Genomic DNA, 115,343 nt, shown 5'->3' with positions numbered 1-115,343 from the left:
CGTGGCGAGGGTGCGGCGGGCGCCCATCTGTTCGGCGGCCATCCGCAGGCTGTGGCCGACCGCGGGCAGCCCGGCCGCCGCTTGCTGGGGCGCGGACACCTCGGGGGCGTCCTGCGCCGGGTCGCTCTGCGGGGCCTGCTTGGCCATGACCGCTTCTCCTCGGCTCTGCTCGTCCGGTGGCCGTGCCACCGGGGGCCGCCGCGCCGTCGCGGGGGCTCGGGGCCCATCCTTCCACCCGGGTGGAGGCGGGGGGAGGGGGGCCGAACGGGCGTCGGTGGAGTCGGAGGGTGGGGGCGGCGCGACCGTCACCGCGATCCGGCTGCCGGCCGTGCCGTCTCGCGCCCGCCCTGCCTCGCGCCCGCCCCGGGGCCTGCCTTCAGGCCCCCGCCGTCCGCCCGGAGGGCGGGCGTGGCGCGGTCGGGGTGCGGGCGCCGCCCGGCGGAGCAGGGGCGGCGACCGACGACAGCGCGGCGAGGCGCGTGCCCGGGCGGCGGCGCACGGGCGGGGGATCGTCGACGGGCCCCGGGGTGGCGGTCGGGAGCGCGGCCAGTGCCCGCAGCAGCGCGCGGGCGGCGGCGTCGTTCTGCCGGAATCCCGGGGAGTTGGTGCGGGGTCGGGCGAAGGCGGCGGCGGCGCGCAGGCTGGTGTGCGGGCCGAGTGCGGTGCGCCGCGGGTGCGGGGCGCCGTCCAGGGCCGGGTCGAGCAGCCGGCTGTCGCCGGGGGCGATGGTGACCAGGCCGGAGCGGTGGGTGTACTCCTCGTCGGCGACCACCTCCTCCACGAGCCGTCCGGCGCGGTGCAGTTCGCGCAGCACCGGGTCGAGCGTGCGGGTCAGCTGGTGCTTGGGCAGGTACGCCTCGACCAGGGCGGTGGCGGCGACGGTGTGGCCCGGCACGGTGTCGCCGGAGGCCCGCCAGGTGCCGGTGGCCTCGTCCCGTTCGACCCGGACGCCGGCCCCCAGGAAGCGCACGATCCCGGCCTCGGAGAGGGCGAGCAGCTGGCGCAGCCGGAAGCCGGGCGGGCCGGAGGCGAGGTAGCTGAAGTAGCCGAAGAACCACCCGTCGACCTCTTCGGCGACCGAGCGGGCGGTGAGCTGGCCGGTCGCGAGGATGCGCGGGAGCTGGCCGAACAGCGAGAGCAGGGCGAGGAAGGCGCCGAGGTCGGCGCTGTGCGCGGGGTCGGCGCGGCGGTCCGCGTCGGCGGTGACGTAGGCGCGCAGGTGCTGCTGGAGTTCCTCGGCGGAGCCGAGTTCGAGGCCGGCCAGCGGGTGGTCGAGGCGTTCGAAGTCGATCCGGTCGGCCGGGTCGGGTACGGCCTCGGCGATCAGGGCGGCCAGGGCGGGGGAGTACCAGTCGTGCCGGTCGAACCGGGCCAGGAACTCCGGCCAGGGCAGCGCGGTGCGTTCGGGGTGGGCGTGGAACAGCTCGTGGTAGTGCCCGAAGGCGGTTTCCTTGGCCATCAACGGCCAGAAGTCGCGCCGGAGTTCGAGCGGCCCCCCGGTGGCGAGGACGGCGTCCACGGCGGCCGCGTCGAAGTACCGGGGGAGCGGGGCGGGCGGCCCCTGGAGGCGGTAGCCGGTCTTGGAGTGGTACGGGACGCCGCGCCGGGAGCCGAGGTGCAGCACCGGTTCGCGGCCGGACGGGCGGTAGCGCAGCCCGTCCCCGGTGGGCTCGAAGCGGCCGCCGCGCCCCTCGGTGAGCAGGGCGACCAGGTCGACGGAGGCCAGGCCGAGGCCGCGCAGCACGACGTGTTCGCCGGGGGCGATGCCGTTCAGGTCGGCGTCGGCGGAGTAGGCGGGCGGGAGGTGGAAGCGGCCGTGCCGGGCGGCGAATTCGGCGTCGGCGGCGTGCCGGGGGTGCGGGGTGGAGTCGAGGTGTCCGAGGGTGAGGGCGACGTGGTCGGCGGTGAGCGTCCGGTCGGTGAGGTGGACGGTCTGCGGGCCGTCGGGCGCGCCGTCGATCCGCCGGACGGTGTCCCGGTGCACGGTGACCGTGACGTGCGGCGGCAGGTCGGCGACGGCGCGGCGGAACGCCCAGTCCAGGTAGGCGCTCTGGGCCCGGCGGGTGGGGAAGTCGGTGGGCGCGAGGGTGTCCAGTTCGGCCCGGACGGCCGGGTCGGCGACCTCCCGGTAGGGCGCGAACTCCCGTCGCCGGAGCGCCCATTCGGCCAGCGAGGGGCCCGGGCGGACCGGCCCGTCGATGGTCGAGCGCTCGTCGGTGAACATGGTGACGTCCTCGGCCATCGAGTTCATCCGCAGCAGCGGGGACTGCTCGTGGCGCCAGATCCGGCCCGCGCCGGGCGGGTGCGGGTCGACCAGGTGGACGTGCAACGGCCGGTCGGCGGGCAGGAGTTCGGCCGCGTTGGCGGCGATCCGCTCCAGCAGGCCGGTGCCCCGCGGGCCCGCGCCGACGATCACCAGAAGACTCATGCCGCCACCTCGCGCAGCCGTCGCAGGGCGGCCCGGGCCCGTTGCAGCGGGGTGGGCGGCAGGCCGTCCCGGGTGGCGCCCTTGGCGTAGTGGCGTTCGACGTAGTACTGGCCGATGGACAGCAGGGTGGTGACCACCAGGTACCAGATGGTGGCGACCACCAGCATCGGGATGACCTGGTACGACTGCAGGTAGACCAACTGCACCGAGTAGAGCAGGTCGGAGACGGCCAGCACGCTGACGATGCTGGTGCCCTTGAGCGCGCTGATCAGCATGTTCCCGGCGGTCGGCACGATCGAGCGCATCGCCTGCGGGACGACGATCCGGCGCAGCACCCGCCACCGGCCGAGGCCGAGCGCCGCGGCGGCCTCCAACTGGCCGCGGTCGACGGACAGGATGCCGCCGCGGATCACCTCGGCGGCGTACGCGGTCTCCAGCAGGGTGAGGCCGATGACGGCGGTGAGGGTGGGGCCGATCAGGTTGACGGTCTTGACGGTGATGAACTCGGGGCCGAACGGGATGCCGAGGCCGAGCGTCGGGTAGAGCGCGCCGATGTTGAAGAAGAACAGCAGCTGCACCAGTGGCGGGGTGGAGCGGAAGATCCAGATGTAGCCCCAACTCAGGCTGCGCAGCACCGGGTTGCCGGACATCCGCATGACGGCGAGGCCGGTGCCGAGGACGAAGCCGAGGGCGAGGGTGACGGCGGTGAGCCAGAGGGTCAGGGTGAGGCCGTTGAGCACCGACCTGGCGGTGAACCAGTCGGCGACCACGCCCCACTGGAAGGCCTTGTTGCGGACGACGGAGCTGACGGCCATCGCGGCCAGCAGCAGCGCGATCCCGGCGCAGACCCACTGCCCGGGCCGGCGGCGGGCGACGATCCGGGCGTCGGGGGCGGGCGCCGGGGCGGGGTGGTCGGGGGCGGAGGCGGAGGGAACGGCGGGGGCGGGGAGGAGGTCCTGCGGGGTGGCCATGACGGCGGCTCCTGGCGGAGGTGCGGGCGGGCGGGAGGTACGGGTGTGGTCACGTACGGCCGTCGCACCGGCCCGCGTCCCTCAACACGGCCGGCGCTGTGCACTGCACTCCGCCGTGATCGTACGCATGCGCGATCGACGGCTGTCAAGGGTGGTCCGGGCCCTGACCGGGGCCCGGCGCGGACCGGTCGCAGGGCGACAGGAGATCGCAACAGAGCGGCAATGATGGATGGTTGACGGACCACTTGGCAGGCTGTTCAACTTGAGGCCATGTACGCCGAGCAGCCCCTGGTCACCCGCGACCACATCGACTTCGGTCGGGTGTGGTCCGCGGCGTGTCGCGGCTGACCCGGCAGCGGGCCGCCCGTCCGGCCCTGATCTCCCTCGGGGAGCCCTCCCTCGGTCTGCCCCGCCGCGGGCCGGGACCCGCCGTCCGCAGCTGACGGCGTCCCAGGCGCACGCTGCCGTCTGACGGCCTCGCACTGAACTCCGGCAGTACTCCCTCGTCCACGCCTGCCTCCCACCTCCTCCCGCCGCGTGCGAGCGCCGACACCGTCGTCGGCGCGGCCGCCGCGCACCCGTACTCGGCCGCCCCGCCCCGGCCGCCTCCGGCCTGCCCACCCGCAGTCCACCGGACTCCGCTCACCCCGAAAGGTTCCGCCATGCCCGTCGAATTCCTCGGTATCGCCGCCACCGGCGATGGCTCGGAGACCACCCCCCGTTCCACCGCCGCCTTCGACCGCGACTACACCCTGCGGCTGGCCCGGGCCCACGAGGACCACGGCTGGGACCGGGTGCTCTTCGCGTACGGCGCCGGCTCCCCGGAGCCCGCGGCCGCGGCGGCCTTCCTCGCCTCGCGCCTGGACCGGCTGCAGATCCTGCTGGCGCACCGGCCGAACGTCTCCTACCCGACCTTCGCCGCCAAGACCTTCGCGACCCTGGACCAGATCAGCGACGGGCGGCTGACCGTCCACTTCATCACCGGGGGCAGCGACCACGAGCAGCAGCGCGAGGGCGACTTCCTGTCCAAGGACGAGCGCTACGAGCGCACCCGCGAGTACATCGGCATCGTCAAGAAGGCGTGGACCAGCCGGGAGCCCTTCGACCACGAGGGCACCCACTACCGCTTCAACGACTTCGTCTCCGACGTCTTCCCGGTCCAGCAGCCGCGCCCCGGGGTCTCCTTCGGCGGCTCCTCGGAGGCCGCCTACGCGGCCGGCGGCGCCGAGGCGGACGTCTACTGCCTGTGGGGCGAGCCGCTGGCCCGCACCGCCGAGCAGATCGAGCGGGTGAAGGCGGCGGCCCGGGCCGCCGGGCGCACCGACGTGCCGCGGATCCAGGTGGCGTTCCGGCCGATCATCGCGCCGACCGAGGAACTGGCCTGGGAGAAGGCGCACCGGACGGTGGCCGTGATCAAGGCCCGCCGGGAGTCCGGGGAACTGGTCCGCCGGGGCCGCCCGCTCGGTGCCGCCACCCCGGAGAACACCGGCTCCCAGCGGCTGATCGAGATCGCCGAGGCCGGCGAGCGCTACGACCGCGCGCTGTGGACCCCGACCGCCGCGGCCACCGGCGGGGCCGGCAACTCCAACGCCCTGGTCGGCACCCCGGAGACGGTCGCCCAGGCGCTGCTCGACTACTACGACCTCGGCGTGGACATCCTCTCCGCCCGCGGCTACCACCTGCTCGACGACGCGATCGACTTCGGCCGCCACGTCATCCCGATCGTCCGCGAGGAGGTCGCCAAGCGGGACGCCGCCAAGGCCGCGGAGGCGGCCGCCCGGGCCGAGCGCGACCGGCACCAGCTGATCGCGGTGCAGGCGTGAGCGGTCCGGCCGGGAGCCCTGCGGTGGTGAGCGGTCCGGCCGTGAGCAGTACGGCCGTGAGCGGTGCGGCGGTGAGCGGCCCGGCTCCCCGGGTCGGCCCGGCGGGCGAGTTCCGCCGGGTCACCATCGACGACCCGCTGGTCGAGCCGCTGCTGCGCGAGCTCACCCACGAGTACGTCAGCCGCTACGGCCCCGACGCGCACCAGGAGATGACCCGCTACCCCCGGGACGCCTTCGCCGAGCCGCACGGCGTGCTGCTGCTCCTGCTGGAGGACGGCGACCCGGTCGCCGGCGGCGCGTACAAGCGGTACGACGAGCGCACCGCCGAACTGAAGCGGATGTGGACGCACTCCGCGCACCGCCGCCGCGGCCTGGCCCGCCGGGTGCTGGCCGAGCTGGAGCGGACGGCGGCGGCCGCCGGCTACGCCCGGATCTACCTCACCACCGGCCCGCGTCAGCCCGAGGCCAAGGGCCTCTACCTGGCGTCCGGCTACACCCCGCTGTTCGACGTCGCCGCCGACCCCCTGACGATCGGCCCGCTCCCCTTCGAGAAGCACCTGCCGGTGCTGGCTCCGACCCCCTGAAAGGCCCCCCGTGAGAAGCACCACCGTCCGCCGCCGCCTGCTCGCGGCCACCGCCCTGCTGCCGGTGCTGGCGCTGGCCGCGTGCGGCTCGGACCCGAAGATCGCGGGCCCGGCGGGGGCGAGCGGGCCCGCCGCCACCGCCGTCTCCCAGGACGTCGTCTCCGGCCTCGCGAAGTCGGACGCCGCCGCCGCGCTGCTGCCCGAGGAGGTCCGCAAGGCCGGCACGCTCACCTTCGGTGCGTCCTTCGGCTCGCCGCCCACCGCCTTCTACGCCGACCAGGCCGCCAAGAAGCCGGCCGGGATCGACGTGGACTTCACCGACGCGGTGGCCAGGCTGCTCGGGCTGACCGTGCAGCGCCAGGAGGCCGCCTTCGAGACCATCCTGCCCGCCCTGGACAGCGGCAAGTTCGACGTCGGCACCGGCAACTTCGGGGTCACCGCGGCCCGGCTGAAGACCATCGACTTCGTCACCTACATCGACGACGGCCAGGGCTTCGCGGTCCGGAAGGACAACCAGGACGTCCAGCCGGTCACCGACCTGGTCCAGCTCTGCGGGCTGACCATCGGCACCGGCGCCGGCACCACCTTCGAGACCACGCTGAACGCCAAGCGCGGCGTCTGCACCGACGCCGGGAAGAAGCCGTACGAGGTCAAGGCGTTCAGCGACGCCGGCGCCGTGCTCACCGGCCTCCAGCAGGGCCGGGTCGACGTCCTGATGTCGACCATCAACGGCCTGCGCTACCAGGCCGCGCAGGAGGCCTCCGGGACGCGCTTCCTCGGCGAGTTCCACCGGCTGGACGTCGGCTTCGCGTTCAAGAAGGGCTCGAAGCTCACCCCGGCCTTCCAAACGGCGGTCAACCAGCTGATCAAGGACGGGACGTACGAGCGGATCCTCAGGAAATGGGGGGTCACCGACTCGGCGATCAAGGAGTCCCGGATCAGCCCGCCCGAACACCCGTGATCCCCGGGCCTGCCGAAGGAGCCCCCCGATGACCGTCAGCACCACCGCGACGCCCCAGGCCCCGGCCGACCGGGCGCCGGCGTCCGGCCCCGGCCCGGGCTCAGGCCCCGGCCCGGGCTCAGGCCTCGACCTCGACGAACTGGCCGGTCTGCGGGCCGTCCCCGCCCGGCACCCCTGGCGCTGGGGGATCGGGGTCGCCGCCCTCGTCCTCCTCGCCCAGTTCGCCCACGGCCTGGCCACCAACCCCGGCTGGGACTGGGCCACCTTCCGGGTCTACTTCACCGCCGACACGATCGTCCAGGCGGTCGGCCGCACCCTCGAACTCACCGCCTACGGCACCGTGCTGGGCTTCCTGCTGGGCGCCGTGGTGGCCGCGATGCGGCTGTCCCGCAGTGCGATCCTGCAGTCCATCGCCTGGGCGTACGTGTGGGTGTTCCGCTCGATCCCGCTGATCGTCCAGCTGGTGTTCTGGTTCAACCTGTCGTACCTCTACAAGCGGTTCGGGATCGGCATCCCGTTCGGCCCGACCTTCGGGGACTTCGAGACGGTCGGCGTGCTGAGCGCGCTCGGTGCCGCCGTGCTCGGTCTCGGGCTGCACCAGGCCGCGTTCGCCGCCGAGATCATCCGCGGCGGTGTCATCGCGGTGGACGCCGGCCAGCGGGAGGCCGCCACCGCGCTCGGCATCCCGCGCTGGCGCCAGGGCTGGCGGATCGTGCTGCCGCAGGCGATGCGCGGCATCCTGCCGGCCGCCGCCAACGAGGTGATCTCGCTGCTCAAGGGCACCTCGGTGGTCTACGTGATGGCCATCGGCGAGCTCTTCTACCAGGCTCAGGTGGTCTACGGCCGGACCGGCCGGGTGGTGCCGCTGCTGATGGTCGCCACCGTCTGGTACGTGCTGCTGACCACGGTGCTGTCCATCGGCCAGTACTACGTCGAGCGCTACTTCGCCCGCGGCGCGCAGCGCACCCCGCCGCCCACCCCGCTCCAGCGCGCCCGGGCCTTCGTCCGGAGCCTGCCCGCCCGCACGCCGGCCGCCCGTACAGCGACCGCCCGCACGCCGGCCGCCCGCACCACCGGAGGACGTCGATGACCACGCTCACCAAGACCGAACCGGCGGCCGCACCGATGGTGCAGGTCCGCGGCCTGCACAAGAGCTTCGGGCCACTGGAGGTGCTGCGCGGCCTCGACCTGGACGTCCCGGCCGGCTCCGTCACCGTGGTGCTCGGCCCGTCCGGCTCCGGCAAGTCCACGCTGCTGCGCGCGATCAACCACCTGGAGAAGCTCGACGGCGGCTACGTCGCCATCGACGGCGAGCTGATCGGCTACCGGCGCTCCGGCGACCGGCTGTACGAGCTCAAGGAACGCGAGGTGCTGCGCCAGCGCACCCACATCGGCTTCGTGTTCCAGAACTTCAACCTGTTCCCGCACCTGACCGTGCTGGAGAACCTGGTCGAGGCGCCGATCGCCGCGCTGCGCCGGCCCCGGGCCGAGGCCAGGGCGACGGCGCTGGCGCTGCTGGAGCGGGTCGGGCTGGCCGACAAGGCCGCCGCGTACCCCCGGCAGCTGTCCGGCGGCCAGCAGCAGCGGGTGGCGATCGCCCGGGCGCTGGCGCTGGAGCCGAAGGTGCTGCTGTTCGACGAGCCCACCTCGGCGCTCGACCCGGAGCTGGTCGGCGAGGTGCTGGACGTCATCAAGGACCTCGCCCGGACCGGCACCACCATGATCGTGGTCACCCACGAGATCGGCTTCGCCCGCGAGGTCGCCGACACCGTCGTCTTCATGGACGGCGGTGTGGTGGTCGAGCAGGGCCCGCCGGCCGAGGTCCTGGACCGCCCCCGGCACGACCGCACCCGGGCCTTCCTCGCCAAGGTCCTCTGACCGTCTCTCCGCCCCCCTTCACCGAGCAGGAGTTCCGCCATGTCCCTACCCCGTCGCGCCCTGGTGGCCGCCGCCGGCGCGTTCGCCGCCGCCCTCGCCCTGACCGCCTGTGGTGGCGCGTCCTCGGGAGCCTCGGCGGAACTCGCCCCGGCCAAGGGCAGCACCGCGCCGAACGGCGCCGTGGTGAACCTGACGGCCGATCAGAAACGGGTGACCACGGCCAAGGTCGACGCGATCGCGGCGCTCGTCCCGGAGGAGATCAGAAAGCGGGGGACGCTGACCGTCGCCGACTCCCTCGGCACCACCCCGCCGCTGGACTTCTACGCCAACGACGACAAGACCGTCATCGGCGTCGAGCCGGACATCGCCACCCTGGTCGGCAACGTGCTCGGCCTCAAGGTCGAGCTCACCGCGGGCTCCTGGGAGAACATCTTCGTCGGCCTGGACAGCGGCAAGTACGACGTCGGCATCTCCAACATCACCGTCACCGAGGCGCGCAAGGAGAAGTACGACTTCGCCACCTACCGGCTGGACGTCCTCGGTTTCGAGGCCAGGAAGGGCAGCGGCCTCAAGGTCACCGGCGCCAAGGACCTGGCGGGCAAGTCGGTCGGCGTCGCCACCGGCACCAACCAGGAGAAGCTGCTGATCTCCTGGAACGAGGAGAACACCAGGAACGGCCTCAAGCCGATCGACATCAAGTACTTCCAGGGCACCGAGTTCTACCTGGCGCTCTCCTCCGGCCGGATCGACGCCTACGTCGGCCCCAACCCCAGCCTGGCCTTCCACGTCGCGCAGACCGGCGAGACCGAGATCGTCGGCACCTACTCGGGCGGCGGCGCGGACGTCCTCGGCAAGATCGCCGCGACCACCCGCAAGGGCAACGGGCTGGTCCAGGCGCTCAACGGGGCGCTGAACGAGGTGATCAGGAACGGCAGCTACGGCCAGGTGCTCAAGCGCTGGGGCCTGGACAACGAGGCCGTGCCGACCTCCGAGATCAACCCGCCCGGACTGCCCAAGCCGTAGGCCCTGTCCGGCAGGGCCCAGGGCCCGTCCGTTCACCCGTTCGCCTCCCCCCGCCGCTATGGTGACCCCTCCGACGACGAACACCGCCCGGACGCGGTGGACTTGGGGGAGGACATGCGGCAGGGGGAGGTGCTCGACGGCCGGTACCGGCTGGACGAGTGGCTGGGCAGGGGCGGCTTCGGCGTGGTCTGGAAGGCGATCGACCTGCGGCTCGACCGCGAGGTCGCGGTCAAGCTGCTGCTGGAGGAGCACGCCGCCGACCGGGAGGCCGTCGGGCGGTTCGTCCGCGAGGCCCGGACGGCCGGCGGCCTCTCCAACCCGCACATCGTGACCGTGCACGACTACGGCCTGGTCGCGACCGCCACCGGGGAGACCCACTACCTGGTGCTGGAACTGGTCCGCGGCCGGGCCCTGTCCGCCGTCCTCAAGGACGGCGCCCCGGACCAGGAGGCCGCGCTGAAGTGGATGCGCCAGGTCTGCAAGGCGCTGGACGCCGCGCACCGCTCGGGCGTCGTCCACCGCGACATCAAGCCCGAGAACGTGATGATCGACGCCAGCGGCAAGGCCAAGGTGCTGGACTTCGGCATCGCCCGGCTGCTCACCCAGTCCGCGGTGCTCACCTCCACCGGCAGCGTGGTCGGCACCGTCCCCTACCTGGCGCCCGAGTGCTGGTCCGGCGCCGCCGTGGACGGCCGGGCCGACCTCTACGCGCTCGGCGTCATGCTGTACGAACTCTGCACCGGGCGGCGTCCGTTCCGCGCCGCCTCGGCCGCCGAGTACATGTACAAGCACCTGGAGGAGACCCCGCCCCGGGTGCGCAGCACCGACCCGGCGCTGGCCGACCTGGTCGCCGGGCTGCTGGCCAAACGGCCCGCGGACCGGCCGGCCACCGCCGTCGAGGTGCTGGAGCGGCTGCGCCGGATCCGGCCCGGGGTGCTCCGCCCGGACGACCCCAGCCCCGAGCAACTGCGCCGCCGGGCCGACCAGGCCTGGCGGCGCGGTGCGCAGGGCGCCCCCGGGGAGGCCGTCGAGATGCTCACCGCGCTCCTCCCCGACCTCGCCCGGATCTGCGGCCCGGCCGACCCGCGCACCCTGCGCACCTGCCACGACCTGGCCCTCTGGCTGGCCCAGGACGGCAGCCCGGGCGCGGCCGTCGCGCTGCTGCGGGAGCTGGCCGAGGCGTCGGCCGCCGAACCGGACCTGCGGGCCGACACGCTGCGCGACCTCGACCGCTGGCACCGGGAGGCGACCCGGAGCGGGCCGGGCCGGCCGCGGGCGCTAAGCCTGGCCGGCCTGCTCGGCGGCGGCCCGCAGGGCGGCTGAGGCGCCCTCGGCGATCGGGTCGCCGTGCCCGAACACCGCGGTCTCCACCGGCAGTGCGGCCAGCCGGTGGAAGGAGGCGAGCGCCCGGGCCGGGTCGGTGTTGAACACCCCGAGCACGGTCCGCCCCTGGACGTTGGCGACCGCGTCGCCGGTGAACAGCACGCCGGGCCCGGGCAGGTGCAGCGCGATGCTGCCGTCGGTGTGCCCCGGCACGTGGACGACCACCGCGCCGCCGCCGAGGTCCAGCACGTCGCCGTCCTCGACCTCGCGGTGCACCGGGCAGGGCTCGGCGGGCTGGATCGGCGGCAGGCCGTCCCACAGCTCCTGCTCGAACGGGCTCAGCACGGGCGGCGCCGCCGGCTGCTCGCGTCGGACGACCGGCGCCTCCAGCCGGTGCGCGACCACCTCGGCGCCCCGGCGCCGGGCGAGTTCGGCGGCCGATCCGGTGTGGTCCTCGTGGTGGTGGGTGAGCACGATCCGGCGCAGTGCGGCCGGATCCAGTCCGACCTCGCGGATGCCCTCCTCGATGCCGTCGGCCGATCCGGCGACGCCGGTGTCGACCAGGGTCAGTCCGTGGTCGTCCCGCCACAGGTAGGCGGTGCCGAACTCCAGTGTGATCATGTACAACTCGTCGCGTACGCGGGTGATTTCCATGTCCGGGATCCTGTACGGCCGGCCCCCGCCGTACGCCCGCGTTCGCCCTGGGCATGCGTGGATTCGCCCACGGCAGAGCGCGTGCGGGGGGCTGTCAACCGTGCGGGCCGCTGATTCGCCGCCTGTGGCGACTGTGGGAATTGATAGGAATCCGCCCACCGGGACTGTCTGGTTCGCCGACCGGTGGCATTGATATACCTCGTTGCCAGAGTCGGGTGCGGTGTCTTCGGCCGCCCCGTCGAACTGCGACGAAAAGGCTGGTGACGGATCTATGAAGCTCCTCCGCGTCGGACCCCCGGGCGCCGAACGCCCGGTCGTGCTGGGCCAGGACGGCATCGGGTACGACCTCTCCGGGCGCGCCCGGGACATTGACGGGGCCTTCCTGGCCGGGCTGGAGGTCGCCGCGCTGGCGCGGGACGTGGCCGCCGGGGTGCTGCCCCGGGTGGACCTCGCCGGGCAGCGGGTGGGCGCGCCGGTCGCCCGCCCGGGCAAGGTGGTCGGCATCGGGCTCAACTACCGCGACCACGCCGCCGAGGCCGGGGCCGCGGCCCCGGACGAGCCGGTGATCTTCCTCAAGCCGAGCTACACCGTGGTCGGCCCGTACGACGAGGTGCTGGTGCCGCGCGGCGGCGAGAAGACCGACTACGAGGCCGAGCTGGCCGTCGTGATCGGCCGCACCGCCCGCTACCTGGCCGGGCACGAGGAGGCCGCGGCGGTGATCGCCGGGTACACGATCGCCAACGACGTCACCGAACGGGCCTTCCAGTTCGAGCGCGGCGGCCAGTGGGACAAGGGCAAGTCGGCGGAGACCTTCACCCCGCTGGGGCCCTGGCTGGTCACCGCCGACGAGGTGGCCGATCCGCAGCAGCTGCCGCTGCGGCTGTGGGTCAACGGCGAGCTGCGGCAGGACGGCAACACCGGCAAGATGATCTTCCCGGTGCTCGAACTGGTCCGCTACACCAGCCAGTTCATGGTCCTGGAGCCGGGCGACGTGATCGTCACCGGCACCCCGGCCGGCGTCACCCTGGGCCACCCCGGCACGCCGTTCCTGGCCCCGGGCGACACCGTCGAGATCGAGATCGACGGCCTCGGCCGCCAGCGGCAGGTGTTCGGTCAGGCGTAACACCCCATCGGCGCGGCACCGGCCGCCCCGACCCCGGGCACGGGGGTCGGGTCACCGGGCCGCCAGCACCTCGCGCAGCCGCTCGGCCCGCGACGCCTGCGGTCCCTGCTGGGCCCGTGACTCCTGCGGCTCCTGCTGGGCCCGCGAGGCCCCCGGCCCCTGCTCGCCCCGCGACGCCTCCGGCTCCTCCAGCGCGAGCAGCAGGGCCAGCACCCGCGCGGTCTGGGGGTCGTGCAGCGCGGTCGCCGCCGCCATCGCCGTGAACTGGTCCACCAGCCAGTCGCGCAGCTCGCCCACCGGCAGTGTGCGCCCCTCGTCCAGCCAGGTCAGCGACGCGCCCTCGACCACCGCGATCCACGAACGCACCAGCAGCGTCAGCCGCGGCCCGGCCTCCCGCACGCCGAGGTGCCGCAGGGTCCGCTTGAGCGCCGCCCGCCGGACGTCGTCGACGATCGCCGAGGTGCGGGCCGTCTCCACCACCGAACCGCCGCGCAGCAGCGCCGAGTAGCCGGCGTCGTGCTCGGCCACGAAGGCGAAGTAGCCGTCCAGGACGGCCGCCAGCTGCTCGGACGGGGTCCCGGCCAGCGGGACGGCGAAACGGCTGGTCAGCTCGTCGGCCGCGGTGCGCAGCGCGGCCTCGTACAACTGCTGCTTGCCGCCGGCGAAGTAGCGGTAGACCAGTGGGCGGGAGGCCCCGGCGGCCTCGGCGACGTCGTCCAGGCTCACCTCCTCGGGCGGCCTGGCGGCGAACAGCTCCAGGGCGACCGTGATCAGCTGCTCGCGCCGCTGTTGCACCGGCAGCCGCCGGTAGCCGGCGCGGCGCGGGCGGGGATCGGGTGCGGCCGGGGCGGGCACCGGGTCGGTTGCCGTGGTGGGGCGGGCTTCCATGGCGGTCAGCGTAATGGGCGTGGGTCCGATCGGATCCTGTCGCGCGCGGTGGTTTCCCGAACGCGTGTTTGTGTGGGCCCGCCCGGCGGGGATCGGCCGGTGCATGTCACCGATCGTCCGGTAAAGGCTTGCATTCGGCCCGGGCCACGCCATGATGTCCGAATGGTTGAAGAACTGATCACCTCCGACGCCACCACCCCGCGCCGCGTCGCCGACGGTTACGTCCGGGCCCTGGCCGAACTCGACCCGCTGACCGCGGTCTACCTGGGGTTCAACCCCGAGGACGACCGGTTGCCCGACCTCTCGCCGGTCGGCGTCGAGGCGATCGCCGACCTCGCCCGCCGCACCCTGGCGGCCCTCGCCGAGGCCGAACGGACCGACGCCGCGCAGGACGAGGCGGAGCGCCGCTGCGCCCGGCTGCTGCGCGAGCGGCTGACCGCCGAACTCGCCGTCCACGAGGCCGGGGAGAACTTCCGCGCGGTGCGCAACCTGGGCTCCCCGGTGCACGGCGTCCGTGACGCCTTCACCCTGATGGCGACCGACACCGAGGCCGACTGGCAGGTGGTCGGCCGCCGGCTGGCCCGCGTCCCGCTCGCGCTGGCGCAGTACCGGGAGACGCTGGCCGTCGGCATCGAGCGCGGCCTGCTGTCCGGCCCGCGCCAGGTGGCCACCGTGGTCGGGCAGCTCGGCGAGTGGCTGGAGGGGGACGTACCCGGCGGCTGGTTCGGCGAGTTCGTCCAGGGCGCGCCGGAGGGGCTGCGCGCCGAGCTGTCCGGGCACGCGCTGGCCGCCGAGGAGGCGCTGGCCGCCCTGCGCGACTGGCTGCGCGACGTCTACGGCCCGGCCGCCGCCGACACCTCCGACACCACCGGCCGGGAGCGCTACCGCCGCTTCGTCCGCTTCTGGACCGGCTCTGACCTGGACCTGGACGAGGCCTACGGGTGGGCCTGGGGCGAGTTCCACGACCTGCTCGCGCAGATGGAGACCGAGGCCGAGAAGGTCCGCCCGGGCGTCGGCCCGATGGCGGCGATGACGTGGCTGGACGCGGACGGCCCGGCCGTCGAGGGCGCCGAGGCCACCCGCGCGTACCTCCAGGAGCTGATGGACCAGGCGGTCCGGGACCTCCAGGGCACCCACTTCGACCTGGCCGAGCCGGTCACCCGGGTCGAGTCGAGGATCGCCCCGCCCGGCAGCGCGGCCGCGCCGTACTACACCGCGCCCTCGCTGGACTTCAGCCGCCCCGGGCGGACCTGGCTGCCGGCACTCGGCCGGGAGCGCTTCCCGGTCTGGGACCTGGTCTCCACCTGGTACCACGAGGGCGTCCCGGGCCACCACCTGCAGCTCGCGCAGTGGAACTACGTCGCCGACCGGCTCTCCACCTACCAGGTCAGCCTGGGCGGGGTGAGCGCCAACCTGGAGGGCTGGGCGCTGTACGCCGAGCGCCTGATGGACGAACTCGGCTACCTCACCGACCCGGGCCACCGCCTCGGCTACCTCAACGCGCAGATGATGCGCGCGCTGCGGGTGATCGTCGACATCGGCATGCACGCGGGCCTGGACTTCCCGGCCGACTCCCCGTACCTGCCGGGCGAGCCGGTCAGCCCGGAGGCGGCCCGGGAGTTCTTCGGCCGGTACTGCGGCCTGACCCCCGACTACCTGGACAGCGAACTGGTCCGCTACCTGGGCATGCCCGGCCAGGCGATCGGCTACAAGCTGGGCGAGCGCGCCTGGCTGCGCGGCCGGGCGGCGGCGCGGGCGGCGCACGAGGCGCGCGGTGAGGAGTTCGACCTCAAGGCCTGGCACATGGCGGCGCTCTCGCAGGGCTCGCTGGGGCTGGACGACCTGGTCGAGGAACTGTCCGCGCTGTAGGGAGGCCCCGGCCCCGGCCCCGGCCTCGTCCGCGAGTCCCGGGGCCGTTGGTCCTTTAGGCCCGAAAAGGTCGATTTGGTGAGGTTTTTCCTTGCCATCCGCCCGCGTGGGAGTTTCGCTGGAAGGCGACTGCGTGACCTCTCCGACTGTGTGACCCCTCCGTACCCCTCCGGAAGGCTGACCAGTGTCTGCGCAAACCGCCACCGGTCATGAGAACGCGGACAGCCGCCGCTGGTGGGCGCTGGCGGTCATCGCCATCGCCCAGCTCATGATCGTCCTCGACGTCACCATCGTGAACATCGCGCTGCCGTCGGCCCAGCGGGACCTGGGCATCTCCGACGCCGACCGGCAGTGGGTGATCACCGCCTACACGCTCGCCTTCGGCGGCCTGCTGCTGCTCGGCGGACGGCTGGGTGACCTCTTCGGCCGCAAGCGCGTCTTCACCGTCGGCCTACTGGGCTTCGCCCTCGCCTCCGCCCTCGGCGGCTCGGCGGACGGCTCGGCCATGCTCTTCGGCGCCCGCGCCCTCCAGGGCGCGTTCGGCGCCCTGCTCGCCCCCTCCGCCCTGGGGCTGCTCTCCACCACCTTCACGGACCCCAGGGAGCGCAGTAGGGCCTTCGGCGTCTTCGGTGCGATCGCCGGCGGCGGCTCCGCACTCGGCCTGATCCTGGGCGGGCTGCTGACCGAGTACCTGGACTGGCGCTGGTGCCTGTTCGTCAACGTCCCGATCGCCGCCGCCGCGGCCCTGGCGGCCTTCTGCCTCCTGCCCCGCGACCACGTCGCCAGGGGGCGCCGGGTCAGGCTCGACCTGCCCGGCGCGCTGCTCGGCTGCGGCGGCCTGCTGGCGATCGTCTTCGGCACCTCCGAGGCCGTCACCCGGACCTGGGGCGACGGGCTGGTGCTCGGCTCGCTGGGCGTCGGCCTGGCGCTGCTCGCGGTGTTCGTCCTGGTCGAGAGACGCACCGCGCACCCGCTGCTGCCGCTGCACATCGTCGCCGACCGCAACCGCGGCGGCGCCGCCCTCTCGGTCGGCCTGGCCATGATCGGCATGTTCGGCCTGTTCCTGTTCCTCACCTACTACCTCCAGGTCATCAAGCACTTCTCGCCGGTGCTGTCGGGCGTCTCCTTCCTGCCCATGACGGCCGCCATCGTGCTCAGCTCGACCGGCTTCGCGGCCCGGCTGATGACCAGGGTGCCGACCCGGAACCTGGTCGGCCCCGGGCTGCTGCTCGCCGCGGCCGGGATGGCCTGGCTGACCCGGATGACGGTCGACAGCCCGTGGGCCGGCACGGTGCTGCCCGCCGAACTGCTGCTCGGCTCCGGCATGGGACTGGTCGTCATGCCGTCGATCAACCTGGCCACCCTCGGGGTCGCCCCGCACGAGGCGGGCGCGGCCTCGGCCACCATCAACTCGGCCCAGCAGATGGGCGGTTCGTTCGGCACGGCGCTGCTCAACACGGTCGCGGCCAGCGCCACCGCGTCGTTCCTGGCCACCCGGATCGCCTCGTCGCCGGCGGTGCGGGCCCAGGGCACGGTGCACGGCTACGTGGTCGCGACCTGGGTGTCGACGGGCATCCTGCTGCTGGCCGCGCTGGTCGCCTTCCGGATGATCGACCACCGGCCGGCGCCCGCTGCGGCGACCGTCGTCCAGGTCGAGGCGGAGACGGAGACGGATACGGAGACGGAGACGGAGGCGGCTGCGGGCGAAGCGGCGGTGCCGGGCGTCGGGGCCCGGCCCGTCGACGGCCGGTCGGGCGCCACGGCCCACACGGCCGTCCGGGCGGAGCGCCGACGGGAGGGCTGAAATTTTCAGCAAGGTCTTGCAGTCAACCTCCGGCGCCTGCTTGACTCCTGGCCACCGTCCAGGGATCAAGGAGGCGCCGTCGTGCTGCCCGAGTTCGACCTGCTCGTCGTCGGCGGCTCCGGCGTGGACACCATCGTCCGGGTGGAGCGGCTGGAGATCCCGCCCGGCGACTCGCTGTTCGTCGGGCCGGTCCGCGACTACGTCGGCCACACCGGCAACGGCGTCGCCCTCGGTGCCCACCACCTCGGCCTGCGCACCGCCTTCCTCGACTTCCTCGGCGACGACCCGCAGGGCGCCCTGGTCCGCGCCTCCTACGAGCGCCACGGCCTGCACTTCGCGCAGCTGGTGAGCCCGCACGGCACCCCGCGCGGGGTCAACCTGGTGGACGCCGCCGGCCGCCGGTTCTCCTTCTTCGACGGCCGCCACCCCGCCGACCTGCGGCTGCCGCGCGAGTTCTACCTGCCGTACGCCCGGCGCAGCCAGCACGTCCACCTCTCCATCACCGGCGTCAACCGGGACATGTACGCCGACCTCCACCGGCTCGGCCGCCCCACCTCCACCGACCTGCACGACTGGGACGGCGCCGACCCGCACCACCGCGACTACGCGCTCGGCTCGGACCTGGTGTTCCTCTCGGTGGCGGGCTGCCGCGGCCGGCACGAGCAGGTGATGCGCGCGATCCTCGCCGAGGGCCGCGCCGCCGTCGTCACCGCCACCGCGGGTGCCGACGGCTGCTACCTGCTCACCCGGGACGACGACGAGGTGCGCCACCTCCCGGCCGTCGACCCGGGCCGCCCGGTGGTGGACACCAACGGCGCCGGGGACGCCTTCGTCGCGGGCTTCCTGTCCGCCTGGTTCCGGGGCCGCCCGCCGCTGGAGTGCGCCCGGGCCGGCTCGGTCGCCGGAGCCTTCACCTGCACCGTCGCCGGGACGCACACCGCCTTCATCGAGGCCGCGGAGCTGGACCGCTCACTCGCCGCCGGGTGACGTTTTTCTCATGGATATCCCAGCCACCGGTAACGACCTTTCCAGGCTGAGGCGGCATAGTCGTTGATCGAACGCAGCCCCCCGGAAAGCCGTCGATTACTGGCAGGAGAGACAGGCATGGGTCAGCACAGCCGCCCGACGTCGCGCCGCCGCCGCAGCCTTCTGGGTCCGACCCTGTTCACCGCGCTCTCGGCGGTGGTGGTGGCCGCCGTGGTCACCGGCACGCACGGGCTGAGCCTGTCCGACGCGACGGCCGCCGGGAAGGCGGCCCGCAGCTCCCGGGCCGCCGTCGCGCCGGCCGCGACCGCGCCCGCGTCCGAGGCGCCCGCCTCGCCCGCACCGGTCGACGCCCCCGCTCCGACCGACGGCCCTTCCGACGCCCCGACAGGCGGCCCGGCAGAGGCCCCGACCGACAGTCCGACCGCCGACCCCGGCAGCGCCCCGGCGGCCACCCCGACGCCCTCCGCGCCGGCCACCCCCGACACCCGCGGCGCCGCCCTCGGCACCACCGCGACCGCCGCCGCCACCCCCGAAGCCGCCACCGTGGGCGCGCTGTTCAGCGGCACCGTGGCGGCGGGCAACCACTTCTGCACCGCCAGCGTGCTGCACAGCCCCGGCGGCAACCTGCTGCTGACCGCCGCGCACTGCCTCAGCAGCGCCGGTGGCGTCACCTTCGTCCCCGGCTACCGCGACGGCTCCGCCCCGTACGGCAGCTGGCAGGTCACCGCGGTCCACACCACCACCGGCTGGTCCCAGAAGGGCGACCAGGACGAGGACTTCGCCATCCTGGAGACCGCCCCGAACAACGGCCGGTCGGTCGAGGACGTGGTCGGCGGCAACCGGCTCGGCGCCGACGAGCCCTTCGGCGCCACCGTCCGCCTCTACGGCTACCCCGGCGACGCCGAGGAGCCCATCCTCTGCACCAACACCACCGGCCGGCAGAGCACCTACCAGCGCGTCATCGCCTGCCCCGCCTACCCGGCCGGCACCAGCGGCGGCCCCTGGATCAACGTCGCCACCGGCGACGTGGTCGGCGCCATCGGCGGCTACCAGCAGGGCGGCGACACCGACGACGTGTCCTACAGCGCCTACTTCGACCACACCGTCGCGGGGCTGGTCGCCCAGGTCGAGGGCACCGCCTCCTGAGCGCCGTCCGGCCGGCTCCACCTGGCCACCGCCCGGGTCCGGACATGACGAAGGCCCAGATCCGTGGATCAACTCCACTGATCTGGGCCTCAGTTGCACTTCCTGCGAAGTGCCCCCGGTAGGATTCGAACCTACGCACCCGCCTCCGGAGGGCGGTGCTCTATCCCCTGAGCTACGGGGGCCTGCTCGGTGTCCTCGGCGCTTCGGCCTCCGACGTGAAGAACACTACCAGGCTCCGGGCGTGGTCCGTGCACGGGTTCGCGGCGGGGGTGCCGGAGCGGGTGCGGGGTGCGCCGGCGGCCGGTGGCGAGGGGCGGCGGAAGTGCCCAAAGGCCGGACGGGGCGGCGGGGGCGCCGATACCCTCGGTGAGGTGTCGGGAGTGTCCGGGCGGGTCCTCGTGGTGGACGACAGCGAGGTGATCCGCCAGCTGATCAGGGTCAACCTGGAGCTCGAGGGCTTCGAGGTGGTGACCGCCGCCGACGGCGCCGAGTGCCTGGAGGTGGTCCGCCGGGTGAAGCCGGACGTGGTGACGCTGGACGTGATGATGCCGCGTCTGGACGGTCTGCGGACGGCGGCCCGGCTGCGCGCGAACCCGGGGACCAGCCGGCTGCCGATCGCGATCGTGAGCGCCTGCACCCCGGCCGATCTGGACCTGGGGGAGGCCGTCGGGGTGGACGGCTACCTCGGCAAGCCCTTCGACCCGGCCGATCTGGTGGCGCTGGTGCGGCGGCTGATGGCGCTGGGCGGGCAGCCGGGAGGGTTTCGCCCTGAGCGAACAGAGCGGACGGATCGCGCCTGACACCCCTGACGGGAGCGCTCGCGGACGTCCCGACCGGCGAACCGGGTGGCGGGCGGGCACCCCGTCTCGCCTACGCTTGGCGTCGTGACACCCGCAGAGCTTTCCCAGGCAGTCCAGGCCGCAGTGAGCGCCGCCGTCGAGGCGGGCGAGCTGACCGTCGCCGTGCCCGAGCACGTGACGGTCGATCGGCCCAAGAACAGGGACCACGGCGACTACGCGACGAACGTGGCCCTCCAGCTCGCCAAGGCGGCCGCCCGCCCGCCGCGAGCCGTGGCCGAACTGCTGGCCGACCGCCTGCGAGGGATCACCGGCGTCGCCAAGGTCGACATCGCCGGGCCGGGCTTCCTGAACATCACCCTGGACGTCGCGACCCAGGGCGCGCTGGCGCGCACCATCGTCGAGGCGGGCGAGGACTACGGCCGCAACGAGGCGCTCAAGGGCCTGAAGATCAACCTGGAGTTCGTCTCCGCCAACCCGACCGGCCCGATCCACATCGGCGGCGTCCGCTGGGCCGCCGTCGGCGACTCGCTGGCGCGCGTGCTGCGGGCCACCGGCGCCGACGTCACCACCGAGTACTACCTGAACGACGCCGGCGTGCAGATCTCCAAGTTCGCCGGCTCGCTGAAGGCCGCCGCGAACGGCCGGCCCGTCCCGGCCGACGGCTACGTGGGCGAGTACATCGGCGACATCGCCAAGGCGATCACCGACGGCGTCCCGGGCGTGCTCGACCTGCCCGACGCCGAGCAGCTGGAGGCCTTCCGCACCGAGGGCCTCAAGCTCATGGTGGCCGAGATCCAGCGTTCGATGGAGGAGTTCGGCACCCACTTCGACGTCTGGTTCTCGGAGAAGTCGCTGCACGACTCCGGCGCGGTCGAGAAGGCCATGGACCGGCTGCGCGAGCAGGGCCACGTCTTCGAGCAGGACGGCGCGGTCTTCCTGCGCACCACCGACTTCGGCGACGACAAGGACCGCGTCCTGGTCAAGGCCGACGGCGAGACCACCTACTTCGCCGCCGACGCCGCGTACTACCTGTCGAAGCGGGACCGCGGTTCCGAGGTCTCCGTCTACATGCTGGGCGCCGACCACCACGGCTACGTCAACCGGCTCAAGGCCATCGTGGCCTGTGCGGGCGACGACATGGACCGCAACATCGAGGTCAAGATCGGCCAGTTCGTGAAGATGCTTCGCGACGGCGAAGAGGTCCGCATGTCCAAGCGGGCCGGCAACATCATCACGATCGACGACGTGATCGAGTGGATCGGCGTGGACGCCGCCCGCTACACCCTGACGCGGTCCCCCACGGACTCCACCATCACGCTCGACATCAACGTGCTGACCAGCCAGTCCAACGAGAACCCGGTCTACTACGTCCAGTACGCGCACACCCGGATGTGCGGCGTGGCCCGCAAGGCCGCGCAGCTCGGCGTCGACAAGGGCGCGGCGGAGGACTTCAAACCCGAGCTGCTCGCCACCGAGTGGGAGAACGACATCCTCGGTGCCCTCGGCGAGTTCCCGCGGATCCTGGCCAGGGCCGGTGAGCTGCGCGAGCCGCACCGGGTCGCCCGCTACCTGGAGGAGCTGGCGGGCAGGTACCACCGCCTGTACGAGAACTGCATGTTCCTGCCCAAGGGCGACGAGGAGCTCACGGACACGCACCGGGCCCGGCTCTGGCTGGTCGAGGCCACGCGAACGGTGATGGCCAACGGCTTGACGCTCCTGGGCGTCACGGCGCCCGAGCGGATGTAGGCACCACCCCCAAGTGCGCAGCGGGGGCGGCTGACGGTCAACGAAGACCGTCGCCGCCCCTCGCCATAGGTCTAAGGAAGCAGAGGACATGTCTCGCTCCGCACACCCCGCAGGCCCCCGTCACGGTGACGTGCTGCCCGAGGGCCACTACCAGGCCCCGCCGGCCGACCTGAACGCGCTCGACCCCAAGGTCTGGTCGCGCACCGTCGCCCGCGACGCCGAGGGCGTGGCCACCGTCGGCGGGATCGACGTCAAGTCCCTGGCGGCCGAGTTCGGCACGCCGGCCTACGTGCTCGACGAGGAGGACTTCCGGGCCCGGGCGCGCGCCTGGCGGGACGCCTTCGGCACCGGGGCGGACGTCTTCTACGCCGGCAAGGCGTTCCTCTCCAAGGCGATCGTGCGCTGGCTGCACGAGGAGGGCCTGAACCTCGACGTGTGCAGCTCCGGCGAGCTGGCGGTGGCGCTGGCCGCCGGGATGCCGCCGCAGCGGATCGCGCTGCACGGCAACAACAAGACGGCGGACGAGCTCGAACACGCGGTGAAGTCCGGCGTCGGGCGCATCGTGGTCGACTCCTACGAGGAGATCGAGCGGCTGGCCGCGATCACCGCTCGCCAGGGCGTCCGCCAGCCGGTGCTGATCCGGATCACCGTCGGCGTCGAGGCGCACACCCACGAGTTCATCGCCACCGCGCACGAGGACCAGAAGTTCGGGCTGTCGCTGAGTCTGGCTGCGCCGCGAAGCGGCTCGGTCGAGGGTGGTGGTGGGCGACGGGAGGGCGGCTCGGCCGCCGAGGCGGTGCGCCGGGTGCTCGGGCACGAGGGCCTGGAACTGCGCGGCATCCACTCGCACATCGGCTCGCAGATCTTCGACACCGCCGGTTTCGAGGTGGCCGCCCGCCGGGTGGTCGGCCTGCTGGCCGAGATCCGCGACGAGCACGGCGTCGAGCTGCCCGAGATCGACCTCGGCGGCGGTCTGGGCATCGCGTACACCAGCGAGGACGACCCGCGCGAGCCGGCCGAGATCGCGGCCGCGCTGGCCGACATCGTGCGCCGCGAGTGCGCCGCCGCGCACCTGAGGACCCCCCGGCTGAGCGTGGAGCCGGGCCGGGCGATCGTCGGCCCGACGGCGTTCACGCTGTACGAGGTCGGTACCGTCAAGCCGCTGGAGGGCCTGCGCACCTACGTCAGCGTGGACGGCGGGATGTCCGACAACATCCGGACGGCGCTGTACGACGCCGAGTACTCGGTGGCCCTGGTGTCGCGCCGCAGCGACGCCGAGCCGATGCTGGTCCGGGTGGTCGGCAAGCACTGCGAGTCCGGCGACATCGTGGTCCGGGACGCCTTCCTGCCGGCCGACCTGGCCCCGGGCGACCTGATCGCGGTGCCCGCCACCGGCGCGTACTGCCGCTCGATGGCGAGCAACTACAACCACGCCCTGAAGCCTCCCGTGCTGGCCGTCAAGGACGGTGCCGCGCGGGTGATCGTCCGGCGCGAGACGGAGGAGGATCTCCTGCGTCTCGATATCGGATGACGAAATCCTTGTCTCAGATCATGGAACGACCGTAGATCCGTGCGGGAAGTCCCCGAGACTGGTACGGACCGAAGTTCCCGGCGGCCCCCAGAATTCCGCCGGAATTACCGAAGCACGAAGAATGCAGAGCGGAGTCGGATGATGCGTACGCGCCCGCTGAAGGTGGCGTTGCTGGGTTGTGGTGTGGTGGGCTCCGAGGTGGCGCGCATCATGACGACGACGGCCGACGACCTCGCCGCGCGCATCGGTGCCCCGGTCGAGCTCGCCGGGATCGCGGTCCGCCGGGCCGGCCGGGTCCGCCCGGGCGTGCCCGAGCACCTGATCACCACCGACGCCGAGGCCCTGGTCAACCGGGGCGACATCGACGTGGTGGTCGAGGTCGTGGGCGGCATCGAGCCGTCCAAACACCTCATCCTGTCGGCGTTCGAGCGGGGTGCCTCGGTGGTCAGCGCCAACAAGGCGCTGCTCGCCAAGGACGGCACCGAACTGCACGCCGCGGCCGCCGGGGCCGGGGTGGACCTGTACTACGAGGCCGCGGTGGCGGGCGCGATCCCGCTGCTGCGCCCGCTGCGCGAGTCCCTCGCGGGGGACAAGGTCAACCGGGTGCTGGGCATCGTCAACGGCACCACCAACTTCATCCTCGACAAGATGGACACCACCGGCGCCGGCTACTCGGAGGCGCTGGAGGAGGCCACCGCGCTGGGCTACGCCGAGGCCGACCCGACGGCCGACGTCGAGGGCTTCGACGCCGCCGCCAAGGCCGCGATCCTGGCCGGCATCGCCTTCCACACCAAGGTGACCGCGGCGGACGTCTACCGCGAGGGCATCACCGAGGTGACCGCCGCCGACATCGCCTCCGCCAAGGAGATGGGCTGCGTGGTCAAGCTGCTCGCGATCTGCGAGCGGGCGGCGGACGGCGAGTCCGTCACCGCGCGGGTCCACCCGGCGATGATCCCGCTGTCGCACCCGCTGGCCTCCGTCCGCGAGGCGTACAACGCGGTGTTCGTCGAGGCCGAGGCGGCCGGCCGGCTGATGTTCTACGGCCCGGGCGCGGGCGGCTCGCCGACCGCCTCCGCGGTGCTCGGCGACCTGGTCGCGGTCTGTCGCAACAAGCTGGCCGGCGCCACCGGCCCCGGTGACTCGGTGTACACGCAGCTGCCCGCCAAGCCGATGGACGAGGTGGTCACCCGCTACCACGTCAGCCTGGACGTGGACGACCGCGCGGGCGTGCTCGCCCAGGTCGCGTCCGTCTTCGCCGAGCACGGCGTCTCCATCGACACCGTGCGCCAGCAGGGCCGCGACGGCGACGCCTCGCTCGTCGTGGTCACTCACCGTGCCACCGACGCTGCGCTGTCGGCGACGGTCGACAAGCTCCGCGCGCTGGACAGCGTGCGGGACGTGGCCAGCATCATGCGGGTCGAAGGGGAGTAAGGAACAGCCATGAACGCCGTTGCCGAGAACGTCGTCCGAGGCGCGCACACCCACCAGTGGCGCGGCCTGATCGAGGAGTACCGGGACCGCCTGCCGGTCACCGCGGCCACCCCGGTGGTCACCCTGCTGGAGGGCGGTACCCCGCTGGTCCCCGCCCAGGTGCTGTCCGAGCGCACCGGCTGCGAGGTCTACCTCAAGGTCGAGGGCGCCAACCCGACCGGCTCCTTCAAGGACCGCGGGATGACGATGGCCATCTCCAAGGCCAAGGAGGAGGGCGCCCAGGCCGTCATCTGCGCCTCCACCGGCAACACCTCGGCCTCCGCCGCCGCGTACGCGGTGCGGGCCGGGATGGTCTGCGCGGTGCTCGTCCCGCAGGGCAAGATCGCCCTCGGCAAGATGGGCCAGGCGCTGGTGCACGGCGCCAAGATCCTGCAGGTGGACGGGAACTTCGACGACTGCCTCACCCTCGCGCGCGAACTGTCCGAGAAGTACCCGGTGGCGCTGGTCAACTCGGTGAACCCGGTGCGCATCGAGGGCCAGAAGACCGCGGCCTTCGAGATCGTCGACATGCTCGGCGACGCCCCGGACATCCACGTCCTGCCGGTCGGCAACGCGGGCAACATCACCGCGTACTGGAAGGGCTACCGCGAGTACTCCGCCGACGGCCTGGCCACGCGCACCCCGCGGATGTGGGGCTTCCAGGCCTCCGGCTCGGCCCCGATCGTGGACGGCGCGCCGGTGCTCAAGCCGCAGACCATCGCCACCGCGATCCGGATCGGCAACCCGGCCTCCTGGGACTTCGCGCTCGCCGCGCGGGACGAGTCGGGCGGCCTCATCGACAAGGTGACGGACCGTCAGATCTTGTCCGCCTACCGACTGTTGGCCGCGCAGGAGGGTGTCTTCGTGGAGCCCGCCTCGGCCGCCTCGGTGGCCGGTCTGCTGGCCAAGGCGGAGGCCGGCCTGGTCGACCCGGGCCAGCGCATCGTCTGCACCGTGACCGGCAACGGCCTCAAGGACCCGGACTGGGCGGTGGCCGGCGCGCCGCAGCCGCAGATCGTCCCGATCGACCCGGAGGCGGCGGCGCAGCGCCTGGGCCTGCTCGGCTGACCGCCGACCGGGCCGACCGCGGCGCCTGACGCCTCGACGGGCCGACCCTTTCGGGGGTCGGCCCGTCGACGTTCTCCGCTGACACTTTTGTGTCAATCACGGCGCGCATTCCGATCCGATTCCGGTGCGCATTCCGGCCAGAAGCGGCAACACACCAGATCGGAGGACCACGGGGTGTACCACTGGGGAACCTCTCTTCGATACTCTGGGTTCGGCCGTGTGGCACATGCCCCGGGTCCGGCCTTCTCCAGGCCGCGCCAACGACCGTGACCGCCCGCCCCACAGGGGCCTGCGGTCCATTCCCCGCCTTTCGCACCGACGACGCCATCCGCGCCGCCCGATTTCCCCAGGAGAGTCCACCGCATGGCCGGTCCCGCGTTCCGTGCCGCCGCCGTCCGGGTCCGGGTTCCCGCGACCAGTGCCAACCTCGGCCCAGGCTTCGACGCCTTCGGACTCGCGCTCGGTCTGTACGACGACGTGGTCGTCCGGGTCGCCGACTCCGGGCTCTCCGTCGACATCGCCGGTGAGGGCGCCGAGACGCTGCCCCGCGACGAGCGCCACCTGCTGGTCCGCTCGATGCGCGCCGCCTTCGACCGCCTCGGCGGCCAGCCGCGCGGCCTCGAAGTGGTCTGTGCCAACCGGATACCGCACGGCCGCGGCCTCGGTTCCTCCTCGGCCGCGATCTGCGCCGGCATCATGGCCGCCCGCGCGGTCACCATCGGCGGCCCGTCCGCGCTGGACGACGACGCGCTGCTGGCCCTCGCCTCCGAGTTGGAGGGCCACCCCGACAACGTCGCGGCCTGCCTGCGCGGCAACTTCACCATCGCCTGGACCGACGAGGAGTCGGCCAGGGCGGTCAGTCTGGAGCCCTCCGACCAGGTCGTCCCGGTGGTCTTCGTCCCCGCTGACGAGGTGCTCACCGAGACCGCCCGCGGCCTGCTGCCGAAGACCGTCCCGCTGACCGACGCCGCCGTCAACGCCGGCCGCGCCGCGCTGCTGGTCGAGGCGCTGACCCGGCGGCCCGAGCTGCTGCTCGCGGCCACCGAGGACCGCCTGCACCAGGACTACCGCTCCTCCGCCATGCCCGACAGCGCCGCGCTGGTGGGCGCGCTGCGCGCGGAGGGCGTCCCCGCGGTGATCTCCGGGGCCGGCCCGACCGTCCTCGCGCTCACCGACGAGGCGGGCGCCGACAAGGTGCTCTCCTTCGCCGGGCACCACGGCCACGGCGGCGACCCGGCGTTCGCCGCGCACCGCCTGGAACTCGACCGGATCGGGGCCACCGTGCTCCCGCTGGACGGCTGAACGGCCCGTCCGGACCGCTCGTCCGGACCCGGCCCGGCCAGGTGCCGAGCCGGGCCGTCCGGACACGATTGGCAAGCGCAAGGCTGGGGAATGTCTGAGGGGGTCGGTAGTGTTAACCTCATTGCTGCACCAGGTGCCCTCCGGGGCTCGGTGCGCCGCGTCCCGATCCCAGCACTCCACTGCCGTGGAGTCGCGGCGATGCACGGGGCGACGATTCTCCGGGAGCCCACCGCAGCGCGTACGCAGCCTGCCTGCGCGACACGCGGCCGCATCCCGAAGCCGTGACGGCACCTGACTCCCACTCGCGGCCTCCCACCTTGAGGCCAGGACGGGCGGAGCGCGGGCCACCGTCACGCGACGGGGGCCCGGGATTCGCAGGCAGCGTGGGGGTACGCACCGGTCGGCACACGACCGACCGGCCCGCCACGCCACTCAGCACCACCGTGCTTCACGCACCGCACCTCGCAGCTCTCCCTCGACCGGCTTCCGCCTTTCGGGGGATCACCGCCTCGGACCGACGCAGTCGAGCGTCGGTCAGGACAGCACAACCGGTCGCCGAGCCAGACAGGCCGACGTCCGCTCCAGGGAAGGACCCTTAGTGAGCGACTCCACCGATCTGATGGGCGCACGCCCGGACGCCGAGGCGTCGGACGCCGCCGCCGCCCCCGCGGCCCCGGCGCGACGCCGCCGTACCGCCGCCGCGGGCCTGGACGGCATGGTCCTGGCCGAGCTGCAGAAGCTCGCCGGGGACCTGGGCATCACCGGTACCGGACGCATGCGCAAGAGCCAGCTGATCGAGACCATCAAGGAGAAGAGCGGCGGAGACCCGCTGCTCGCCGCCGGTGGCGCTCCGGCCGCCAAGCGCACCGCCGGCAAGGCGGACGCCGTCGAGGCCCCGGCCGAGAAGCCGGCCCGCCGCACCAAGGCCGCCGCCGCTGCCGCCGCCGCGGCCGTCGAGGCCCCGGCCGCCGCCGAGTCGCAGGCCCAGATCGACATCCCGGTCCAGGCCGCCGCCGAGACCGCCGCGCCCGCCCGCGCCGAGCGCACCCGCCGCCGCGCCACCTCGGCCGCCGGCGCCCCGGTCGCCGACGCCGTGGCGGACGCCGCCGTCGTCGTGGCCGAGCCCAAGCAGGCCGAGACCCGCCAGGCCGAGACCCGCGGCTTCGAGGGCCGCGAGGAGGGCCGCGCCGAGACCCGTCGCGACCGTCGGGACCGTCGTGACCGCCGCGACGCCGGCGACCGTCCGGAGCGCGCCGACCGTCCGGAGCGCGCCGACCGCGCAGAGCGCCAGGACGGCGGCGAGGCCCAGGCCGGCCAGGACGGCGACTCGCGCGAGTCCCGCCGCGACCGCCGCAACCGCCGCGAGCGCACCGACCGCCAGCCCCAGCAGGGCGGCGGCCAGCAGCAGGCCGGTCAGGGCGACGGCCAGCAGGCCCGTCAGGGCGGCCAGCAGACCCAGCAGCCGCAGGTCCAGCAGGGCGGCTACGACGACGACGAGTTCGGCGACGGCCGCCGCGGCCGCCGTGGCCGCTACCGCGACCGCCGGGGCCGTGGCGCCCGCCGCGAGGGCTTCGAGGCCGGCCCCGCCGAGCCGCAGGTCGGCGAGGACGATGTCCTGATCCCGGTCGCGGGCATCCTCGACATCCTCGACAACTACGCGTTCGTGCGGACCTCCGGCTACCTGCCGGGCCAGAACGACGTCTACGTCTCGCTCGCCCAGGTCCGCAAGAACGGCCTGCGCAAGGGCGACGCCATCACCGGCGCGGTGCGCCAGCCCAAGGACGGCGAGCGCCGCGAGAAGTTCAACGCCATGGTGCGGCTGGACTCCGTCAACGGCATGGACCCGGAGAGCGGCCGCGGCCGCCCCGAGTTCAACAAGCTCACCCCGCTCTACCCGCAGGACCGGCTCCGCCTGGAGACCGACCCGGGCATCCTGACCACCCGGATCATCGACCTGGTGTCGCCGATCGGCAAGGGCCAGCGCGGTCTGATCGTCGCGCCGCCGAAGACCGGTAAGACGATGGTGCTGCAGGCGGTCGCCAACGCGATCACCCACAACAACCCCGAGTGCCACCTGATGGTCGTCCTGGTCGACGAGCGTCCGGAGGAGGTCACCGACATGCAGCGGTCGGTGAAGGGCGAGGTCATCTCCTCGACCTTCGACCGCCCGGCCGAGGACCACACCACCGTCGCCGAGCTGGCCATCGAGCGCGCCAAGCGCCTGGTGGAGCTGGGCCACGACGTGGTCATCCTGCTGGACTCGATCACCCGCCTCGGCCGCGCCTACAACCTGGCGGCGCCGGCCTCCGGCCGCATCCTGTCCGGTGGTGTCGACTCGACCGCGCTGTACCCGCCGAAGAAGTTCTTCGGCGCCGCGCGCAACATCGAGAACGGCGGCTCGCTGACCATCCTGGCCACCGCGCTGGTCGAGACCGGCTCGCGCATGGACGAGGTGATCTTCGAGGAGTTCAAGGGCACCGGCAACATGGAGCTCAAGCTCGACCGGAAGCTCTCGGACAAGCGCATCTTCCCGGCCGTCGACGTGGACGCCTCCAGCACCCGCAAGGAGGAGATCCTGCTCGGCAGCGAGGAGTTGGCCATCGTCTGGAAGCTGCGCCGGGTGCTGCACGCGCTCGACTCGCAGCAGGCGATCGAGCTGCTCCTGGACAAGATGAAGCAGACCAAGAGCAACGCCGAGTTCCTGATGCAGATCGCCAAGACCACCCCCGGCTCCAACGACTGACCGTAGTCGGACGGTTGCCGCACACGGAACCCCGGATCGCGCGAGCGGTCCGGGGTTCCGTGCGTCCGCTCGGCTTTGTTCCAGAGTTGGGACATCGTGAGGCTTTTTGATCATCTTGTCCGTTTTACTCTGGACCGTATGGCCGAGCACAAGAGGGTCCTGACCCGCCGCCGCAAGATCCTGCGGGCGGCCGCCTGCGCGTTCGCCGCGCTCGTCGTCCTCGGCGCCGGAGCGGCCGGGTACGCGTACGTCAAACTCGACGGCAACATCAAGAGCGTCGACATCAACGCCCGCCTCGGCGACGCCCGCCCGCCGGCCGCCACCGACGGCTCGTTCAACATCCTGGTGCTGGGCTCCGACTCGCGGAACGGCGAGAACGGCGACCTGGCCGGCGGCGACACCGGCGACACCGCCCGCTCGGACACCGCGATGGTGGTGCACGTCAACCAGGACCACTCGCACGCCGAGGTCGTCTCGATCCCGCGCGACACCCTGGTCACCCGGCCCGACTGCACCGACTCCGGCGGCAAGGCGGTGGCCGGTGCCAAGCGCGCGATGTACAACAGCGCCTTCGAGGCGGGCGGCGCGGCCTGCGCGGTCAAGACCACCGAGCAGCTCACCGGGCTGCGGATGGACCACTACGTGCAGATCGACTTCGCCGGCTTCGCCCGCGTCGTGGACGCGATAGGCGGGGCCACCGTGAGCACCACGGTGGCCATCCACGACAAGGACAGCGGGCTCGACCTGGCACCCGGCGAGCACCACCTCGACGGGCAGCAGTCGCTGGCCTTCGTCCGCACCCGGCACGGCGTCGGCGACGGCAGCGACCTCGGCCGGATCGAACTCCAGAAGCAGATGGTGAAGTCGTTGCTCCAGCAGGCCGGCGGGCTCGGGCTGTTCTCCAACCCGGTCAAGCTCTGGTCGATCGGCGACACCATGACCCGCAGCATCACCACCGACTCCGCGCTGGGCTCGGTGAACGCCCTGGTGGGGCTCGTCCAGGAGCTCAAGGGGATCGGGCCGGACCAGCTCGGCATGGTGACCCTGCCGGTGGTGACCGCGCCCAGCGACCCCAACCGGGTGGTCGCGCAGCAGCCGCAGGCGGACCAGCTCTGGGCGGCCCTCAAGGCCGACCAGCCGGTCCCGCAGGCGATCGTCTCGGCGCAGCCCGAGAACCCCGCCCAGGCGGCTCCCACGACCGCCCCCACGGCCCCGGCGAAGGCCCCCGCCAGGCGCTGAGCGACGCCCGGAATATCCCGGAACACGACCCGGTTTGGGAAGATGCGGCCCGTCCTGGCAGACTGGTCCGTCGGTCCCGGTTCACGTGCGGCGCTCCAGCCGCCGACCCGGTGCCCTCCCGAAACCTAGGAGAACCCCTTGAAGTCCAACGTTCACCCCGAGTACGTGGTCACCCGTGTGACCTGCACCTGCGGCGCCGAGTTCACGACCCGCTCGACCGAGACCAGCGGCGAGATCCGCGCCGAGGTCTGCTCGCAGTGCCACCCGTTCTACACCGGCAAGCAGAAGATCCTCGACACCGGTGGTCGCGTGGCCCGCTTCGAGGCCCGCTTCGGCAAGCAGCACAGCGCGAAGGCCTAGCGCTCCCACGGCGCCGGTTCCCGGTGCCCCCGTACTCGTTCCGGGGGCGCTGGGGGCCGGCGCCGTTCGCATCCCCAGGCATCAGCACCCCCCAGCGGTTCGCACGACCGGCCGGTCCTCACCGGCTTCCAACGGTTCTCACGGGAAGAAGGCCCACGCCATGTTCGAGGCAGTCGAAGAGCTCCTCGTCGAGCACGCAGACCTCGAGAAGAGGCTGGCCGACCCGTCCGTCCACGCCGACCAGGCCAACGCCCGCAAGCTGGCCAAGCGGTACGCCGAGCTGACCCCGATCACCCGGGTCTACCGGCAGTGGCGACAGGCCGGCGAGGACATCGAGGCCGCGCGCGAACTCGCCGCCGAGGAACCGGAGTTCCTCGCCGAGGTGAAGGAGGGCGAGCAGCGCCGCGAGGGGCTGACCGAGGAGCTGCGGCTGCTGCTCGTGCCGCGCGATCCGAGCGACGACAAGGACGTCATCCTGGAGATCAAGGCGGGTGAGGGCGGCGAGGAGTCCGCGCTGTTCGCCGGCGACCTGCTCCGGATGTACCTGCGCTTCGCCGAGCGGATCGGCTGGAAGACCGAGATCATCGACGCCAACGAGTCCGACCTCGGCGGCTACAAGGACGTCTCGGTGGCCGTGAAGACCAAGGGCAACGCCGAGCCCGGGCAGGGCGTCTGGGCCCGGCTGAAGTACGAGGGCGGCGTGCACCGCGTGCAGCGCGTCCCCGCCACCGAGTCCCAGGGCCGCATCCACACCTCCGCGGCGGGCGTGCTGGTCACCCCCGAGGCGGAGGAGGTCGAGGTCGAGATCGTCGCCAACGACCTGCGGATCGACGTCTACCGTTCGTCCGGCCCCGGCGGCCAGTCGGTCAACACCACCGACTCCGCGGTCCGGATCACCCACCTGCCGACCGGTATCGTGGCGTCCTGCCAGAACGAGAAGAGCCAGCTGCAGAACAAGGAGCAGGCGATGCGCATCCTGCGGTCGCGCCTGTTGGCCGCCGCGCAGGAGGAGGCCGAGCGCGAGGCCTCGGACGCGCGTCGCAGCCAGGTCCGTACGGTGGACCGCTCCGAGCGGATCCGGACGTACAACTACCCCGAGAACCGCATCTCGGACCACCGCACGGGGTTCAAGTCGTACAACCTGGACCAGGTCCTGGACGGCGAACTGAACGCGGTGATCCAGTCCTGCGTCGACGCGGACGCGGCGGCCAAGCTCGCCTCGGCCCAACAGAACTGAGACCGGCGCGCCCCAGCCCGAGCGACGGCGCAAGCCGGAGCGCAGAAACAAGAGGTCGTACGGATGAACCTGCTGCTCGCCGAGGTGGCCCAGGCCACCCAGCGGTTGGCCGCGGCCGGCGTGCCGTCGCCGCGCTTCGACGCGGAGGAACTCGCCGCCTACGTCCACAACGTCAAGCGCAGCCAGCTGCACACGGTGAAGGACGCCGACTTCGACGCCCGCTACTGGGAGGCCGTCTCCCGCCGCGAGGCGCGCGAACCGCTCCAGCACATCACCGGGCGGGCGTTCTTCCGCTACCTCGAACTGGAGGTCGGCCCCGGGGTGTTCGTGCCCCGGCCGGAGACCGAGTCGGTCGTCGAGTGGGCCATAGACGCCGTCCGCGACATGGACGTCGCCGAGCCGCTGGTCGTCGACCTGTGCTCCGGCTCCGGCGCCATCGCGCTCGCCCTGGCCCAGGAGCTGCCGCGCTCGACCGTGCACGCCTTCGAACTCGACGAGGGCGCGCTGCAGTACACCCGGCGCAACATCGAGGCCAGCCCGGACCGCGCCCGGGTCACCCTGCACGCCGGCGACGCCACCCGGGCCTTCGCCGACGACCGCTCCTGGGACGGCCGCTTCGACCTGGTGATCTCCAACCCGCCGTACATCCCGCTCACCGAGTGGGAGTACGTCGCGCCGGAGGCCCGCGACCACGACCCGCAGATGTCGCTGTTCTCCGGCGAGGACGGCCTGGACACCATCCGCGGCATCGAGCGGGTGGCCGCCCGGCTGCTGCGCCCCGGCGGCGCGGTGGTGATCGAGCACGCCGACCAGCAGGGTGGGCAGGTCCCGTGGATCTTCAACGAGGAACGCGGCTGGACGGACACCGCCGACCACCGCGACCTGAACAACCGGCCGCGCTTCACCACGGCCCGCAGGGCGTCGCTGTGAAGGGTCGAGCACAGTGCGACAGCCCGCAGGGCGTCGTGGTGAGCGGTCGGGTGCCGTGCGCCCGCCCGAGGGGCGTCGTCGTGACCGGCCGGGCGCGGTACCGCCGCTCGCCCGGCCGCGCCGTGAAGACCGTGCTGTGAACGCTGTGATGAGCCATTCCGGAAGGGGACCGCACCGATGAGCCGCCGTTACGACTGTGCCGACGCCGGGGACCGCGCCACCGGCCTGCGCGAGGCCGCCTCGGCCATTCGCCGGGGCGAACTCGTCGTGCTGCCCACCGACACCCTGTACGGGGTCGGCGCGGACGCCTTCTCACCGGAGGCCGTCGGCGACCTGCTGGCCGCCAAGGGCCGCGGCCGCAACATGCCCTCGCCCGTGCTGGTCGGCTCGCCGACCACCCTGCACGGCCTGGTCACCGACTTCTCCGAGCAGGCCTGGGAGCTGGTCGACGCGTTCTGGCCGGGCGGGCTCACCCTCGTCGCCAAGCACCAGCCCTCGCTGCGCTGGGACCTCGGCGAGACCCGCGGCACCGTCGCCGTCCGGATGCCGCTGCACCCGGTCGCCATCGAGCTGCTGAACGCCACCGGCCCGCTCGCCGTCTCCAGCGCCAACAAGACCGGCGGCCCGTCCCCGGCCACCTGCGACGAGGCACAGACGCAGCTCGGCGACGCCATCTCGGTCTACCTGGACGGCGGGCAGGCGGACCACGCGACCGCCTCGTCCATCGTCGACGTCACGGGCAAGGTCCCGGTCCTGCTGCGGGCGGGCGCGATCAGCGTCGAGCAGCTGAGGGAGGTCGTCCCCGACCTGGAGGCCGGCAGTTGACGCCCATCGCCTCGCTTCATTCCGGGCCCGGCATAGCGCCGTACCTGAGTGTGGGCCCCAGGCCGCTGGACCACTTCCGGATCCTGTTCGTCTGCACCGGCAACATCTGCCGCTCACCGATCGCCGAGCGGCTCACCCGGCGTGAGCTGGACACCCGGCTCAGCCCCCGGGTGGCCGGCCGGATCCTGGTGGAGAGTGCCGGCACCTGGGGCCACGAGGGCGCACCGATGGAGGACCACGCCGCGACCGTCCTGGACGAGTACGGCGCCGACAGCGGCGGCTTCACCGGCCGCGAGCTGCTGGACGAACACGTGGTCGAGGCCGACCTGGTGCTCACCGCGACCCTGGACCACCGCGCCCAGGTCATCTCGATGGGCCACGAGGCGGGGCTGCGCACCTTCACCCTGAAGGAGTTCACCCGCCTGGTGCGGACGATAGACCCGGGCACCCTGCCCGACCCGCGCCGCGGCGCCGACGTCACCGAGCGCGCCCGCGCCCTGGTCCGGGCGGCCGCCGCGCTGCGCGGCTGGCTGCTCGCCGCCACCCCGGAGTCCGACGAGCTGGACGACCCGTACGGGGCCCCGATCGGCATGTTCCGCAACTGCGGCGAGGAGATATTCCACGCGGTCGACCCGGTGGTCACCGCGCTCACCGGCGTGCCCGCGCTGCGCTGACCGCCCGCGCCGCGAGCGGCCCGGCGACCCCGGTGGCCCCCGGCGGTCCGCGACGCCCCCGGCGTCCCGGGGACGGCCCGCGGCGGCCGAGCGCCGAATGGCCCCACGTCGGCGAGCCGCCCGGCCGGGCCGGTCCTACGCTGGAGGAACCCACCCTTCCCGGCCCCCACGCCGGGAGGCGCCCCCACGCCGCCCCGGAGCCCCGCCATGACCGTCACCGACGCCCCGACCGGCCCGACCGCGACCAGGGGGCGCCCGTGGGCCTCCGAGGCGCTGCACCGGGCCGACCCGCAGCTGGCCGACCTGCTGGCGGCCGAGGCCGAGCGGCGGGCCGAGACGATCCAGTTGCTGGCGGGGGAGAACCTGACCTCCCCGGCCGTCCTGGCGGCGCTGAGCGGGCCGCTGATCGACAAGTACGCCGAGGGCTACCCGGGCCGTCGGCACCACACCGGCTGCGCCCTCGCGGACGCCGCCGAACTGCTGGCGATCGACCGGGCCCGTGAGCTGTTCGCCGCTCCGCACGCCAACGTCCAGCCCCGGTCGGCGACTTCGGCGATGCTGGCGGCGTACGCGGCGCTGCTGCGGCCCGGCGACGGGGTGCTGGCGATGTCGCTGGAGCACGGCGGCCACCTCAGCTGCGGCTCGCGGGCGAACTTCTCCGGCCGCTGGTTCGCCTTCACCGGCTACGGGGTGCGCGAGGACGACGGCCTGATCGACCTCGACCAGGTGCGCGACCTGGCCCGCGAGCACCGCCCGAAGGCGATCGTGGCGGGCTCGATCTCCTACCCCCGGCACCCGGACTGGGCCGCGTTCCGCGAGATCGCCGACGAGGTGGACGCCTACCTGATCGCCTCGGTCGCCCAGACCGCCGGCCTGGTCGCGGCCGGGGTGGCGCCCTCCCCGGTGCCGTACGCGGACGTCACCGTCGCGGCCACCCACAAGCTGCTGCGCGGCCCGCGCGGGGGCCTGCTGCTGTCCACCGCGGAGCTGGCCGAGCGGATCGACCGGGCGGTGTTCCCGTTCAGCCAGGGCGGGGCGGCGATGAACGAGGTGGCGGGCAAGGCAGTGGCGCTGGCCGAGGCGGCGACGCCCGCCTACCGGGCGTACGCGCAGCGGACGGTGGACGGGGCGCGGGTGCTGGCGGCCGGGCTCGCGGCGGCCGGGATGCGCCCGCTGACCGGCGGCACCGACACCCACCTGGTGACGGCGGACGTGCGCCCGCTGAGCGTCACCGGCGTGGAGGCCGAGCGGCGCTGCGCCGTGGCCGGGCTGCTGCTCGGCAAGTGCGCGCTGCCGTACGACCCGGCGCCGGCGGCGGAGGCCTCCGGGATCCGGCTGGGCACCGGTACGGTGACCAGCCAGGGCATGGGCGAGGCGGAACTCGCGGAGATCGCCGCTCTGATCGCTCAGGTGCTCGCCGAGGGCACGAGCGCGCGGCTGGCGGAGCGGGTCCGGGAGCTGGCCCTGTCCTTCGCCGACCGGCGGTGACGGGACAGCGGTCGACGGTAATCCGGATCTCCTACCCGGGAGAGCGAACCGCGATGCGTGCCTTGGGCGTCCGACTCAATAAGGTGTGGGGCGTGGCGACGCACCTCGAACCCCGGGAAGGCAGGGGAGTACCTTCGGTACCTCCCCGTTGGACAGTGACGCAGGAGGCCGGTGGTGCGTGAGTATCTGCTGGTGCTGTTCTGCACCGCTGCCGTCACCTATCTGTTGACCGGCCCGGTCCGGAAGTTCGCGATCGCGGCCGGCGCCATGCCGCCGGTCCGCGCCCGGGACGTGCACCGCGAGCCGACGCCTCGGCTCGGCGGGATCGCCATGTTCGGCGGTCTGTGCGCGGGCATCCTGGTCGCCTCGCAACTGGACAACCTGAGCAAGGTGTTCTCCCAGGGCACCGACATCCGGGCGCTGCTGTCCGGCGCCGGGATCATGTGGCTGCTCGGGGTGCTCGACGACAAGTGGGGCGTGGACGCCCTGGTGAAGCTCGGCGGCCAGATGATCGCCGCCGGTGTGATGGTCTGGCAGGGCGTCACGGTGATCACCCTCCCGGTGCCCGGTGTCGGCGCGGTCGCGGTGAGCCCCACCCAGGGCATGGTCATCTCGGTCACCCTGGTCGTCGTCATGGTCAACGCGGTGAACTTCATCGACGGCCTGGACGGCCTGGCGGGCGGCATGGTCTGCATCGCCGCGATGGCGTTCTTCCTGTACAGCTACCGGCTCTGGTACGGCTACACGATCACCGACGCGGCGCCCGCGGTGCTGTTCAGCGTGCTGCTGATCGGCATGTGCCTGGGCTTCCTGGCGCACAACATGCACCCCGCGCGGATCTTCATGGGCGACTCCGGCTCGATGATGCTGGGCCTGATGCTCGCCGTCGCCGCGATCTCCATCACCGGCCGGGTCGACCCGGACCTGATCAGCAGCGAGACCGGGTCGCAGACCGCGACCGTGCACGCCCTGGTGCCGATCTACATCCCGCTGCTGCTGCCGTTGACGGTCATCGCGCTGCCGCTGGCGGACCTGCTGCTCGCGGTGGTGCGCCGCACCTGGGCCGGCCAGTCGCCGTTCGCCGCGGACAAGCGCCACCTGCACCACCGGCTGCTCCAGGTCGGGCACTCGCACAGCCGGGCGGTGCTGATCATGTACTTCTGGGCCGCGCTGATCGCCTTCGGCACGGTGGCCTTCTCGGTCACCAACACCGGCCGCACGGTGGTGCTGACGCTCGCCGGGCTCTGCCTGGTGGGCCTGGTGGTGCTGCTGACGCCGCAGTTCCGGCCGCGCGCGCCGAAGGCGGTGCAGGCCTTCGTCCCGCCGCGCTACCGGCGCCGTCCGCACGCCCCCATGGCTGAACTGTCGGCAAAGGACAAGCAACTTCTTGGTGAAGCCGGCCGGGAGGCCTCCGCGCTCGACGAGCACGGCCGGACCACCGGCCGCCGCTAGCAAGGCAGTTGATGTTCGGTCAAATGGCCTCACCCGTTCGGATGCACCGTTGCGCCGTCGGTGTGACAGGTGCCACACATTCATGGTAAAGCTCTCATCAAATAGTTTGTGATACCGTTCACGAGTACCGAGAACACGCCGAAAGACCTGACAGGTGGAGGACTTCCGTCCCTGGTCGGTCTCCCTCGACGGGCCCGCCGCTCCAGCGGGCGGCCCGGGCGGCGGCCTCTCGGTCCGGTGTCACCCACCACCTTCTGTGCCCCGTCCCCCGTCACATCGACATGCCGCCGGAGCTGCCGACATGCCGTCCACCGACGCCCGGATCCTCCGAGGCGCCGCGATTCCCACTGCGGCCGCCGGGATCATCGCCATGGCGATCTCGTTCGCCGTCGCCGGCGGGAAGGGGCTGCTCGGCGCCCTCTTCGGCGCACTGCTGGTGATGGCCTTCTTCAGTTCCGGCCAGGTCGCGCTCGACCGCCTGACCAGGTCGAACCCGCACATCATGATGGCCGCGGCGCTCCTGGTGTACACCACCCAGATCCTGCTGGTCGGCATCGTCCTGGCCGTCTTCAAGAACACCGAGCTCTTCAACCGGCAGGCCTTCGCCTTCACGCTGCTCGGCTGCGCGCTGATCTGGACGGGATTCCAGGTGCGCGGTGCGCTGAAGGCCAAGACCTTCTACGTCGACCCCGACGCCTCGGAAAAGAAGGGCGACAAGCCCTCCGACTCGGGGCGTCAACAGTGACGAGGCCTGGCTGTCCCCCCAACGAGGGGGGCGGTGTTTATGCCGCGCTGACGGACTGCTATCGTCCGTCGCAGCAGCGGAGTACGGGAAGCGGCCAGGTCTGTCCGAACAGCGGACGGATCGCCCCCCGGATCCGCGCAGTCTTCGATGATCCCGCTGGGGTGCGGCGCACCGTCGCGCGGGATCGGCGAGAAACCCATCAAGTTCCAGTGCCGCTCCGTGGCCGCAGGCCACGCCGACACACCGAGGTTGCCGTAACCATGCGTCACGACGAAGGAGTCCGTGGTGAGTGCTGATCAGCTCACGTTCCTCGCCTCAGGCAGTTGCCACTTCGGGGACGCTGGCTGCGGCTTCCCGGCCCCGGGTCTGAACGAGTTCCAGTTCAAGCCGATCTTCTCGATCGGCAGCATTGATTTCAACAAGCCGATGCTGCTGTCGGTCATCGTCGCGCTGCTGGTCGTCGTCTTCTTCTGGGCCGCCTTCGCCAAGCCGCGCCTGGTCCCCGGCAAGCTGCAGCTGGTCGGTGAGATCGGCTACGACTTCGTCAAGCGCTCCATCGTGCTGGAGACGATCGGCAAGAAGGGCGAGAAGTACGTCCCGATGCTCGTCTCGATGTTCTTCTTCATCTGGTTGATGAACATCATGTCGATCATCCCCTTCGCGCAGTACCCCGTGACGGCGGCGATCGCGTTCCCGGCCGGCCTCGCGGCGGTCGTGTGGATCACCTACATGACGCTGACCTTCAAGAAGCACGGCTTCGTCGGCGGTCTCAAGAACCTCTGCTGGCCCTCGGGCATCCCCGGCTGGGTCATGTTCATCCTGGTGCCGATCGAGTTCTTCTCGAACATCTTCGTGCGCCCCTTCACGCTCGCGGTCCGAGCCTTCGCGAACATGTTCGCGGGCCACCTGCTGGTCGTGATGTTCTCCGTCGCCTCCTGGTACCTGCTCAGCCCGACCCTGGGTGCGCTCTACGGCTCGGCCTCGTTCATCGTCGCCGTCGGCCTGACCGCCTTCGAGCTGCTGGTCCAGTTCCTGCAGGCCTACATCTTCGTGATGCTGGCCAGCAGCTACATCGCCGGTGCCCTCGAAGAGGCGCACTGAGCCAGGGGGCCCCGGCCCTCCTGAACCACTCCCGGAACGCCCGGTGGCCAATCACCACCGGTACACCATCCCCGCAAAGGACACACTGCAATGAGCATGCTCGCTGAGGTCGGCGTCTACGGTTCCGTCGCTTCGATCGGTTACGGCCTCGCCGCGATCGGCCCCGGCATCGGTGTCGGTCTCATCTTCGGTAACGGTGTCCAGGCGATGGCCCGTCAGCCCGAGGCTGCCGGCCTGATCCGCTCCAACATGTTCATCGGCTTCGCGCTGACCGAGGCGCTCGCCCTCATCGGCATCGTCATGCCGTTCGTCTTCGGCCAGGGCCCCAAGTAATCCCCGCCGTAGACCCTTCGAGGAAGGTCCAGATATGACCATCGCGGCTCAGCTCGCGGCCGAGGAGACGATGAACCCTCTCCTCCCCGCATGGCCCGAGATCATCATCGGCCTGCTCTGCTTCTTCATCGTCTTCGGTCTCCTCGGCAAGAAGCTCCTCCCCAGCATCGAAAAGGTGCTGTCGGAGCGTCGGGACGCCATCGAGGGCGGCATGGAGCGCGCCGAGGCCGCTCAGGCGGAGGCCCAGGCCCTGCTTGAGCAGTACCGCGCCGAGCTCGCCGAGGCGCGTCACGAGGCTGCCCGCATCGTCGAGCAGGCTCGCGAGCAGGGCGCTGCCCAGCTCACCGAGATGCGCGAGGAGGGCCAGCGTCAGCGCGAGGCCATCGTCGCCGCCGGCCACGCGCAGATCGAGGCCGACAAGAAGCAGGCGACTGCCGTCCTGCGCCAGGACGTGGGTTCGCTGGCCTCCCAGCTGGCCTCCCGCATCGTGGGCGAGTCCCTTGAGGACAGCGCTCGGCAGAGCGGCGTGATTGACCGTTTCCTGGACGAGCTGGAGGCCAAGGCCACCGTTGCTCAGGGTGCGGCCAAGTGATCGGCGCCAGCCGCGAGGCCCTCGCCGCCGGGCGGCAGAACCTGGAGAGCCTGACCGACTCCACCTCGGTGGACGCGGCCAAGCTCGCCGAGGAGCTCACCGCCGTCACGGCCGTCCTGGACCGTGAGGTGTCGCTGCGCCGTGTCCTGACCGACCCGTCCCGGTCGGGCCAGGACAAGGCCCAGCTGGTCTCCTCGCTGCTGACCGGTCAGGTCTCCGGCGAGGCCGTCGACCTCGTCTCCGGTCTGGTCCGTTCCCGCTGGTCGGGCTCGCGCGACCTGGTGGACGCGATCGAGGAGCTCGCCGCGTACGCCGAGGTCATCGCGGCGGACAGGGCCGGCGCCCTGGACGACGTCGAGGACGAGCTGTTCCGGTTCAGCCGGGTGGTGAGCGGCTCGCACGAGCTGCGCGCCGCGCTGACCGAGCCGAAGGCCGGCTTCGCCGCGAAGGCCGCGCTGATCAAGAAGCTGCTCGGCGGCCGCGCCCACGCGGGCACCGTCCGGCTGGTCACGGCCATCGTCAACGCGCCGCGTGGCCGTAGCCTGGAGCAGGGCCTGGAGTCCTACTCGAAGCTCGCCGCCGCACGCCGCGGCCGCGTGGTGGCCCTGGTCACCACCGCGGTGCCGCTGTCGGACACCCAGAAGGAGCGCCTGTCCGGTGCTCTGGGCCGGATGTACGGCCGCCAGGTCCACCTGAACATCGACGTCGACCCCGAGGTCGTCGGCGGTGTCCGGGTGCAGATCGGCGACGAGATCATCGACGGCACCGTGTCGAGCCGCCTCGAAGGCGCTCGCCAGTCGCTCGAAGACTGAGCACCGAAGCAGCAGCACATCCGACCCTCGGTCGGGAAACCGGCTCCCCAAGGGGCCGGCACATCGGACGGCCGGTTCGGCAGACCCGGCCGAGAGTCGAATACTTGCGGCCCTCAATGGCGGGCCGAGGATCGCAAACTAGGAGAGCAGGGAAGCCTGATGGCGGAGCTTACGATCCGTCCGGAGGAGATCCGGGACGCGCTGGCCGACTTTGTCCAGTCGTACCAGCCGGACGCCGCTTCTGTGGAAGAGGTCGGCACGGTCACTGACGCGGCGGACGGCATCGCCCATGTCGAGGGCCTGCCCTCGGTCATGGCGAACGAGCTGCTGAAGTTCGAGGACGGCACGCTCGGCCTCGCGCTGAACCTCGACACCCGCGAGATCGGTGTCGTCATCCTCGGTGAGTTCGGTGGCATCGAAGAGGGCCAGACCGTGCGCCGCACCGGCGAGGTCCTCTCGGTTCCGGTCGGCGACGGCTACCTCGGCCGCGTCGTGGACCCGCTGGGCAACCCGATCGACGGTCTGGGCGACATCGCCTCCACCGGCCGTCGCGCCCTGGAGCTGCAGGCCCCCGGCGTCATGGCCCGCAAGTCGGTCAAGCAGCCGCTGCAGACCGGCATCAAGGCCATCGACTCGATGACCCCGATCGGCCGTGGCCAGCGTCAGCTGATCATCGGTGACCGCCAGACCGGCAAGACCGCGGTGGCCGTCGACACGATCATCAACCAGCGCGACAACTGGCGCTCGGGCGACCCGGAGAAGCAGGTCCGCTGCATCTACGTCGCCGTGGGCCAGAAGGGCTCCACCATCGCGTCCGTCCGCGGCGCCCTGGAGGAGGCCGGCGCGCTGGAGTACACCACCATCGTGGCTGCTCCCGCCTCCGACCCGGCCGGCTTCAAGTACCTTGCCCCGTACACCGGTTCGGCCATCGGCCAGGAGTGGATGTACGACGGCAAGCACGTCCTGATCATCTTCGACGACCTGTCGAAGCAGGCCGAGGCCTACCGCTCCGTGTCGCTGCTGCTGCGCCGTCCGCCGGGCCGCGAGGCCTACCCGGGCGACGTCTTCTACCTGCACTCCCGCCTGCTGGAGCGCTGCGCCAAGCTGAACGACGCCCTGGGCGGCGGCTCGATGACCGGTCTGCCGATCATCGAGACCAAGGCCAACGACGTCTCGGCGTACATCCCGACCAACGTCATCTCCATCACCGACGGCCAGTGCTTCCTGGAGTCCGACCTGTTCAACGCCGGCATCCGCCCGGCCGTGAACGTCGGCATCTCGGTCTCCCGCGTCGGTGGCTCCGCCCAGATCAAGGCCATGCGTTCGGTCGCCGGCCGCCTGCGTCTGGACCTCGCCCAGTACCGCGAGCTGGAGGCGTTCGCCGCCTTCGGTTCCGACCTGGACGCGGCCTCCAAGGCCCAGCTGGAGCGCGGTGCGCGCATGGTCGAGCTGCTGAAGCAGGGTCAGTACCAGCCGTTCCCGGTCGAGGAGCAGGTCGTCTCCATCTGGGCCGGCACCACCGGCAAGCTGGACGACGTCCCGGTCGCCGAGATCCGCCGCTTCGAGCGCGAGTTCCTGGACCACGTGCGCCTCCAGCACAAGGACCTGCTCGCGGGCATCGTCGAGACCGGTCTGCTCGCCGAGGGCACCGTCGACGCGCTGACCAGCGCCATCGACGCGTTCAAGCAGGGCTACCAGACCGCTGACGGCAAGCTGCTCTCCGAGCAGGCCTGAGTCCGGTAGCGAGGGAAAGGACGTAACGACCCATGGGAGCACAGCTTCGGGTCTACAAGCGCCGGATCCGCTCTGTCACCGCGACGAAGAAGATCACCAAGGCGATGGAGATGATCTCCGCGTCGCGCATCGTCAAGGCGCAGCGCGCGGTGGCCGCCTCCACTCCGTACGCCGATGAGCTCACCCGGGCGGTGACGGCGGTGGCCACCCGGTCCAACGCCAAGCACCCGCTCACCACCGAGAACCCGAGCGCCTCGCGCGCCGCCGTCCTGCTGATCACGGCGGACCGCGGCCTGGCGGGCGGTTACTCGACCAACGCCATCAAGGCCGCGCAGGCGCTCAGCGAGCGTCTGCGGGCCGAGGGCAAGGACGTGGTGACGTACATCATCGGCCGCAAGGGCGTCTCGTACTACACCTTCCGTGGCTTCGAGGTCACGGAATCGTGGACGGGATTCTCGGACAAGCCGACGTACGGCGACGCGAAGACCGTGGCGGCCGACCTGATCGAGGCCTTCACGGCCGAGACCGGCGGCGTGGACGAACTCCACCTGATCTCGACCCAGTTCGTGTCGATGTTGACGCAGAACGCGGTCGAGGCCCGGCTGCTGCCGCTGAAGCTGGACGAGGTCCAGCTCAGCGACAACCGGCCGGCCAAGGCGGAGATCTTCCCGCTGTACGACTTCGAGCCGTCGGCGGAGGGCGTGCTGGACGCGCTGCTGCCGCGGTACGTCGAGAGCCGGATCTACAACGCGCTGCTGCAGTCGGCCGCCTCCGAGCACGCTGCACGCCGGCGCGCGATGAAGAGCGCGACGGACAACGCCGGCGAGCTCATCAAGTCGCTCACGCGGCTTGCCAACTCGGCCCGTCAGGCCGAGATCACCCAGGAAATCAGCGAGATCGTCGGCGGTGCCAACGCCCTCGCCGACGCTAGCCGCGGGAGCGAATGAGAATGACCACCACTGTTGAGCCGACCACGGCGACGGGCCGCGTCGCGCGGGTCATCGGCCCGGTCGTCGACGTGGAGTTCCCCGTCGACGCCATTCCGAACATGTTCAACGCCCTGCACGTCGAGGTGGAGAACCCCGACGGCTCGGGCAAGAAGACCCTGACCCTCGAGGTCGCCCAGCACCTGGGCGACGGCATGATCCGCGGCATCTCGATGCAGCCGACCGACGGTCTGGTCCGTGGCACCCAGGTGTCCGACACCGGTGCCGCCATCTCGGTGCCGGTCGGCCAGATCACCAAGGGCAAGGTCTTCAACGCCCTCGGCGACGTGCTGAACGTGGACCAGAAGGAGTTCGACCAGCAGGTCGAGGTCCGCTGGCCGATCCACCGCAAGGCGCCGGAGTTCAAGGACCTCGAGTCCAAGACCGAGATGTTCGAGACCGGCATCAAGGTCATCGACCTCCTCACCCCGTACGTCCAGGGTGGCAAGATCGGTCTGTTCGGTGGTGCCGGTGTCGGCAAGACCGTTCTGATCCAGGAGATGATCTACCGCGTCGCCGAGAACTTCGGTGGTGTGTCGGTGTTCGCCGGCGTCGGCGAGCGCACCCGTGAGGGCAACGACCTCATCGACGAGATGGTCGACTCGGGCGTTCTGGACAAGACCGCGCTGGTCTTCGGCCAGATGGACGAGCCGCCGGGCACCCGTCTGCGCGTCGCGCTCTCCGCGCTGACCATGGCGGAGTACTTCCGTGACGTCGAGAAGCAGGACGTGCTCCTCTTCATCGACAACATCTTCCGGTTCACCCAGGCCGGTTCCGAGGTGTCGACCCTGCTCGGCCGCATGCCCTCCGCGGTGGGCTACCAGCCGAACCTGGCCGACGAGATGGGCCTCCTGCAGGAGCGCATCACCTCGACCCGCGGTCACTCGATCACCTCGATGCAGGCGATCTACGTCCCCGCGGACGACCTGACCGACCCGGCCCCGGCCACCACCTTCGCCCACCTGGACGCGACGACCGTTCTGTCGCGCCCGATCTCGGAGAAGGGCATCTACCCGGCCGTCGACCCGCTGGACTCCACGTCCCGCATCCTCGACCCGCGGTACATCGCGCAGACCCACTACGACACGGCCCTCCGTATCAAGGGGATCCTGCAGAAGTACAAGGACCTCCAGGACATCATCGCGATCCTCGGTATCGACGAGCTGTCCGAGGAGGACAAGGTCACGGTCCACCGTGCCCGTCGCATCGAGCGCTTCCTCTCGCAGAACACCTACGTGGCGAAGCAGTTCACCGGTGTCGAGGGTTCGACCGTGCCGCTGTCGGAGACCATCGAGGCCTTCAACGCGATCGCGGACGGCAAGTACGACTCCATCCCGGAGCAGGCCTTCTTCATGTGCGGTGGCATCGAGGACCTCGAGAAGAACGCCGCCGAGCTGGCGAAGAAGTAGTCGCGGCCGGTAGCAGCTGAGTGACCGTGAGGGGTGGCCCCGAGCCCGGGACCACCCCTCGCGTCGCATCGGCTGTGATTCCGGTCAAATCCGTGCCGCCGGTTTCATGCCGGAGGCGCGCGGCCGTTATTCTTACCGAAACTCCCGAGTAATCGGGGGTTGCATGAGCCTAGGAGCCCACGTTGGCTGAGCTGCACGTCGAGCTGGTCGCAGCCGACCGCAAGGTGTGGTCCGGTGCGGCCACCATCGTCGTCGCCCGTACGGCCTCCGGCGACACCGGCATCATGCCGGGTCACACCCCGGTGCTGAGCGTGCTGGAGACCGGTCCGGTCACCATCCGCACGGCGGACGGCGGCACCGTGATCGCCGCGGTGCACGGCGGCTTCATCTCCTTCGCCGACAACAAGCTGTCTCTGCTCGCGGAGATCGCCGAGCTGGCGGACGAGATCGACGTCGCCCGTGCCGAGCGCGCGCTGGAGAAGGCCAAGTCGGGCCTGGACGAGCACGCCGAGCGGCGCGCCGAGGTCCGCCTCTTCGCGGCGCGCGGCCTCAAGGCCCACGTCTGAGTGCGCCGGACCCTGGTTTAGCGGGGTCGACCGACGGTCCCGGGGACGCGCGAGCGTGACCCCGGGACTGTCGTCGTAGTTGGTAGGTCAACGCGGTCGCTTGATACGACCGATACGGGGAACGCGGGTAGCGAGGAGGTAGGTGAGCATGGTCCTCGCGCTTGTGGTGTGTGCGGCGGTCGTGGCGCTGGGTGTGATCGGCCTGGTGGCGTTCGCGGTACGACGCCGCCTGATCCAGCGGGTCGGCGGCACGTTCGACTGCAGTTACCGGCTCAAAATGCCCGCCGACGCCTCGACGCAGCCCGACCTCGACGAGAACGGCAAACCCACCTCGGCCCCGGTCCCCCAGACCGACGGCAAGGGGTGGGTTTTTGGTATCGGCCGCTACAGCGGTGACTCGATCGAGTGGTTCCGGGTCTTCTCGTACGCCCCGCGCCCGCGCAGGGTGCTGCCGCGCCGGGAGATCGAGGTGCTCGGCCGGCGCTACCCGGAGGGCCAGGAGGAGCTCGCCCTGCTCTCCGGCTCGGTGGTGCTGCGCTGCCTGCACAACGGGGAGCCGCTGGAGCTGGCGATGAGCGACGACGCGCTCACCGGCTTCCTCGCCTGGCTGGAGGCCGCCCCGCCCGGGCAAAGGGTCAACGTCGCGTAGCGACGGGGGGCCCCGGCGGAGGCTGGGGGAGGGGCAACGTCGCGCAGCGACGATCGCCGGCGCTGATCCCGCTCGGGGTTAACGCCGCCTAACCCGTCCGGCTACGCTGGCCGCATGGTGAATCTGACGCGCATCTACACCCGTACCGGCGACGACGGCACCACCGCGCTCGGCGACATGAGCCGGACCACCAAGACCGACCCCCGCCTGGTGGCGTACGCCGACACCAACGAGGCGAACGCGGCGATCGGGGTGGCCGTCGCCGCCGGATCGCTGCCCGAGGACGTCGTCACCGTGCTCGTCCGGATCCAGAACGACCTGTTCGACGTCGGCGCGGACCTGTCCACGCCGGTGGTCGAGGACCCGAAGTACCCGCCGCTGCGGGTGCTGCAGTCGTACGTCGACCGGCTGGAGGGGGACTGCGACCACTACCTGGCGCAGGTGGAGAAGCTCCGCAGCTTCATCCTTCCCGGCGGCACGCCCGGCGCGGCCCACCTGCACCTGGCCTGCACGGTGGTGCGGCGGGCCGAGCGGGCCACCTGGGCGGCGATCGCGGAGCACGGGGACAGCGTCAACCCGTTGACCGCGAAGTACCTCAACCGGCTCTCCGACCTGCTGTTCATCCTGGCCCGGGTGGCCAACAAGGAACGCGGCGACGTGCTCTGGGTGCCGGGCGAGAACCGCTAGGGGCTCGCAACCGCAGGAGAGCTCAGAGCCGCCGGAGAGCTCAGAGCCGCTTCTCCGGGACGCCGGCGGCGGGCTGCTCGACGGCAGGGTCGTCCGCGTCCTGCTCGCCGGCCGGCGGCTGCTTCGGCCAGATCGTGTAGCTGACGGCGATGGCCACGTTGACCACGGCCGCGATGCCCAGCTTGAGGTACCACTGGCCGAAGGTGCCGAAGTGCGCGGAGCCTCCCGACAGCGGCACCAGCAGGGTGATCAGGCTCAGCGTGATCGCGGCCGAGACCACCGTGCGGCGGCAGATCTGCCACTCGTACCTGGCCCGCGCCAAGCCGTACTTCGGCGACGGCTCCGGCTTGGGGCCGCCGGCGAAGCGGTGCATGAAGTGCCGGTCGGCCCAGCGGACCAGCGAGGGCCCGTACCCGACCGAGAAGCCCGCGTAGCTCGCCGCCAGGGCGTGCGTCCAGCTCGCGGTGGCGCCGCCGCGCAGGTCGAGCACGGTCAGCACGTACAGGGTGAAGTCCACTACGGGCAGGCCGATCAGCAGGACGGTGCTGGTGCGGCGCCACCGCAGCAGGTAGCGGGCGGTGAGGCCGAGGCCGAGCAGGATCCAGAAGGAGATCTCGGCCGCGACGATGAGGGTGACGATCACGTTGTGCTCCCGGGCGGTCGGCGGTGCCTCCAGCCTGGCGCGCGGGCGTGGCCGCGTCGTCGTCGCCGGGTGCCGTCCCGGCCTGCACCTTTCGATGTACGGCGGCTCCTCCGGGGACCGGAGCCGCCCGGCGCCCGGGGATGGTGAGATGGGGGTGTGCTGAGACCGACCCTCACCCCGCGCCAGGAGGACCGGGGGATCGCCCTGCTCGGTCTGTTCGGCGGAGCGCTGCTGATCGCGCTCCAGGTCTACGACAACTCCTCGCGGATCCCGCGCTGGGCCGTGGTGCCGGCGCTGCTGGTGATGGCGGTGCTGGAGCTGTTCCGCCGGACCAGGCCGGTGCTCACCACGACGCTGGGCGGGCTCGCCTTCGGGTACAGCATCTTCACCGGCGCCCTGCTGGCGACCAGCCTGATGTACACCGACCTGCTCTACGCGGCGGTGCTCTACGGCACCCCGAAGATGTCCCGGATCCTGCACCTGACCGGCACGGGCTCGGTGCTGGTGCTGTCCACCCTGGTGCTGATCTACAGCGACGCCTCGAACGCGGTGGCGGTGGTGGTGCTCACCGTGCTGATCTACCTGGCGCCGGTCTGGACTGGGGACGTGGTCCGCAAGCACCGCGACCGGGCGGAGAGCGAGCGGCTGCGGGCCGAACAGACCGCGCTGCTCTCGGAGATGGACCGGCGTGAGGCCGTCGTCGCCGAACGGGCGCGGATGGCACGGGAGTTGCACGACGTGGTGGCCAACCACCTGTCGGCGATCGCGATCCACGCGACCGCCGCGCAGTCCGTCGCCCGGCGCCGTCGGCTGGCCGCGGACGACCCGCTGGTGGAGGTGCTGGCGGTGATCCGGGAGAGCAGCGTCCAGGGTCTGGCCGAAATGCGTCGGATGATCGGACTGCTGCGCGACAGCGGCGGGGGAGAGGCGGACGAGTCGTACGCGGCGCCCGACCTGGCCGCCGTGGACGCCCTGCTGGCCAAGGCCCGGGCCGCCGGGCAGGACGTCGGGCTGGACTTCGAACTGGCCGAGCACGGCGAGCCCGGGGAGGTCCCGGTGCCGGTCCGGCTGGCCGCGTACCGGATCGTCCAGGAGTCGCTGACCAACGCGCTCAAGCACGCCGGGCCCGGACTGGTCAGTGTGCGGCTGGAGTTCGACCCCGAGGAGCTGCGGATCGCCGTCGACAGCCCGTACCGGGACGGACCGGGCCGTGGACTGCCCGGCGCCCGGGCCGGGCTGGTCGGCATGGCGGAGCGGGCCGGGCTGCTCGGCGGCAGCTTCGAGGCGGGACCACAGGACGGTTACTGGAACGTGCGCGCGGTGCTGCCGCGCGGGCGGGAGAGCGGGGCAGGGGCATGACGATCCGGGTGCTGGTGGCCGAGGACCAGGCGGCGGTACGGGCGGCGCTGGTGATGATCCTGCGGGCGGAGCCGGACGTGGAGGTGGTCGGGCAGGCCGCCGACGGCGAGGAGGCCGTCCGGCTGGCGCTGGAGCTGCGGCCCGACGTGGTGCTGATGGACGTGCAGATGCCCCGGCTGGACGGCGTCTCGGCGACCCGGGAGGTGGTCGCCGCCGGGGCCGGCCAGGTGCTCGTGCTGACCACGTTCGACCTGGACGAGTACGTCTACGGCGCGCTGCGGGCCGGCGCGGCCGGCTTCCTGCTCAAGGACCTGGAGGCGGACACCCTGGTCGAGGGCGTCCGGACGGTGGCGCGCGGGGACGGCATGCTGGCGCCCTCGGTGACCAGGCGGCTGATCGGCGCCTTCGCCCGGCCGGACCGGGCGGTCGGGCCCGAAGCCAGGGAGGCGGTGGCCGGGCTGACCCCGCGTGAGCGGGAGGTGCTGGCCTGCATCGGGGCCGGGCTGTCCAACGGGGAGATCGCGGCCCGGCTGGCGATGGCGGAGGCGACCACCAAGACGCACGTCAGCCGGATCCTGGCGAAGCTGCGGCTGCGCAACCGGGTGCAGGCGGCGATCCTGGCGCAGGACCTCGGGCTGACCGTCTGACGGTCCGATCACCTGGTCACCGCCGGTCTGGGTCGACCGACCAGGTCGGTCGCAGATCACACTCCCGATTGACACCACGGGGCCGGATTGGGCATTAGAGTCCCGGCAACGAGCGACGCGGCTCCTTGGCGGTGACCCCTGCCCTGAGCCGCCTTCAGGGCCCGCCCCAGGGCGGCGACGGCATCGGGAGACCCGCCATGAGCAATGCGTCCAGCAAGCAGATCGCCGTGATCGGTGCCGGCCTGATGGGCGCCGGCATCGCCCAGGTGTCCGCGCAGGCCGGCCACCCGGTGGTGCTGCGGGACGTCACCGAGGAGGCCCTGCAGCGCGGTCTCGCGGGCATCCGCGCCTCCTACGGGAAGTTCGTCGCCAAGGGCCGGCTGAGCGCCGAGGACGCCGAGGCCGCGCTGGGCCGGATCACCACCACCACCGACCTGGGCGCCGTCGCCGAGGCCGACATCGTGGTCGAGGCCGTGTTCGAGCAGCTGGACGTCAAGGAGGGCGTCTTCCGGGAGCTCGACAAGCTCGCCAAGGACGGCGCGGTGCTGGCCTCCAACACCTCCGCCATCCCGATCACCCGGATCGCCGCCGCCACCCGGCGCCCCGAGTCGGTCGTCGGCGTGCACTTCTTCTCGCCGGTACCGCTGATGAAGCTGGTCGAGCTGGTCCGCGGCTACAAGACCAGCGACGAGACCCTGGCCACCGCCCGCGCCTTCGCCGAGGGCGTCGGCAAGGAGGTCGTGGTGGTCAACCGCGACGTGGCCGGCTTCGTCACCACCCGCCTGATCACCGCGCTGGTCGTCGAGGCCGCCAAGCTGTACGAGTCGGGCGTCGCCACCGCCGAGGACATCGACGCCGCCTGCCGGCTCGGCTTCGGCCACCCGATGGGCCCGCTGGAGACCGCCGACCTGACCGGTGTGGACATCCTGCTGCACGCCGCCCGCAACATCTACGACGAGACCCAGGACGAGAAGTTCGCCGCCCCGGAGATCATGGCGCGCATGGTCACCGCCGGTGACCTCGGCCGCAAGAGCGGCCGCGGCTTCTACCCGTACCAGGGCAAGTGAGCCCCCGCCGGAACGGGTGAACGACGACGCCTGGCGACCGGGCGGGCCGTGCGACCGGAACACCGTACGGCCCGCCCGGTCGGGGGCGGGTGAGTTTCCTCACGCCAGATGCCGCAGACGGGTGATTTGGGCGGTAATCGAGCGTAGGTGTGGAGACTGACTGCGTATATTCCCTCGGACGAGTGAAGTTGCTTCAGATCTGGCCGGAACCAGCAACCTGCGGTGCTGGTTCACCGTCAGATGAGGGGGAACCCGGCCCAGCACCGATGTGGCTGCGACCGGGCCCGGGCGAGGGGCCACGGCCCGCCCGGATGGACACCCCGCCCCCGGCCCGGCCGGGTCGGAACACCCCCGTACCGGACCGGTCAGGCGAAGGAGGAGAGCGTGCGCATCACCGGCGACCACAGGGCGCTGGCCATCGAAGGCCGCCTCGACGTGCGTACCGCCGCCGATGCGCGGGCCCGGCTGCACCAGGCCGTGGACGGCGGCCTCGGCGACCTCGTGCTCGACCTCGCCCGGCTGGAGTTCTGGGACGCCACCGGCCTCGGCGTGATCATGGGCACCCACCGCCGGGCCGGCCGGATCGGCCGCCGACTGGTGCTGCGCTCCGTCCCGGCCCAGCTCCAGCGCCTGCTGGTGGCCACCAAGCTGCACCGCATCCTGGCCGTCGACGGCGGCATCGCCGAGGCCCACGGGATCGCCCTCTAGGCCCGGACAGGACCTGGCCGTCGCCCGGCTCCCGTTCAGTCAGCGTTCGGCCCCCGCCCGGCCCCTGACCCGGCCCGGACCGGCCCCCGCCCGGCCCCTGACCCGGCCCAGGCCCGGGCCCCGGACGGGACCGCCCTGCGCGGGCGGGCCCGGATGTGCAAGAGTCTGCCCGTCAGATGACGGCCGCCTCAGCCAGCTGCCCCCAGCCCGCGCGAGGCCGTGACCGAGACGTCAGCCGGCCGGCGCGGGGCGCCGTCGGCCGAGCACGATGCGGAGCAGAACGTGGCACAGCCATCCGGGGAGTTCCGGCAGGAGGCCGCCCGCACCCGAGGCGGCGAACTCGTCTCCGGCGGCCTGCTGGTCGGCGTCGGCGCCCCGGACGGCTCCGAGGTCAGGCCCTGCCCCGAGGAGTGGCGGCCCCGCCCGCGCCGGATCGAGCGCAGCGAGCCCGCCCGCGGCCCGGTCGGCGGCGTCGGCCGCGCGGTCGGCCCGCTCGCCCTCGGCGCCGGGCCCGCCGACCTGCCGCTGCTCGACCGCGAGGCCGACATCGCCGAGCTCCTCGGCCTGCTCGCTGAGGGCCGCTCGATACGCCTGGTCGGCCAGGCCGGCTCGGGCCGCAGCGCGTTGCTGTCGGCCGTCGCCGAGGCGGCCGCCGACCTTGCCCCCGGCGGTGTCGTCCAGCTCTGCGGGCACCGCCGCACCGCCGCCGACCTGCTCCAGGACCTCTTCGCCGCCACCCACCACGCCCCCGGCTACCGGCCCGACCCGGGCCAGCTGGCCGTGCACCTCGCCGAGGTCGGCGCGATCGTGGTCGTCGACGGCGCGGAGCAGTCCGGCGACGAGCTGGAGGGCCTGCTCGCCACCGCCCCCGGCTGCGCCTTCCTGATCTCCGTCGCCCCCGGGAGCCCGGCGCTGTCGCCCGGCTCCCGGTTGCAGGACCACCTGGTCGCCGGGCTCTCCCGCTCCGCCTGCCTCGCCCTCGCCGCCCGCCAGGCCGGGCGGCCGCTGGACGTCTCCGAGAAGGCCTGGGCGGTCGACCTCTGGTTCGAGTCCGAGGGCCTGCCGCTGCGCTTCGTCCAGGCCGCCGCGCTGCTGCGCCAGCGGGACGTCGCGGTGGACGCGCTGGTCGCCGCCGAGGAGGACCGGATGGGGGTCTTCGGCGCGGTCGAGGAGCCCGTTCACGACCCCGACCCGGCCGTCCGCGAGAACGCGCTGCGCCGGACCGTCCCGCTGCCGTCCGTCGCCGAGACCGCCTCACCCGCCGTCCGGCTCGCCGAGGGGCTGAGCGAGCCCGCCCAGGCCGTCCTGAGGCTCGCCGTCGCGCTCGGCGGCGAGTGCCCCACCGCGCCGCACCTGCCGGCGCTGATCGACGTCGGCCAGGGCGAGAGCGCCCTCGCCGAACTCGCCGACGCCGGACTGGCGGTGTCCATCGGCGGGCACCACCGGCTGACCGCCGGGGTGCTGGACCTGCTCGCCCCGCACTGGCCGGCCCGCGGCTGCCTGGACGGCGCCGCCCAGCACTTCGCCTGGTGGGTCGGGCACAGCTCGGTGTCGCTGGCACAGGTCGCGGCCGAGGCGGAGGTGGTGGTCGGCGTCCTGCTCGCGGACCGGGCGGCCGGCCGGCACGACGCCGTCGTGCGCCTGGCCCGGGCGGCAGCGCCCGCGCTGGCGCTGGCGCTGCGCTGGGGCGCCTGGGAGCGGGTCCTGCAACTGGGGCTGGAGGCGGCCCGGCGGACGGGCTCCGGCACCGACCAGGCCTGGTTCCACCACGAGGCGGGCGTGCACGCGTTCTGCGTCCAGGAGCCGTCCCGGGCGATGGCCGAGCTGGAGACCGCGCTCACCCTGCGGGCCGCCGCCGACGAGCAGCGCGGCGTCGCCGCCGCGGGCCGGATGCTGGACCTGCTGCGCGCCGACGGGCGGCAGCTGGCGCCCGCCGCGCCGCCCGGGTCGGCGCCCGTCCGGCGGCCCGTCATCCGCGCGATAGCCAAGGTGCCGTCCAGTCTGCGCTCCGGGGCCAGGCGCCGGGTGATCGCCGCGTCGGCGGCCGTCCTCGCGCTCGGGGCGCTCGGGACGGCGGTGGCGATGAGCGCCACCGGTCCGGAGCAGCACCCGGGCAACGATCCGCACACCCGGCTCGACGACCCCGACGGCGGGCAGAGCGGGTCGGTCCCGGCGCCGCACGCCGGCGGCGGTCCGACCGCCACCACCGGCGCCACCGGTACGACGGCGGGGGCGGACGCGGGTGGCGGTCCGGCGACGGACGGGACCAGCCCGGAGCCGTCGGCGAGCGGCAGTGCGTCGCGCCCGCCGAGCGCGTCGAAGAAGCCGAGCCGCGGGCCGAGCGAGAGCGCGGGGGCCGGCGAGCAGCCGCAGCAGTCGCAGCCGCCCGCACCGGGCCAGTCGCAGCCGCCGGCCCAGCAGCCCGGTCCGCCGCCGGGCGGTGGCGGTGGTGGCGGCGGTGGCAACTCCGGGGGCGCTCAGCCCGGCGGAGGCGCCAGTACGCCGCCCCCGCCGAAGCCGTCGACCGGTTCGCCCTCGGCGACCGCGACCGCCACGGCGACCGCCACGGCCACCGCGACCGGCACGCCCAGCCCGTCGTCGACGGCGTCCTCGCCGCCCGCGAGCTGACCGGTCAGAACAGCTTGAGCTTGTCGTCGTCGATGCCGCGCAGCTCGTCGTAGTCCAGCACCACGCAGCCGATGCCCCGGTCGGTGGCCAGCACGCGGGCCTGGGGCTTGATCTCCTGGGCGGCGAAGATGCCCTTGACCGGGGCCAACAGCGGGTCCCGGTTGAGGAGTTCGAGGTAGCGGGTGAGCTGCTCGACGCCGTCGATCTCACCGCGGCGCTTGATCTCGACGGCCACCGTGGCGCCGTCCGAGTCGCGGCAGAGGATGTCGACCGGGCCGATCGCGGTGGGGTACTCGCGGCGGATCAGGGACCAGCCGGCGCCGAGCACCTCCATCCGGTCCGCGAGCAGCTCCTGGAGGTGCGCCTCGACGCCGTCCTTGATCAGGCCCGGGTCCACCCCGAGTTCGTGGGAGGAGTCGTGCAGCACCTCCTCCAGCGTGATGATGAGCTTCTCGCCGGCCTTGTTCTCCACTGTCCAGACCCCGTCCGCCTCCTTGAGCGCGCACGGCGGGGACATCCAGTTGAGCGGCTTGTAGGCGCGGTCGTCGGCGTGGATGCTGACGCTGCCGTCGGCCTTGACCAGGATGAGCCTGGTGGCGGAGGGCAGATGGGCGGAGAGCCGACCGGCATAGTCGACTGAGCAGCGGGCAATTACGAGACGCACGGTCGACCACGCTAGCCCACCGGGGCCAGTTGATGCGATTCCACGACGACCGGGTGAAGAAACCGGGAACCCCGCGAACATGGAGGTTCGGCAATTCCGCTCACCGCCCGTCGCGGTCTGGCGCCCACTCCCTGGGGTCGCTACCGTACGTGACGGCACGCGTGCGGGATCGCTGTCAACGGGGATGGAGACTTCAGATGAACGATCCGACGGTATCCGGCCAATCTGGTGCACCACGGCGTATTTCCGAAGCAATCCACAGGAATGACCGGCCCGCCCCGCCGTTGACTGCCACGCTGTTCTGAGCGCGGTCGGTGTCCGGGACGTCACGTCCCGTGGTGCCGCCGCTTTCGCGGGGTGTCGGAAACGCCCGTTCCACGGTGTTCCGGACGCCACGCGCGATTCGCCCACCCTCACTGTGAGCTTGGCTACGCACGACCACCCGGGCGCCGCGCGGGTGGACCGCGAGAGGAGAATCCATGTCGCTCGACGTCTCACCGGCCCTGCTGGAAAAGGCCGAGCGGGGCGAGGTCGACGAGCGGGAATTCGTCGACTGCGTCCGCGTCTCGCTGCCGTACGCCTGGGACCTGATCAGCTCGCTGGTCGCCCAGGCGAAGGTCGACGGTACCGATTTCGCCGACAACCAGGTACCGCCGCCCAGCGAGCAGGCCCGCGGCCAGCTCCTGCGGGCCCTCGCCAGCGACGCCATCCGGGGTGCCCTTCAGCGGCACTTCGGGGTGCGGCTGGCCTTCCAGAACTGTCACCGGGTGGCGGTCTTCCTGCCGTCGGAGGCCAACGAGGCACGGCACGCACGCTTCACCTCGGTCCGGGAGCAGTTGCTCAACCAGTCCGAGGAACTGCGGGACTGCTGACCCGGCAGCACCGCCGATCGCGGGCCGTACCGGCCCGGAAGGTCGTCGGGCCGCCCCCGTCCCCCGGTGCGGGGGGAGGGGCGGCGGCCCGGGCCGGGCCCGGCCGGTCCACCCCCGGGCTCACCCCAGCTGCGGCAGCACCTCGGAGCCGAGCCGGGCGATGTTGTGCAGGGTCGCCTCGCGGTCGCCGCTGCCCTCCGCGAGCAGCGCGAAGCGGCGGATGCCCGTCCGCTCGGCGGTGGCCAGCAGCCGGTCGGCGCACTGCCGCGGCGTGCCCACCGCGTGCAGGTCGCAGAGGAGTTCGGTGTACTCGCGCGGGTCGCGCATCTTGCGCTCCCGGCCGTCCACGGTGCGGTGGGCGCCGAGCCCGTACTCGAACCAGCCCGGCATGGCGTTCAGCAGGGTGGCGCGGGCCGCCGAGGTGCGGTCCTCGACCTGGGCGACCCCGGCCGCGACGTGCTGACGGTTCACCCGGCGCAGCTGCTCCTCGCCGCGTCCGGCGGCCAGCCAGGCGGTCCGGTACAGCTCCAGCATGTGCAGCTTGTCGTCGTCGCCGGAGTGCATGCCGAGCAGCATCGGCAGGCCGCGTTCGGCGGCGAGCCGCACCCCGCCCGGCGAGGTGCACGCGACCACCATCGGTGGGCCCGCCACCGGCCGCCCGGACGGATCGAGTTCCTCACCGACGCCCTCGCCGAGGCCCTCGACGTCCTGCCGCTGGCGCGGGAAGCGCACCGGGCCGGACTGCTCGCCGAGACCGAGCCAGCTGCCCAGCCCGGACCGGCGCACCGGTTCGGTGGCGCGCGGCACCACCGCCACCTCGGGGAAGGCGAACTGCGGGCCGTCCGCGCTCACCCGGGAGCCGCGCAGCCAGCGCAGCAGCAGGTCCAGCCGCTCCGGGAAGCCGTTCTCGAAGGCGTCCACGCCGCCGCCGAACACGTCCAGGTCGATCCAGGGGCCGCCGCGGCCCACCCCGAGCGTGAAGCGCCCGTCCGAGGTGAGGTGCAGCAGCGCGGCCTGCTCGCCGAGCGCCACCGGGTGGGCGGTGGAGAGCACGCTGACCGCCGTGCCGATGCCGATCCGACGGGTGCGGCCGAGCAGCAGCGCGGCCAGCGTGGCGGCGTTGGGGCAGACCCCGTACGGGACGAAGTGGTGCTCGGCCAGCCAGACGCTGTCCAGGCCCGCGCGTTCGGCCTCGACGGCGGCCCGGACGGTGCGGTCCAGCGCCTCGCGGTGGCTCTGCCCGGGGAACTGCGCGGACAGCAGGAACGCGCCGACCCGTACCGGCGCGGTGTCCGGCGGGAGCGCGCCCGCCCGCTGCGGCACGGGCAGCGGCTCGCCCGCCGCGGCCGTGACCGGGGCGGGCGAGGTCAGCACCGGGCCGGGGGCGGGCGGCCGGACCCCGACGGGTCGACGGGTCTCGGCGCGGGCACTGGTCTTGGTCATCGTGGGGCCTCCTCGGGTGCGCGCAGGGTCTGCGGGCCCCGCCTGTTCCCCTTGTGGGTATCCGATGTCATGTGCCAATGGCACGCGGAACCCTGAATTTCGCCGAAGATCGGGTGGATCTCGGCAAAAACCCGGGAGCGCCGGACGGTGCCGTGATAGGGGCCTTCGGTAGGGGCGGCCGGCCGTAGGCTGGAACGACCCCGAACCCCCGGAAGAGAGGCAGTCCGACGTGTCGCCGCGCCGTAACCGGATCAAGAGCGTCGACCCGAGCGAGAGCGCCGAGCAGGCCTCCCCGCTCGGTGGATCGCTGCGCCGCACCGAGAGCTACCAGGGCGACGACTGGGTGGTCCAGACGGTCGCCGGGACGGCCGGACGGCACTACCGGTGTCCGGGCTGCGACCAGGAGATCCCGCCCGGGACGGGGCACGTGGTGGCCTGGCCGATGCACGGCGCGGGCGTGGACGACCGGCGGCACTGGCACCGCGCCTGCTGGGGCGCGCGGGAGCGCCGGGCCTCCAACGTCCTGCGAGGCCGCGGCGCTCCGCGGTACTGAGCCGGCTACGCGTCCCGGTTCTTGAGCACCAGCGCGCCGCCGAGCAGGGCGGCGAGCGTCCAGGCCAGGCAGATCACGAAGCCCGCCCACGGCCCGTACGGCTGGCCGTGCTGCTCGTACACCAGCAGCATCCGCGAGCCCGCGTAGTCCGGGAAGTAGTGGGCCAGGGTCCTGACCTTCGGCACCGCGGAGAGGATCGGCGAGAGCAGGAAGAAGAACGGGACCAGCACGCCCAGCGCCAGTGTCTGGTTGTGCAGCATCGTGGTGACGCCGGCCGAGAACAGGCAGAGCATCGTCAGGTACAGCGCGGCGCCGAACACCGCGCGCAGCACGTGCGGTTCGCCGAGGCTGGTGGAGTGCGAGCCGAGCAGCGACTGGCCGGTGAAGAAGGTGGCGAAGGCCGTCACCACCGAGACCGCCAGGGCCATCGCGCCGAGCACCACCGCCTTGCCGGTGAGCAGGGTGCCGCGCTGCGGGACGGCGGCCAGGGTGACCCGGACCATGCCGGTGCTGTACTCGTTGCCGATGGCCAGCACGCCGAAGACGATGATGGCGAGCTCGCCGAGCATGATGCCGGAGAAGGCCGTGCTGGTGGCGTCGAACTGGGACTGGTCGCCCCGCCGGAACTCGGTGAAGTTGTTGTTGGTGAGCAGGGACAGCAGCGCGCCGATGCCGACGGTCACGACGAAGGTCAGCGCGAGCGTCCAGATCGTCGAGCGGACGCTGCGGATCTTCGTCCACTCGGAGCGCAGGATCGCCGGGAAGGACGCCATCTCAGTTCTCCTCCTGCTGGGCCGCCGCGGTCTGCGGGGCGCCGTCCGCCTTCCAGCCGGCGCCCCAGACGCCGGGTGCGCCGGCCGCGTCCCGGCCCGGGCCGTCGCCCGCGTGGTACTCCACCGAGTCGGCCGTCATCTGCATGAACGCCTCCTCCAACGAGGCCTGCTGCGGGCTGAGTTCGTGCAGGACGACGCCGTGTGTCGCGGCCAGGTCGCCGAGCCGGGCGAGGTCGCCGTCGACCACCTCGTAGGAGCCGCCGGGCCCGGGTTCGGGCCGGAGCCCGGCGCCGGACAGGACGTCGAGCAGGCGCTCGGGGTGCGGGGTGCGCAGTCGGACGGCGGAGCGGGAGTTGCGTCGGATGAACTCCGGCATCGGCAGGTCGGCGAGCAGCCGGCCCCTGCCGATGACCACCAGGTGGTCGGCGGTGACGGCCATCTCGCTCATCAGGTGGGAGGAGACGAAGACGGTCCGGCCCTCGGTGGCGAGCCGCTTCATCAGGTTGCGGATCCAGAGGATGCCCTCCGGGTCCAGTCCGTTGACCGGCTCGTCGAACATGACGATCTCCGGGTCGCCGAGCAGTGCGGAGGCGATGCCGAGGCGCTGGCCCATGCCGAGCGAGAAGCCGCGGGCCCGCTTGCGGGCGACCGGGGTGAGGCCGACCAGGTTGAGCACCTCGTCCACCCGGCGGGTCGGGATGCGGTTGCTCTGGGCGAGCCAGAGCAGGTGGTCGCGGGCGGTGCGGCCGGGGTGGACGGCCTTGGCCTCCAGCAGCGCGCCGATGTACTTGAGCGGCTCGCTGAGCTGTCCGTAGCGCTTGCCGTCGAGGGTGACCCGGCCACTGGTGGGGCGGTCGAGGTCGAGGATCATGCGCATGGTGGTGGACTTGCCCGCGCCGTTGGGGCCGAGGAAGCCGGTCACCACGCCCTGGGGGACCTGGAAGCTGAGCCGGTCCACCGCGAGGGTCTTGCCGTAACGTTTCGTCAGATTGTGCAGCTCGATCATTCGCGCTCCCTTGCTCTCTGGCAGGCTAGGACAAAGCGGATATCGCGGCCCGCTGAGTGGGCCCGCCGGGCGTGCCGGAATACGGTGGGCCCATGACCCAGCCCCCCTCCGCAGTGTCGGTCCGCGAGAGCGGCACCGGAACACCCCTCGTACTGCTGCACGCCTTCCCGTTGAACGCCGCGATGTGGTCCGCCCAACTGGACGCGTTGCCCGGTCTGACCGGCGACGAGGCCCGGGTGCTCGCCCCGGACCAGCGCGGCTTCGGCGGCACCGAGCTGGGGGCCGACGAACCCTCGCTGGACCTGGTCGCCGACGACCTCGCCCTGCTGCTGGACGCGGCCGGGATCGGGCGCGCGGTGGTCGGCGGGCTCTCCATGGGCGGCTACGTGGCGCTGGCCTTCGCCCGCCGCCACCCGGACCGACTGGCCGGGCTGCTGCTGGCCAACACCCGCGCCACCGCCGACACCGACGCCGTCCGGGCCAACCGGGAGCGGATCGCCGCCGCCGTCACCGCCCGGGACAGCGTCCGACTGCTGCTCGACGAGCAGGTCGCCGCCGGGCAGCTCGGGCCGGACTCCCGGCACCTGGTGGAACGGGTGCAGTCGCTGGTCGCCGCCGCGTCGCCGGCCGCCGTCGCCTGGGCCCACCGGGCCATGGCGGCCCGGCCGGACGCGTTGGACGTGCTGGCCGGACTACGGGTGCCCACCGCGGTCGTCGCGGGCGCGCAGGACGCCCTGGTGGCGCCGGAGGAGGCCGAACTGATGCTCCGGGCCCGGCCGGACGCCGAACTGACCGTCATCCCCGGGGCGGGCCATCTGAGCGCCCTGGAGGCGCCGGAGGCGTTCAACACCGCCGTCCGTGACCTGCTGGCCCGGGTGGCGGCCGGATGAGGGAGGACACGCCCGGCTGGGACTTCTCGGCGCTGGAGGTGACCGGCCGGGTGCCCGTGACCAACCGTGGCGAGGGCCTGGTCGAACTGACCCTGGAGCCGCTCGGCGAGGACTACTGGCTGCGCCCCGGCGAGACCTTCATCGTCACCTCGTACGGCGACCACGGATCCGGCCACCCGTTCGAGGTGCAGTACTGGCCCGACTCCGTGTCGGTCTGGTGCACCTCGTGGTTCGGCACCGTCTCCGACGACGAGGGCAACCAGCTCAGCAGCGGGCACCAGCGGCCCGACGGGGCCTACCCCAGGTGACGCCCGCTCATCCGGGTCACCCGAGATGATGACGGTGGAAAAGACGGCAGGCCCTCACCCGGGTGGGTGAGGGCCTGGCCCGTCTACCGTTCCGCACGTGCCGCCTGTTCCGCACGTGCCGCCGGGCGCTCGTGCCCGGCGGCGGCGTCAGCGCGACTGCTGGGCGGGCACGCCCATGGTGTCGTCGCCCGGCAGCGAGGCGGCGGCCACGGCCGCGCCGGTCAGCGTCGCCAGCATCTCGCGGACGTTGGTCAGCTGGGCGTTGATGCTGTCGCGGCGGTTGGTGAGCGCCGCCAGCTCGCGCTCGGACTCGCTGCGGATCCGGTCGGCCTTGGCGTTGGCGTCCGCCACGATGTCCTCGGACTGGCGCTGGGCCGTCTCGACGGTCTGGCGGGCGCGGCGCTCGGCGTCGGTGCGCAGCTTCTCGGCCTCCAGGCGCAGCTGCTCGGCCCGGTGCTCGATCTCGGCCAGGCGCTTCTCGGCCTTGGCCTGACGGGCGGCCAGGTCGCGCTCGGACTGCTCGCGGCGCTTGGCCAGGTTGGTCTCGAACTCCAGCGCGGCCTGGGCGGCCTTGGTGCGGGTCTCCTCGAAGAGGGCGTCCGCCTCCTCGCGCTTGTTCTGGGCGTCCTTGTTGGCCTCGGCGCGCAGCTGGGCGCTGTCGCTCTTGGCCTTGTCGACGATCCGCAGACCCTCGTCCTCCGCCTTGGCCTTGCGGTCCTTGGCGTAGTTCTCGGCCTCGGTGCGGACCTGCTGGGCGGCGGCCTCGGCGAGCTCGCGGTGCTGCTCGGAGGCGCGGTGCGCCTCGTCGCGCAGGTCCTTGGCCTCCTCCTCGGCCAGTCGCAGGATCTTCTCGACCCGGGCGCCGAGACCGGCGTACGAGGGCTCCGCCTCGGTGACCGCCGCCTGCGCGGTCTGGGTCTCCAGGTGGAGTTCCTCGATGCGCTTCTCGAGCGCGCTGATCCGGGTCAGGGCACTGTCACGGTCGGCCACCAGCTTGGTGATCCGCTCGTCGACCTGGGCGCGCTCGTACCCACGGCGCACCAGGTCGAAGCCGTGAGGGGAGTGACTGTCGCTCATGGGGTTCTGGGCTTCCTGTCGTCAAACCGCTGAGGTGGTTGAGGGAATCCTGACACGGTACCGGAGTGTCGACGGCGGGATGCCGTCGTCCCGCGGACAATGTCCGCTCAATCGGGTGGTGCGTTCTTGGAGCGATTGCCACCTGACCGGGGGGAGCCAATTCCGGCACCCGCCTTGGCACCCCCGTCCTTCTTGGTGCTGCTTCCCCCGTTGGCCTGGGCGACCGGTGCCGGTGCCTCGAACGCCTCCAGCGCGGACAGCACGTCCTGAACCCTGGAGATCTCGGTGTTGATGTCCTTGCGCCGCCGCACCAGTTCGTCCAGCTCGCGCCGGCCCTCGTCGGTGACCCGCTTCGCCTCGGCCTGCGCCTCGGCGAGCAGCCGTTCGGCCTCCGCCTTCGCCAGTTCGACCTGCTCGTCCGCGCCGCGGTCGGCGTCCCGCAGCCGCTTCTCCGCCTCGGCGGCGGCGCTCTCCAGCCGCTCCTCGGCCTCGGCCTCGGCCGACTGCAGCTTGGCCTCGGCCTTGACGATCAGCGCCTCGGCGCGGCTGGTGGAGTCGGCGAGCTTGGTCTCCGCCTCCTTCAGCAGGCCCTCGGCCTTGCGGACGGCCGAGATCCGGACCTTGCTGGCCTCCGCGGACGCCTCCGACGTGAGCTCGCCCGCGCGGTCCTCGGCGGCCGCGACCAGCGCCGCCGCCCGGTCCTCGGCCTCGGCGACGGTGGCCACCGCCTGCTCCTCGGCCTCGGTCAGCTGCTCCTGAGCGGCCGTCACCAGCGCGTCGACCCGCTCGCCGGCCGACTTCATGGCCGCCGCGTTCTCCTTGCGGGCGCGCTCGTGCAGCGCCTCCACCTCGGCGTCGGTGCGCTCGCGCAGTTCCTCGGCGCGCTCGCGGATCGCGGTGGAGTCCCGGCGGGCCTCGGCGAGCAGCGTGTCGGCGTCGGACCGGCCCTTCTCCACCTCGGCCTGGCCGGCCGCCTCGCCGGCGGCGACCAGCCGGTCGGCCTCCTTGCGGGCGGCGGCGACCATCGCGTCCGCCTGCTCCTCGGCGGCGGCGGTGGTGGCCAGTGCGGTGGTCTGGGCGTCCTCGCCGAGCGACTCGGCGTCCGCGAAGGCCTTCTCCAGGACGGAGTTGGCCTGCTCGCGGGTGGCCCTGTCGAACTGCTCGGCGGCGTTCCGGGTCTCCGCGTCGAACGCGTCGGCGCGGCTGTGGGTGGCGGCGTCGTACTCGTCGGCGAGGGTACGGGTGGCGAGCGCGTACTCCTCGGCCTCGGTGCGCAGGGCGGCGGCCAGCTCCTCGGCGTCGGCGACCAGGGCGGCCGAGCGCTCGTCGGCGGCGGCCATCGTCCGGACGGCCTGGGCCTCGGCGTCCGCGCGCAGCTGTTCGGCGGCCTCCCGGGCCGCGTGCAGCACGGCGTCGGCCTCCGCCCGCAGGTGCTCGTCGTAGGCCTGGGCCTCGGCGCGCTGGCGGCCCAACTCGGCCTCATGGGCCTCGCGTTCGGCGGTCAGCTCCCGTTCGGTCAGCTCGCGCAGGGCGGTGGTCTCGGCCTCGGTGCGGGCCCGCTGTTCGGCGGTCTCGCGGTCGGCCAGCTCGCGCTGTTCGGCGGTCTCCCGCTCGGCGAGGGCCCGCTGTTCGGCGGTCTCGCGGTCGGCCAGCTCGCGCTGTTCGGCGGTCTCCCGCTCGGCCAGCTCGCGGACCTCGGCGGCGGCCTGCTCGGCCCGGTCGCGGACCTCGGCGGCCTCCCGCTCGGCGGCGGCCTGCCGCTCGGCGATCTGCTCGGCGGCGGCCTCGTGCATGCCGGCCACCGACTGGCGGACCTCGGCGGCCTCCTCCTCGGCGGCCTCGACCAGGGCGGCGCCCTCGGCCCCGGCGGCGGCGACCAGTTCCTCGCCGTCGGCCCGGGCCTGCTCCAGGACGGCGGTGGCCTCGGCACGGATGCCGTCGGCCGTGGCGCGGGCCTCGGACAGCTCGCGGCCGGCCTCGGCACGGACCGTCTCGGCCTGCTCGGAGGCCAGCGCCAGCTCGGCGGCGGCCTTCTCCCGGACGGCCTTGGCGTCCCGGGCGGCCTCGGCCTGGCGCTGCTCGGCGGCGGTCTTGGCGGCCTCCAGCAGTTCCTCGGCCTCGGCGCGCTGGGCGGCGACGTGCTGTTCGGTGGCCTCGCGCTGTTCGGTGGTCTCGGCGGTGGTGCGCTCGGTGAGTTCGGTGGCGGCCTGTTCGGCCTTGGTCCGGACGTCGGCGGCGTACGCCTCGGCGGCTGCGCGCTGTTCGGTGGTCTCGCGGTCGGCCAGCTCCCGCAGTTCGGCGGTCTCCCGCTCGGCGAGGGAGTGCAGTTCGGCCGCGGTCTGCTCGGCCTGCTCGTGGGCGGCCTGGGCGGCGGCCAGCTGCTCGGCGGTCTCCTCGCGCTCGCGGTGCAGCCCGGCGGCGGCCTCCTCGTGCTCGCGCCGGCTCTCCTCGCGCAGTGCGTTCGCGGCCGCCTCGGCCTTGCCCCGGGTGCGGGCGGCTTCGGTGTCGGCCTCGGTGCGGACGCGCTCGGCGTCGGCCACCGCGGCGTCCCGGACGGCGTTCGCCTCGGCCTGTGCGTCGGTGGTGAGGGCGGTCGCGGCGGCGCCGGCCTCGGACCGGACCCGCTGGTCGAACTCGGCCGCGTCCCGGCGGAGCTCGGCGGTCTCGCGCTCGGCGGCGGCGCGGTTCTCGGCGGCCGCGGCCTTGGCGGCGGCGAGGGCGTCCTGGCCCTGCTGCTCGGCGGCGGCGGTGGTCTTCTCGGCCTCGGCGCGGGCCCGGGCGAGGGTCTGCTCGGCCCGCCCCTGGGTCTCGGCGGCCTGTTCCTGGGCCTGTGCGCGCAGCCGCTCGATCTCCCCGGCCGCGCCCGCGCGCAGCTCGTCGGCGTCGGCCTTGGCCCTGGTGAGCAGTTCCTCGGCGTTCTTCGCCGACTCCTCGATCTGCAGGACGGCCTGGCGGCGGGCCTCGCCCCGGGTGCGGTCGGCCTCGGCGGCGGCCTGGGCGCGCAGTTCCTCGGCCTCGGCCCGCAGCCGGGCCGCCTCGTCCTGCATCTGCTCGATCCGCTCGCGGATCGCGGCGGCGTCGTCGAGGGCGGCGTTCTGAGCCTGCTCGACGGCGGCCTGGGCCTGCTCGCGCAGGCGCTGCGCCTCGGCGGCGGCCTCGGTGCGGATCCGTTCGGCCTCGGTGGCGGCCTCGGTGCGGGCGGTCTCGGCGTCCTGGTTGGCCTGGCCGAGTACCTCCTCGGCGGTCTTGGCGGCCTTGGCGAGGTGGACGGTGGCGTCCTTGGCGCCGGTCGCCCGGCCCTCCTCCTCGGCCGCGTGGCGCAGGCGCTGGGCCTCGGCCTCGGCGTGGGCGCGGAGTTCGGCGACGTCCCGGTCGGCCTGGGCGCGGAGTTCGGCGATCGCGGCCTCGGCCTCGGCGCGCAGTTCGCCGGCCACCGATTCGGCGGTGGCCCGCAGCCGTTCGCTCTCCTCGGCGGCGGCGGCCTTGGCGGCCTCCGCTTCGGCTTGCTTGGTGGCGGCCTCGGCGCGGATGGCCTCGGCCTCCTTGGTGGCGTGGGCGACCATCCGGGCGACCTCGGCGCGGGCGGTCTGCGAGCGCTGCTCGTTGGCGGCCTCGCCGTCGGCGACCTTGCGTTCGGCGGCGGCCTCGGCGTCGGCCTGGAGCTGTTCGGCGGCCTGCTCGGCCTGGGCGCGCAGTTCGGCGGACTCGCGGCGGGTGCGTTCGGCCTCGGCGATCGCCTCGGCACGCAGCCGCTCTATCTCGGCCTGCGCGTGGGCGAGCTGCTGCTCGGCCCGGATCTGCTCGGCGGAGGACTGCTCCTTGAGCCGGCCGATCTCGGCCTTCGCGGCGGCGAGCTGCTGCTCGGCGGCGGCGTGCGCGGTGGCCAGCTGCAGCTGGGCCTCGCCGCGGGCGGCGTCCACGTCGGCGGCGGCCTGGGCGCCGGCCTGCTGGGCGTGCTCGGAGGCGGCGCGCAGCAGGCGCTCGGCGTCGCTCTGGGCCCGCTGGAGGGCGGCCTCGGCGGCGGCCTGGGCCTCCCCACGGGCCGCGTCGACGTCGGCGGCGGTCTGGGCGCGGGCCTGGTCGGAGAGCGCGACGGCCTCGGCGCGGGCGGCGGCGACCATGCGCTCGGCCTCGGCGCGGGCGTCCTGGAGCAGGCGCTGGGCCTCCTGCTCGGAGCCGGTCCGGGTCTGCTCGGCCCAGCCGTTGACGTGCTGCTCGGCGGTGCGGCGCAGCTCGGCGAGCTCGTCCTCCAGCTGGCGGCGGCGGGCGGTGAGCTCGGCCTCCAGCCGGGCGGTGCGCTCGGCGGCCTCGGCCATGATCCGCTGGGTGGCGGCCTGGGAGTCGCGCAGCTGGCGTTCGGCGTCGGCGCGCAGCTGCTGGGCCTGCATCTCGGCCGTGCGGAGCATCTGCTCGGCCTGGCCGGAGACGGCGTCGAAGGCGCGCGGCTGGGCGAGCATGCGGCGGGACTCGTGCAGCTTGGCCCGGAGCACCTCCACCTGGTAGGCGAGGTCCTCGGCATGCTCGACTGCCTTGTCCCGCTCCTTTCGAGTCCGACCCATCTCGGCCTCGAACTGGGAGAGGTGATCGTCAACCTCGTAGCGGTCGTTGCCCCGCACTCCGCGGTCCCATCCATCTCCTGGTCGCGTCCTCGACCCGGCCGGTCCAGGGCACCCGTTGTCCGGGCACTGGTCCGACTGGCTCCTTGCATCCGCAGCCGGTGGACGGCCCTCCGGTCAAGCCGGGGCCGCCCGCCGCGGTCTCGGAGCCCTGGGCGTGGAAGCGCGGTGATGCCGCGTTCCCCCGTCCGGGTGGACTCCTGGGCGAACTCTTGCCTTGTGGAGAATGGTGACAGATCCGTGTTGCGACTGTTCAGCCGTGCCCGCGTTGTGGACTCCCCTGCGACGGGCCGGCCACCGCGAGGCGGACGGGCCTGTCATCGGCCGTGCCCGTCGCCTCCGTCCCCCGGAGCCTTCGCGCACCTGGGCATTGTAGTGGGACCGCACTGCGGGGGAATGGCCGCGTGGTGGTTTTCCGGCTGTCCGACGAGGTTACTGACTGGTCATGACCGGCGGTTCGGGGGGTGCCGTCCGGCCGTGGGCGGCACCTGGCGGGGCTCAGTGGGCGTCGTGGCCGCCCGGTTCGGCGGAGGTGACCAGCTCGGTCAGGACGCCGCCGCAGTCCTTGGGGTGCAGGAAGGTGATCCGCGAACCCATCGAGCCGATCCGCGGCTGGTCGTAGAGGACCCGTACGCCCTTGGCCCGGACGGCCTCGGCGTCGCCGTCCACGTCGGCGGTGCCGAAGGCGATGTGGTGCACGCCCTCGCCGTTCTTCTCCAGCCACTTGGCGACGGTCGAGTCGGGCCGGGTGGGCTCCAGCAGCTGGAGGTAGGAGGCGCCGCCGTCGCCGGTGTCGTTGATCTTGAGCATGGCCTCGCGGACGCCCTGCTCCTCGTTGACCTCGGTGTGGGACACCTCGAAGCCGTAGGTGGTGCGGTAGAACTCGACCGTCTTGTCGAGGTCGCGGCAGGCGATGCCGATGTGGTCGATACGGGTCAGCACGGCGACCTCCGGGAGACGGGTTGGGTACCTCGGGAACCAGGTGGCACCAGTGCAGCGCATCGCTCCTGACCGGCGCCAGCGCCGGACGTGCGAGTCTGCTCACACGCAGGGCGTTCACCCGGGGCGCGCGCAGGTCGTTCACCCGGGGCACGCGCCGGGGGGTCGCCCGGGTCGTGCGTCGGGGTTCACCCGGGCCGCGTTGACACGGTGTTGACTGGAAGGTGCCAGTGCGCTCGATCACACCGTCGCTCCGGTGACGGGCGGGTAACGGGTCAGTACATTGAGCGCATCCTCACCTGGCCACGACGTGCGAAGGGGCTCGTCCCATGACCAACACCACCTCTGTGATCGTCGCCGGTGCGCGGACCCCGATGGGTCGCCTGCTCGGTTCCCTCAAGGGCTTCTCCGGTGCCGACCTCGGCGGCTTCGCGATCAAGGCCGCGCTGGAGCGGGCCGGCATCACGGGTGAGCAGGTCCAGTACGTGATCATGGGCCAGGTGCTGCAGGCCGGCGCCGGCCAGATCCCGGCCCGCCAGGCCGCCGTCCGGGCCGGCATCCCGATGAGCGTCCCGGCGCTCACCATCAACAAGGTCTGCCTCTCCGGCCTGGACGCCATCGCGCTGGCCGACCAGCTGATCCGGGCCGGCGAGTTCGACGTCGTGGTGGCCGGCGGCCAGGAGTCGATGACCAACGCCCCGCACCTGCTGCCGAAGTCCCGCGAGGGCTACAAGTACGGCGCGATCGGGCTGCTCGACTCGATGGCCCACGACGGCCTCACCGACGCCTACGAGAACATCCCGATGGGCGAGTCGACCGAGAAGCACAACACCCGCCTGGGCATCGCCCGCGAGGTGCAGGACGAGATCGCCGCGGCCTCCCACCAGCGTGCGGCCAAGGCGCAGGCCGACGGCGTCTTCGACGCCGAGATCACCCCGGTCGCGATCCCGCAGCGCAAGGGCGAGCCGGTGCTGTTCGGTCAGGACGAGGGCATCCGCGCGGACACCACCGTCGAGGGCCTGGCCAAGCTGCGGCCGGCGTTCGCCAAGGACGGCACGATCACGGCCGGCACCTCCTCGCAGATCTCCGACGGCGCCGCCGCGGTGGTCGTGATGAGCAAGGCCAAGGCCGAGGAGCTGGGCCTGAGCTGGATCGCCGAGATCGGCGCGCACGGCAACGTGGCGGGCCCGGACAACTCGCTCCAGTCGCAGCCGTCCCACGCGATCCGGCACGCGCTGGCCAAGGAGGGCCTGGAGGTCTCCGACCTCGACCTGATCGAGATCAACGAGGCGTTCGCGGCCGTCGCCTACCAGTCGACCAAGGACCTGGGCGTCTCCTCGGACATCGTCAACGTCAACGGCGGCGCGATCGCGCTCGGCCACCCGATCGGGATGTCCGGCGCCCGCGTGGTGCTGCACCTGGCGCTGGAGCTCCAGCGGCGCGGCGGCGGGGTCGGCGCGGCCGCGCTGTGCGGCGGCGGCGGCCAGGGCGACGCGCTGATCGTGCGCGTCCCGAAGGCCTGATCAGCTGATCTGATCTTCGGGGCTGCGGACCGCCACAAGCGGTCCGCAGCCCCTTCGGCATCCGCATCCGCGCTAGGAGCTCCCGATGATCGATGTCGCCACGCTGGTCGAACAGGCCCGGGCGGGCCGGCCGCGGGCCGTCGCCCGGCTGATCACGCTGGTCGAGAACGCCGCCCCGCAGCTGCGCGAGGCGATGGCCGCGCTCGCGCCGTACACCGGGCAGGCCTACACGGTGGGCCTGACCGGCTCGCCCGGGGTCGGCAAGTCCACCTCCACCTCGGCGCTGGTGTCCGCCTACCGGCGGCTCGGCAAGCGGGTCGGGGTGCTGGCCGTCGACCCGTCCTCGCCGTTCTCCGGCGGCGCGCTGCTCGGTGACCGGGTCCGGATGCAGGACCACGCCACCGACCCCGAGGTGTTCATCCGCTCGATGGCCACCCGCGGCCACCTCGGCGGGCTGTCCTGGACGGCGCCGCAGGCACTGCGGGTGCTGGACGCGGCCGGCTGCGACGTGATCCTGGTCGAGACCGTCGGGGTGGGCCAGTCCGAGGTGGAGATCGCCGCCCAGGCCGACACCACCGTGGTGCTGCTCGCCCCCGGCATGGGCGACGGCATCCAGGCCGCCAAGGCCGGGATCCTGGAGATCGGCGACGTCTTCGTGGTCAACAAGGCCGACCGGGACGGTGCCGACGCCACCGCGCGCGAGCTCAACCACATGCTCGGCCTCGGCGAGGCCCGCGGGGCGGGGGACTGGCGCCCGCCGATCGTCAAGACCGTCGCCGCCCGCGGCGAGGGCGTCGACGAGGTGGTCGAGGCGCTGGAGAAGCACCGTGCCTGGCTGGAGGAGCACGGCGAGCTCGCGGCGCGCCGCCGCCGCCGGGCCTCCGACGAGATCGAGGCGATCGCGCTGGCCGAACTGCGCACCCGGATCGGCGACCTGCGCGGGGACCGCCACCTGGCCGGCCTGGCCGAGCGCGTGGTGGCGGGCGAACTGGACCCGTACGGCGCGGCCGACGAACTCGTCGCCGGGCTCACCGAGCGCTGAGGACGCCGAAGGGCCGGCCCCGGGTGGGGCCGGCCCTTCCGTGCGTCAGGTGCGGTCGTGCCTACGCGCGGCCGCGCAGGCCGCGCAGGTGTTCGGCGACCGGGGCGAGCGCCTCGTACATGGCGTCGAGCTGCTCCTGGGTGAAGCGGTCGATGAAGTGGGCCCGGACGCTGCGCACGTGGTCGGGGGCGACCCGCTGCATGGTCTCCCAGCCCTGTTCGGTGAGGTGGGCGTAGAGGCCGCGGCGGTCGCCGGGACACTCCTGACGCAGCACCAGGCCGGCGTTCTCCATCCGGGTGATCTGGTGTGAGAGCCGGCTCTTGGACTGGAGGGTGGCGGTGGCGAGGTCGGTCATCCGCATCCGGCGGTCGGGGGCCTCGGAGAGGACGACCAGGATCTCGTAGTCGTTGATCGCCAGGTTGTGCGGCTGGAGTTCGCGGCTGAGCTGGTATTCCAGCAGCTTGGCGACCTCCAGATGGGCGCGCCACATCCGCTGCTCCCTGGCGGTCAGCCAGGGAGTCTCCTCCTCGGGCTGCGACGGAGGGGTGTCCGCAGTGTTGATCGTGTGCGTATCCATAGGTTCAGCATACCCTATTTAGTTCAATCTTGTACAAGTTTACAAGCCGAAACGCCGTCCCAGATCGCCCAGGTTACCGAGACCCGGCACGTTGAGGTTGCCCCCGCCGTGGCCCGACGCCGCCGGCTGCGACGGCACCCCGCCCACCGGCACGCCCGCCTCGGCGTCCACCTGGCCCACCGACCGCTCGGCCATCAGCTTCTCGCTGGACTGCAGCAGCACCTGGCCGGCGCCGATGAACTCGAACTGGTGCTCCTCGCCGGAGGCCCCGCCCAGCCCGGTCAGCCGGCGGATGCCGCCGATCAGCCCGTGCATGTAGTCGTGGTCGTAGTGGTGGCACGGCGCCGGGCAGTCCGCCCAGCCGACCAGCGCCTGCGGGTCCACCCGGATCGGCGGTTCGACGAAGTGCACCGGCCCGTTGGAGGCGGCGACGAACTTCCCGGTGCCGATCAGGGTCAGGAAGCCCGGGATGATCGACTGCTTGAGCCGCAGCGACGGGTCGAAGGCCAGCAGGTTGCCCGAGCGGACGGTCAGGTTGCCCTCGTCCAGGTCGTAGGAGTTGAGGTCGAAGGCGCGGTCGGCCAGCAGCAGCTTGCCGCGGCCCTGGGCGACCACCCAGTCCGCCGCGTGCATCGGCGAGTTGAAGTGCTGGCCGATCACCCGGTCGAGCATGCCGGCGCCGACGCCCTGGAAGGTGATGTCGCCGTAGTAGGCGACCATCTTGCCCTTCTGCAGGAAGTACGAGCCGTTCAGGTCGACCGAGTAGGCGTACGGGTTGACGTTGTCGTTGACCGGCAGGCTGTACGCGTCGTGCACCACCGGGCCGGAGCCGCCGTGCGCGCTCGGCAGCGGGGCCTGCGGGCCGCCGAACTGCTCCTGGGCGTACGCCTGCGGGGGCTGCTGCGGGGGAGGCGGCGGCGGGTAGCCGCCCTGCTGCGGATGGCCCTGCGCGGGCGGCGGGTAGCCCTGGCCGGGCGGCGGCCCGTAGCCCGGCGGCGGAGGGGCGGCGAAGCCGGGCTGGGTCGGCTGGTCGTACGGCGACTGCCCGTACGGCGGCTGCGGCGGGTAGGACATCAGAGCTTCTCCTCGCTCGCCTGGACGTACACCGCGCCCTGCCCGGACAGCTCCAGCTGGAACGCCTCGCCGGAGCCGCGGCCGATCATGTCGCGCCAACCCAGCGCCGTGGACAGCTTGTTCTGCACCTGGCCGCGGTGTGCCACGTACGCCTGCGGGTCGACGTGCACGGGCTGGCCCGGGACGATCGGCAGCTCGAAGACGCCGCCGTGCGCCATCACCGCGACCGCGCCCTGACCGTCCAGCCGGGTGGTGAACAGGCCCTGCCCGGTGACCTGGCCGCGGACCATGCCCATCACCCCGCCCTGCGAGCCCATGAACATGGTGGACTGGCGCAGCGTGCCCTCGAAGGCCAGCAGCCGGTCCGCCTCGACGTACAGGGTGTCGCCGACCAGGTCGATCACGTGCACGTGGTGGCCGCCGTGGCCGAACATCACCCGGCCCTGGCCCTCGACGGTCATCAGCGGGGTGTCCTCGTTGGCCACCCGGCGGCCGATCATCGACATCACGCCGCCCTGCCCGCCGGTGATGTTCGGCGTGAAACGGACGTCCCCGGTGTACGCGAGCATCGCGCCGCGCTGGCTGAACAGCCGCTGCCCGGGCAACACCTGGGCCTCGACCATCTTGCCGTTGATCTTCGTGAAGCCCATCAGACGTCGCCCCCGATGGTGACCTTCTCCGACGGCTGCACGTACACCAGGCCCTCTCCGGTGAACTCCACCTGGACGGCCTCGCCGCCGCCCTCGCCGATCACCGTGGTCCAGCCCGCGCCCGACTTCAGGCTGCGGTGCAGGCTGCCGGTGTGCGCCACGTAGGCGCCCGGGTCCACCCGCAGCGGCTGGCCCTTGCCGACCCGCAGGATGATCGCGGGCCCGTTCGAGGTGACGGCGGCCCAGCCGTGGCCCTCCACCTTGGTGGTGAAGAGGCCGTTGCCGGACGACATCCCGTTGAGCCCGGTGAAGGTGGTGCCGGTGCGCAGCGAGCCCTCGGTGCAGAGCAGGTTGTCCGCCTCGACGAACAGCGTCTCGCCGTTCAGCCGGACGAGGTTGATCTCGGTGGCCTTGTCGGCGAAGTAGCAGGTGCCCTGGCCCTTCACCTCCATGACGGTCATCTGCTCGCCGGTGAGCCGGCGGGCGACCATGCCGCGCAGGCCGTCCCCGCCGCCGGTCAGCTTCTTGAAGCTCATCTGGCCGGTGTAGGCGACCATCGAGCCGTGTCTGGCCTTGACGGCCTCGCCGGCCAACTCGACCGCGAGTACCCGGGATCCCTGGAGTCTGAACTGTGCCACGGCCGCAATCTAGCGGGCGCGGCCGGGGCGGGGGGAGGGGCAGGGGTGGAACTGGTACCGGTCTGGGACAAACGCGCCGGTCACGCCCGCGCGTGCGCCCCCCGGGCGGCGTGCGGGATGGCGCCGGCCGCCTCCTCGACCTCCAGCAGCGAGGCCGAGTGGCGCTCCGCCTCGAAGGCCACCACGCCGCCGCGCAGCCCGAACAGCCGCTTGGACAGCATGATCCAGAGCACCGCGGCGATGTTCAGCACCAGCGTGCCGATCTTCACGGCGCTGACGTGCTCGCTCAGCTCGTAGCCCTCCAGCGGCAGGAAGGCCGCGGTGGCCACGACGGTGAGGTACTCGGCCCAGCGCCTGCCCAGCCAGAGGCCGACCGCCTCGACGATCTCGATCAGCGCGTAGGCCACCAGCGCGCCCGCGACGATCAGCAGGGTGCTCTTCTTGTAGTCGAAGGTCTTGCGGATGGTGTCGACGATCGGGGAGTGTTCGAGGTCCCAGTGGAAGTGGTCGGTGACCGGCCGGAAGACCGACAGGTTCTCGTCGAAGACCCGGTGCACGGCGTCCTGGCTGTTGGAGAACTTCCAGACGGCCCAGGCCACGACGATGATCAGCAGGCCGCGCAGCACCCGCTCGACGGCGAGGAAGCGCAGGATGAAGAGGTCCCGCAGCGCCTTGCCGCGCGGCACCAGCGGGGCGTCCTGCGCGGGGCCGGAGCCGTGCGGGGCGCCGAGCGCGAAGTCGCCGCAGCGCAGGCAGCGCCAGGCGTCGCCGAGGGCGGTCGCGGCGTGCAGCCGGGCGGCCAGCTCGGGCTCGGTCGGCGCGTAGGTGGTGTGGCCGCGCTTGGCGCAGGTCCTTCGGTCCCAGTCCCGCTTGAACATGTGGTCGCTACCCCCGGTCGTCCGATGTCTACGGCGCCCGGTGCTTCGGGCGCGGGCAGCAGGATAGGGGCAGCGGGTGACGGGCCGCCGCGACCCGTCGGGTTCTGGCGCACAGCTGTGACACCGGTGCGCACCCGTCGGCGTGCACCGACGCGGCACGGGCACGGCGGTCGTGGTGGCGGGCGCGGCGGTTGTGACGTCGGCCACGGTGCCCGCCCCGGCCGGGGCTTCGGACATGTGCTCGGTGATAATGGCCGGAAGGCTTGTGAGTCGCTTCACAAGCAGGTACGCCTCCGACCCCCGTATTGAGGTACCCATCGTGAACAGCAGCGCCGTCCACCGCCTGCGCCTGGTCTCCGGCCCCGAAGGGGTCTCGTTCATCCTGCTGCTGATCTGCTCCGTGCTGAAGCGGACCACGTCCTTCGACGGCGTCCCGGTGATGGGCATGGTCCACGGGATCCTGTTCATCCTGTACGTCGTCTTCTGGATCCAGGCCTGGCAGGCGCAGAAGTGGGACGCCAAGCGCGGCGTGCTGCTGTTCGTCCTCTCGGTGCTGCCCACCGGCGGCTTCTTCGCCGAGCGGATGCTCGCCAAGGAGGAGCGCGGCGAACTGGAGCCGGCCACCGCCTAGCCCCCGCGGACACCCCGCCACGCGACGGTCGACAGGCTGCCGCGGCCTCCTCTCCCAAAGGGCCGCGGCAGCCTGTCGCCGTTTCTTACCGGGGGTGGCTAGTTGACGTTGACGCCGCTCCACGCGGCCGCCACGGTCTTGTACTCGGTGCTGGTGGCGCCGTACAGGTCGGTCGCGGCCTTCAGGGTCGCCGTGCGGGCGGCCTTGTAGTTGGTGGTGGAGGTCATGTAGACGGTCAGCGCGCGGTACCAGATCGCGGCCGCCTTGGTCCGGCCGATGCCGGTGACCGTCGAGCCGTTGGAGGTCGGGCTGTTGTAGCTGACGCCGTTGATCACCTTGGCGCCGCTGCCCTCGGACAGCAGGTAGAAGAAGTGGTTGGCGATGCCCGAGGAGTAGTGGACGTCGAGGTTGCCGACGCCCGAGTACCAGGAGTCCGCGGACTGGCCGTCCTTGGAGGGCTTGTCCAGGTAGCGCAGCGGCTTGCCGTTGCCGAAGATGTTGAGCTTCTCGCCGATCAGGTAGTCCGGCGGGTCCGCGGGCAGGTTGGCCGACCACTCGACCATGGTGCCGAAGATGTCGGAGGTGGCCTCGTTGAGGCCGCCGGACTCGCCGGAGTAGTTGAGGTTCGCCGTGGCGGAGGTGACGCCGTGGCTCATCTCGTGGCCGGAGACGTCGATCGCGGTCAGCGGGTTGGTGTTGCCGGAGCCGTCCCCGTACGTCATGCAGAAGCAGGAGTCGTCCCAGAACGCGTTGACGTAGTTGGAGCCGTAGTGGACACGGCTGGCGGCGCCGACGCCGTTGTTCTTGATGCCGTTGCGGCCGAAGGTGTTCTTGTAGTAGTCCCAGGTGGCGGCCGCGCCGTACTGGGCGTCCACGGCGGCGGACTCGCGGTTGGAGGCCAGGCCGTTGCCCCAGGAGTTGCTGGTCTTGGCGAACAGCGTGCCGTTGCCCGAGGTGGCGCCCTTGAGGTCGGTGGTGGACTGGCCGCCGCGCGTGGCGTCCTTCAGCGAGTAGGTCGAGCCGCTCTGGGCGGTGGTCAGCGTGACGGTGCCGACGTTGACGCCCTTGCCGGTGCCGGCCGCGGTCCGCACCTGCTCGCGGGTGGACAGCACCTGGCCGGTGGCGGCGTCGGTGACGACCTGCTGGCTGCTCGGGGTGCCGTCGGCCCGCTCGCCGTGGACGACCGTGCGGTGGGCCAGTCGCGGCGCGCCGTCGGCCGCCCACACCACCAGCTCGGCCGCGCCCGCGCCGTCGACCCGGCTGAGCGCCGCCTCGTCCTCGTCGGCGGCCGTTCCGACGGTCGCCCGCACCGCGGCGGTGGCGCGCTCGGCGGCCTGCCCGGCGGCGAGGCCCGGGGCCAGGCTCGGCAGTGCCAGGTTGCCGTCGAAGGCCCGGTCGACCGAGTCCACCGAGCCGTCGGCGCGCTGGTGGACGACCAGGTCGCCGCCGAGGACCGGCAGGCCGGCGTAGGTCCGCTCGTAGCGCAGGTGGCGTTCGCCGTTGGCGTCCGCGACGACGTCCTTGACCACCAGCCGCTCCTGGCCGCCGAGGGCCAGGGACTGGGCGATCGGGCTGCTCTGCCCGGCGGCCACCGCGAGCAGCGCCGCCTGCTGCTGCTCCGGCGACGGGGCGGCGGCCTGGGCGGCGGGGACGATGGCGATCTGGATCACGCCGGCGAGCAGGGCGGTGGCGGAGAGTAGGGCGCCGGCTGTCAGCTTTCGCTTCACGTGCGGGGTTCCTTCCACGAAACCGCGTGTGCGCGCGGTTGCGCCGCGTACCGGGGCGCCGGGGTTGGCGCCGTTGGGGCGGTAGGGCGCGGACGTGCTGCTCCCGTGCGGTCCCTGACGATCCGTCGACGGGTGGGGGTGACGGACGTCGGACGGGGGCTTGGGCAGAAGCATGACAATTGATGGCAGGAAATGACAGACCTCGGACAAGAATTGGCCGGGATCCGCCAGTGCCGGTGCGGATGGTTCGGCCACCGCCTGGTGCCCGCTACGGGCGGTTCGTCCGGCTGGTGGGACTCCGCCACCCCCCCCGGGTGCGGGGCGGGCGCGCGGGGGAGGCGGGCGCGCGGACGCCCGGGGCCGCCCTCCACGGAGGCCCCGGACGTCCTGTCGCCGTGCGTCGTACGTCAGTTGACGTTGACGCCGCTCCACGCGGCCGCGACGGCCTTGTACTCGGCGCTGGTGGCGCCGTACAGGTCGGAGGCGGCCTTCAGGGTGCCGGTGCGGGCACTCGCGTAGTTGGTGGTGGAGGTGAAGTAGACGGTCAGCGCGCGGTACCAGATCTGCGCGGCCTTGTCCCGGCCGATGCCGGTGACCGCCGAGCCGTTGGAGGTCGGGCTGTTGTAGTTGAAGCCGTTGATGCTCTTCGCGCCGCTGCCCTCGGACAGCAGGTAGAAGAAGTGGTTGGCGATGCCCGAGGAGTAGTGGACGTCCAGGTTGCCGACGCCCGAGTACCAGGAGTCGGCGGAGGTGCCGTCCTTGCTGGGCTTGTCCATGTAGCGCAGCGGGCTGCCGTCGCCGTTCAGGTTGATCAGCTCGCCGATCCAGTAGTTCGGCGGGTTGGAGGGCAGGTTGGCGTAGAACTCGACCATCGTGCCGAAGATGTCGGAGGTGGCCTCGTTGAGGCCGCCGGACTCACCGGAGTAGTTGAGGTTCGCCGTGGCGGAGGTGACGCCGTGGCTCATCTCGTGGCCGGCCACGTCGATCTCGGTGAGCGGGTGGGTGTTGCCGCTGCCGTCGCCGTAGGACATGCAGAAGCAGGAGTCGTTCCAGAACGCGTTGACGTAGTTGGAGCCGTAGTGCACCCGGCTGGTCGCGCCGACGCCGTTGTTCTTGATGCCGTTGCGGCCGAAGGTGTTCTTGTAGAAGTCCCAGGTGGCGGCCGCGCCGTACTGGGCGTCCACGGCGGCGGACTCGCTGTTGGAGGCCAGGCCGTTGCCGAAGGAGTTGGTCGAGTTGGCGACCAGCGTGCCGCTGCCGGAGGTCTTGTTCTTCAGGTTGACGGTCGACTGGCCGCCGCGCGTGGCGTCCTTCAGCTGGTACGAGGTGCCGCTCTGGGTGGTGGTCAGCGGGACGCTGCCGACGAAGACGCCCTTGCCGGTGCCGGCGGCGGTCTGCACCTGCTCGTGGGTGGACAGCACCTGGCCGGTGGCGGCGTCGGTGACCAGCAGCTGGCTGCTCGGGGTGCCGTCGGCGCGCACGCCCTCGACGGTGGTCCGGTACGCCAGGCGCGGGTTGCCGTCGCTCGCCCAGACCACCAGCTCGGCCTTGCCGGTCTGGTGCACGGCCGCCAGCGGGGACTCGTCCTTGTCCGCGGCGACCCCGACGGTGGCCTGGACCGCGCCGGTGGCCTGCTCGGCGGCCTTGTCGGCCGGGATCTGCGGGGCCAGGCTCGACAGGCTCAGCTGGGCCGAGACCGCCTTGTCGACCGACTGCACCGCGCCGCGGGCGCTCTGGTGGACGACCAGGTCGCCACCGAGCACCGGCAGGCCCGCGTAGGTGCGCTCGAAGCGCAGGTGCCGGGTGCCGTCCTGGTCCACCACGGCGTCCTTCGCCACCAGTTGCTCCTGGCCGCCGAGGGCGAGGGCCTTCGCCAGCGGGCCGGACTGGCCGCCCGCCAGGGCGAGCGCCGCCGCGTGCTGCTCGGCGGCCTGCGCCTGCAGCGCGGGGATCGGGCTGGCCTGGGCGGCGGTGCTCACCTGGACGACGCCGGTGAGCAGGGCGGTGGCGGAGAGTACGGCGACTGCTGCGAGCTTTCGCTTCACGGACGAGTCCTTCCGGGTAACCGCGTGTGGGCGGTCGCGCCGCGTCCCGGGGGCCGGGGTCGGCACCTGAGGGGCGGAACGGGCACTGACGTGCGGACCCCGTGCGGTCGAGCGGCGGGCCACCGGTGGGTGGGGGTGGTGGCTGCCGGACGGGGTTGGCCGAAAGCATGACAATCGAGCAAATCAAATGACAGGTCTTGCTCATGAATTGGCCAAGTCCCGCCAGCCGGAGGGATTGTGAACGGGCGGATAAAAGGGGCGAATCACCCGGCCTTTCAGCGGGTTACCGTTCGAACCGAGGCCTGATAGTGCGGCTGCGGACCGATCGGCCGTCAACTCCGCTGCGCCCGGCTCCCGTTGCCGCGCATTCACGCCGGTGCAATGTCCTGGTATGGACCTGGCCGCCCGATTGGCGGGTTCCCGCCACGCGTCGCGCTTGTCCACCATCAGGACGGCTGGTAGCGCCCGCCCTGTCCGCCGGTACGGTAAGGAGGTGCCCAAGCCCCTAGCCCTCGACTTCGACCCGATCGCCCGTGCCGACGAGCTCTGGACCCGCCGCTGGGGCGGGGTCCCCTCGATGGCGGCGATCACCTCGATCATGCGCGCCCACCAGATCCTGCTCTCCCGGGTCGACGCGGTGCTCAAGCCGTACGGGCTGACCTTCGCCCGGTACGAGGCGCTGGTGCTGCTGACCTTCAGCCGGACCGGAGAGCTCTCGCTGTCCAAGATCGGCGAGCGGCTCATGGTCCATCCGACCAGCGTCACCAACACCGTCGACCGACTGGAGCGGGCCGGCCTGGTCGCCCGCCGTCCCAACCCGCTGGACGGCCGCGGCGTGCTCGCCGCGATCACCGGCCGCGGCCGCGAGACGGTCGAGGAGGCCACCCGGGAACTCATGGCGATGGACTTCGGGCTGGAGGAGTACGACACCGGGCAGTGTCAGCAGGTGTTCGAACTGCTCAGGCCGCTGCGGATCGCCGCCGGCGACTTCACCGACGACCGCGGCGAGGGGGCTGCGCGGGAGCGGCCGTGAGGACGGCTACCCTCGTGGGAGCGGTGCGCGGATCCGGGCGTACCGGTCGATCCCTGCCGAGCGAGGCGATGAGAAGTATGAAGGCGACCCCCCTGCTGGGCTGGTACCGGGGCCTGGCCATTGCGACCGGTGTGGCCCTGCTGGTGTTCTGCGGCTTCATGGTCGCGAAGTACGGCTTCAATGCGGCCGAGGACCTGACCACGTACGTCGCGATGCTGCACGGCTACCTGTACATCGGGTACTTCGTGGTGACCTTCCTGCTCGGGCAGAAGCTGAAGTGGCCGCTCGGCCGGATGATCCTGACCCTGGCCGCCGGCTGCATCCCGTTCGCGTCCTTCGTCTTCGAGCGCAAGGTGGTCCGCGAGGCCGCCGAGCGGCTCCCGGCCGGCGCCGACGCCCGCCAGCCCGCCGGCGTCTGATCCGACGGCCCGGGCGAGTGCCCCTTCCCCCGCGGGGGAAGGGGCACTCGCGCGTTCCGGGCCCCGGCGGCCCCGGCGTTTCGACCCCGGTTTCCATCGACAGCTACTAGGACGTCCGAGTAAATTGGTAGGACGTCCTAATAGCTGTGCCGCCCCGGTGCCGTGGCGGCCGTACGGAGCGGAGTTCGGGGCCATGGACGCCGAGGAGATCGAGCGCGGACGGCAGCGCTGGCAGCAGCGGTACGACAGCGCCCGCAAGCGGGACGCGGACTTCACCACCCTGTCCGGCGACGAGGTCGAGCCGATGTACGGGCCCGCCCCCGGGCAGGCCGTCGAGGGCTTCGAGCGGATCGGCTGGCCGGGCGAGTACCCGTTCACCCGCGGGCTGCACCCCACCGGCTACCGGGGCCGCACCTGGACCATCCGCCAGTTCGCCGGCTTCGGCAACGCGCAGCAGACCAACGAGCGCTACCGGATGATCCTGGAGGCGGGCGGCGGCGGCCTCTCGGTCGCCTTCGACATGCCCACCCTGATGGGCTACGACTCCGACGACGCCAAGTCGCTCGGTGAGGTGGGCCACTGCGGCGTCGCCATCGACTCGGCCGCCGACATGGAGGTGCTGTTCAACGGCATCCCGCTCGGCGAGGTCACCACCTCGATGACGATCAGCGGCCCGGCCGTCCCGATCTTCTGCATGTACCTGGTCGCCGCCGAGCGCCAGGGCGTCGACCCGGCGGTGCTCAACGGCACCCTGCAGACGGACATCTTCAAGGAGTACATCGCCCAGAAGGAGTGGCTCTTCGCCCCCGAGCCGCACCTGCGGCTGATCGGCGACCTGATGGCGTACTGCGCCCAGGGCATCCCCGCGTACAAGCCGCTGTCCGTCTCCGGCTACCACATCCGCGAGGCCGGGGCGACGGCCGCGCAGGAACTCGCGTACACCCTCGCCGACGGCTTCGCCTACGTCGAGCTGGGCCTGTCCCGGGGCCTGGACGTGGACGTCTTCGCGCCCGGCCTGTCCTTCTTCTTCGACGCGCACCTGGACTTCTTCGAGGAGATCGCCAAGTTCCGTGCCGCGCGCCGGATCTGGGCCCGCTGGATGCGCGACCGCTTCGGCGCCAAGACCGACAAGGCGCAGTGGCTGCGCTTCCACACCCAGACCGCCGGCGTCTCGCTGACCGCGCAGCAGCCGTACAACAACGTGGTCCGCACCGCCGTGGAGGCGCTGTCCGCGGTGCTCGGCGGCACCAACTCGCTGCACACCAACGCCCTGGACGAGACCCTGGCGCTGCCCTCCGAGCAGGCCGCCGAGATCGCCCTGCGCACCCAGCAGGTGCTGATGGAGGAGACCGGCGTCGCCAACGTGGCCGACCCGCTGGGGGGCTCCTGGTACGTCGAGGCGCTCACCGACCGGATCGAGCAGCAGGCCGAGGCGATCTTCCAGCGGATCCTGGACAAGAGCGGTCTGGACAAGGGCAGCGAGGACCACGGGATCGGCCCGATCACCACCGGCATCCTGCGCGGGATCGAGGAGGGCTGGTTCACCGGAGAGATCGCCGAGGCGGCCTTCCAGTACCAGCAGTCGGTGGAGAAGGGCGACAAGCGCGTGGTCGGCGTCAACTGCCACCCGCGCAGTGTCACCCCCGAACTGGAGATCCTGCGGGTCAGCCACGAGGTCGAACGCGAGCAGGTGCGGGTGCTGCGCGAGCGCAAGGAGGCCCGGGACGAGGCGGCGGTGCGGGCCGGGCTGGACGCCATGCTGGCGGCCGCGCGCTCGGGCGAGTCGATGATCCCGCCGATGCTGGACGCGGTGCGCGCCGAGGCGACCCTGGGCGAGATCTGCAACGCGCTGCGCGAGGAGTGGGGGACGTACCAGGAGAACGCGATGTTCTAGCCGCGGTACCTCGGGAGCCGCCCCGTCCGGAGCTTCGTGCGGGGCGGCTCCGTCGTGCCCTCAGTCGGTCGGCAGGCTGGGGAAGGGGCCGAGCAGCAGATCGGTGAAGCGGCGGGTCCAGTCGGCGGTGACCGGCTCGCCGCTGACCAGGACGCGGTGTTCGACCGTCCCGGCGATGGTGTCGAAGATGATGTCGATCTCCTCGCCGGCCGTCCCCGGGTCGGCGTCCGGGGCGAGTTCGCCGCGCGCCTGGGCGGCCGCCCGGCCCTGCCGGACCAGCCGCTTCTGCGGGTCGACGATGGCCTCCCGGATCCGGCGCCGCAGGTGCGGGTCGCGGGTGCCCTCGGCGAACAGTGCGAGCAGTGCGGCCTGGGTCTCGGGGCGGGCCAGCAGGTCGGCGAACTGGGCGACCACCGCCTCGATGTCGGCCCGCAGGGTGCCGAGGTCGGGCATCACCAGGTCGTCGAAGAGGGTGGCGACGGCGTCCACCACGAGTTCGTTCTTGGACGGCCAGCGGCGGTAGAGGGTGGTCTTGGCGACCTTGGCGCGGGCCGCGACGTGGCCCATGGTCAGCCCGCCCCAGCCGAGTTCGGCGAGGGCCTCGCGGGTGGCGTCGAGGATGGCGCGGTCGGCGGCGGCGCTGCGCGGGCGCCCCTTGGCCCTGGTCGTGGCACCCGCCGCGGGGGCGGGGTCGTCCGCGGCCTCCGGGTCCGTGACGTCCGGGTTCGCGGGGGGCTGGGGGGCCGGCAACCGGGCCTCCTTGCGCTCTACTGGTGAGTAACATGGGTGGGGCTGGTAACGGTAGCGGCTGTTCGCCCGTTCGGGCAGCCGGGCCGCCTCGGAAAGTGGGGCAGGTCACGTCCCGGAACCGCCGGTGGGGCTTGCGGCCGGGGCCCCGGCTCCAGTTACGCTACGACTCGTAGCGAAAGCAGTGACAACCAGGCGCCGCACCCGTGGGACGGGGCGGCGCGGGTGCGGGTGGGGATCCGCGCCGAACGGTTCAGGCTACCGGGGGATGGCCGCCGCGCCGGGGAACCCGCGTCATGCGGCCCGCGCGGGGCGACTTTCCCGAAGTTGGTTGCAAGCAGGCGGCGCGGACGGGGGAGGATGGTGTCATGCAGCCACGGAATTCGCGTCTCAACAGCTCCGCCCTGCGCGGTGCGGTCGACCTCGCCGCAGTGAAGGCAGCCGGCGAGGCTGCCCAGAAGGCCGAGCAGGCCCGGGTCGAGCGGGCCCGTCAGGCGGCCGCCGCCGAAGCGGCCGGAGTCGCACCCGCCCAGTCCGCCTACGCGCTCGTCATCGACGTCACCGAGGACACCTTCGAGACCGAGGTCGTCCAGCGCTCCACCGAGGTGCCGGTCGTCATCGACTTCTGGGCCGAGTGGTGCGGCCCCTGCAAGCAGCTCAGCCCGATCCTGGAGGGCCTGGCCGAGGAGTACGCCGGCCGGTTCGTGCTCGCCAAGATCGACGTGGACGCCAACCCGCTGATCTCCCAGCAGTTCGGCATCCAGGGCATCCCGGCCGTGATGGCCGTGGTGGCCGGCCAGTTGGTGCCGCTGTTCCAGGGCGCCGAGAGCGCGGCCAACGTCCGCAAGGTGCTGGACCAGCTGATCCTGGTCGCCGAGCAGCGCTTCGGCGTGGTCGGCGGCGCCGGTGCCCCGGGCGAGGCACCGGACGAGGCCCCGCAGCGACCGGAGGACCCGGCCCTGGCCGCCGCGCACGACGCGCTGGACAGCGGCGACCTGGGCGGCGCCGTCCAGGCCTACCGGAACGTGCTGGCCGACCAGCCGGGCAACACCGAGGCCAAGCTGGGCCTCGCCCAGGCCGAACTGCTGCAGCGGATCGAGGGCGTGGACCCGCAGGCCGTCCGCGCGGCGGCCGCGGCCGACCCGAAGGACGTCGCGGCCCAGCTGCGGGCGGCCGACCTGGACCTGGTGGGCGGTCACGTCGAGGACGCCTTCGGCCGGCTGGTGGACACCGTCGGCCGGACGGCGGGCGAGGACCGGGACGCCGCCCGGCTGCGCCTGCTGGAGTTGTTCGAGGTGATCGGCCCGGAGGACCCGCGGGTCACCGCGGCCCGTACGGCGCTGGCGCGCGTGCTGTTCTGACGCTGTTTCCGGGCCGGGCCGGGCAGGTCTCGGACGGGTCCTGGACGGGTCCTGGGCAGGTCTCGGACACGTCTTGGCACGTCGGATGACCTGCGGTGTCGCCGGGTGATTTGGCGACAATACGGCCAACCGGACAGAGGTTTACCAAATCTTGACAACACCCGTGGACAGTCACACTTGGTGACTGTCCACGGGTGTTTCGTTGGTGTTTCCGGCGGATTTCTTCGTCACGTTTCCTTCAAGACGTCACGCACGGTGCATGTCACGCCGGTTCCATGATCAACGCCGCCGGGTGTTGCATTACCCGTCAGTAAGGAACCTCTTGTGCTTCGCCCGGGATTCGAGCACGATCGGCGACGCCCGGTCCCTGACCCCACGCCCTCCGACAGCGGTCGGCCACGTGGAGCGAGGGATCCCCACCGGGTGGTCCGCCGGCCCCGGCCGGCGGTAGGGAGGGCAGGGGGGTATCCGCGGTCCCACGGCGGTTCCTGTCCTTCGACCGGCCGCGCGGCCCTGCGCGGTCGCTGGTTGTCGCTCGGGGGTGATCGCCGATGTCGTCGGTCCTGCCCGCCGCCCCGCAAGGGCGGCCGGTGAAGGGACGGGAGTGCCGCTGTACGCCGGCCGCTCCCGCGTCCGACGACGCCCAAGGCGCTCTCCGCTACCGAGGACGTAGCTCTCTCCCATCCCAGTCCCCCACCGGCGCGGGCGCGCCGCCGGGGAGCCGGAGATGTACGTCCTAGAAGGAGGACTCGCATGTCCCAGACCTACGGCAAGACCCGCTGGAAGCGCTTCGCCCTGGTGATGGTGCCGAGCGTCGCGGCCACCGCGATGGTCGGCGTCTCGATCGCCAACAGTGCGCTCGCCGCCTCGTTCAGCATCTCCGGTCAGCAGTTCAAGGTGAGCACTCCGCACCTGGAGGGCAAGAACTTCTCGCAGTTCGGCACCGTCGACATCGAGGCCAACGGCACGCCGCACCCGGTCGCCGTCTCGGCCTTCGACTCGGCCGACATCACCAACCTGTGCCAGTCCGTGGTGACCGACCTGTCCGCGTTCGGCCTCGGCAAGATCACCCTCCAGCTGAACGCGGGTGGCCCGGGCAGCAAGCCGGTACACGCCGACAACCTGCTCATCGACCTGGAGCAGCTGAAGGCCGACGCGACCTTCAAGAACATCAACATCGGCCAGGACGCCTCCACCCTCCCGGGCACGGCGACCCAGGGCTGGACTCCGCACGCCGGGGTCACCAAGGCGGGCGGGGGCAAGGGCCTGCCGACCGGCCCCACGGGCTTCGCCCAGGCCGCCGAGGGAGCCACGCTGGACAACGTCCAGCAGACCGCGCGCGCCACCTCGGCCGGCAACTTCGTGCTCAGTGGACTGAACCTGTCGCTCAAGCACGGCGACGGTCCGGGCAACGAGTGCTTCTGAGCCCGGCCTGACGGTGCGCCGGCCGGCGCACCCGAATGACGGGTCCTCGTAGGCCGGGGGCGGCGGGCGACCGCCGTTCCCGGCCTTACCCCCATTGTCTTTCCCCTCGTAGAGACGTCGAGGAGTCGCACCATGTCCAGCGCAACGGTCGAAACCGGGACCGGCCACCAGAATCCGATCGGGTGGCTCTGGCGGCACTTCCGCGTGTTCCGCCGCACCAGGCCCTTCTGGGGCGGCCTGCTGGCCATGATCGCCGGCGTCCCGATCCTGTACTTCCCCTACGCGCACCTGTCGCTCGGGGGCCTGACCATCGCGATGTCCACCACGGCGGGCGCCGGGTCGATGATCATCGGAGTGCTGATGATCATCCTCGGTCTGACCGGCTGGTTCCAGCCCGCCGTCCGGGTCTTCGCGGGGATCGCGACCATCCTGCTGACGCTGGTCTCCATCCCGGTCTCCAACCTGGCGGGCTTCGGCCTGGCCCTGCTGCCGGGCCTGATCGGCGGCGGGCTGATGGTCTCCTGGGCGCCGCTGCCGGAGCCGAAGGCCGGTGCGGCGGAGTCCGGGAAGTCCCGCAGGTCCCGCCGGGCGGCCGAGGTCGGTACCGCTGAGGCCGACGTGGCCGGGAACGCGGTCGCGGAGAACGCGGTAGCCAAGAGCGTCGCGACGGAGAGCGCCGAGGTGGCCGAGGCCGCCGAGGCGCCCACTGCCGAGCTGCCCGCCCAGGGCGAGCCGCAGCAGTCGGCCACCGGGCCCGCCGCCGAGGGCACCGTCCCGCGGCAGGCCGCCACCGGGGACCCCGAGGAGGCGCGGTGACCGGGCCGGCGGAGCAACCGGACGGCGCCGCCGTCCCCGTGCAGCAGCGCGCCGGTCGGCACGCGGCGCCGCGCACACCCGTCCGGGCCCGGCTGAGAGGCCGCGCGCTGGCGATGGCCGCGGTGCCGACCGCGCTGCTGATGGCCGCCGCGTACACCCCGAACCCGGCCGTCGCCGAGTCGGGCAAGGCCTGTGGCACCGCGCCCGCCACCGTGCCGGACGTCGCGCCGCTGGAGACGCCCGTCCCCAAGAGCGAGCTGCCCGAGCCGCCGCCCGGCCCGTCCACCGTGCCCCCGACAGCGCCCTCGACGGGGCCGAGCGCGATCCCCACCCAGACGCCGACCACCGCGCCCACCCAGCAGCCCTCCGCGCCGGCCGGTACGCCGAGCGGCACCGGGACACCGACCGCCACCCCGACCGGCACGGCCACCACGCCGCCGGCCGCCCGCTCCGCCGCGGCCGGCGGTTCGGGCAGCGTGAGCGCGGTTCACCAGGGCGGCTCCGGCGGCGCAGGCACAGGCGCTGGCACGGCCAGCCGGGCCGGGCTGATCGACGACATCCTGGGCGGCGTCAACCACCTGCTGAACCCGGGTAGTTCACCGAGCCCGACGCCGAGCGCGAAGCCGGTCGACACCCCCGCGCCGGTCACCACCCAGGCCCCCGCGCCGGCCCCGCGCGCCGGGACGCCAGCCCAGCCGCAGGCCCCGGCGACCGGGGCCCCGGCCGACGCGCAGCCCGGCACCCCGCCGCCCGCCGCCGGCACCGGCGACCAGGCCCCAGCGGGCGACCAGGCCTCGCCCGCCCCGACGGCGTCCGCGACCGGTGGCGCGGCCGACGGCACCGCCGGGAAGCCGAGCGGCAAGGCGAGCGGCAAGGCGAGCGGCAAGGCGAGCCCGAAGACGACCCCCTCCACGCCGTCAGAGACCGCCACTGACACCCCGTCCTCCTCGCCGAGCGCCAACCCCAACTGTGCGGTGGACACCCGCGGCCTGACCGCCGGCGCGCCCGCCACCGGGGACGTCGTCCCGGAGCAGAACTGGACGCTGCAGACCAGCCGGCTCGGCCTGCACGGCGCCGTCTTCCACGGCGTCTACGACGTGCGGACCCCGACTGGCACCAAGCGGGTGCTGAAGTTCGTGGTGGACAGCGTGGACATCGAGAACCTCGACATGTCGACGTTGCAGGGCAACGGTGTGACCTTCCACGTGCAGGGCGCCCCGGGCTCGACCTCGACCATGCGCAAGGGCCCGGTCACCATGTACGTGGAGCGGCTGTCCGGCCACCTCTCCAAGCTGCTCGGCCTGCCGATCCCGATCGACCTGGGCGAGATCACCCTCACCCCGGACACCCTGCCGCGCTGGCTCTACGACCTGATCGGCTCGATCCCGATCCCACTGGACCTGGAGCTGACCGGGGTCACCGCCAAGCAGGCCGGCCAGTTCGGCGGCACGCTGACCATCCCCGGCATGCACCTGTTCAACGACGACGCGCCGTACAGCGACAAGTAGGCGACCGGTAGCCGCGCCCCGGCGGCGACGGCGTCGCAAGAACGCCCGTGGGGCGGCCCTCCACCGGAGGACCGCCCCACGGGCGTCGGTGCCACGGGGTGTTACTCGCCCCGGGTGCCCAGGTGGTGCACCTGGACCATGTTGGTGTTGCCGGGGATGCCGGGGGGCGAGCCGGCGGTGACGATGACGGTCGCGCCCTCGGCGAGCTGGCCCATGCTGAGCAGCTCGCGGTCGACCTGGGCGACCATCTCGTCGGTGGACCCGACCTGCTCGGTGACGTGCGCCTCGACGCCCCAGCTCAGCGAGAGCTGGTTGCGGGTGGCGACGTCCGGGGTGAACGCGATCACCGGGATCGGCGAGCGGTAGCGGGACAGGCGGCGGGCGGTGTCACCGGACTTGGTGAACGCGACCAGCGCCTGGCCGTTCAGGAAGTCGCCCAGCTCGCACGCGGCGCGGGCGATCGAGCCGCCCTGGGTGCGCGGCTTGCGGCCCGGGTTGAGCGGCTGGAGGCCGTGGGAGAGCAGCTCCTCCTCGGCCTTCTCGGCGATCCGGCTCATGGTGCGGACGGTCTCGATCGGGTACTTGCCGACGCTGGACTCGGCGGACAGCATGACCGCGTCGGTGCCGTCCAGGATGGCGTTGGCGACGTCGGAGACCTCGGCGCGGGTGGGGCGCGAGGCGTGGATCATCGACTCCATCATCTGGGTGGCGACGATGACCGGCTTGGCGTTGCGGCGGGCCAGCGTGATCAGCTGCTTCTGGACCAGCGGCACCCGCTCCAGCGGGTACTCGACGGCGAGGTCGCCGCGGGCGACCATGATGGCGTCGAAGGCGAGGACGATCTCCTCCATGGCCTCGACGGCCTGCGGCTTCTCGATCTTGGCGATGACCGGCAGGCGGATGCCGACCTCGTCCATGACCTCGTGGACGTCCTTGATGTCGTCCGCGTTGCGGACGAAGGACAGGGCGACCATGTCGACGCCCAGGCGCAGCGCGAAGCGCAGGTCGTCCTTGTCCTTCTCGGACAGGGCGGGCACGTTCACGGCCGCGCCGGGCAGGTTGATGCCCTTGTTGTTCGAGAGCACGCCGCCCTCGACCACCACGGTCTTCACCCGCGGGCCGTCGACGCTGACGACCTCCAGGGCGATGACGCCGTCGTTGATCAGGATCGGGTCGCCGGGCTTGACGTCGCCGGGCAGGCCCTTGTAGGTGGTGCCGCAGATGTGCTGGTCACCGGGGACGTCCTCGGTGGTGATGGTGAACTCGTCGCCGTTGTCGACGGTCACCGGGCCGTTGGCGAAGGTCGCCAGACGGATCTTGGGACCCTGGAGGTCGGCCAGGACGCCGATGGCCTTGCCGGTGTCCTCCGAGACCTGGCGGACCTTGCGGTACCGCTCCTCGTGGTCCGCGTGGTTGCCGTGGCTCATGTTCAGTCGGGCGACGTTCATGCCCGCCTCGACGATGGCCTTCAGCTGTTCGTAGGAGTCCGTCGCCGGACCCAGGGTGCAGACAATTTTCGCTCGGCGCATATGGATCAGTCTATCCGTTCGTGTTATAGGTGCATTCGGCACGAATCGTGAGGAATCGCCGACGAAGGATTCCGAGGGGCGAGACGGACGCCGGTCAGTCCCCGGACCGCCGGTGCACCAGGGCGAAGGCCTGTCGGGCGATCTCCAGTTCCTCGTCGGTGGGGACCACGGCGACCGTCACCCGGGCGTACTCGGGCGAGATGATCCGGGCCTCGCCGGAGCGCACCGAGTTCAGCTCGGGGTCGACCGCGATGCCCAGTTCCTCCAGCCCGGCGGTGGCCGCCGCGCGCACCGGCGCCGCGTTCTCCCCGACGCCCGCGGTGAACGCGATCGCGTCCACCCGGCCGAGCACCGCGTAGTAGCCGCCGATGTACTTGCGCAGCCGGTGGATGTACGCGTCGAAGGCGAGCCTCGCGTCCGCGTCCCCGGCCTCGGCCCGGCGCATGATCTCGCGCATGTCGTTGTCGCCGCACAGGCCGCGCAGACCGCTGCGGCGGTTGAGCAGGTCGTCGATCTCGTCGATCGACAGCCCGCCCACCCGGTGCAGGTGGAACACCACACCGGCGTCGATGTCGCCCGAGCGGGTGCCCATGACCAGGCCCTCCAGCGGGGTCAGGCCCATCGAGGTGTCCAGGCAGCGGCCGCCGGCGACCGCCGAGGCGGAGGCGCCGTTGCCCAGGTGCAGCACGATCACGTTGACCTCGGCCGGGTCCTTGCCGAGCAGCCGGGCGGTGGCCCGCGAGACGTACTGGTGCGAGGTGCCGTGGAAGCCGTAGCGGCGCACCCGGTGCTCGTCGGCCACGGCCTTGTCGATCGCGTACCGGGCCGAGAACTCGGGCATCGAGGCGTGGAAGGCGGTGTCGAAGACGGCCACCTGGGGGAGGTCCGGGCGCAGCGCGCGGGCCACCTCGATGCCGGTGATGTTGGCCGGGTTGTGCAGCGGGGCGACCGGGATCAGCCGGCGGATCTCCTTGAGCACGTCGTCGGTGACCACGGTCGGCTCGGTGAAGCGCTTGCCGCCGTGCACCACCCGGTGGCCGATCGCGGCCAGCTCGGGGGAGTCCAGTCCGAGGCCGTCGGCGGCCAGCTCCTCGGCGACGGCCTTCAGGGCGGCGGAGTGGTCCGGGAAGAGCTGCGGCAGCTCGCGCGGCCCGCCCGAGGGCGGGGTGTGCACCAGCCGCCCGCCGGGCTCGCCGATCCGCTCCACCAGCCCGGAGGCGAGCCGGGCGCCGTCCAGCATGTCGATCAGCTGGTACTTCACCGACGAGGAGCCGGCGTTCAGGACGAGGACGCGCGTTCCTTCGCTCATGCCTGCTGCTCCTTGTCGTCCTGGGCCTGGATGGCGGTGATCGCGACGGTGTTGACGATGTCCTGGACCAGCGCGCCGCGCGAGAGGTCGTTGACGGGCTTGCGCAGGCCCTGGAGGACGGGGCCGACCGCCACCGCGCCCGCCGAGCGCTGGACCGCCTTGTAGGTGTTGTTGCCGGTGTTGAGGTCCGGGAAGATCAGCACGGTCGCCCGGCCCGCCACCGCGGAGCCCGGCAGCTTGGTGGCCGCGACGTGGGCGTCCACCGCCGCGTCGTACTGGATCGGGCCCTCGACCAGGATGTCCGGTCGCAGCTCGCGGACCAGCTCGGTGGCCTTGCGGACCTTGTCGACGTCCGCGCCGGACCCGGAGGTGCCGGTCGAGTACGAGAGCATCGCGACCCGCGGCTCCACCCCGAACTGGGCGGCGGTGGCGGCGGACTGGATCGCGATGTCGGCCAGCTGCTGGGCGTCCGGGTCGGGGTTGACCGCGCAGTCGCCGTACACCAGCACCTTGTCGGCCAGGCACATGAAGAAGACGCTCGACACGATGGCCGCGCCCGGCGAGGTCTTGATCACCTCGAAGGCGGGCCGGATGGTTGCCGCGGTGGAGTGCGCCGCGCCGGAGACCATGCCGTCCGCGATGCCCTCCTGGACCATCAGGGTGCCGAAGTACGAGACGTCGGTGACCACGTCCAGCGCCAGCTCGACGGTCACCCCCTTGTGGGCGCGCAGCCGGGCGTACAGCTCGGCGAACTGGCGGCGCAGCGGGCTGGTGGTCGGGTCGACGATCCGGACCTGGGCGCGGTCGGCGCCCGACTGCTCCTGCGGGAGGTCGATGCCGAGGCTCGCGGCCTTGCGGCGCACCGCGTCGGCCTCGCCGAGCAGGGTGAGGTCGCAGATGTTGCGGCGCAGCAGGATCTCGGCCGCGCGCAGCACCCGCTCCTCGGTGCCCTCCGGCAGGACGACGTGCCGCCGGTTCGCCCGGGCCCGCTCCAGCAGCTCGTGCTCGAACATCATCGGGGTGACGCGTTCGGATCGGCCGACCTCGATCAGGTTGGTCAACTCGGCCGTGTCGACGTGCAGTTCGAACAGTCCGAGGGCGATCTCGGCCTTCCGCGGGCTGGCCGCGGTGAGCTTGCCCTCCAGGTGGGTGAGGGTCGCGGCGGTCGGCCAGCTGCCCTCCGGGACGACCGCGACCGGGGTGCCGGGGGCGAGCCGGGCGGCCAGCGCCAGCACGTTCGGGCCGGGGTGCTGGCCGAGCGTCAGCAGCACGCCGGCGATCGGCGGGGCGCCGGCGGCGTGCGCGGCCAGCGAGCCGATCACCAGGTCGGCGCGGTCCCCGGGGGTGACGACCAGGGCGCCCTCGGTCAGGGCGTCCAGGAAGGTGGGCAGCATGGCGCCGCCGAAGACGAAGCCGCGGACGTCCCGGGCCAGGCCGGCGGCGTCCCCGAGCAGGACCTCGGCGCCGGTCGTCTCGACCAGCTGGGCGACGGTCGGCGCGGCCAGCGCCGGCTCCTCCGGGATGACGTAGGCCGGGATCGGCAGCTTCTCGGTGAGCTTGCGCTGGATCCGCTGCTTGGCGCCCGGGGCGACCCGGTTGGCGATCATCGCCAGGGTCTCGCAGCCCAGGTCGGTGAACGCCCGGTGGGCGTTGCGGACCTCGGCGACCACGGCCTCCGGGTCCTCGGCGTGCCCGCCGACCACCGGCAGCACGGCGGCGCCGAACTCGTTGGCCAGCCGGGCGTTGAAGGCCAGCTCGTCCGGGATGTTGGTGTCGGCGAAGTCGGTGCCGAGCACCAGCACCGCCTGGCAGCGCCGCTCCAGCGCGCGGAAGCGGTCGACCAGGGCGGAGACCAGCTCGTCCTGCCCCCGGGCGGCCTGCAGCGCGGCGGCCTCCTCGTAGCTGAGCCCGTACAGCTCGGAACTCGGCAGGTCGATCCGGTAGCGGCCGCGCAGCAGTTCCACCACGTGGTCCGAGCCCGGCTCTCCGCCGGGCGCGTGCGCGTGCACCAGCGGCCGGAACACCCCGACCCGGTCCACCTGGCGGGTGAGCAGTTCCATGACCCCGAGTTCGACCGCCTGCCGGCCGTCCCCCCGGTCGATACCGGTCACGTACACGCTGCGCGCCACGTGGGTGTCTCCGTCCCGTCGTCTCGGAATATGGCCATATCGACCATACCTTCGCACTGCGAACGGGCGTCCGCGAGCAGAGCGGCCACGTCGGGGCAAGGGCTGAACGTCCTGGGCTCGGGGTTTGCGCTGTCACCCGCCCTTGATGTACCTACATGACGTAGTTACATTGGAGGGCATGGAGACCATGGGACTGCGTGAGCTGAACCAGAACCCGTCCAAGGCGGTCGCGCGGGTCCGGGCCGGCGAGACGATCGTCGTCACCGACCGCGGGCGGCCCGTGCTGAGACTGGTGCCGGAGGAGCCCCCGGCGACGACCCTCGAGCGCATGATCGCGGCCGGCGAGGTCACCCCTCCCGCCGAGGAGGGCATGCCCGAGCTGGCCCTCGACCTGTTGCCGGACATCGGCAGCCTCTCGGACGTCCTGGTGGAAGACCGTGAACGGGAGCGGGAGCGTTGATCTATCTCGACTCCTGTGCGCTGCTGAAGTTCATCAAGCCGGAGCCGGAGACGGCCGCACTGCGGGCGTGGCGGCAGGCGCTGCCCACCGGGACGGAGCTGATCACCAGCGCGCTGGCCCGGCTGGAGATCACCCGCACCCTGCTCCGGGCGGGCTTGGCCCACCAGCAGGTCCCCTACTACGTGGACCAGGCGCTCCGGGGCAGCTACCAGGTCGACCTCAGCAGCGCGGTGCTCGCCCGGGCGCTCTCCTACCGCACTCCGCGCCTCGGCTCGCTGGACGCGTTGCACCTGGCCAGCGCGGACCCGTTCCGCACGGAGCTGACCGAGTTCATCACCTACGACCGCGAGCTGGGCAGGGCCGCGGAGGACCTCGGCTTCCCGGTGTCGGCACCGAGCTGAGCGCCTGCCCGGCCGGGCAGGCGCTCAGGCCCTCAGCGGGCCGGGCGGAGCCAGAGGGTGGCGAGCGGGGGGAGGACGAGTTCGGCGGAGCGGGGCTGGTCGTGCCAGGGGGTCGGTTCGGCCTTGATCGGGTGGGAGTTGCCGATGCCGCCGCCGCCGTAGGCCTCGGCGTCGGTGTTGAGCAGTTCCTCCCACAGCTGGTCGCGGCCGTCCAGGTCGGGCAGGCCGACCCGGTGGCCGTGCCGGACGACCGGGGAGAAGTTGCAGACCGCGACCAGCGGCGAGCCGTCGGCCGCGTACCGGACGAAGGAGAGCAGGTTGTCCTCGGCGGCGCCGCCGTCGAGCCAGCGGAAGCCGTCCGGGGTGGTGTCCCGTTCCCAGAGGGCGGGGGTGTCCAGGTAGTGCCGGTTGAGGTCGCGGACCAGCCGGCGGACGCCGTGGTGGTCCCGGTGGGCGGGCCACTGCTCGTCGAGCACCCACCACTGCGGGCCCTGCTCGTGGTCCCATTCCGCGCCCTGGGCGAACTCCTGCCCCATGAAGAGCAGTTGCTTGCCCGGGTGGGACCACATGAAGCCCAGGTAGGCGCGGTGGTTGGCGCGCTGCTGCCACCAGTCGCCGGGCATCTTGGAGACCAGCGCCTGCTTGCCGTGCACCACCTCGTCGTGCGAGATCGGCAGGACGTAGTTCTCCGAGTAGGCGTACACCATCGAGAAGGTGATCTCGTTGTGGTGGTACTTGCGGTGCACCGGCTCCTTGGACATGTAGACCAGCGAGTCGTGCATCCAGCCCATGTTCCACTTGAGCCCGAAGCCGAGGCCGCCGGCGTCGGTGGGGCGGGTGACGCCGTCCCAGGCGGTGGACTCCTCGGCGATGGTGACCACGCCGGGGCAGCGCCGGTAGACGGTGGCGTTCATCTCCTGGAGGAACGCGGCCGCGTCCAGGTTCTCCCGGCCGCCGTGCTGGTTGGGTGTCCAGGCGCCGCCCTCGCGGGAGTAGTCGAGGTAGAGCATCGAGGCGACGGCGTCCACCCGCAGGCCGTCGATGTGGAACTCCTCGCACCAGTAGACCGCGTTGGCGACGAGGAAGTTGCGCACCTCCGTGCGGCCGTAGTCGAACTCCAGGGTCCCCCAGTCGGGGTGCTCGGCGCGCAGCGGGTCGGCGGGCTCGTACAGCGGCTCGCCGTCGAAGCGGGCGAGTGCGAAGGCGTCCTTGGGGAAGTGGGCGGGCACCCAGTCGACGATCACGCCGATGCCGTGCCGGTGCAGGGTGTCGACCAGGTGGCGGAAGTCGTCCGGGCCGCCGAGCCGGGCGGTGGGGGCGTAGTAGCCGGACACCTGGTAGCCCCAGGAGCCGCCGAAGGGGTGCTCCATCACCGGCATGAGCTCCACGTGGGTGAAGTTCAACTCCTTGAGGTAGCGCGGCAGTTCTTCGGCGATGGCGCGGTAGTCGGTGAGGTCGGGCCGCCAGGAGGCCAGGTGCAGCTCGTAGACGGACATCGGTGCCCGGTGGTGCGCGGTGCGGGCCCGGCGGGCCATCCACTCGCCGTCCTGCCAGCGGTAGTCGGAGGAGGTGACCACCGAGGCGGTGGCGGGCGGGCACTGGGCGGCCCGGGCGAGCGGGTCGGCCTTGTCGAGCACCCAGCCCTGCCGGGTGTGGATCTCGTACTTGTACGCGGCGCCCTCGGCGAGGCCCGGGACGAAGAGTTCCCAGATCCCGGACGAGCCGAGCGAGCGCATCGGGTGCCCGGTGCCGTCCCAGTGGTTGAAGTCGCCGATCAGCCGGACGCCGACGGCGTTCGGTGCCCAGACCGCGAAGGCGGTGCCGGCGACGCCGTCGACGGTGCGCACGTGCGAGCCGAGGGCCTGCCAGAGCTGCTCGTGCCGGCCCTCGGAGATCAGGTGCAGGTCGAGTTCGCCGAGGGTGGGCGGGGAGCGGTAGCCGTCGTGCTGGACCAGCGGCTCGCCGCCGGGGTAGGTCACCAGCAGCCGGTAGTCCGGGACGTCGGCGCCGGCCACCAGTCCGGTGAACAACCCGCCCTGCTGGTGGGTGAGTTCGGCCGGGCCCTGGGTGGTCTCGACGACCACCCGCTCGGCGAGCGGGCGCAGTACCCGGATCGCGGTGCCGCCGTGCACCGGGTGCGCCCCGAGCAGGGCGTGCGGGTCGTGGTGCTGCCCGCCGACCAGCCGGTCCACCTCGGACGGCGGCAGCGGCGCCTCGGGCAGGCGCAGCGAGGCCGTGGGTGGGGCCGTGGGCGGGGCCGTGGGTGGGGCCGCGACCGGTGCGGACTCCTCGGCCGGCCCGGGTTCGTCGGCCGGCACGGACTCCTCGGCCGGGACGGGCTCGGGCCGGGATGAGTCCGGGCCGGCCAGGAAGGTGGCCGGGACGGGGCGGGTGGTGCGGCCTGGCGGGTCGAGCGGCGTCACGGCTGGGTCCTCCTGCGACGGGGGGTGGGCTAACTCCAGGGCGGCGGAACCGGGGGTGCGGGTGGGCCGGGGCGGTCAGACGGTGAGGGCGAGCCGGTTGATCGCGGCGAGCGGGATCGGCAGCCAGCTCGGCCGGTGCCGGGCCTCGTACACCACCTCGTACACCGCCTTGTCGATCTCCAGGGCCCGCATCAGCTCCGGTGAGGCCGCCGGGTCGGCGCCGCCGCCGGCGGTGTAGCCGGCGCAGAAGGCGGTGCGGTTGCGCTGGGCCCAGGCGGCGGCGAGGTGGGCGAGTTCCGGGTCGACCGGGCCGCCGGCCAGCAGGTGGGCGGCCGCGTAGTCGAAGGAGCGGAGCATCGCGGCGACGTCGCGCAGTGCGGGCTGCGGTTCGCGGCGTTCGTTGACGGACTTGGCGGGTTCGCCCTCGAAGTCCAGCAGCACCCAGCCGTGCGGGGTGCGCATGGCCTGTCCGAGGTGCAGGTCGCCGTGGATGCGCTGGACGGGCAGGCCGTCGGGGTGGGCGTCGGCGAGCTGCTGGAAGGCGGTGCGCAGCGCGGCCCGGTAGCGCAGCAGGCCGGGGACGGCGGCGACGGCGCTGTCCAGCCGGTCGGCCATGGTGGTGGCGAGCCGGCTGGTCTGGGCGCGGTCGAGCCGGGCGACCGGCATCGAGCGGGCCAGGACCCGGTGGACTTCGGCGGTGGCCCGCCCGAGCCGGTGGGCCTCGATGGCGAAGTTGCCGGGGGAGGGGTCGCCCTTGAGCCGGCCGACCTGGTCGAGGGCGAGTTCCCAGCCGTCCTCGGCGTCCGGCAGGTAGCGCTGGAGCAGGCCGAGGGTGGCGGGTTCGGCGCGTTCCAGGCGGCTCTCGAACCAGGCGGCGACCCGGGGGATCCGGGTGGAGCCGGCCCGGGAGAGGGCGAGGGAGAGTTCGAGGTCGGGATTGGTGCCGGGGTGGATGCGGCGGAACAGTTTGAGGATGTACGAGGTGCCGTAGATGACCGAGCTGTTGGACTGCTCGGCGGTGGAGGCGCGGCCGGGGAGGTTGGCGGGGAGTCCGGAGCCGGGGGTGCGGCGGAAGGACAGCGAGCCGAACCGGTCGCCGGTGGCGAGGTGTTCCAGCAGCCGCCCGGTGAGTTCGGGGTCGTGGACCGCGTCGTAGAGCGCCGCGCCGTCGTACGGGCCCTGGCTGAGCCGGCCGAGCACGGCGCTGGGCTCGATGTCCTCGGTCCCCTCCGAGCGGATGCCGAGCAGGAGTTGGTAGATGTCGCCGTGCGGGGCGCCGGCCGTGGTGGCGTGCTCGACCCGTAGCAGCAGGTGCAGCAGGGCCGGGTCGCCGACCTGGAGCGGGGTGCCGACCATCGGGGTGAGGCCGGTGATGGGTCGCCCCTTTCCGGCGTACCAGCGCTGGGTGGGGAGCCACTCGGCGATCAGCGGCAGCGCCGCCTGGACGAGTTCGCTGACCCCCAGGGCGGTTCTCCGGGCCCCGGTGCTCCGCGGGCCCGCCGGCGCGGCGGGGTCGGCGGGGGCGTCCTGCTGCACATGGGCTTGAGAACGGGAGGTTTCGGACATGACTCCCTTTCCCCGGAAGCGGGCGGACTGCCCGACGGGTCTGGCCGGGTCCGTCAGTCTTCCGGATTTCGGCGGCGCGGCGGCGGCGGCACGCGAGCGGGGCTCAGGTGTCACGCCTTCGTGTGGGTGGCCGTTGGGCTGTTCTCCGTACGCGGCGGTGCAGAGAACTCCGGGGGCGCAGGGGTTCAACTCGCGCCCCCGGAGGGTCTGGTGCTGCTGTGGGGCAGGGTGTGGCGGATCGTTACTTCGAGCGCCTGGTCCCGCTCAGGCGCGGTGGCTGCCGGAGCTGGAACCAGTAGAAGCCGTGGCCGGCCAGCGTGAGCAGGTAGGGCCACTCGCCGATCGAGGGGAAGCGCACCCCGCCGATCAGCTCGACCGGGTACCGTCCGCCGTACTGCCGCAGGTCCAGCTCGGTCGGCTGCGCGAACCGTGAGAAGTTGTTCACGCACATGACCAGGTCCCCCTCGTGTTCACGCACGAAGGCCAGCACGGCGGGGTTGCTGGAGGGCAGTTCGGTGTACGTGCCGAGGCCGAACGCCGGATTGAGCTTGCGGATCTCGATCATGCGACGCGTCCAGTGCAGCAGCGAACTCGAACTGCTCTGCTGCGCCTCGACGTTGGTCACCTGGTAGCCGTACACCGGGTCCATGATGGGCGGCAGACTGAGCCTGCCCGGGTCGGCGGATGAGAAACCCGCGTTGCGGTCCGGGGTCCACTGCATCGGCGTGCGCACGCCGTCCCGGTCGCCCAGCCAGATGTTGTCGCCCATGCCGATCTCGTCCCCGTAGTAGAGCACCGGTGAGCCGGGCAGGGAGAACAGCAGGGCGGTGAACAGCTCGATCTGGTTGCGGTCGTTCTCCAGCAGCGGGGCGAGCCGGCGGCGGATGCCCACGTTGGCGCGCATCCGGGGGTCCTTGGCGTACTCCGCGTACATGTAGTCGCGCTCCTCGTCGGTGACCATCTCCAGGGTCAGCTCGTCGTGGTTGCGCAGGAAGATGCCCCACTGGCAGCCGCCGGGGATCTGCGGGGTCTTGGCGAGGATCTCCGACACCGGGTAGCGGGACTCCCGCCGCACGGCCATGAAGATCCGGGGCATCACCGGGAAGTGGAACGCCATGTGGCACTCGTCGCCGCCTGCGGTGAAGTCGCCGAAGTAGTCGACGACGTCCTCGGGCCACTGGTTGGCCTCGGCGAGCAGCACGGTGTCGGGGTAGTCGGCGTCGATCTCCTTGCGGACCCGCTGGAGGAACTCGTGGGTCTCCGGCAGGTTCTCGCAGTTGGTGCCCTCGCGGGCGAACAGGTACGGCACCGCGTCCAGCCGGAAGCCGTCGATGCCGAGGTCGAGCCAGAACCGCAGTCCGGCGATCATCTCCTGCTGGACGCGGGGGTTGTCGTAGTTGAGGTCCGGCTGGTGGGAGAAGAACCGGTGCCAGTAGTACTGCTTGCGGACCGGGTCGTAGGTCCAGTTGGAGGTCTCGGTGTCGACGAAGATGATCCGGGCGTCCGGGTACTGCTTGTCGTCGTCGGCCCACATGTAGAAGTCGCCGTACGGGCCGTCCGGGTCCGTCCGGGAGGCCTGGAACCACGGGTGCTGGTCACTGGTGTGGTTCATGACGAAGTCGATGATCACGCGCATGCCTCGGGCGTGCGCGGCGTCGACGAACTCCATGAAGTCGGCGAGGTCGCCGAACTCCGGCAGCACCGACTTGTAGTCGGCCACGTCGTACCCGCCGTCGCGCAGCGGCGAGGCGAAGAACGGCGGGAGCCAGAGGCAGTCGACCCCGAGCCACTGCAGGTAGTCGAGCTTGGCGGTGAGCCCCTTCAGGTCCCCGACCCCGTCGCCGTTGCTGTCCTGGAAGGACCGCACCAGCACCTCGTAGAAGACCGCACGCTTGAACCACTCCGGGTCCAGGTTCTTCTTCGAGGTCTCCGGGAAGGTGTCGGGGACGGGCTCGTTCACTGTCACGCTGGGTTCCTCCGAACGGTGAGGAGGTGAGCCGGCTCGGCTGAGGGATCGAGCCGGACGTAGTTGTGCCGGCCCCAGGTGTAGACGGCGCCGGTGAGCTCGTCGTGCACCGCGTAGGGGCCGCCGGCGTCATGCCCCGGGAGGGCGAGCGTGACGGTGGCCTCCTGGACGTGGTGCGGGTCGAGGTTGACCACGGTGACGACCTGGTCGATGAGGCCCTCGGGGGTGGTCGCGGTCTTGGAGTAGGCGAGCACCTGGTCGTTGTCGGTGGGGTGGAAGCGCAGGTTGCGCAGCTGCTGCAGGGCGGGGTGGCGCCGGCGCAGCCGGTTCAGCACGGTGAGCAGCGGCGCGAGGGAGTCGGTGCGGGTCCAGTCGCGCGGGCGCAGCTCGTACTTCTCCGAGTGCAGGTACTCCTCGGACCCGGGGTGGGCCGGCTCGTCCTCGTACAGCTCGAAGCCGGCGTAGACGCCGTAGCTGGGGGCGAGGGTGGCGGCGAGCACGGCGCGGACGGCGAACGCGGCGCGGCCGCCGTGCTGGAGGTAGCCGTGCAGGATGTCCGGGGTGTTGGCGAAGAAGTTGGGCCGCATGTAGGCGGCGGCGTCACCGGTGAGTTCGGTGAGGTACTCGGTGATTTCCGGTTTGGTGGTGCGCCAGGTGAAGTACGTGTACGACTGGTGGAAACCGATCTTCCCCAGGGTGTGCATCATCGCGGGCCGGGTGAAGGCCTCCGCCAGGAACACGACGTCCGGGTCGGTGCGGGCGATGTCGGCGAGCACCTTCTCCCAGAACGCCACCGGTTTGGTGTGCGGGTTGTCGACCCGGAAGATCCGAACGCCGTGGGACATCCAGAACCGGAGGATCCGGATGGTTTCCTTGACGATTCCCTCCATGTCCTGGTCGAAGTTGATCGGATAGATGTCCTGGTACTTCTTCGGCGGGTTCTCGGCGTACGCGATGGTGCCGTCCGCGCGGTGGCTGAACCATTCCGGGTGCTTGTTCACCCACGGATGGTCGGGGGAGCACTGGAGGGCGAAGTCCAGCGCCACCTCCAGGTGCAGGGCCTGGGCCTCGGCGACGAAGTGGTCGAAGTCCTCGATCGTGCCGAGGTCGGGGTGGACCGCGTCGTGGCCGCCCTCGGGGGAGCCGATCGCCCAGGGCGAGCCGACGTCGTGCGGACCGGCCGTCAGGGCGTTGTCCGGGCCCTTGCGGAAGGCTCGCCCGATCGGGTGCACCGGCGGCAGGTAGACCACGTCGAAGCCCATCGCGGCGACGGCCGGCAGCCGTTCGGCGGCGGTGCGCAGGGTGCCCGAACGCGGCGGCTCGACGCCGCCGGGGTCCACCACCGCGCCCTCCGACCGGGGGAAGAACTCGTACCAGGAGCCGTACAGCGCGCGCTCGCGGTCCACCTGGAGCGGCAGCGGACGGGAGGTGCTGAGCAGTTCGCGCAGCGGGTACCGGGCCAGCAGGTCCAGCACCTCGGGGGCGAGCGCGGCGGCCAGCCGGGACAGCGGTGGCAGGCCCGGGTCGCGCAGCGCCTCGGCGGCGGCCAGCACGTGCGCGCGGCCCTCCTTCTTCGGCACGCCGCCCGCGGCCTGCTCCAGCAGCCGGGCGCCCTCCTCCAGGACCAGCGCGGTGTCGATCCCGGCGGGCAGCTTCACGGCGGCGGTCCGGCGCCAGGTGGCGACCGGGTCGCTCCACGCCTCGACCAGGTACGACCAGCGGCCGGGCGCGGTCGGGGTGACGTGCGCGCCCCAGCGGTCGGTGCCCTCGGCCAGCTCGCGCATCGGCGTCCACGGGCCGCTGCGGCCGCGCGGGTCGCGCAGCACCACGTTGGCGTTGACGGCGTCGTGGCCCTCGCGGAACACGGTCGCGGTGACCGGGAAGGTCTCGCCGACGACGGCCTTGGCCGGGCGGCGGCCGGCGTCGACGAGGGGGCTGACGTCCAGGACGGGGATGCGGCCGATCACGGTGTCGCTCTCTGTCGTCTTGCGGGCGGCGGGCTTGCGGGCGGAGGCCTTGCGCGGCGCGGTGCCGGCGGCGCCCTCGGCGACGGCCCCGGTGCTCCCGACGGCCCCGGTGGTCCCGGCGGCTTCGGCGGTGGCCTTCGCGGTGGCGGCGGCGCGGCGCGTGGTGGTGGTGCGCCTGCGCGGTGCCGCGGTCCGGCCCTCCTCGGCCCCGGGTTGTCGAGCCGCTTCGGCCGGTTCGGTGCCGACCGCCCCCGCGGCCCGCGGCGCCGGCATCGCCGGATCCGTCCGAGTGTCAGAATCCATCCGGCCAGCCGATTCCGCGACCGCTGCGTCGAGGGTGTCGGCCACCGGTGTGGACTGGTCCCGCGTGTCGCCGTGCATGTCAAACTCCTGCCCGAGATCGGCGGCAGCTCCCGCTGGCCGGGGATGGGCCAGGGGAGTACCGGGAGGACTGCTGGGTGGGGAGGACGTGCGACCGGAAGCCTGCCCGCGCCGCCGTCCCCGGCAACCTGCCCGGCGCCCGCCCAGCCCGTGGCGGGGGCCCTGGAGCCGCGCGCGTCCCGGCGCGCGCCTCCAGGGGCACGCCCGTGGGCGACCCGGTCGACCCGTGAACGAGCAGGCCGAGCACGAGGACACGCGTCGGTGCGAGGTGAGCGCCGAATGGGCTAAGGAGAAGGGGAACGATCAACGCGAAAAGGATTCGGACGTGCTGCTTCAAGGCGGACGCCACCCGCCGCCGCACTCCCCGCAGCATCAACGACCTTGAGTCATCCTCGCACCGGGGACAAGACTTTTGCAGCGGTACGACAGTAGTTTCGGGCTTTGTCCTGAGCGGATGAGCCATCGGAAATGGACCTGTTCCGCAGTGTTCACACATTGGTAGCGCAGGCCCCGGAAATGTGCGCCTCGTGCGCCCCCCATGCAGCCCAATGCGCCGAATGCGATCTCATCAATAGGCCGAACGGATGCCCAATAGCCCACTTGACGCACTGTCATGACGACCATCGAGGCTACGCTTCACGCCGTGAAGGCAATCCGCAGATTCACCGTCCGCACCGTCCTGCCCGAACAACTCCAGCCGCTGCACGAGCTGGCCCTCAACCTGCGCTGGTCCTGGCACCCCGAGACCAGGGACCTCTTCCGGTCCGTGGACCCGGAGGTCTGGGCCGCGACCGGCGAGGACCCGGTGCGGCTGCTCGGGGAGGTCCCGGCCGCCCGGCTCGCCGCCCTCGCCGCCGACCGGCGGTTCCTGCGCAGACTCGGCGACCTCGCCGAAGACCTGCGGGAGTACCTGAGCGGCCCGCGCTGGTACCAGGCCCAGCAGGAGGCCGCCGCCACCCCGCCGCCCGCCGCCATCGCCTACTTCTCCCCGGAGTACGGCATCGCCGCCGCGCTGCCCCAGTACTCCGGCGGGCTCGGCATCCTGGCCGGCGACCACCTCAAGGCCGCCAGCGACCTCGGCGTCCCGATCATCGGCGTCGGCCTGTTCTACCGGCACGGCTACTTCCGGCAGTCCCTCAACCGGGACGGCTGGCAGCAGGAGCGCTACCCGCTGCTCGATCCGGACGAACTCGCGGTCAGCCTGGTCCGTGAGGGCGACGGCACCCCCAGCCGGGTCGACCTCGCCCTGCCCGGCGGCCGCACCCTGGCCGCGCACATCTGGAAGGCCCAGGTCGGGCGGGTCCCGCTGCTGCTCCTCGACTCCGACATCGAGGCCAACTCGCCCGCCGAGCGCGACGTCACCGACCGGCTCTACGGCGGCGGCAGCGAGCACCGGCTGCTCCAGGAGATGCTGCTCGGCATCGGTGGCGTCCGGGCCGTCCGCGTCTACTGCCGGCTCACCGGGCACCCCGCCCCCGAGGTCTTCCACACCAACGAGGGCCACGCGGGCTTCCTCGGCGTCGAACGGATCCGCGAGCTGGTCGCCGCCGGCGCACCCGACCCCGGCACCGTCGGCCTGGACTTCGCCGCCGCCCTGGAGTCCGTCCGGGCCGGCACCCTGTTCACCACCCACACGCCCGTCCCGGCCGGCATCGACCGCTTCGACCGCGAGCTGGTGGCCCGCCACTTCAGCGGCGACGCCGCCCTGCCCGGCGTCCCGGTCGAACCGGTGCTCGCGCTCGGCGCCGAGACCTGGCCCGGCGGGGACCCGAAGCTCTTCAACATGGCCGCCATGGGCCTACGGCTCGCCCAGCGCGCCAACGGGGTCTCCACCCTGCACGGCGAGGTCAGCCGTTCCATGTTCAACGGCCTCTGGCCCGGCTTCGACGCCGCCGAGGTGCCGATCACCTCGGTCACCAACGGCGTCCACGCCGCCACCTGGATCGACCCGGCGGTCGTGCGGCTCGGTGCCGCCGAGATCGGCGCCGACCGCGCCGAGGACGCCATGACCACCGGCGACGCCAAGCGCTGGACCGGTCTGGAGAGGATCGGCAACACCGAGATCTGGGACCTGCGCCGCAGCCTGCGCGCCCAGTTGGTCGACGAGGCCCGCCGCCGGCTGCGCGACTCCTGGCGCCAGCGCGGCGCGGGCGAGGCCGAACTCGGCTGGGTCTCCTCGGTGCTCGACCCCGACGTGCTCACCATCGGTTTCGCCCGCCGGGTGCCCTCGTACAAGCGGCTCACCCTGATGCTGCGCGACCCGGACCGGCTGCGCGCCCTGCTGCTGCACCCCGACCGGCCGGTGCAGATCGTGGTCGCCGGCAAGGCCCACCCGGCCGACGACGGCGGCAAGCGGCTGATCCAGCAGATGGTCGCCTTCGCCGACGACCCGGCCGTCCGGCACCGGATCGTCTTCCTGCCGGACTACGACATGGCGATGGCCCGGCACCTCTACCCGGGCTGCGACGTCTGGCTGAACAACCCGCTGCGCCCGCTGGAGGCCTGCGGCACCTCCGGGATGAAGGCCGCGCTCAACGGCTGCCTCAACCTGTCCGTCCTGGACGGCTGGTGGGACGAGTGGTACGACGGTCAGAACGGCTGGGCGATCCCCACCGCCGACGAGACCGGCGGCGTGCTCGACCCGGACAGCAGCGAGGCCGAGCGCCGCGACGACATCGAGGCCGCCGCGCTGTACGACCTGATCGAGGAGCAGGTCGCCGGGCGGTTCTACGACCGGGGCGCGGACGGGCTGCCGCACCGCTGGATCGCCATGGTCCGGCACACCCTGGTCACCCTCGGCCCCAAGGTGCTGGCCGGGCGGATGGTCCGCGAGTACGTCGAACGGCTGTACACCCCGGCGGCGCTGGCCCAGCGGGAGCTGGTGGGGGCCGAGCACCCGCCCCGAGCCGAAGGGAGCGCCGGAGCGACGACCGTCGACACCGGATTCGAGCGTCCGGGGGCGAGCGGGCGATTCGCCGGCGCCCTGGAGCTGGCGGCCTGGAAGGCGAAGGTCCGGGAGGCCTGGCCGGCCGTGCGGGTCGAGCACGTCGAGGCGGACTGTCCGGACGAGGCGCAGGAGCTGGGCAGCTCGCTGTCGTTGCGGGTGCAGGTCGCGCTCGGGGTGCTGGAGCCGGGCGACGTCGAGGTGCAGGCGGTGTCCGGCCGGGTGGACGAGACGGACGGCATCTCGGACGGGTGCGTGCTCGCCCTCAAGCCGGTCGGCGGGTCCGACCTGGACGGCCGGACCCGCTACGAGGGCTCGCTGGAGCTGTGCCGGACCGGCCCGTTCGGTTACACCGTCCGGGTGCTGCCGGCCCACCCCCGGCTGGCCTCCCCGGCCGAGCTGGGGCTGGTGGCCGTGCCCGCCGAGTCGTCGGGGATGGACGCGGGGGTGCTGCGGTGAGGCCCTGCCGCGGGGAGCCCTAGACCAGGCTGTCCCGCCAGGCCTGGTGGAGGGCGGCGAAGCGGCCGGATCCGTCGATCAGTTCCTGCGGGGAGCCGTCCTCGACGATCCGGCCCTGGTCCATCACCAGGACGCGGTCGGCGATCTCCACGGTGGAGAGCCGGTGCGCGATGATCACCGCCGTCCGGCCGGCCAGCACCGTGCGCATGGCCCGCTGGACGGCCTGCTCGCCGGGGACGTCCAGCGAACTGGTCGCCTCGTCGAGGATCAGCACCGCCGGGTCGGCGAGCAGGGCGCGGGCGAAGGCGACCAGCTGGCGCTGCCCGGCGGAGATCCGGCCGCCGCGCTTGCGCACGTCGGTGTCGAAGCCGTCCGGGAGCGCGGCGATGAACCCGTGGGCGCCGATGTCCCGGGCGGCCTGCTCGACCTCCTCGCGGCCGGCGCCGGGGCGGCCGATCGCGATGTTCTCGGCGACGGTGCCGGAGAACAGGAAGGACTCCTGGGTCACCATCACCACGCCGCGCCGCAGCTCGGGGGTGGCGAGGTCGCGCAGGTCCACGCCGTCCAGCCGGATCCGGCCGTCGGTCGGGTCGTAGAAGCGGGCCAGCAGCTTGGCGACCGTCGACTTCCCGGCGCCGGTCGCGCCGACCACCGCCACCGTCTGCCCGGCCGGGATCACCAGGTCGAACGGCGGCAGCACCTGCTTTCCGGTGCGGTAGGCGAAGCGGGTCCCCTCGAAGCGGACCTCGCGCCCCTTGCCGACGGCCTGCGGCAGTTCGGCGGGCGCGGCCGGTTCGGCGACGGTCGGCTCGTGGGCCAGCAGGCCGGCGATCTTCTCCAGCGCGGCGGCGGCCGACTGGTAGCTGTTCAGGAACATCGCCAGCTGGTCGATCGGGTCGTAGAGCCGGCGCAGGTAGAGCACGAAGGCGGTGAGCACGCCCAGTTCGACCGTGCCGTCGGCGACCAGGTAGGCGCCGAGCAGCACCACGCCGGTGGTCCACAGGTTGGCGGTGACGCGGGAGAGGCCGACGTAGCGGGCGATCTCCAGCAGGCCGTCCGCCGTCGCGGTGGCGGACTGCCGGTTGACCACGGCGAAGGCGTCGTCGTTGGCCTTCTCGCGGCGGAAGGCCTGCACCGGGCGGATGCCGTTCATGGTCTCGGTGAAGCGGACGATCAGCGAGGCGGCCGAGGTGCGGGAGCGGCGGTAGACCCGGCGCGAGCGGCTGCGGAAGGAACGGGCGATCAGCGCCAGCGGCAGGATCGACGCCAGTGAGACCAGGCCGAGCCGCCAGTCCAGCACCAGCAGCAGCACCGAGATGTAGCAGACCGACAGGAGGACGGTCAGCAGTTCCTGGAGGCCCTCGGAGAGCAGTTCGCGCAGCGCGTCCACGTCGCTGGTGGCGCGGGAGATGATCCGGCCCGAGGTGTAGCGCTCGTGGAAGTCCAGGCTCAGCCGCTGGGCGTGCCGGAAGATCCGGCCGCGCAGCTCCAGCAGGATGTCCTGGTTGACCCGGGCGCTGATCTTGATGAACGCCCACTGCAGCAGCAGGCTGAGCAGCGCGCAGGCCAGGTAGGCGGAGACCACCGCGACCAGCGGGCCGCTGTCGCTCTCGCGCAGCGCCGGGATGCCGCGGTCCATCGCGATGGCGACCAGCAGCGGGCCGGACTGCAGGGCGGCCTGCTGGACCAGGATCACCAGCATCGCGACGGCGATCCGGGCCCGGTGCGGGCCGAGCAGCGAGCGCAGCAGCGCCCGGGGCGCGCCGGGCGGGACGGGGATGTCCTCCTCGTCGGCCGGGGGCGGCGGCAGTTGGTCCTCGGCCGGCTGGGCGGTCTCCCGTTCGGCGGGGCCGACGGGCGAGATGGTGGTGGTCATCGGGTGGTGCTCCCCTCGGAGACCAAGGCGGCCTCGGGCATCGGGGCGGACTCGCCCGACATCAGTTCGCGGTAGTGCGCGCAGTCGCGCAGCAGGTCCTGGTGGGTGCCGACGGCCTCGATCCGGCCGTCGGAGAGCACCGCGACCCGGTCGGCGAGCAGCACGGTGCTCGGGCGGTGGGCGACCACCAGGGCGGTGGTGGCGCCGAGGACCTGGCGCAGCGCCCGTTCGACCAGGGCCTCGGTGTGCACGTCGAGGGCGGAGAGCGGGTCGTCCAGCACCAGGAAGGCCGGGTCGCCGACCACCGCACGGGCCAGGGCGAGGCGCTGGCGCTGGCCGCCGGACAGGCTCAGGCCCTGCTCGCCGACCTCGGTGTCCACGCCGTCCGGGAGCTTCTCCACGAAGGAGGCCTGGGCGGTGGCCAGGGCGGCGCGCAGCTGCTGGTCGTTCGCGCCCGGGGCGCCCATCAGGACGTTCTCCCGGACGGTGGCGGAGAACAGGGTGGGCTCCTCGAAGGCGACCGCGACCAGCTCGCGCAGCCGCTCCCGGGGGAGGTCGCGGATGTCCCGGCCGTCCAGGGTGATGGTGCCGGCGGTGGCCTCGTACAGGCGGGGGAGCAGCGCGGTGAGCGTGGTCTTGCCGCTGCCGGTGGCGCCGACCAGGGCCATCGTCTCGCCGCTGCGGATGTGCAGGTCGATGCCGGCCAGCAGGTCGGGGGTGTGGTCGGGGGCGTCGGGGTAGCGGAAGCGGACACCGGTGAAGCGGATGCCGTCGGGGGTGGGGCCGAGGCCGTCGGCGGTGCCCGGGTCGGCGGTCTCGGGCTCGTCCAGCACCTCGAAGAAGCGGTCGGTGGCGGTGGCGGCCTCGTTGGCGTAGGCGAGCAGCCAGCCCAGGGACTCGACCGGCCAGCGCAGCGCCAGCGCGGTGGAGAGGAAGGCGACCAGGGTGCCGGCGCTCAGCTCGTCGTGGGCGACCAGGTAGGCGCCGACGGCGAGGGCGCAGCCGAGGGCGATCTCGGGCAGGCCGACGATGACCGCCCAGAGGTTGGCGAGCAGCCCGGCCTTGCGCAGTTCGGTGCGGCGCAGGTCGTGGGCCTGGGCGCGGAAGCGCTCGGCCATCGAGCGGTGGCGGCCGAAGGCCTTGAGGATGCGGATGCCGAGGACGGACTCCTCGATGACGGTGGCGAGGTCGCCGTTCTGGTCCTGGGCGCGGCGGGAGGCGCCGGAGTAGCCGGCCTCGAACCGCCGGGTGAGCACGAACAGCGGGACGGCGGGCAGCAGGATGATCAGGGCGAGCCGCCAGTCCTGGGTGAACATCACCGCCGTGCCGGCCAGGAACATCGCCGAGTTGACGATCAGGAAGACCAGGGGGAAGGCCAGAAACAGCCGCATGGTGTACATGTCGGCGGTCGCCCGGGAGAGCAACTGGCCGGAGCCCCAGCGCTCGTGGAAGGAGATCGGCAGCCGCTGGAGCTTGGCGAAGAGGTCGCCGCGCATGGCCGTCTCCAGCCCGGCCAGCGGGCGGGCCAGGACCACCCGGCGGGTGTAGAACAGTGCGGCCTCGACCAGCCCGAGGACCAGCAGCAGGCCCACCAGCGGCCAGAGTCCGCTCAGGTCGTGCTCGGCGAGCGGGCCGTCGACGATCCGGCCGAGGACCAGCGGGACGCCGAGGACGCTCAGCATGGCGACCAGGGCGGCGGCCACCGAGGTGGCCAATCGGCGGCGGACGGCGCGGGCGTAGGGCCACAGGCGCAGCAGGGAGCGGACCGTGGAGCGGTGCCCGGTCGCGGTGTCGTCGTGTTGTCGGTTCTCGGCCATCGTCGTGAGGGTAGGACGAGGTCGCGTCATTTCTCATCAGGTTTTTCACCCCTGACAGAACCCTTCGGCGAGAACCGGCCACCCGTCCGGGCGGGGTGCGGGTGAACGGCGGGGCGGGGGTGAACGGCGGGGCGGGGCGAGCGGGGCGCGGGGGGCCCGGGCGCCGTGGGGCCCGTGCCGGGTCGGCGTCCCGGAGCGGGCTAGGGCTGCGGGGCGGGCGCGCGCAGCAGCCGCAGCGAGCGCCCGGCCAGTACCGTCACGCCCTGCGGACAGGACTCGCCGCCGCCCTCGACGGCGGTGTCGACCACCGTCTCGTACGCCTCCTCCGGCGCGGCCCAGGGCTCGCCGGGGAGGGTGAACGGCACCGGTTCGTGGCCGGTGTTGAGCAGCAGCAGGAAGCTGTCGTCCCGCGTCGGCCGCCCGGCCTCGTCCCGCTCGGACATCGCGGTGCCGGACAGCAGCATGCCCAGGCAGGCGGTCGGCGCGAACCAGTCGGCCTCGGTCATCTCCTTGCCCAGCGGGGTGAACCAGGCGAGGTCCGGCTGGCCGCCCGGGGCGGCGGCCCGGCCGGAGAAGAACGCCCGCTGCCGCAGCACCGGGTGGGCCCGGCGCAGCCGGATCAGCCGGGCGGTCAGCTCGTACAGCCCCTGCCAGCGGGGCTCCGCCAGGAGTGACCAGTCCAGCCAGCCGAGCTCGTTGTCCTGGCAGTAGGCGTTGTTGTTGCCGCCCTGCGTGCGGCCCAGCTCGTCCCCGGCGGTGATCATCGGGACGCCGGTGGAGAGCAGCAGCGTGGCCATCAGGTTGCGCAGTTGGCGCAGCCGCAGGGCGTTCACCTCCGGGTCCGTGGTCTCGCCCTCGACGCCGTGGTTCCAGGACCGGTTGTCGTCGGTGCCGTCCCGGTTGGCCTCGCCGTTGGCCTCGTTGTGCTTGCGGTCGTAGCTGACCAGGTCGCGCAGCGTGAAACCGTCGTGCGCGGTCACGTAGTTGACGGAGGCGTACGGGCGGCGGCCGCCGCGCTGGTAGAGGTCGGAGGAGCCGGACAGCCGGTAGCCCAGCTCGCGCACGTCCGGGCGGGCGCCGCGCCAGAAGTCCCGCACGGTGTCCCGGTACTTGTCGTTCCACTCGGCCCACAGCGGCGGGAAGCCGCCGACCTGGTAGCCGCCCGGGCCGACGTCCCAGGGCTCGGCGATCAGCTTCACCCGGCTGAGCAGCGGATCCTGGGAGACGGCGGCGAGGAAGGGGTGGTCCATGTCCACCCCGTCGGTGCCGCGGGCGAGGGCGGCGGCGAGGTCGAAGCGGAAGCCGTCCACGCCCATCTCGGTGACCCAGTACCGCAGCGAGTCGGTGACCAGCCGGACCACCTGCGGGCGGCGGGTGTCCAGGGTGTTGCCGCAGCCGGTGAAGTCCGCGTAGCCGCGCGGGCGGTGCGGGGCCGGGCGGTAGTAGGCGGTGTTGTCGATGCCGCGCAGCGAGAGCATCGGGCCGAGTTCGGCGCCCTCGGCGGTGTGGTTGAACACCACGTCGAGGATCACCTCGATCCCGGCGGCGTGCAGGGCGCGGACCATCCGCTTGAACTCGCCGACCTGGCCGCCGCGCGAACCGGCCGCCGAGTAGCCGGCGTGCGGGGCGAAGTAGCCGATCGTGTTGTAGCCCCAGTAGTTGACCAGGCCGCGCGCCTGGAGGTGGTCCTCGCTGGCGTACTGGTGCACCGGCAGCAGCTCGACGGCGGTCACGCCGAGGCGGGTCAGGTGCGCGATGGCGGCCGGGTGGGCCAGGCCCGCGTAGGTGCCGCGGAGCTCCGGCGGGATGCCGGGGTGGCGCATGGTGAAGCCGCGCACGTGCAGTTCGTAGAGCACCGTCTCGGCCCACGGGGTCTTCGGGCGGTGGTCGTCGTACCAGTCGTCGTCATCGTGGACGACCACGGATCTGGGCACATAGCGGGCCGAGTCGCGGTTGTCCCGGACGGTGTCGGCGACGTCCGCCTCCGGCCAGTTGCGGACGGCGGCGCAGACCGCGTCGTGGCTGGTGTAACAGCCGTCCACGGCGCGGGCGTACGGGTCGAGCAGCAGCTTCGCCGGGTTCCAGCGGGCGCCGGTCCACGGGTCCCACCGGCCGTGCACGCGGAAGCCGTACCGGGTGCCGGGGCGGACGCCGGGCAGGAAGCCGTGCCAGGTCTGGAAGTCCTGCTCGGTGAGGCGGTGCCGGGCCTCCCGGCCGTCCTCGTCGAACAGGCAGAGGTCGACCGCCTCGGCGCCGGCCGCCCAGAGCGCGAAGTTGGTTCCCTGGCGGCCCTGTTGGTCGGTCCGGAAGCGCGCGCCGAGCGGCTGCCAGCTGCCGGGCCACGGTGGCTCGGCGGTGTCCCCGCCGGGCGGCCGCACTCCGGCTTCCAGCTCCTGCCCTGACGCCATGGCCGCACCCTCCCTGGACGGGGTGTCCCGGACCCCGTTCACTTCCTCTTTCCCGGATTGCGCAGATCGGAAGCGGCTGAACGGGGGCTTACCGGCGGATGGCGGCCGATGGATGGGGGGATTTCGCGCGGCTGCGCGTGTCCCCGCCGTGATTGCCCTCGTTGTTCCCGGTATCGGACGCTCCTGGTGCCGGACGTTCCCGGCATCGGGCGTTCCCGGTGACCGGAGGTGCCCGGTACCGGATGCTCCCGGTACCGGACGTGAACAGTGGGAGGCCCCGGAATGCGGCGCCGAGGACGGGTGTGGGCGCGGCGGGCGGCGGCGGTGGCCTGGGGCCTCGCCGTCCTGACGGGGTGCGGCGGCTCCCCGGCGGCCCCGGCGCAGGACGCCGCCGCGCCCGGGGCGCACACCCCGCCCCCGCCGCCGTCCCGGGCGGTCGTCACGGCGCTGCCCGCCGACGGCGCCCAGGACGTGCCGCCGGAGGGCCCGGTCCGGGTGACGGCGGCGCAGGGCCGGCTGGTCACCGTCCGGTTGGCCGACGCCAGGGGCGCCGAGCTCCCCGGCACGATCGCCCCGGACGGCGCCACCTGGAAGCCCGACGGCCCGCTGCCGCTGGGCACCGCGTACACCCTGGACGCCGTCGCCGAGGACGACCAGGGCCAACGGGCGGCCCAGCACTCGGCGTTCTCCACGATGGCCCGGGCGCACACCTTCGTCGCCTTCTTCACCCCGGAGGACGGCTCCACGGTCGGCGTCGGCATGCCGGTGTCGCTGCGCTTCAGCCGGCCGATCACCGACCGGGCGGCGGTGGAGAAGGCCGTCCAGGTGAGCGCCGACCCGCCCGTCCCGGTGGCCGCGCACTGGTTCGGCAACCAGCGGCTGGACGTCCGCCCGCAGCAGTACTGGGCGGCCGGCACCAAGGTGACGGTGGCGCTGCGGCTGAAGGACGTGCAGGGCGCGCCGGGCGAGTTCGGCACCCAGACCAAGGACCTGCACTTCACCGTCGGCCGGGCCCAGGTCTCCACCGTCGACCTGGACGCGCACACCCTGACCGTCCGGGCCGGCCAGGGCGGCAAGGTGGTGCGGGTGCTCAAGGTGTCCGGTGGCAGCCACGACCACTCCACCTACCGGGGCGTCATGGTGGTGTCGGAGAAGTACAAGGTGACCCGGATGAACTCGCAGACCGTCGGGATGGGCGACGAGTACGACATCAAGGACGTGCCGCACGCGATGCGGCTGACCAACTCCGGCACCTTCGTGCACGGCAACTACTGGGCGGATCCGGGGGTGTTCGGCACCGCCAACACCAGCCACGGCTGCATCGGCCTGGTCGACACCAAGGGCGGCGCGAGCAAGGACTCCCCGGCGGGCTGGCTGTTCGAGCACACCATCCCGGGGGACGTGTTGGAGGTGAAGGCCTCCGCCGGGGACTTCGTGCCGCCGCAGAACGGCCTCAACGGCTGGAACGTGCCGTGGGAGCAGTGGGTGGCGGGCAGCGCCCTCGGGCCGGCAGCCGGGCCTGCCGTCGGCTCTGCCCCTGGACCCGCCGCGGGCCCCGCCTCGGGCCCCGTCTCCGGTCCCGTTCCCGGCTCCGCCGCTGGCCCCGCCGCTGGCCCCGCCGCTGGCCCCGCCGCGCAGTAGTCGATCTTCACCGTCGATTCACCCCTGATCCACCCACCTCCCCTCGGGGTTCGCTCAGGCGGCCCGGCTATCCTGCTCCGGCGCGCCCCGACCCGGCGTGAAAGATCGGCGCCGGTGCAACTCATGAGGGCACTCGACGCGTCAAGTGAGTGAATACCGGGAGGGGAGAAACCGTGAAGACGGGGAAGACGGTCGACGCCGCGATACGCACCACCAGCCGCTACGGCCGCAGGGGTGCGATGGCGTTGGTCATGGGCGGGGTGCTGCTGCTCACCGCGGCCTGCGGAGACGACAAGGGCGGTACGGGCGGCGGGGGCGACAACGCGGCGGCGGCGACGGCGGGTGCGGGCGGGACGGCGGCCCCGGCGGGTGCGTCGGCCGAGCCGAAGACCTCGGCCGCGGTGCTGGCCGTCGAGCCGAAGGACGGTGCCCAGGACGTCGCGCCGAGCAACGCGTTGCAGGTGTCCGTCGCGAACGGCAAGCTCACCACCGTCGAGGTGACCGACAAGAACGGCAAGCCGGTCGAGGGGGCGATCACCCCGGACGGCAGCGGCTGGAAGCCCGCCGCCGCGCTCACCGTCGGCATGGCGTACAAGGTGAACGCGCAGGCCAAGGACGCCGACGGCCTGGTGGCCGCGTCCACCACGACGTTCACCACGCTGACGCCGGACAAGAAGGTCTCCACCAACGACAACATCAGCGACGGCTCCACCTACGGCGTCGGCATGATCGTCTCGGTGAACTTCAGCAAGAACGTCAAGAACAAGGACGCCGTCCTCAAGGGCATCACCTTCGAGACGAACAACGGCACCGAGGTGAAGGGCCACTGGTTCGGTGACAACCGGCTGGACTTCCGCCCGGCCGAGTACTGGAAGCCGGACACCAAGGTCACCATCAAGTACCGGCTGAAGAGCGTCGAGGTCGCCCCGGGCCTCTACGGCGACGTGGACAAGGACGAGCCGTTCACCGTCGGCCGCTCCCAGATCGCCACCGCGGACGCCAAGACGCACCAGATGACGATCGAGCGGGGCGGCAGGAGCACCACCGTGCCGGTCACCCTGGGCGCGGACGCGACGCCGTCCTGGGGCGGGACCATGGTGATCATGTCCAAGGACAAGGTCACCCGGATGAACTCGCAGACCGTCGGCCTCGGCGGCGAGTACGACATCCAGGACGTGCCGCACGCGATGCGGCTGACCACCTCCGGCACCTTCGTGCACGGCAACTACTGGGCCAACCCGTTCGGGAAGTCCAACGCCAGCCACGGTTGCGTTGCGATGGCGGACGAGAAGGGCGGCAGCGACACCTCCGTCGCGGGCAAGTTCTTCAACGACTCGATGATCGGTGACGTGGTCAAGGTCGTGAACAGCAAGGAGAAGACCGTCGCGCCCTCCAACGGGCTGGGCGGCTGGAACGTCGCCTGGGCGAACTGGTAGATCCTGCCCGCCGACTGACCGGATAGTCCCGGTTCGTCGGCGTGGTGCAGACGAGCGGCCCGATCCTCACCCGTTGGGGTCGGGCCGCTCGCGTTCTCGGGGCGCACCGGCCCCCGCATGGCGCAACCTTTCCGGTGGCCGGTGCGTGTAGTGGTCGGGTCCGTCGTGTTCGCGGGGTTTCCCGTGAACGGGGCTTCCGTTGACGGGGTTTCGCGGGTCGAGGGTTTCGCGGTGCGTGGGTTTCGCGGTTCGTAGGTTCGCGGTGCGTGGGTTTCGGTTCATGGGTTTCGGTTCGTGGGGTTTCTGAGGGAGGGATCGACGTGAGGTCGATACGCAGAGTGGTGGCCGTCGGTCTGGTGGGCGGGGCGATGGTGCTGACGGCCGCGTGCGGCGGCGGGAGCAGTAGCGGGGGCGGGAGCGCGGCCAAGGCGGACCTGGGGGCCGGCGCGGCCGCCGGAACGGCCTCCCCGGGTGCCGCGGCGGCGAGCAGTGCGGCGCCGAAGGTGTCG

The 115,343-nt window shown here is 72.6% G+C and carries 94 protein-coding genes and 1 tRNA gene (2 of these 95 running past the window's edge); 63 read left to right on the top strand and 32 right to left on the bottom strand.

The features are described 5' to 3' along the window. From ACIPLC_RS06435 to ACIPLC_RS06425, 3 genes are all read right to left on the bottom strand, one after another. Positions 1-147: the 5' portion of an FdhF/YdeP family oxidoreductase gene (locus tag ACIPLC_RS06435; protein WP_400471626.1), read on the bottom strand. Its footprint begins 2,139 nt before the window's first position; the window shows 147 of its 2,286 coding nt (coding positions 1-147); it begins with the start codon at positions 145-147; the stop codon falls past the left edge of the window. A 229-nt stretch (positions 148-376) separates the two neighbouring features. After that, positions 377-2,428, bottom strand: a complete 2,052-nt coding sequence (locus tag ACIPLC_RS06430) for an FAD/NAD(P)-binding protein (RefSeq protein WP_400471624.1) — start codon at positions 2,426-2,428, stop codon at positions 377-379. Beyond that, positions 2,425-3,399, bottom strand: coding sequence for an amino acid ABC transporter permease (locus ACIPLC_RS06425; RefSeq protein ID WP_400471622.1), 975 nt, complete (start codon positions 3,397-3,399; stop codon positions 2,425-2,427). Before ACIPLC_RS06425 ends, ACIPLC_RS06430 begins: the two co-directional genes overlap by 4 nt. Positions 3,400-4,061: 662 nt before the next feature. On the opposite strand from ACIPLC_RS06425, the gene ACIPLC_RS06420 reads away from it, so the two are divergent. From ACIPLC_RS06420 to ACIPLC_RS06390, 7 genes are all read left to right on the top strand, one after another. Beyond that, entirely contained in the window at positions 4,062-5,222 is a 1,161-nt protein-coding gene (locus ACIPLC_RS06420) for an LLM class flavin-dependent oxidoreductase (RefSeq protein ID WP_400471620.1), read from the top strand. A 71-nt stretch (positions 5,223-5,293) separates the two neighbouring features. Then, complete coding sequence (locus ACIPLC_RS06415; RefSeq protein WP_400471792.1) at positions 5,294-5,806, top strand: GNAT family N-acetyltransferase; 513 nt, start codon at positions 5,294-5,296, stop codon at positions 5,804-5,806. Between the two features lie 10 nt (positions 5,807-5,816). After that, on the top strand, positions 5,817-6,767 hold the full coding sequence (locus ACIPLC_RS06410) for an ABC transporter substrate-binding protein (RefSeq protein WP_400471618.1): 951 nt from the start codon (positions 5,817-5,819) through the stop codon (positions 6,765-6,767). A gap of 28 nt (positions 6,768-6,795) precedes the next feature. After that, positions 6,796-7,857, top strand: a complete 1,062-nt coding sequence (locus ACIPLC_RS06405; protein ID WP_400471616.1) for an amino acid ABC transporter permease — start codon at positions 6,796-6,798, stop codon at positions 7,855-7,857. After that, positions 7,854-8,645, top strand: coding sequence for an amino acid ABC transporter ATP-binding protein (locus ACIPLC_RS06400; RefSeq protein ID WP_400471614.1), 792 nt, complete (start codon positions 7,854-7,856; stop codon positions 8,643-8,645). The genes ACIPLC_RS06405 and ACIPLC_RS06400 overlap by 4 nt, the downstream gene beginning before the upstream one ends. Positions 8,646-8,684: 39 nt before the next feature. Beyond that, a complete protein-coding gene (locus tag ACIPLC_RS06395; RefSeq protein WP_400471612.1) occupies positions 8,685-9,668 on the top strand; it encodes an ABC transporter substrate-binding protein in 984 nt (327 codons plus the stop codon). Positions 9,669-9,782: 114 nt separating this feature from the next. Next, a complete protein-coding gene (locus ACIPLC_RS06390; RefSeq protein WP_400471610.1) occupies positions 9,783-10,991 on the top strand; it encodes a serine/threonine-protein kinase in 1,209 nt (402 codons plus the stop codon). Here ACIPLC_RS06390 and ACIPLC_RS06385 read toward each other — a convergent pair. Next, positions 10,947-11,645 carry an MBL fold metallo-hydrolase gene (locus tag ACIPLC_RS06385; protein ID WP_400471608.1) on the bottom strand — a complete coding sequence of 233 codons (699 nt, stop codon included), beginning with the start codon at positions 11,643-11,645 and terminating at the stop codon, positions 10,947-10,949. The two genes, ACIPLC_RS06390 and ACIPLC_RS06385, sit on opposite strands and share 45 nt — an antisense overlap. A 271-nt stretch (positions 11,646-11,916) precedes the next feature. Between ACIPLC_RS06385 and ACIPLC_RS06380 the strand changes: the two genes are divergently transcribed. Beyond that, positions 11,917-12,768 carry a fumarylacetoacetate hydrolase family protein gene (locus ACIPLC_RS06380; protein ID WP_400471606.1) on the top strand — a complete coding sequence of 284 codons (852 nt, stop codon included), beginning with the start codon at positions 11,917-11,919 and terminating at the stop codon, positions 12,766-12,768. 51 nt (positions 12,769-12,819) lie between these two features. Here ACIPLC_RS06380 and ACIPLC_RS06375 read toward each other — a convergent pair whose 3' ends face one another. Beyond that, entirely contained in the window at positions 12,820-13,656 is an 837-nt protein-coding gene (locus ACIPLC_RS06375; RefSeq protein ID WP_400471604.1) for a TetR/AcrR family transcriptional regulator, read from the bottom strand. 162 nt (positions 13,657-13,818) lie between these two features. Here ACIPLC_RS06375 and ACIPLC_RS06370 point away from each other — a divergent pair, with 162 nt between their 5' ends. From ACIPLC_RS06370 to ACIPLC_RS06355, 4 genes are all read left to right on the top strand, one after another. Beyond that, on the top strand, positions 13,819-15,525 hold the full coding sequence (locus tag ACIPLC_RS06370) for a DUF885 domain-containing protein (protein ID WP_400471602.1): 1,707 nt from the start codon (positions 13,819-13,821) through the stop codon (positions 15,523-15,525). A 184-nt stretch (positions 15,526-15,709) separates the two neighbouring features. After that, entirely contained in the window at positions 15,710-17,329 is a 1,620-nt protein-coding gene (locus ACIPLC_RS06365) for an MFS transporter (RefSeq protein WP_400471600.1), read from the top strand. Between the two features lie 81 nt (positions 17,330-17,410). After that, entirely contained in the window at positions 17,411-18,316 is a 906-nt protein-coding gene (locus tag ACIPLC_RS06360; RefSeq protein WP_400471598.1) for a carbohydrate kinase family protein, read from the top strand. A 117-nt stretch (positions 18,317-18,433) separates the two neighbouring features. Beyond that, positions 18,434-19,462 carry a trypsin-like serine protease gene (locus ACIPLC_RS06355; RefSeq protein ID WP_400471596.1) on the top strand — a complete coding sequence of 343 codons (1,029 nt, stop codon included), beginning with the start codon at positions 18,434-18,436 and terminating at the stop codon, positions 19,460-19,462. Positions 19,463-19,572: 110 nt separating this feature from the next. On the opposite strand, the gene ACIPLC_RS06350 is transcribed toward ACIPLC_RS06355, so the two are convergent. Beyond that, a tRNA-Arg gene (locus ACIPLC_RS06350) sits at positions 19,573-19,644 on the bottom strand. A 198-nt stretch (positions 19,645-19,842) separates the two neighbouring features. Between ACIPLC_RS06350 and ACIPLC_RS06345 the strand changes: the two genes are divergently transcribed. The 26 genes from ACIPLC_RS06345 to ACIPLC_RS06220 all read left to right on the top strand — a co-directional run bounded on the left by ACIPLC_RS06345 (position 19,843) and on the right by ACIPLC_RS06220 (position 47,941). After that, positions 19,843-20,262, top strand: a complete 420-nt coding sequence (locus ACIPLC_RS06345; RefSeq protein ID WP_400471790.1) for a response regulator — start codon at positions 19,843-19,845, stop codon at positions 20,260-20,262. 84 nt (positions 20,263-20,346) lie between these two features. Beyond that, complete coding sequence (gene argS / locus ACIPLC_RS06340; protein WP_400471595.1) at positions 20,347-22,008, top strand: arginine--tRNA ligase; 1,662 nt, start codon at positions 20,347-20,349, stop codon at positions 22,006-22,008. A gap of 88 nt (positions 22,009-22,096) precedes the next feature. Beyond that, positions 22,097-23,539, top strand: coding sequence for a diaminopimelate decarboxylase (lysA, locus tag ACIPLC_RS06335; RefSeq protein ID WP_400471593.1), 1,443 nt, complete (start codon positions 22,097-22,099; stop codon positions 23,537-23,539). A 138-nt stretch (positions 23,540-23,677) separates the two neighbouring features. Continuing rightward, positions 23,678-24,970: a homoserine dehydrogenase gene (locus tag ACIPLC_RS06330; protein ID WP_363371883.1), complete on the top strand. Its 1,293-nt coding sequence runs from the start codon at positions 23,678-23,680 to the stop codon at positions 24,968-24,970. Positions 24,971-24,979: 9 nt separating this feature from the next. Further along, positions 24,980-26,077 (top strand): threonine synthase, encoded by a 1,098-nt coding sequence (gene thrC, locus ACIPLC_RS06325; RefSeq protein ID WP_400471591.1) that lies wholly within the window; start codon positions 24,980-24,982, stop codon positions 26,075-26,077. Between the two features lie 363 nt (positions 26,078-26,440). Continuing rightward, the gene (thrB, locus tag ACIPLC_RS06320) at positions 26,441-27,379 is read left to right on the top strand and encodes a homoserine kinase (RefSeq protein ID WP_400471589.1); all 939 of its coding nucleotides are present in this window, start codon (positions 26,441-26,443) and stop codon (positions 27,377-27,379) included. A gap of 598 nt (positions 27,380-27,977) precedes the next feature. Next, a complete protein-coding gene (rho, locus tag ACIPLC_RS06315) occupies positions 27,978-30,122 on the top strand; it encodes a transcription termination factor Rho (protein WP_400471587.1) in 2,145 nt (714 codons plus the stop codon). A gap of 138 nt (positions 30,123-30,260) precedes the next feature. Next, complete coding sequence (locus ACIPLC_RS06310) at positions 30,261-31,361, top strand: LCP family protein (RefSeq protein ID WP_400471585.1); 1,101 nt, start codon at positions 30,261-30,263, stop codon at positions 31,359-31,361. Positions 31,362-31,499: 138 nt separating this feature from the next. Continuing rightward, positions 31,500-31,721: a 50S ribosomal protein L31 gene (rpmE, locus tag ACIPLC_RS06305; protein ID WP_030235761.1), complete on the top strand. Its 222-nt coding sequence runs from the start codon at positions 31,500-31,502 to the stop codon at positions 31,719-31,721. Positions 31,722-31,881: 160 nt separating this feature from the next. Next, complete coding sequence (prfA, locus tag ACIPLC_RS06300) at positions 31,882-32,958, top strand: peptide chain release factor 1 (protein ID WP_363581982.1); 1,077 nt, start codon at positions 31,882-31,884, stop codon at positions 32,956-32,958. Between the two features lie 63 nt (positions 32,959-33,021). Next, positions 33,022-33,888, top strand: a complete 867-nt coding sequence (gene prmC, locus ACIPLC_RS06295) for a peptide chain release factor N(5)-glutamine methyltransferase (RefSeq protein WP_400471582.1) — start codon at positions 33,022-33,024, stop codon at positions 33,886-33,888. 177 nt (positions 33,889-34,065) lie between these two features. Continuing rightward, positions 34,066-34,713: an L-threonylcarbamoyladenylate synthase gene (locus ACIPLC_RS06290; RefSeq protein WP_400471581.1), complete on the top strand. Its 648-nt coding sequence runs from the start codon at positions 34,066-34,068 to the stop codon at positions 34,711-34,713. Between the two features lie 50 nt (positions 34,714-34,763). Further along, positions 34,764-35,387, top strand: coding sequence for a protein-tyrosine-phosphatase (locus ACIPLC_RS06285; protein ID WP_400471579.1), 624 nt, complete (start codon positions 34,764-34,766; stop codon positions 35,385-35,387). A 207-nt stretch (positions 35,388-35,594) separates the two neighbouring features. Then, positions 35,595-36,875, top strand: a complete 1,281-nt coding sequence (gene glyA, locus ACIPLC_RS06280; protein ID WP_400471577.1) for a serine hydroxymethyltransferase — start codon at positions 35,595-35,597, stop codon at positions 36,873-36,875. Positions 36,876-37,049: 174 nt separating this feature from the next. Next, positions 37,050-38,327: an MraY family glycosyltransferase gene (locus tag ACIPLC_RS06275; RefSeq protein WP_400471575.1), complete on the top strand. Its 1,278-nt coding sequence runs from the start codon at positions 37,050-37,052 to the stop codon at positions 38,325-38,327. 301 nt (positions 38,328-38,628) lie between these two features. Further along, positions 38,629-39,072, top strand: coding sequence for a hypothetical protein (locus ACIPLC_RS06270; RefSeq protein WP_400471573.1), 444 nt, complete (start codon positions 38,629-38,631; stop codon positions 39,070-39,072). A gap of 285 nt (positions 39,073-39,357) precedes the next feature. Further along, positions 39,358-40,173, top strand: a complete 816-nt coding sequence (gene atpB / locus ACIPLC_RS06265; RefSeq protein ID WP_400471571.1) for a F0F1 ATP synthase subunit A — start codon at positions 39,358-39,360, stop codon at positions 40,171-40,173. 90 nt (positions 40,174-40,263) lie between these two features. Continuing rightward, entirely contained in the window at positions 40,264-40,506 is a 243-nt protein-coding gene (atpE, locus tag ACIPLC_RS06260) for an ATP synthase F0 subunit C (protein WP_030302757.1), read from the top strand. Positions 40,507-40,540: 34 nt separating this feature from the next. After that, on the top strand, positions 40,541-41,098 hold the full coding sequence (locus tag ACIPLC_RS06255) for a F0F1 ATP synthase subunit B (protein WP_400471569.1): 558 nt from the start codon (positions 40,541-40,543) through the stop codon (positions 41,096-41,098). Continuing rightward, positions 41,095-41,910: a F0F1 ATP synthase subunit delta gene (locus ACIPLC_RS06250; RefSeq protein ID WP_400471567.1), complete on the top strand. Its 816-nt coding sequence runs from the start codon at positions 41,095-41,097 to the stop codon at positions 41,908-41,910. The genes ACIPLC_RS06255 and ACIPLC_RS06250 overlap by 4 nt, the downstream gene beginning before the upstream one ends. A gap of 159 nt (positions 41,911-42,069) precedes the next feature. Then, a complete protein-coding gene (gene atpA, locus ACIPLC_RS06245; RefSeq protein WP_400471565.1) occupies positions 42,070-43,644 on the top strand; it encodes a F0F1 ATP synthase subunit alpha in 1,575 nt (524 codons plus the stop codon). A 32-nt stretch (positions 43,645-43,676) separates the two neighbouring features. Next, positions 43,677-44,591 carry a F0F1 ATP synthase subunit gamma gene (locus ACIPLC_RS06240; RefSeq protein WP_400471564.1) on the top strand — a complete coding sequence of 305 codons (915 nt, stop codon included), beginning with the start codon at positions 43,677-43,679 and terminating at the stop codon, positions 44,589-44,591. A 2-nt stretch (positions 44,592-44,593) separates the two neighbouring features. After that, entirely contained in the window at positions 44,594-46,039 is a 1,446-nt protein-coding gene (gene atpD / locus ACIPLC_RS06235; RefSeq protein WP_400471562.1) for a F0F1 ATP synthase subunit beta, read from the top strand. A 182-nt stretch (positions 46,040-46,221) separates the two neighbouring features. After that, positions 46,222-46,605: a F0F1 ATP synthase subunit epsilon gene (locus ACIPLC_RS06230; RefSeq protein ID WP_363582000.1), complete on the top strand. Its 384-nt coding sequence runs from the start codon at positions 46,222-46,224 to the stop codon at positions 46,603-46,605. Positions 46,606-46,753: 148 nt separating this feature from the next. Then, positions 46,754-47,254 (top strand): DUF2550 domain-containing protein, encoded by a 501-nt coding sequence (locus tag ACIPLC_RS06225; RefSeq protein WP_400471560.1) that lies wholly within the window; start codon positions 46,754-46,756, stop codon positions 47,252-47,254. A 114-nt stretch (positions 47,255-47,368) separates the two neighbouring features. Beyond that, positions 47,369-47,941 carry a cob(I)yrinic acid a,c-diamide adenosyltransferase gene (locus ACIPLC_RS06220; RefSeq protein WP_400471558.1) on the top strand — a complete coding sequence of 191 codons (573 nt, stop codon included), beginning with the start codon at positions 47,369-47,371 and terminating at the stop codon, positions 47,939-47,941. A 40-nt stretch (positions 47,942-47,981) separates the two neighbouring features. Here the strand turns inward: ACIPLC_RS06220 and ACIPLC_RS06215 are convergent, their stop codons facing one another. Further along, positions 47,982-48,584 carry a hypothetical protein gene (locus ACIPLC_RS06215; RefSeq protein WP_400471556.1) on the bottom strand — a complete coding sequence of 201 codons (603 nt, stop codon included), beginning with the start codon at positions 48,582-48,584 and terminating at the stop codon, positions 47,982-47,984. A 156-nt stretch (positions 48,585-48,740) separates the two neighbouring features. Here ACIPLC_RS06215 and ACIPLC_RS06210 point away from each other — a divergent pair, with 156 nt between their 5' ends. The 5 genes from ACIPLC_RS06210 to ACIPLC_RS06190 all read left to right on the top strand — a co-directional run bounded on the left by ACIPLC_RS06210 (position 48,741) and on the right by ACIPLC_RS06190 (position 54,993). Then, a complete protein-coding gene (locus ACIPLC_RS06210) occupies positions 48,741-49,943 on the top strand; it encodes a sensor histidine kinase (protein ID WP_400471554.1) in 1,203 nt (400 codons plus the stop codon). Then, positions 49,940-50,590 (top strand): response regulator, encoded by a 651-nt coding sequence (locus ACIPLC_RS06205; protein ID WP_400471552.1) that lies wholly within the window; start codon positions 49,940-49,942, stop codon positions 50,588-50,590. The genes ACIPLC_RS06210 and ACIPLC_RS06205 overlap by 4 nt, the downstream gene beginning before the upstream one ends. A gap of 197 nt (positions 50,591-50,787) precedes the next feature. Continuing rightward, on the top strand, positions 50,788-51,657 hold the full coding sequence (locus ACIPLC_RS06200) for a 3-hydroxyacyl-CoA dehydrogenase family protein (protein ID WP_400471551.1): 870 nt from the start codon (positions 50,788-50,790) through the stop codon (positions 51,655-51,657). Positions 51,658-52,041: 384 nt separating this feature from the next. Then, entirely contained in the window at positions 52,042-52,365 is a 324-nt protein-coding gene (locus tag ACIPLC_RS06195; protein ID WP_400471549.1) for an STAS domain-containing protein, read from the top strand. Between the two features lie 282 nt (positions 52,366-52,647). After that, positions 52,648-54,993: an ATP-binding protein gene (locus ACIPLC_RS06190; RefSeq protein WP_400471547.1), complete on the top strand. Its 2,346-nt coding sequence runs from the start codon at positions 52,648-52,650 to the stop codon at positions 54,991-54,993. A 4-nt stretch (positions 54,994-54,997) separates the two neighbouring features. On the opposite strand, the gene nucS is transcribed toward ACIPLC_RS06190, so the two are convergent. Next, positions 54,998-55,657 carry an endonuclease NucS gene (nucS, locus tag ACIPLC_RS06185; protein ID WP_280676005.1) on the bottom strand — a complete coding sequence of 220 codons (660 nt, stop codon included), beginning with the start codon at positions 55,655-55,657 and terminating at the stop codon, positions 54,998-55,000. A gap of 479 nt (positions 55,658-56,136) precedes the next feature. Here nucS and ACIPLC_RS06180 point away from each other — a divergent pair, with 479 nt between their 5' ends. Beyond that, on the top strand, positions 56,137-56,529 hold the full coding sequence (locus tag ACIPLC_RS06180) for an SCO5389 family protein (RefSeq protein ID WP_400471545.1): 393 nt from the start codon (positions 56,137-56,139) through the stop codon (positions 56,527-56,529). A 120-nt stretch (positions 56,530-56,649) separates the two neighbouring features. Here ACIPLC_RS06180 and ACIPLC_RS06175 read toward each other — a convergent pair whose 3' ends face one another. Beyond that, entirely contained in the window at positions 56,650-57,972 is a 1,323-nt protein-coding gene (locus ACIPLC_RS06175; protein WP_400471543.1) for an LLM class flavin-dependent oxidoreductase, read from the bottom strand. 229 nt (positions 57,973-58,201) lie between these two features. Here ACIPLC_RS06175 and ACIPLC_RS06170 point away from each other — a divergent pair, with 229 nt between their 5' ends. After that, complete coding sequence (locus ACIPLC_RS06170; RefSeq protein WP_400471541.1) at positions 58,202-58,525, top strand: ATP/GTP-binding protein; 324 nt, start codon at positions 58,202-58,204, stop codon at positions 58,523-58,525. 5 nt (positions 58,526-58,530) lie between these two features. On the opposite strand, the gene ACIPLC_RS06165 is transcribed toward ACIPLC_RS06170, so the two are convergent. Further along, on the bottom strand, positions 58,531-59,298 hold the full coding sequence (locus tag ACIPLC_RS06165; RefSeq protein ID WP_400471539.1) for an ABC transporter permease subunit: 768 nt from the start codon (positions 59,296-59,298) through the stop codon (positions 58,531-58,533). Between the two features lies 1 nt (position 59,299). Beyond that, positions 59,300-60,304 carry an ABC transporter ATP-binding protein gene (locus ACIPLC_RS06160; RefSeq protein WP_400471537.1) on the bottom strand — a complete coding sequence of 335 codons (1,005 nt, stop codon included), beginning with the start codon at positions 60,302-60,304 and terminating at the stop codon, positions 59,300-59,302. A 92-nt stretch (positions 60,305-60,396) separates the two neighbouring features. Here ACIPLC_RS06160 and ACIPLC_RS06155 point away from each other — a divergent pair, with 92 nt between their 5' ends. Both ACIPLC_RS06155 and ACIPLC_RS06150 read left to right on the top strand, forming a co-directional pair. Continuing rightward, a complete protein-coding gene (locus ACIPLC_RS06155; protein ID WP_400471536.1) occupies positions 60,397-61,194 on the top strand; it encodes an alpha/beta fold hydrolase in 798 nt (265 codons plus the stop codon). Next, positions 61,191-61,502, top strand: a complete 312-nt coding sequence (locus ACIPLC_RS06150; RefSeq protein WP_400471534.1) for a hypothetical protein — start codon at positions 61,191-61,193, stop codon at positions 61,500-61,502. The genes ACIPLC_RS06155 and ACIPLC_RS06150 overlap by 4 nt, the downstream gene beginning before the upstream one ends. A gap of 147 nt (positions 61,503-61,649) precedes the next feature. Here the strand turns inward: ACIPLC_RS06150 and ACIPLC_RS06145 are convergent, their stop codons facing one another. The 3 genes from ACIPLC_RS06145 to mce all read right to left on the bottom strand — a co-directional run bounded on the left by ACIPLC_RS06145 (position 61,650) and on the right by mce (position 68,137). Further along, complete coding sequence (locus ACIPLC_RS06145) at positions 61,650-62,579, bottom strand: hypothetical protein (RefSeq protein ID WP_063347784.1); 930 nt, start codon at positions 62,577-62,579, stop codon at positions 61,650-61,652. Between the two features lie 107 nt (positions 62,580-62,686). Beyond that, entirely contained in the window at positions 62,687-67,195 is a 4,509-nt protein-coding gene (locus ACIPLC_RS06140) for a hypothetical protein (protein WP_400471533.1), read from the bottom strand. 498 nt (positions 67,196-67,693) lie between these two features. Next, positions 67,694-68,137: a methylmalonyl-CoA epimerase gene (gene mce, locus ACIPLC_RS06135; protein WP_400471531.1), complete on the bottom strand. Its 444-nt coding sequence runs from the start codon at positions 68,135-68,137 to the stop codon at positions 67,694-67,696. Between the two features lie 326 nt (positions 68,138-68,463). On the opposite strand from mce, the gene ACIPLC_RS06130 reads away from it, so the two are divergent. Then, complete coding sequence (locus ACIPLC_RS06130) at positions 68,464-69,657, top strand: acetyl-CoA C-acetyltransferase (protein WP_400471529.1); 1,194 nt, start codon at positions 68,464-68,466, stop codon at positions 69,655-69,657. A gap of 85 nt (positions 69,658-69,742) precedes the next feature. After that, positions 69,743-70,699: a methylmalonyl Co-A mutase-associated GTPase MeaB gene (meaB, locus tag ACIPLC_RS06125; RefSeq protein WP_400471527.1), complete on the top strand. Its 957-nt coding sequence runs from the start codon at positions 69,743-69,745 to the stop codon at positions 70,697-70,699. Between the two features lie 61 nt (positions 70,700-70,760). Here meaB and ACIPLC_RS06120 read toward each other — a convergent pair whose 3' ends face one another. From ACIPLC_RS06120 to ACIPLC_RS06100, 5 genes are all read right to left on the bottom strand, one after another. Further along, positions 70,761-71,276 carry a MarR family winged helix-turn-helix transcriptional regulator gene (locus tag ACIPLC_RS06120; RefSeq protein ID WP_400471525.1) on the bottom strand — a complete coding sequence of 172 codons (516 nt, stop codon included), beginning with the start codon at positions 71,274-71,276 and terminating at the stop codon, positions 70,761-70,763. A 39-nt stretch (positions 71,277-71,315) separates the two neighbouring features. Then, entirely contained in the window at positions 71,316-72,125 is an 810-nt protein-coding gene (locus tag ACIPLC_RS06115) for an AIM24 family protein (protein ID WP_400471789.1), read from the bottom strand. 224 nt (positions 72,126-72,349) lie between these two features. Next, entirely contained in the window at positions 72,350-73,000 is a 651-nt protein-coding gene (locus ACIPLC_RS06110) for an AIM24 family protein (protein WP_400471523.1), read from the bottom strand. Then, positions 73,000-73,638, bottom strand: coding sequence for an AIM24 family protein (locus tag ACIPLC_RS06105; protein ID WP_400471521.1), 639 nt, complete (start codon positions 73,636-73,638; stop codon positions 73,000-73,002). The genes ACIPLC_RS06110 and ACIPLC_RS06105 overlap by 1 nt, the downstream gene beginning before the upstream one ends. A gap of 80 nt (positions 73,639-73,718) precedes the next feature. Continuing rightward, positions 73,719-74,516: a DUF2127 domain-containing protein gene (locus ACIPLC_RS06100; protein ID WP_400471519.1), complete on the bottom strand. Its 798-nt coding sequence runs from the start codon at positions 74,514-74,516 to the stop codon at positions 73,719-73,721. A gap of 319 nt (positions 74,517-74,835) precedes the next feature. Here ACIPLC_RS06100 and ACIPLC_RS06095 point away from each other — a divergent pair, with 319 nt between their 5' ends. After that, positions 74,836-75,147 carry a DUF3817 domain-containing protein gene (locus tag ACIPLC_RS06095; protein ID WP_400471517.1) on the top strand — a complete coding sequence of 104 codons (312 nt, stop codon included), beginning with the start codon at positions 74,836-74,838 and terminating at the stop codon, positions 75,145-75,147. Positions 75,148-75,245: 98 nt separating this feature from the next. Here the strand turns inward: ACIPLC_RS06095 and ACIPLC_RS06090 are convergent, their stop codons facing one another. Further along, positions 75,246-76,892, bottom strand: a complete 1,647-nt coding sequence (locus ACIPLC_RS06090) for a M4 family metallopeptidase (protein WP_400471515.1) — start codon at positions 76,890-76,892, stop codon at positions 75,246-75,248. A 389-nt stretch (positions 76,893-77,281) separates the two neighbouring features. After that, positions 77,282-78,919 carry a M4 family metallopeptidase gene (locus ACIPLC_RS06085; protein ID WP_400471513.1) on the bottom strand — a complete coding sequence of 546 codons (1,638 nt, stop codon included), beginning with the start codon at positions 78,917-78,919 and terminating at the stop codon, positions 77,282-77,284. A gap of 493 nt (positions 78,920-79,412) precedes the next feature. On the opposite strand from ACIPLC_RS06085, the gene ACIPLC_RS06080 reads away from it, so the two are divergent. The 3 genes from ACIPLC_RS06080 (at position 79,413) to ACIPLC_RS06070 (ending at position 82,265) form a co-directional block, all read left to right on the top strand. Further along, positions 79,413-79,952: a MarR family winged helix-turn-helix transcriptional regulator gene (locus tag ACIPLC_RS06080; protein WP_400471511.1), complete on the top strand. Its 540-nt coding sequence runs from the start codon at positions 79,413-79,415 to the stop codon at positions 79,950-79,952. A 77-nt stretch (positions 79,953-80,029) separates the two neighbouring features. Further along, the gene (locus ACIPLC_RS06075) at positions 80,030-80,371 is read left to right on the top strand and encodes a DUF3817 domain-containing protein (RefSeq protein WP_400471509.1); all 342 of its coding nucleotides are present in this window, start codon (positions 80,030-80,032) and stop codon (positions 80,369-80,371) included. Between the two features lie 193 nt (positions 80,372-80,564). After that, positions 80,565-82,265, top strand: a complete 1,701-nt coding sequence (locus ACIPLC_RS06070; RefSeq protein ID WP_400471507.1) for a methylmalonyl-CoA mutase — start codon at positions 80,565-80,567, stop codon at positions 82,263-82,265. Between the two features lie 60 nt (positions 82,266-82,325). Here the strand turns inward: ACIPLC_RS06070 and ACIPLC_RS06065 are convergent, their stop codons facing one another. After that, positions 82,326-82,886, bottom strand: coding sequence for a TetR/AcrR family transcriptional regulator (locus ACIPLC_RS06065; RefSeq protein ID WP_400471787.1), 561 nt, complete (start codon positions 82,884-82,886; stop codon positions 82,326-82,328). 494 nt (positions 82,887-83,380) lie between these two features. Between ACIPLC_RS06065 and ACIPLC_RS06060 the strand changes: the two genes are divergently transcribed. From ACIPLC_RS06060 to ACIPLC_RS06045, 4 genes are all read left to right on the top strand, one after another. After that, the gene (locus tag ACIPLC_RS06060; RefSeq protein ID WP_400471505.1) at positions 83,381-84,373 is read left to right on the top strand and encodes a tetratricopeptide repeat protein; all 993 of its coding nucleotides are present in this window, start codon (positions 83,381-83,383) and stop codon (positions 84,371-84,373) included. A 753-nt stretch (positions 84,374-85,126) separates the two neighbouring features. Then, positions 85,127-85,798 carry a DUF6230 family protein gene (locus ACIPLC_RS06055; protein ID WP_400471503.1) on the top strand — a complete coding sequence of 224 codons (672 nt, stop codon included), beginning with the start codon at positions 85,127-85,129 and terminating at the stop codon, positions 85,796-85,798. 132 nt (positions 85,799-85,930) lie between these two features. Next, positions 85,931-86,614, top strand: coding sequence for a DUF6114 domain-containing protein (locus ACIPLC_RS06050; protein WP_400471501.1), 684 nt, complete (start codon positions 85,931-85,933; stop codon positions 86,612-86,614). After that, positions 86,611-88,122: a hypothetical protein gene (locus ACIPLC_RS06045; RefSeq protein ID WP_400471499.1), complete on the top strand. Its 1,512-nt coding sequence runs from the start codon at positions 86,611-86,613 to the stop codon at positions 88,120-88,122. Before ACIPLC_RS06050 ends, ACIPLC_RS06045 begins: the two co-directional genes overlap by 4 nt. A gap of 101 nt (positions 88,123-88,223) precedes the next feature. On the opposite strand, the gene pyk is transcribed toward ACIPLC_RS06045, so the two are convergent. The 3 genes from pyk to pta form a co-directional block, all read right to left on the bottom strand. After that, complete coding sequence (gene pyk / locus ACIPLC_RS06040) at positions 88,224-89,651, bottom strand: pyruvate kinase (protein ID WP_400471497.1); 1,428 nt, start codon at positions 89,649-89,651, stop codon at positions 88,224-88,226. Between the two features lie 94 nt (positions 89,652-89,745). Further along, positions 89,746-90,960 carry an acetate kinase gene (locus ACIPLC_RS06035; protein ID WP_400471495.1) on the bottom strand — a complete coding sequence of 405 codons (1,215 nt, stop codon included), beginning with the start codon at positions 90,958-90,960 and terminating at the stop codon, positions 89,746-89,748. Continuing rightward, positions 90,957-93,089: a phosphate acetyltransferase gene (pta, locus tag ACIPLC_RS06030; RefSeq protein ID WP_400471493.1), complete on the bottom strand. Its 2,133-nt coding sequence runs from the start codon at positions 93,087-93,089 to the stop codon at positions 90,957-90,959. Before pta ends, ACIPLC_RS06035 begins: the two co-directional genes overlap by 4 nt. Positions 93,090-93,267: 178 nt before the next feature. Here pta and ACIPLC_RS06025 point away from each other — a divergent pair, with 178 nt between their 5' ends. Further along, entirely contained in the window at positions 93,268-93,549 is a 282-nt protein-coding gene (locus ACIPLC_RS06025; RefSeq protein ID WP_400471491.1) for a type II toxin-antitoxin system Phd/YefM family antitoxin, read from the top strand. Next, positions 93,546-93,950, top strand: a complete 405-nt coding sequence (locus ACIPLC_RS06020) for a type II toxin-antitoxin system VapC family toxin (RefSeq protein WP_400471490.1) — start codon at positions 93,546-93,548, stop codon at positions 93,948-93,950. The genes ACIPLC_RS06025 and ACIPLC_RS06020 overlap by 4 nt, the downstream gene beginning before the upstream one ends. Before the next feature lie 32 nt (positions 93,951-93,982). On the opposite strand, the gene glgB is transcribed toward ACIPLC_RS06020, so the two are convergent. From glgB to ACIPLC_RS06000, 4 genes are all read right to left on the bottom strand, one after another. After that, positions 93,983-96,373, bottom strand: coding sequence for a 1,4-alpha-glucan branching enzyme (gene glgB, locus ACIPLC_RS06015; RefSeq protein ID WP_400471488.1), 2,391 nt, complete (start codon positions 96,371-96,373; stop codon positions 93,983-93,985). Between the two features lie 75 nt (positions 96,374-96,448). Continuing rightward, a complete protein-coding gene (locus ACIPLC_RS06010; RefSeq protein ID WP_400471486.1) occupies positions 96,449-97,939 on the bottom strand; it encodes a phosphotransferase in 1,491 nt (496 codons plus the stop codon). 241 nt (positions 97,940-98,180) lie between these two features. Beyond that, complete coding sequence (gene treS, locus ACIPLC_RS06005) at positions 98,181-99,905, bottom strand: maltose alpha-D-glucosyltransferase (RefSeq protein ID WP_400471484.1); 1,725 nt, start codon at positions 99,903-99,905, stop codon at positions 98,181-98,183. Further along, positions 99,902-101,872 (bottom strand): alpha-1,4-glucan--maltose-1-phosphate maltosyltransferase, encoded by a 1,971-nt coding sequence (locus tag ACIPLC_RS06000; protein WP_400471785.1) that lies wholly within the window; start codon positions 101,870-101,872, stop codon positions 99,902-99,904. Before ACIPLC_RS06000 ends, treS begins: the two co-directional genes overlap by 4 nt. 1,024 nt (positions 101,873-102,896) lie before the next feature. On the opposite strand from ACIPLC_RS06000, the gene glgP reads away from it, so the two are divergent. Then, entirely contained in the window at positions 102,897-105,656 is a 2,760-nt protein-coding gene (gene glgP / locus ACIPLC_RS05995; RefSeq protein ID WP_400471482.1) for an alpha-glucan family phosphorylase, read from the top strand. A gap of 19 nt (positions 105,657-105,675) precedes the next feature. Here the strand turns inward: glgP and ACIPLC_RS05990 are convergent, their stop codons facing one another. The 3 genes from ACIPLC_RS05990 to glgX all read right to left on the bottom strand — a co-directional run bounded on the left by ACIPLC_RS05990 (position 105,676) and on the right by glgX (position 111,757). Continuing rightward, positions 105,676-107,532 carry an ABC transporter ATP-binding protein gene (locus ACIPLC_RS05990; protein ID WP_400471481.1) on the bottom strand — a complete coding sequence of 619 codons (1,857 nt, stop codon included), beginning with the start codon at positions 107,530-107,532 and terminating at the stop codon, positions 105,676-105,678. Next, positions 107,529-109,349, bottom strand: coding sequence for an ABC transporter ATP-binding protein (locus ACIPLC_RS05985; protein WP_400471479.1), 1,821 nt, complete (start codon positions 109,347-109,349; stop codon positions 107,529-107,531). The genes ACIPLC_RS05990 and ACIPLC_RS05985 overlap by 4 nt, the downstream gene beginning before the upstream one ends. 200 nt (positions 109,350-109,549) lie before the next feature. Next, positions 109,550-111,757 carry a glycogen debranching protein GlgX gene (gene glgX / locus ACIPLC_RS05980; protein ID WP_400471477.1) on the bottom strand — a complete coding sequence of 736 codons (2,208 nt, stop codon included), beginning with the start codon at positions 111,755-111,757 and terminating at the stop codon, positions 109,550-109,552. A gap of 282 nt (positions 111,758-112,039) precedes the next feature. On the opposite strand from glgX, the gene ACIPLC_RS05975 reads away from it, so the two are divergent. The 3 genes from ACIPLC_RS05975 to ACIPLC_RS05965 form a co-directional block, all read left to right on the top strand. Continuing rightward, a complete protein-coding gene (locus tag ACIPLC_RS05975; protein ID WP_400471475.1) occupies positions 112,040-113,398 on the top strand; it encodes an Ig-like domain-containing protein in 1,359 nt (452 codons plus the stop codon). Between the two features lie 173 nt (positions 113,399-113,571). Beyond that, complete coding sequence (locus tag ACIPLC_RS05970; protein WP_400471473.1) at positions 113,572-114,834, top strand: Ig-like domain-containing protein; 1,263 nt, start codon at positions 113,572-113,574, stop codon at positions 114,832-114,834. Between the two features lie 320 nt (positions 114,835-115,154). Continuing rightward, positions 115,155-115,343, top strand: partial view of an Ig-like domain-containing protein gene (locus ACIPLC_RS05965; protein ID WP_400471471.1) — the 5' end (the start) only. The gene runs 1,041 nt beyond the window's last position; 189 of the gene's 1,230 nt are visible here — the first part of the coding sequence; it begins with the start codon at positions 115,155-115,157; the stop codon falls past the right edge of the window.

Origin of the sequence: Kitasatospora sp. NPDC086801 (assembly GCF_044745805.1) — a bacterium.
GTDB lineage: Bacteria > Actinomycetota > Actinomycetes > Streptomycetales > Streptomycetaceae > Kitasatospora.
This window is presented reverse-complemented; position numbering and strand designations above follow the sequence as displayed.

Coding starts and splice junctions, on each gene's coding strand:
- ACIPLC_RS06430 (WP_400471624.1), bottom strand. CDS start 2,428: ATGAGTCTTCTGGTGATCGTCGGCGCGGGCCCGCGGGGCACCGGCCTG.
- ACIPLC_RS06425 (WP_400471622.1), bottom strand. CDS start 3,399: ATGGCCACCCCGCAGGACCTCCTCCCCGCCCCCGCCGTTCCCTCCGCC.
- ACIPLC_RS06420 (WP_400471620.1), top strand. CDS start 4,062: ATGCCCGTCGAATTCCTCGGTATCGCCGCCACCGGCGATGGCTCGGAG.
- ACIPLC_RS06405 (WP_400471616.1), top strand. CDS start 6,796: ATGACCGTCAGCACCACCGCGACGCCCCAGGCCCCGGCCGACCGGGCG.
- ACIPLC_RS06400 (WP_400471614.1), top strand. CDS start 7,854: ATGACCACGCTCACCAAGACCGAACCGGCGGCCGCACCGATGGTGCAG.
- ACIPLC_RS06395 (WP_400471612.1), top strand. CDS start 8,685: ATGTCCCTACCCCGTCGCGCCCTGGTGGCCGCCGCCGGCGCGTTCGCC.
- ACIPLC_RS06390 (WP_400471610.1), top strand. CDS start 9,783: ATGCGGCAGGGGGAGGTGCTCGACGGCCGGTACCGGCTGGACGAGTGG.
- ACIPLC_RS06385 (WP_400471608.1), bottom strand. CDS start 11,645: ATGGAAATCACCCGCGTACGCGACGAGTTGTACATGATCACACTGGAG.
- ACIPLC_RS06380 (WP_400471606.1), top strand. CDS start 11,917: ATGAAGCTCCTCCGCGTCGGACCCCCGGGCGCCGAACGCCCGGTCGTG.
- ACIPLC_RS06375 (WP_400471604.1), bottom strand. CDS start 13,656: ATGGAAGCCCGCCCCACCACGGCAACCGACCCGGTGCCCGCCCCGGCC.
- ACIPLC_RS06370 (WP_400471602.1), top strand. CDS start 13,819: ATGGTTGAAGAACTGATCACCTCCGACGCCACCACCCCGCGCCGCGTC.
- ACIPLC_RS06355 (WP_400471596.1), top strand. CDS start 18,434: ATGGGTCAGCACAGCCGCCCGACGTCGCGCCGCCGCCGCAGCCTTCTG.
- lysA (WP_400471593.1), top strand. CDS start 22,097: ATGTCTCGCTCCGCACACCCCGCAGGCCCCCGTCACGGTGACGTGCTG.
- ACIPLC_RS06330 (WP_363371883.1), top strand. CDS start 23,678: ATGATGCGTACGCGCCCGCTGAAGGTGGCGTTGCTGGGTTGTGGTGTG.
- thrC (WP_400471591.1), top strand. CDS start 24,980: ATGAACGCCGTTGCCGAGAACGTCGTCCGAGGCGCGCACACCCACCAG.
- thrB (WP_400471589.1), top strand. CDS start 26,441: ATGGCCGGTCCCGCGTTCCGTGCCGCCGCCGTCCGGGTCCGGGTTCCC.
- ACIPLC_RS06310 (WP_400471585.1), top strand. CDS start 30,261: ATGGCCGAGCACAAGAGGGTCCTGACCCGCCGCCGCAAGATCCTGCGG.
- prfA (WP_363581982.1), top strand. CDS start 31,882: ATGTTCGAGGCAGTCGAAGAGCTCCTCGTCGAGCACGCAGACCTCGAG.
- prmC (WP_400471582.1), top strand. CDS start 33,022: ATGAACCTGCTGCTCGCCGAGGTGGCCCAGGCCACCCAGCGGTTGGCC.
- ACIPLC_RS06290 (WP_400471581.1), top strand. CDS start 34,066: ATGAGCCGCCGTTACGACTGTGCCGACGCCGGGGACCGCGCCACCGGC.
- glyA (WP_400471577.1), top strand. CDS start 35,595: ATGACCGTCACCGACGCCCCGACCGGCCCGACCGCGACCAGGGGGCGC.
- ACIPLC_RS06270 (WP_400471573.1), top strand. CDS start 38,629: ATGCCGTCCACCGACGCCCGGATCCTCCGAGGCGCCGCGATTCCCACT.
- atpE (WP_030302757.1), top strand. CDS start 40,264: ATGAGCATGCTCGCTGAGGTCGGCGTCTACGGTTCCGTCGCTTCGATC.
- ACIPLC_RS06255 (WP_400471569.1), top strand. CDS start 40,541: ATGACCATCGCGGCTCAGCTCGCGGCCGAGGAGACGATGAACCCTCTC.
- atpA (WP_400471565.1), top strand. CDS start 42,070: ATGGCGGAGCTTACGATCCGTCCGGAGGAGATCCGGGACGCGCTGGCC.
- ACIPLC_RS06240 (WP_400471564.1), top strand. CDS start 43,677: ATGGGAGCACAGCTTCGGGTCTACAAGCGCCGGATCCGCTCTGTCACC.
- atpD (WP_400471562.1), top strand. CDS start 44,594: ATGACCACCACTGTTGAGCCGACCACGGCGACGGGCCGCGTCGCGCGG.
- ACIPLC_RS06225 (WP_400471560.1), top strand. CDS start 46,754: ATGGTCCTCGCGCTTGTGGTGTGTGCGGCGGTCGTGGCGCTGGGTGTG.
- ACIPLC_RS06220 (WP_400471558.1), top strand. CDS start 47,369: ATGGTGAATCTGACGCGCATCTACACCCGTACCGGCGACGACGGCACC.
- ACIPLC_RS06205 (WP_400471552.1), top strand. CDS start 49,940: ATGACGATCCGGGTGCTGGTGGCCGAGGACCAGGCGGCGGTACGGGCG.
- ACIPLC_RS06200 (WP_400471551.1), top strand. CDS start 50,788: ATGAGCAATGCGTCCAGCAAGCAGATCGCCGTGATCGGTGCCGGCCTG.
- ACIPLC_RS06180 (WP_400471545.1), top strand. CDS start 56,137: ATGTCGCTCGACGTCTCACCGGCCCTGCTGGAAAAGGCCGAGCGGGGC.
- ACIPLC_RS06175 (WP_400471543.1), bottom strand. CDS start 57,972: ATGACCAAGACCAGTGCCCGCGCCGAGACCCGTCGACCCGTCGGGGTC.
- ACIPLC_RS06165 (WP_400471539.1), bottom strand. CDS start 59,298: ATGGCGTCCTTCCCGGCGATCCTGCGCTCCGAGTGGACGAAGATCCGC.
- ACIPLC_RS06160 (WP_400471537.1), bottom strand. CDS start 60,304: ATGATCGAGCTGCACAATCTGACGAAACGTTACGGCAAGACCCTCGCG.
- ACIPLC_RS06155 (WP_400471536.1), top strand. CDS start 60,397: ATGACCCAGCCCCCCTCCGCAGTGTCGGTCCGCGAGAGCGGCACCGGA.
- ACIPLC_RS06150 (WP_400471534.1), top strand. CDS start 61,191: ATGAGGGAGGACACGCCCGGCTGGGACTTCTCGGCGCTGGAGGTGACC.
- ACIPLC_RS06145 (WP_063347784.1), bottom strand. CDS start 62,579: ATGAGCGACAGTCACTCCCCTCACGGCTTCGACCTGGTGCGCCGTGGG.
- ACIPLC_RS06130 (WP_400471529.1), top strand. CDS start 68,464: ATGACCAACACCACCTCTGTGATCGTCGCCGGTGCGCGGACCCCGATG.
- meaB (WP_400471527.1), top strand. CDS start 69,743: ATGATCGATGTCGCCACGCTGGTCGAACAGGCCCGGGCGGGCCGGCCG.
- ACIPLC_RS06120 (WP_400471525.1), bottom strand. CDS start 71,276: ATGGATACGCACACGATCAACACTGCGGACACCCCTCCGTCGCAGCCC.
- ACIPLC_RS06110 (WP_400471523.1), bottom strand. CDS start 73,000: ATGGGCTTCACGAAGATCAACGGCAAGATGGTCGAGGCCCAGGTGTTG.
- ACIPLC_RS06100 (WP_400471519.1), bottom strand. CDS start 74,516: ATGTTCAAGCGGGACTGGGACCGAAGGACCTGCGCCAAGCGCGGCCAC.
- ACIPLC_RS06075 (WP_400471509.1), top strand. CDS start 80,030: ATGAAGGCGACCCCCCTGCTGGGCTGGTACCGGGGCCTGGCCATTGCG.
- ACIPLC_RS06070 (WP_400471507.1), top strand. CDS start 80,565: ATGGACGCCGAGGAGATCGAGCGCGGACGGCAGCGCTGGCAGCAGCGG.
- ACIPLC_RS06060 (WP_400471505.1), top strand. CDS start 83,381: ATGCAGCCACGGAATTCGCGTCTCAACAGCTCCGCCCTGCGCGGTGCG.
- ACIPLC_RS06055 (WP_400471503.1), top strand. CDS start 85,127: ATGTCCCAGACCTACGGCAAGACCCGCTGGAAGCGCTTCGCCCTGGTG.
- ACIPLC_RS06050 (WP_400471501.1), top strand. CDS start 85,931: ATGTCCAGCGCAACGGTCGAAACCGGGACCGGCCACCAGAATCCGATC.
- pyk (WP_400471497.1), bottom strand. CDS start 89,651: ATGCGCCGAGCGAAAATTGTCTGCACCCTGGGTCCGGCGACGGACTCC.
- ACIPLC_RS06035 (WP_400471495.1), bottom strand. CDS start 90,960: ATGAGCGAAGGAACGCGCGTCCTCGTCCTGAACGCCGGCTCCTCGTCG.
- ACIPLC_RS06025 (WP_400471491.1), top strand. CDS start 93,268: ATGGAGACCATGGGACTGCGTGAGCTGAACCAGAACCCGTCCAAGGCG.
- ACIPLC_RS06010 (WP_400471486.1), bottom strand. CDS start 97,939: ATGTCCGAAACCTCCCGTTCTCAAGCCCATGTGCAGCAGGACGCCCCC.
- ACIPLC_RS05990 (WP_400471481.1), bottom strand. CDS start 107,532: ATGACCACCACCATCTCGCCCGTCGGCCCCGCCGAACGGGAGACCGCC.
- ACIPLC_RS05985 (WP_400471479.1), bottom strand. CDS start 109,349: ATGGCCGAGAACCGACAACACGACGACACCGCGACCGGGCACCGCTCC.
- glgX (WP_400471477.1), bottom strand. CDS start 111,757: ATGGCGTCAGGGCAGGAGCTGGAAGCCGGAGTGCGGCCGCCCGGCGGG.
- ACIPLC_RS05975 (WP_400471475.1), top strand. CDS start 112,040: ATGCGGCGCCGAGGACGGGTGTGGGCGCGGCGGGCGGCGGCGGTGGCC.